Source organism: Enterobacter soli ATCC BAA-2102, from assembly GCF_001654845.1.
GTDB classification, from domain to species: domain Bacteria; phylum Pseudomonadota; class Gammaproteobacteria; order Enterobacterales; family Enterobacteriaceae; genus Enterobacter; species Enterobacter soli.
Genome location: NZ_LXES01000026.1, coordinates 1 through 115,343, shown reverse-complemented (window position 1 = coordinate 115,343; position 115,343 = coordinate 1). Strand labels below are relative to the sequence as shown.

Here is a 115,343-nt window from a genome sequence, read left to right as displayed (position 1 = left end):
CACAACCATCCGTCTATCCGCAATGCGGTCATTGAAGCGGCTCAGCGCGGCCTGAGCTTCGGTGCACCGACCGAGATGGAAGTCAAAATGGCGGAGCTGGTAACCGAACTGGTGCCGACCATGGATATGGTGCGTATGGTGAACTCCGGTACGGAAGCCACCATGAGCGCGATCCGCCTGGCGCGTGGTTTTACCGGCCGCGACAAAATTATCAAATTTGAAGGCTGCTACCACGGTCACGCAGACTGCCTGCTGGTAAAAGCGGGTTCTGGCGCCCTGACGCTGGGCCAGCCAAACTCCCCGGGCGTACCGGCTGACTTCGCTAAACACACCCTGACCTGCACTTATAACGATCTTAGCTCCGTTCGCGCAGCATTCGAGCAGTATCCGCAAGAAGTTGCCTGCATCATCGTTGAACCGGTTGCGGGCAACATGAACTGCATTCCGCCTCAGCCTGAATTCCTGCCGGGCCTGCGCGCACTGTGCGACGAATTCGGCGCACTGCTGATTATCGATGAAGTGATGACCGGTTTCCGTGTGGCACTGGCGGGCGCGCAGTCTTACTACGACGTTGAACCAGACCTGACCTGCCTGGGCAAAATCATCGGCGGCGGGATGCCGGTCGGTGCGTTTGGTGGTCGTAAGGACGTGATGGAAGCGCTGGCGCCAACCGGACCGGTTTACCAGGCAGGTACGCTCTCTGGTAACCCTATCGCGATGGCCGCGGGCTTCGCCTGTCTGAACGAAGTGGCGCAACCAGGTATCCACAAAACGCTGACCGACCTGACCACGCAGCTGGCCAACGGCCTGCTGAACGCCGCAGAAGAGACGGGTATTCCGCTGGTAGTGAACCACGTGGGCGGGATGTTCGGGATCTTCTTCACCGACGCAAAAACCGTGACCTCTTATCAGGACGTAGTGAAGTGCGATGTTGAACGCTTTAAGCGTTTCTTCCACCTGATGCTGGAAGAAGGCGTGTATCTGGCGCCATCTGCCTTTGAAGCGGGCTTTATGTCTGTGGCGCACAGCAAAGAAGATATCAACAACACCATCGACGCAGCGCGTAAGGTGTTTGCCAAGCTCTAAGGGCATTGCCGGGTGGCGCTAACGCTTACCCGGCCTACTATATGCTCCCTCTCCCCGTGGGAGAGGGCTGGGGTGAGGGCATCAGGCCGCACCTGATTACCGGCTCTGTTTCCTCAACAGATAAATAAAGTATGGCGCGCCGATAAAGGTGGAAAGCAGCCCTGCCGGGATCTGGTACGGGAACAGCACCATCCTGCCGCACCAGTCCGCAAAGACCAGCATCACCCCACCCGTCAGAGCAGACATCACGATATGCGGCATTGTCCGGCGGAACCCCATCATTCTGGCGATATGCGGCGCCATCAACCCCACAAAACTCAATGGACCTATGGTCATGGTGGCCGTTGCCGTCAGACATGCTGCCAGCAGCAGCAGAGCCACTCGCGTTGGCGTCAGTGCCAATCCCACCGCACGGGCGGTTTCACCACCCAGTGGCAGGATGGTCATCCAGCGACGACACAGCGGTACAATCGCCAGCAGCACAATCATGACCAGACCGGTGTGAACCACCTGGCTGCCAGTGGCGCTATAGGTTGAACCGGAAATCCAGGTCAGGATCTGCGCCATGCGCGGATCGCCGCTCGCCTGAAGCATCATCAGCAGCATCGTAAACGCGGTGCTGAGCGCCATCCCGGCAAGCAACATACGGTGAGGAGAAAAACCGCCACGCCCGGAAGCAACCAGAATGACCATCAGCGTGGCCGCCGCGCCAATACTCCCCGCAGGCATTAACCAGCCGAAGGCATTTCCCGGCACCAGGAACAGCATCAACACCACGCCAAACGCCGCACCAGAGCTGATCCCCAGAACTTCCGGGCTCGCCATTGGGTTACCCGTCAGACGCTGGATAATGCACCCCGCTACAGCCAGCATCACACCAGCGATAAGTGCAGCGAAGATGCGCGGCCAGCGCCATTGCAGCAGTTCATTGAGCAAATCACCCGTGGCCCAGTGCCAGCCTGTTGCATCGCGCCCCAAAGAGAGCGCTGCAAAGGAAGCCAGCAGCAGCACGGCCAGGCCCGCCAGGCTAAACCACAGCACCGACTGACGCTCAGCATACACTTTATCGCCAGCATCCATTGCAGGGGCGCTGATGCTACGCAGGCGCGGCAGCAGCCACAGCAGCAGCGGCGCGCCGATAAGCGCCGTCACCGAACCGGTGGACACTTCCATCCAGACGCGCGCCAGCCAGAGAATAATTTGATCGGAAAGCCAGAGGATCAGTGCACCAATCAGCGGGGCCAGCATCAGACGCGCCAGCAGACGCCGCGCACCGAGCATTTTCGCCAGCAGCGGCGCAAACAGCCCGATAAACCCGATAATCCCCACCGCATTAACCAGCAACGCGCTGAGCACAATCGCCAGCGTCAGTGCCGCCAGACGCGCCAGCGATAACGCCAGGCCCAGGTTGCGCGCCACGCCGTCATCCAGCCCCATCAGCGTTAACGGACGCAGCAGCAGCAGGGTCAGCAGCACACCACCAATCAGCTGCGGCCACAGGCGCTCAACAACGCTCCAGTCAGTCTGGGTCAGGGTGCCGGTACTCCACAAGAACATGCTTTGCAGCTGGTCGTGATGGAACAGCACCAACAGCTGATTGATCGCCCCACAGTAAAGGCTGACCACCAGCCCGGCCAGGATCAGCGTGACCGGTGAAAGACGTTTCCCCCAGGCCACGCCAAAGACCAGCGCACCCACCACACATGCGCCCGCAAGCGCAGCAAACTGCGAGGTTAACGCGCCGGGCAACGCCCACAGTGTCGTAATGGTGATCCCAAGTTGGGCACCGGTCGCCACGCCTAGCGTGGTTGGCTCCGCCAGTGGGTTACGCAAGACCTGCTGGAATAAGACGCCCACCAGCCCCAGTCCTGCCCCCACCAACAGTGAAATGGCCAGACGCGGCAACAGGCTGTAGTGGAAGAGCATTTGCTGAATATTGTCGATATCTGGCGCAACCAGCGCCGCGCCCCACTGCTCACGCGGGAGTGCCGTTGACAGGTTGAACCCGGTTAATGCCAGTGCGACAAGGAAAATGGCCGTCAGCAACAGCGCGGGAAAACGCGCGATACGCGAACTCATGCTTTGCCTCCCAGCGCGCCATCCAGTACACGGGCAAAGTGCATGGCCGAAAGCGTTGCACCGTAGAACCACACCGCCGGAACCCGCTGGAATCGCTGCTCGCGTACAAACGGCATGGCCTGCCAGAGCGGGGTAGACATCAGTTTTTGCATTTCTCGCTCGTTGCCGTGATCAAAACACAGCACATCCACATCGCGAAACGCCGCCAGACGATCGATCCCAACGGTCGTGCTGCCCCAGAAGGTCATTTCCCCGTCCCAGGCGTTGCGAATGCCAAAGCTATCAAGCACCTCCTGGAACAGGCAGTTTTGCCCAAACACCAGCATATGACGGGCATCCAGCAGGGTTACCATCAGCAGCGGGCGTTCACCGCGGTGAGCAAAGCGCGGTTTCAGGCTATCAATCAGGGCATCGAATTCGTCGAGATGCTGTTTCGCTGCCGCCTCGCGGTTCAGGAAGCGCGCCATCTCGTTGACGGAATTTTTCGCCATTGTTAGCGGCTTTTTGCCATCGCTGAAGGAAAAACCGCGCCCGGGCGCAATGCGCGCCATTGTCGCTTCCGACGGGCCATATCCCGCAGACCAGAACAGAAACGAGGGTTTCATCTGCGTGAGCAATTCGAGGTTTGGCTCCGTTCGCAGGCCAATATCAATAACCGACGCAGGCAGTTTTGGCTCGTTCACCCACAGGTTGTAGTTGGGGATATCGGCAACGCCATACGGCGTCACTCCCAGCGCCAGCATCAGCTCAACCGGCAGCCATTCCAGCGCCACTATACGATGGGGGTCGATCGCGGCAGCCCGCGCCGTGTTCATTTTTAACAGCAGCGGTGAGAGCGCCATCGCCGTCAGCAGGCGACGGCGGCTAATCATTGAGTCCAGCATCAGTACACAAAGCTCACCGGTGCAGCCCCGGCAGGGTGAGGCAAAATACCCATTGGAATACCGTAGATGTGCTCTAACGTTTCGCTACGCATCAGTTCAGACGGTGTGCCCTGAGCGATCATCTCGCCACCACGCAGCGCGACAAGGTAGTCGCAGTAACGTGCCGCCATGTTGATATCGTGCAATACGGCAATCACCGTCAGACCACGCTGCTGGCTTAAGCGATGCACCAGCGCCAGCACGTCGACCTGGTGCGCAATATCCAGCGCAGAGGTCGGTTCATCAAGCAGCAGGCAGCGGCTGTCCTGGGCGACCAGCATCGCAATCCACGCGCGCTGACGTTCACCGCCGGAAAGGCTGTCCACCAGGCGGTGCGCCAGCGGTTTTAATCCGACCAGCGCGATGGCCTCTTCGACTTTCTCTCTGTCGGCCACGCCAAAACGCCCGAGAGCGCCGTGCCACGGATAACGCCCAATCGCCACCAGTTCACGCACTGTCATCCCTTCCGCCTGCGGCAACTGCTGCGGCAGATAGGCCACCTTGCGGGCGAAGGCTTTGCTGTTCCAGCTATCAAGCGGTTGTTCGTCCAGCAGAATGTCACCCTCTGAAGGGGGCTGATGGCGCCCGAGCATCTTGAGTAACGTTGATTTACCGGAACCATTGTGGCCAATGAGCCCAGTGACTTTGCCTGCGGGGAACGTCAGAGAGAGCGGATGCAGCAAGGTGCGCCCGGGTACGCGAAAGGAGAGATGATTGAGCGTAAAGGTGGTGTCGGATTGCGTCTTAATATCCTGCATGTCAGCCAACTTAAATAAACAGGGCACGGCGAACCGTGCCCAAAGAGAGATTAGAAGCGGAAGGTCGCGGTAGCCACAACCTGGCGTCCTGCGCCCCAGTAGCAAGCATATTCGCTATAGCAGCTGGAGACATACTCACGGTCAAAGATGTTATTCACGTTGACGCCAACGGAAGAGCCAGGCAGGCCAAAGCGCGCCAGATCGTATTTCACGGTTGCATCCGCAAGGGCATAACCTGCAACGTTAAATGACTGGTAAGCTTTTGAAGATGCCGCGGAATAGTAGGATACCGTGTTACCAATGTAACGGGTACCCGCACCAACGGTCAGGCCGCTCAGTGCCGTTTCGTGGAAGGTATAATCTGCCCACAGGGAGGCCATGTTACGCGGTACTTCCGCCGGACGACGGCCTTCATACCAGGTATCGTGGGTATATTCAGCATCGGTGAAGCTATAAGATGCCGTGACATCGATGTTGGCATTGACGGCTGCCTTAGCTTCAAGTTCGAAACCACGTGAACGAATTTCACCGCCCTGCACGCTAAAGCCGCTGGTTGGGTTCGCCGGGTCGGCCGTCAGGTTGTTGTTTTTGGTCAGCTGGTACACCGCCGCCGTCACGACAACCGGAAGATCTTTCGGTACGTATTTCACACCCACTTCGTACTGCTTGCCGCGCGCCGGATCGAACGGTTTACCGCCCTGCGTGGTTCCTGAAATCGGCTCGAAGGATTCGCTGTAGCTGAAGTACGGCGTGATACCGTTGTCGAACAGGTAGTTAATACCGCCACGCCAGGTGAATGCCTGATCGTTAATTTCTGCGGTGGTTCCGGTGGTACGAGTCAGCGCAGAAGTTTTAGCGAAGTCGTAGCGGCCACCCATGGTCAGCACCCACTTATCCCATTCAGCCTGGTCCTGAGCATACAGGCCAGTTTGTTCCTGACGGTTAAGCACTTTGTACAGGTAGTAAACGTCAACATTTGGGTTGCCATACGCAGGCTTCGTCATGCTGATCGGGTCAGCTGAGCCGTAGTCAGCATCAATGTCATTACGCATACGCAGGTAATCGACACCCGTTAACAGGGTATGATCAACGGCGCCGGTCGCAAATTTGGACTGAAGCTGAGTATCAACGGTGAAGGAGTTAAGATCTTCATCTGAGCGGACGTATGCGCGGCTGATTTGTGCCGGTGCAATATAGCCATTACCGTAGACAGAACGATAAAGCGTATTGATTTTGGTGTAACGCAGGTTTTGACGCACGGTAAAGGTGTCGTCGAACTGATGCGAGAAGCTGTAGCCCACCATTTTCTGACGACGGGAGATTTTGTTATCTTCCTCGCCTTCGTTGAAATCGGTCGGCAACTTGTGCGCTTTGCCGTTGGCATCATAGTAAGGCACAACGGTGCCTTCACGCGGCAACCAGCCGTAATAACCCGCATCCGGATCGCTCTGGAAGTTGCTCAGGAAAGTGAAGTCTGTTTTATTATCCGGTCGCCAGCTGAAGGAAGGCGCAATGGCATAGCGGGTGGATTTCACCATCTCCTGCTGCGCATTTTCACTGCGTCCCAGACCGGTCAGGCGGTAGGACCACACGCCGTTGTCATCAATGGCATCGCTGAAGTCAAACCCGGTTTGCCACAGATTATCGGTGCCCATTTTGAACTGAATTTCTTTCAGTGGCTCGGTCGTTGGTCGCTTGCTGACCATGCTCACCACGCCACCCGGATGGCTTTTGCCGTACAGCACGGAGGTCGGGCCACGCAGCAGTTCAACGCGCTCCAGGAAATAGGGATCCATGGACGCTTCAGAATAGTTATCACCCTGTAGCTTCATCCCGTCCAGATACTGGTTGGTATTGACGGTGCTGGAGGTGGTGAAACCACGGATAGAAACCACGTCATAGGTGGTAGATGCACCGCGGGTCGCAAAAACGCTCGGCGTATAGGCCAGCGCCTGCTTCACCGTACCCGGCTGTTTCATGTCCATCTCTTCACGTGTCACCACGGAAATAGACTGCGGGGTTTTCTCAATAGGTGTATCGGTTTTGGTCGCCGTTGCGGTGCGTTTTGCCGCAATCGTTGGAGCTGGACCCCAGGCACTTTCCTGTGCAGCCGGCGCGGCAGTAACGGTAATGGTATCTTCTTTTTTCGGTGTTTCGGCTGCGTGTGCATAAGCAGACATGCCGGCAACCGCTGTGGCTACGACAACTGCGATTTTACGCAGCGACGTGTTGATTGGCTGAGCAGTATTGGAAAGCGCCATGTTGAATCTCTGATGTAAAGGTGAATGATAACGTAAACGAGAATTATTATTATGACCGCAGCATATTATGCGAAACCCAAAAGGCATAGCAAGTGATATACGCCCCTACGAGAATTAAGGGTTTAAGAAATAACCAGATGAAAATAGAGGGTTAATGAGGTTAGCGAAATGATCGTTAAAGCCCGTCAGAGCGGGCAGGATGGATTAGCGGTAAAAAACCTCAAACGTCGCGACAGAATCGACTTTTCCGGCTTTGACCTCCCCCGTCTTGATGTAGCGGGCTCTGAGGGGGATTTCGACAGGAACCTTGTCCTGCGTGCTGGTTATCGCCGTGTAGTTCCGGTCAAACTGCAACACGTTATTATTCTGGTCGAGAATCTGAATACCAACGCCCCCGGCGGCCGAGTCTCCGCTAGCGATGCCCAAAATATTGCCGTTCGTTACCCCCGTCGAGCCCGCGCTGGTGAACTGATAATCGACCTTCGTCCCCGCCGCGCAGTCGGTGATTTCAATCTTAAAGCTACCGTCAGTGAGTATGTCTGAGTATTGACCGGTGAAATCCTGGGTATTGACCGTTTTCAGCGGCACATAGATATTCCGGTCGACCAGATTACAGGTGTTGGTCGTAATGTGAACGCTGGCAGGAGAAAAGCGCATTTCACCGATCGCCGCGTTGCCCAGGATATCCATTGACGTTAATCGCGACGTATCCAAATCCCCCTCCTGGATATCGCCCGTCACGACCAGCTGTGCAGCGGCGCGAAACGTCGATGTGCTCTGCGAATAACCATGTATCGAACCCAGAAAGTCGATAGGCCGGACAAGATCCTCTTCATTGTAAACGGGAAAGCGTTCGCTCGATGCAGCCGCGCGGATGCCAATCCCCGGCACATTGGTCTGATAAACCCCGGGCATCACATCTTCGCGCGCATCGGTATCCGTGAGGTACAGATACCCTCGCCGAACTTGCGCATCACCGCTACAATCCACCGTCACCTCTTTACTCTCAACGCTGGCGTCATAAATGATAGTGCCGACGGGCGTGTCGGGCGCAACAACGATTACCGGAGGAAGCTGAAACGTTACCACGGCATCCACGTCAGAACTGCCGTTAAAAGTACAGTCTGCTCTGGCTGGATGGAAAAACGCCCCCATCAGCACGAGCAGAACGGGTAAAAGAAAAGTGTTGACTGAACGACGTAGATGCATGAAATACCTCTGTTAATAGCAGTTGACCGTGGCTTTCACGATCCCTGTCGGGCTCTGCGTGGAAATGTCCAGCGTCCCCTGACACTGCCGATCGCGCTCTTCTCCCCACTGCACACTAAACGTTGTGTTGCCGGACAGCCCAGTGAGGTAAACCTCACCATCATCCCCGACGATGGCCGTGGTGTTATCCAGCGCCACCACGGCACCAAACGGCACGGGCTTACCCGCGTAACGCAAAGTCACCAGCGCGCGTCGGCCAACGCGAGCATCGAAGGTTGCGCTCAGCGCAGCGCCTTTTGTCGGCACGAGATCCACCGTTGCCGCGTCGATATCAATATCTTCCCGCTCCTGAGTATTGACCGTGACGATGTTGTGCCGATAGGCGCTCAGGGAGGGAACAATCGCGTTACCAAAACGGTCGGTAGAGATGCCGCGCCCGTTTTGCACTTTGACATTATCGCCATCCTTAATGTGCACAATGGCGAATGCGTCGCGGACGGGTTGCCCCAGCGTTACGCCATGCTCGTGGGCAACGATCGACCCCTGCGCGTTGTAGTTCCATTGTCGATTGTCACCACCATAGCTGTAGCCCATACCCACCTCACCGGAAGATCCACGATAACGTCCCGACAGGCTGCCGCCGTAGCCCGTGTTCTGATTGACATAGGTCTGCTGAAGGTTATAGCTCAGCTTATTGTCCTCAAGCGCGGTACCGCCAAGCCCGATCTGTTGCGAAACAGACCCACCGCTGGCGGTGTTGGCGCTGTAGGTTGCCCATGAGTCAGGCAGCCACGTTGATAAAGGAATGTTGACCATCAACGCCATTTGCCGGTCAGTATCGGCGTCTGGGGTACGGGTCAGGTTGTAGCTTATCGACCAGGTGATATTGCGCCAACTGGAGCTCAGCCCAGCGCTGACGCTACGTTCATGGCCGTCCATATCCCAGTAATCCTGCTGATAGCCGTTGAGATAAGCCGAGCCCCAGTCTGAAATACGCTGGGACAGGTTTAACTGCATGCGGCTACGGCGGTTGTTGGTTCTGCGATAGGTATAAATGCCGTCATCGATCTCGCTGTCACGCTGATCGATCGCTTCCTGAAAGGTATAAAACCCCGATGTGGAGTAACGGTAGCTGGCAAGCGTAACGGTCGTATCCGTGTCGGGTATATCTTTCGAATATTGGGCCCGCCAGGATAAGCCGCTGGCATCGTCACGCCCGTCATCAAACGCGGTACGCGCGGCGGTGAGATCGACAGATGCGGAGCCAAAGCGCCCCAGATCGGCACCGAGCCCCAGCAGCAGCGCATGATACAGTGATGCCCCCATAGCACCGGTATACGCCGTGACGCCGTAAGGCAGGCCATAGATAGCGGTGCCCTGGGCAAAGGTCGGTTCTTCTTCACCTTCATTACCGCGATAACGCCCTGCAGCCAGCGAATACTTAAAACCGCCTTCGCGCTGCAATACCGGCACCGACGCGCTGGCCTGGATGAAGCTATGCTCGCTGCCATCCGCCTCTTCGACGGTCACTTGCAGATCGGCTCCGGAGGTCACCTGGCTTAAGTCACGGATCTCAAAAGGCCCCGGCGAGACGTTTGTTTGATAGATGGTGTAGCCATTTTGGTTAATGGTGACTTTCGCGTCGCTATTAGCAATACCGCGCACGACAGGGGCAAAGCCTTGTTGGCTGACGGGCAGCATAGCGGTGTCCGTTTCCAGCTTCACGCCGGTCATCTGGAGGCTGTCAAAAAGCTCGCCATTGGTATACGTCTGGCCCATCTCAAGCTGGCTTTTCAACGCTTTGATGTCACGTTGTAAAGTACTGGCAATGGCTTCCCAGCCGGAAGCATCGCTCCAGGTGCTGTTATTCCGCAGTCGCCAGGCCCCAAGGTTAATCCCCGATTCCAGCCCCAGCCAGGTTGAAGAGGTTTTGCCCGCGCTATAGCGCTGCTGAGAACCGCTGAGCTGATAGCTTGTCCAGGCTGCAGGCGCGCCGTCATCCCAGAATTTAGGGTTAATCGCCCCGGCTGCGGCGCGATCGCGATAGATCTGCGGAATAACCAGCTTCAGGGTCTGGCTATCCTGGTTGTAATCGTAGCGTGCATTTTCGATGAAATGAGAGATGTCCCGAACATAAGCCTCGTCGTCCAGATCCTTTAAGTCAGGGATCGTGTCGACTTTAACCCCGTATTCACGCAGGTCTGCTTTGGTCAGTTCCGGCAGCAGATGCTGTTTATCCTCAGAAAGCACCCAGGAGACGCTACGTTTATCCAGAACATCCTGGTCCCACATAATTGTCGTGAGATAGCTTCCAGCAAGTAACCCGTTATCCTTGATGAAGCTTTCCAGCGTAGAGGTATTTTCGAGAGGCGTATCCAGCTCAAGGATCCGCAGGTTGAATTCGTCATCTGCATTTGCAGGCTGGATCGCGGCGAGCAGCGCCAGCGTGATCCCGGACAGTGTCCGTTTGTGAACTAAAGATGGCGACATAACACACCAACACGATCGATTTAAAGAGCCTGTTTGCGTTGAGGAGTCTGGGCGCCGAAATCATTGATAGCCGTCCAGGTTACCTCGCCATTTGCCGCTTTTGGTAATGCAAAATTCTGCTTGCTATACGGCGCAATCATCATTGAAATGGCACCCGGCGTAGTTTTGGTCTCTTTCACCGGTACACTTTTCCCGCCAAGGGCCAATTCGCCAAACGAGACGTAAAAAGGGGTGGGGTTGATTGCGATCAGCGTGTCACCCTGACGATGGAAAGTGATTTTTTCATAGGCGCTCAGGGCATCAGTTTCTTTTAGCTGAGCGGGACGCCAGAAAAGTTTCAACCGCGTTTTCATCGCAAATTGCAGCGTGTTTTTTTCTTTCAGCTCAGGCGAGAGTGCAGAGACAGATTTAACGTTTGCCAGAAATAGGGATTCCCGGTCCGCCGGAAGACTTTTTTTATCGCCGGTAAAAATAACGTGTAAAAGGGTTTGACGATTTTCCTGTAATTTATAAACAGGGGGCGTAATAATGAAGGGCGCTTTTGCATCATCAGGATAACTGATCCAGCTTTGCACCAGATAGCGCGTATGCGGATCTTTATTTTTAAGGCCTATCTGAACTTCTGATTTATTCGATGGATAAATAATTCGCGTACCGCCGAGAACAATACTTGCCTGCACTGAACCGCAGAAAATAGTTAAACAACAACATAATAAATTCAATAAAGTCTTCATACAACTTTCCAAAAGGCAGCCGTTCAGGCTGCCTGTCATTGATTAGCGATATACAACCTCGAATGTTGCTGAGGAGGAGTAATGGCCCGCAGTTGGCGCGGTATCGCCCACCTGGATAACTTTCGCGGTATAGTTAAAGACAGAAGCCGTCACCCCCGTCGCGTCGTTATTCACATCAGTACCCGCATCCGGTACTGATCCGTCGAAAACCACATCGCCTTTAGAGCCATTATCATTGCTGACGATGATACCTACGTTGGTGGCATTGCCTGCGCCGGTTAGATCGTTCTTGAGGCGCTTATATGTCGCGTCTGTGGTTGTGCCACTGAACTTGAGGTTCAGTTTTGCAACAAGGGGGTCACATTTTTTCACTTCAATCTTAAAGGCCTTTGAAGTGCCAACCGTACCGTCAGCGCCAAAGTCTGAAGGATAGGTATCGGCGAAAGTGACGGTGGAAGCATTAGTTCCGGAGCCATCAACGTTAATTTCGCAGGTATCGGCAACAATTTTTCCTGCAAAGTTCACCGTACCGGAATCATCCGATGCAAATACGGGTAGAGACAGCGCAGCCATAATGCTTCCGGCTAATAACGAGGAAAGAACAGATTTATTCATATTAATATCCATATAGTTGATGAGAGAGGTATCCATTCTCGCTACAAATATTTTGCGTTAGAAAGTTATCCAGCAGTTAGCCACTGGCTCGAGAGAAATGTCCTTTGTTCACGAGAATTTCTTGAGATGATTACATCAGATTTTTCTTCATTGTGTCCAGAGTGGACAATGAAGCGTGATGCGTGATTTTCTACAAACGCATGTTTTAAATGAAAAATACTTAAACTTAAAAATTCTTAATTTAAGATTTAATTTTTTTAATAAATCTCAAAATGTAAAAGACAAAAAAAGCCGCTTTATATTAAAGCGGCTTTTTATTCAGGAAATTAATTAATTCCCGCCGAACATATCCTTGATCCAGCCAGCGACGCCATCGCTGTCTTTCTTCTCATTCTGCTGCTGGGCCGGTTGTTGCTGCGGCTGTTGCGGCTGAGACGATTGCTCAAACGGGTTGCCCGTCGGCTGCTGAGGCTGGCTCTGCTGGCACAATGAATCCGGGTTTGTTGTCCAGACCGGCAATGAACGCACGCCGCCGCCACAGACAAAGTTACCGGAATCATCCACACCCATATCAACGACATCTTCCGGTGCAACCAGATTCAGCGGTACCGGTGACTGATTTGCCAGATAACGCTGGTAAATCGACATCGCCCCGCTCGCACCGTACAGCTTGGTCGGCTGGTTGTTATCGCGCCCTACCCAGGTGATCACCACTTCACGGCCATCAATACCGGCAAACCAGGTATCGACGTTGTTGTTGGTGGTCCCGGTTTTACCCGCAAGATGCAGGCCAGGGTACTTAGCACCCAACTGACGCCCCGTACCACGCTGCACAACCTGCTGCATGGTCCAGAGCGTCATGTAGGCTGCCTGCGCCGGAACCGCGCGCTCCGCCTGCGGGAAGCTCTGATACAGTACAGAACCATCTTCAGCAATGACTGAACGCAGGGCCGAAAGTTGCGCCCGGTTACCGCCACTGGCGATGGTCTGGAACGCCTGCGCCACTTCGATTGGCGTCAGGTTCAGCGCACCGAGGATCATCGCCGGAACCGGGTTCAGCTGCTCTTTAGGCACACCAAGCTTCTGCCAGGTATCCGTAATCGCTGGCAGGCCCAGCGCCATACCCAGGTTCACCGTTGGCACGTTCATAGAACGCGTCAGAGCATCCACCAGCATGACCTGGCCACTGAACTGTTTGTCATCGTTCTGCGGCGACCACACCTGGCCATTAGGCTGGCGCAGGGAGATTGGCGCATCGGCAATCCAGGTGTTCAGACGGTACTGATTTGGCTGGCTGAGCGCGGTGAGATAGGTTGCTGGTTTTGCCAGAGAACCAATCGAACGACGCGCCTGCATGGCACGGTTATAACCCGCAAACTGCGGCTCTGCCCCGCCCACCATCGCGCGAACTTCGCCAGTGTTACGGTCAACCACCACCATTGCGGTTTCAAGGTCGCTCAGCTTGCGCTGTTTTTTCAGTGCCGGAATACCGTCAACGGCCGCTTTTTCCGCCGCATCCTGAGCCACTGAATCGAAGGTGGTAAAGATCTTCACGCCGGAGAGATCTTTCACTTTATCGCCGAGCTTGCTTTGCAATTCCTGGCGAACCATCTGCATAAAGGCAGGCTGAGGAGAGATAACACCACCGCGCGGCTGTACACCCAGAGGGCGAGCGCTCAGCATGTCGTACAGCTCCTGATCGATAACCTGCTGTTGTTGCAGCAGACGCAGCACCAGGTTACGACGCTCCAGCGCCAGCTTCGGATTACGCCACGGGTTATAGATGGACGCACCTTTAACCATGCCCACCAGCAGCGCCTGCTGGTCGAGGCTCAGCTCTTCTACCGGGCGGCCAAAGTAGTACAGGCTCGCCAGCGGGAAGCCGCGGATTTCGTTATCACCGCTCTGACCGAGGTACACCTCGTTCATATACAGCTCAAGAATACGATCCTTGCTGTAGCGCGCATCCATCAACACAGCCATGTACGCTTCGTTGGCTTTACGCCAGTAGGAGCGCTCGCTGGAGAGGAACAGGTTCTTCACCAGCTGCTGGGTCAAGGTACTCGCCCCCTGCACCGTACGTCCGGCTGTCAGGTTGGCCAGCACCGCACGGCCGATAGAGTAAAGGCTGATACCGTCATGCTCGTAGAAGTGACGGTCTTCGGTTGCCAGCAGAGTATCCACCAGCAGATCCGGGAAGCCGTTACGTGCCACGAACAGGCGCTGTTCGCCATTCGCGGAAGAGAGCATGGTGATAAGACGCGGATCGAGTCGGAAGAAACCAAACTGGCGGTTGCTATCCATGTTCTCGATAGTGTCCAGACGATCGCCATCAAAGGTCAGACGCGCACGCACCTGGCCTTCTTTACTGTCCGGGAAATCGAACGGACGGCGGATCATTTCGATGCTTTTCGCCTGCACGGTAAATTCGCCAGGACGGGTCATCTTCGACACCTGACGATACTGTGTGGCTTCAAGCAGTTTCACCATCTCGTTCTTGCTGATCGACATATCTGGCTCAAGGTTCACCATGCGACCATACACTGCAGCAGGCAACTGCCAGACTTTACCGTCGATACGGCTGCGGATCTTCTGATCCAGATAGACGCCGTAGATAGCCATCAGAACAACAAAAACAATGAACAGCTTCACCAACAGCCAGAACCAGCCGCGTTTTCCACGAGGCTTACGCCCTTTGCCTTTTCCTTTACGCGGCATCGGATCTTCATCCTCATAATCGTCTTCATAGTCATCATCGTAATCTTCATCTTTACGACGACGGCTCACCTTTTCTTTCGCCGGACGCGCAGGTTTCCCCTTACGTCCTATTGGCTCGCGGTCATTCCCCGCCATGCTTTTTCTCCGCAACATTCAGGCGCAAAGGCCAGATTCTCTTTTCTTCCACTCACCTGTGAAAGAAGAAATCTCTCAAAATTGTTTTCTCCCTCTCCCAGTGGGAGAGGGTCGGGGTGAGGGCATCAGGCCGCACTCCCCTTTCACGAATATTTCTTCGTCCGCCTTGTCGGCGCCGTATTCGCCGGGTCATCCGGCCATACGTGTTTGGGGTAACGCCCCTTCATCTCTTTTTGCACTTCACGGTAACTCCCCGCCCAAAACGCGCTCAGGTCGCGGGTTATCTGCAAAGGCCGGTGCGCAGGAGACAGCAGCTCCAGCACCAGTGACACACGCCCTTTTGCAATGGACGGTGTTTGCGCCTCGCCGAACATCTCCTGCATCCTGACGGCCAGTGCAGGGGGATTATCTTCGTGATAACGAATAGCAATCCGGCTTCCGGTCGGCACAGTGTAATGCCCAGGCAGTTCACTATCCAGACGTTGACGTAATGACCAGTCCAGTAAATTATGTAACGCGTCCTTAACATCCAGAGCTTTTAGCGCCTTCAGCGAGTGTACACCGCCCATTTGCGGCAGTAGCCAGCGCTCCAGAGAAGCCAGAAGCGTCTCATCATCAACCTCGGGCCAGTCATCCTCCGGCAGCCACTGCGCCGCACAGTGCAGGCGAATGCGATACTGTTCAGCCTCTGGCGTCCAGTTCAGCACGCTCAGCCCCTTTTCACGAATGCCGTTAAGCATTGCCTGATGCAGCTCGTCTTCTGACGGTTTGGCCAGCGGTTTTGTGCCGAGGGTGAGTTTACCAATCTGGCTGCGACGAAACGCCTTCAGCGTCCCCTGCGCATCATCCCATTCAACGGTATCGGATTGTTGAAGCAATTGCGGGCACGTCCGCGTCAGGGCATCAATATCGACCGCAATGGCCTGTAAAATCCGCGCGTCCGGGGAGTGGCTGCCCTGCAATAATAGCGGCGCGATAAGCCATTCGTGCCGGGTCAGAGCATCATCGCTGTCCAGCATCGCCCCCATGCCGTTAGCCAGCTGGTAACGTCCGTCCAGCCCGCGACGTCGGGCAACTCTGTCCGGGAACGCCTGCGCCAGCGCGCTGGCAATACGGCTGCTGTCTGGTGTTCCGCCACGGCTGTTGAGCCGCCGGCAAAGCTGCTGTGCCCGCTGCTGCCAGTTTGGCTGATTGCGTGAAAACGCTATGGCCAGGTCGCTGTTTCCGCCACGCGGTGGCTCCTCCAGAATCGCCGCCAGCTTTGCCGCCGTGGCAATGTCATCATCATCTTTTGCCGCTACCAACATGGCAGCCAGACGAGGCTCATTGCCCAGCGCGGCCATTTTCTGCCCCTGCGCCGTTAAGCGGCTGCCATCCAGCGCACCCAGCCGGGTCAGCAAGGTACGGGCGGCCGTCAGATTCACCGCCGGTGGCGGATTCAGCCAGGTCAGTTGAGCCGGATCCGGGCAGCCCCACTGCGACAGCTCCATGACCAGGCCGGAAAGATCGCTTTGTAGAATCTCAGGCGTACTTTGCTGCACCGCACGCTCGGCCTGTTCTGCGCTGGTGAGATGCAAACAGATCCCGGGCTCCAGTCGCCCTGCGCGCCCAGCCCGCTGGATCATCGATGCCTGGCTTATCCGTTGCGTAAGCAGCTTTGTCAGCCCGGTACGCGGATCAAAACTGGCGACGCGCTCCTGGGCGCAATCCACCACCAGCCGAATACCTTCAATGGTTAAACTGGTTTCGGCAATATTGGTTGCCAGCACCACTTTACGCTGCCCTGCAGGGGCAGGAAGGATAGCCTTACGCTGTTCATTTAACGACAACGCACCGTACAGCGGGCAGAGCGCCACATCGCTTCCCACGCGGGTTGCCAGCTGTTCCTGCACGCGCTGGATTTCCCCCACCCCGGGTAAAAACAGCAGCAGCGAGCCCGGCTCCTGTCGCAGGAGCTCTGCGGTGGCAATCGCGACGGCTTCGTCAAAACGCTGATGCGTGAGCAGCGGCTGATATCGACGTTCAACCGGGAAAGCGCGCCCGGCAGAGGCGATAACCGGCGCATCAGGTAAGGCTTGTTGTAATCGCTCGTTATCCAGCGTGGCCGACATAATCAGCAGTTTGAGGTCGTCGCGCAGCCCTTGCTGCACATCCAGCAGCAGTGCCAGGGCCAAATCGGCCTGTAGGCTACGCTCATGGAATTCATCCAGAATGACCAGACTGATGCCGGTGAGTTCAGGATCGTTTTGCAGCATCCGGGTGAGAATACCTTCGGTGACCACTTCCAGCCGCGTGGCCGGGCCAACGCAGGTTTCGGCGCGCATTCGATAGCCCACCGTTTCCCCCGGTTTCTCGTTCAGCAGCTCAGCAAGACGCTGTGCCACATTGCGCGCAGCCAGTCTTCGCGGCTCCAGCAGGATGATTTTCCCGTGGAGATTTGCGTCTTTGAGGATCTGTAGCGGCAGCCAGGTTGATTTCCCCGCCCCCGTGGGCGCGTTGAGCAATACCTGCGGGGCATGTTGTAAAGCAGCAAGCAGCTCAGGAAGTACGACGGCGACTGGCAATAAGGACACTAACAGCTCCAGAGGGTTAACATTAGTCGGCGTACATTGTAGCATCGCCACATATCATTACCGAGTCCCCCGTATGTCTGAGTCGAAACGACTGTTTTTCGCCATTGAGCTGCCCCCAACTATTCAGCGCCAGATTGTTCGCTGGCGGGCAAGCCAGTTCCCGCAGGAAGCGGGCCGACCTGTTGCCGCGGCAAACCTGCACATAACGCTGGCCTTTCTGGGCGATGTCAGCGCGGAAAAGCAGCGCGCGTTAGCGTCGATGGCCGGACGTATTAGCCAGCCTGGGTTTACGCTGCACCTGGATGATGCCGGCCAGTGGCTGCGCTCCCGCGTGGTATGGCTCGGGACTCGCCAGCCGCCCCGCGGTTTGTTGCAGCTGGCCAACATGCTCCGGGCACAGGCCGCGCGCAGCGGTTGCTACCAAAGCCCGCAGCCTTTTCATCCTCACATTACCCTGCTGCGCGACGCCAGCCATGCCGTGGCCATTCCGCCGCCGGGTTTCCACTGGTCTTTTCCGGTGACGACGTTCGCGCTTTATGAATCTGTCTTTGCACAAGGACGCACCCGATACACGCCTTTACAGCGCTGGACGCTGGGCGACACCTTAAGGAATTCCGATGAAGTTTAGCCCCGCGCTGCAACACGCCACGCTCATTCAACGCTACAAACGCTTTCTCGCGGACGTTGTGACGCCTGAAGGAGAGCAACTGACGCTGCACTGCCCCAATACCGGTGCAATGACCGGCTGCGCAACCCCTGGAGACACTGTCTGGTATTCGACATCAGATAATACTAAACGCAAATATCCCCATACCTGGGAGATGACGCAGACGCAACAAGGGGCATTTATTTGTGTCAACACGTTGCGAGCGAACCAATTAGTTAAGGAAGCTCTGATTGAAGGGAATATTCCTGAACTTGTGGGTTACAGCGTTCAAAAAAGCGAAGTGAAATATGGCGAAGAAGGCAGCAGAATTGACTTTATGTTACAGGCGGAAGATCGTCCTGAGTGCTATATTGAAGTAAAATCAGTGACGTTAGCGGAACATGATAACGGCTACTTCCCGGATGCAGTAACGCTACGTGGACAAAAGCATCTGCGGGAGTTGATGAGTGTTGCGGCGGCGGGCAAGCGCGCCGTATTGCTGTTTGCGGTATTGCACTCGGCAATTGAACGATTTTCTCCTGCCCGCCATATCGATCCCAAATACGCGCAATTGTTGAATGAGGCACAAAAGCAGGGGGTGGAGGTTTTCGCTTATAAAGCGGAACTTTCTGCCGATAATATGACTCTGAGATCCTCTCTCCCCGTGGTCTTATAAAGGGAGTAGTCGATTGATTATTATGTGTTCTGGTCGCGTGCGCAAATACGCTTTTCCTCACAGGCTTGTCAAGTGTTACGTATAGATAATTGCCATTCGGAAAAGCATCTGCTATTTATAGCGACCTGATTTTTCCCCCAACACGGGGATCGATAGTGCGTGTTAAGGAGAAGCAACATGCAAGAAGGGCAAAACCGTAAAACATCGTCCCTGAGTATTCTCGCCATCGCTGGGGTGGAGCCGTATCAAGAGAAACCGGGCGAAGAGTATATGAACGAAGCCCAGCTGTCGCACTTCAAGCGTATTCTTGAAGCATGGCGTAATCAACTCAGGGATGAAGTCGATCGCACCGTTACACATATGCAGGATGAAGCTGCAAACTTCCCGGACCCGGTAGACCGTGCCGCTCAGGAAGAAGAGTTCAGCCTCGAACTGCGTAACCGTGACCGCGAACGCAAACTGATCAAAAAGATCGAGAAAACGTTGAAAAAGGTCGAGGACGAAGATTTCGGATACTGCGAATCCTGCGGTGTTGAAATCGGTATTCGCCGTCTGGAAGCGCGTCCAACCGCCGATCTGTGCATCGACTGTAAAACGCTGGCTGAAATCCGCGAAAAACAGATGGCCGGTTAATCCCAGCCCTGTATTTACTGTAAAGGCGGGAGTCTCTCCCGCCTTGTTACTGTTGATATGTCTGAATCACACTATATTGGGCGCTTTGCGCCATCTCCTTCCGGTGAATTACACTTCGGCTCTTTAATAGCCGCCCTTGGCAGCTACCTGCAAGCTCGTGCAAACCAGGGCGTCTGGCGTGTCCGCATCGAAGATATTGATCCTCCGCGTGAAGTTCCCGGTGCAGCAGAAACGATCCTGCGTCAGCTGGAACATTACGGCCTTCACTGGGACGGCGACGTTCTCTGGCAGTCAAAACGGCACGAGGCTTACCGCGAACGTCTGGCCTGGCTCTATGAGCAAGGGCTTTCGTACTATTGCACCTGTACCCGCGCACGTATTCAGAGCGTGGGCGGCGTCTATGATGGCCATTGCCGTACGCTCGGTCATGGCCCGGAAAACGCCGCCGTCCGCCTGGTCCAGCATTTTCCTGTGACCCATTTCCACGATCAATTATCGGGCGACATTCGGGCAGATGAACGCCTGGCGCGCGAGGATTTCATCATCCACCGTCGCGATGGTTTATTTGCTTATAATTTAGCCGTTGTCGTGGACGACCATTTTCAGGGCGTGACAGAAATCGTCCGCGGTGCAGACTTAATTGAGCCAACGGTACGGCAAATATCGCTGTACCAGCAATTTGGCTGGGCTGCCCCGGAATATATTCATTTACCGCTGGCGCTGAATGCGCAGGGAAATAAACTGTCGAAGCAAAACCACGCCCCTGCTCTGCCAGTGGGCGATCCGCGCCCCGTTTTGATCGACGCGCTGCGATTTCTCAACCAGAATATAACGAGCGAATGGCAGGACCTGAGTATTGATGAATTGCTGAAATTAGCCGTTGCTAACTGGACACTGAAAACCGTGCCAAAAATCCAGCATTCTCAAATGCGTTATGCTGAGCTATGATTAGCCGCTTTTTTCATAACAAAACACACTACGAGGTGTACTATTTTTACCCGAGTCGCTAATTTTTGCCGTAAGGTGCTAAGCCGGGAAGAGAGCATGGCTGAAGAGGCTATTGCACAAACCCATATGTCGGTTATTCCGCGTGAGCAGCACAATATTTCTCGCAAAGATATCAGTGAAAATGCCCTCAAGGTGCTCTATCGTTTGAATAAAGCAGGCTACGAGGCCTATCTCGTTGGCGGTGGGGTTCGCGATTTACTGCTGGGCAAAAAACCAAAAGATTTCGACGTGACGACCAGCGCCACGCCGGAGCAGGTGCGTAAATTATTCCGCAACTGCCGGCTGGTGGGCCGCCGCTTCCGTCTTGCTCACGTTATGTTTGGGCCTGAAATTATTGAAGTTGCCACCTTCCGTGGTCATCACGAAGGCAACCCCGCAGACCGAACCACATCTCAGCGCGGCCAGAACGGAATGCTGCTGCGCGACAACATCTTTGGCTCCATTGAAGAAGATGCCCAGCGTCGCGATTTCACCATTAACAGCCTTTATTACAGCGTGGCGGATTTCACCGTCCGTGATTACGTGGGTGGAATGCAGGACCTGAAAGCCGGTCTGATTCGCCTGATCGGTACGCCAGAAACACGCTACCGTGAAGATCCGGTGCGAATGCTGCGTGCCGTACGTTTTGCTGCCAAGCTGAATATGCGTATCAGCCCGGAAACCGGTGAGCCGATCCCGCGCCTGGCAACGCTGATTAACGATGTCCCGCCTGCACGCCTGTTTGAAGAAGCACTGAAACTGCTGCAAGCCGGTTACGGGTTCGAAACCTACAACCTGCTGCGCGAATACAGCCTGTTCCAGCCGCTGTTCCCGACCATTACCCGTTACTTCACGGAAAATGGCGACAGCCCGATGGAGCGCATTATTGCGCAGGTGCTGAAGAATACTGACACCCGCATTCACAATGATATGCGCGTGAACCCGGCGTTCCTGTTTGCCGCAATGTTCTGGTATCCGTTACTGGAAACCGCGCAGAAGATTGCCCAGGAAAGCGGTCTGGCCTATTACGATGCGTTTGCGCTGGCCGCAAATGACGTGCTGGACGAAGGCTGCCGGACGCTGGCCATTCCAAAACGCATTACCACGCTGGTGCGTGATATCTGGCAGCTTCAGCTGCGTATGTCCCGTCGTCAGGGTAAACGCGCCTGGAAGCTGATGGAGCATCCTAAGTTCCGCGCCGCGTTCGACCTGTTATCCCTGCGCGCTGAAGTTGAGAAGAATCAGGAATTGCAACGCCTGGCACAGTGGTGGGGCGAATTCCAGGTCTCTGCACCGCCAGAGCAAAAAGGGATGCTGACCAGTCTGGATGAAGAGCCAGAACCACGTCGTCGCCACCGTCGCCCGCGTAAGCGCGCGCCACGTCGCGAAGGCACGGCATGACCCTTGCGTATATCGCCATCGGCAGCAATCTCGCCTCTCCACTGGAGCAGGTGAATGCTGCCGTTCAGGCGCTGGGCGAGATCCCGGAAAGCCGCATCATCGCGGTATCCTCGTTCTACCGCACGCCACCGCTAGGGCCGCAGGATCAACCCGATTACCTGAATGCCGCCGTGGTGCTGGAAACCGCCCTTACCGCCGAAACGCTGCTGGACAACACCCAGCGAATCGAATTGCAGCAGGGTCGTGTGCGCAAAGCCGAACGCTGGGGGCCGCGGACGCTGGATCTCGATATCATGCTGTTCGGCCATGATGTTATTACCACTGAACGTCTGACAGTGCCGCATTACGATATGAAAAACCGCGGGTTTATGCTCTGGCCGCTGTTTGAAGTTGCCCCTGACCTGACCTTCCCCGATGGCATTTCCCTGAAAGCCGTTCTGGAAAGCCTTAACGCGGAAAAACCCGCCCGCTGGTAACCTCGTTTTTTTATCGATTAACCGCTAAACAATTGTGGTTAATCGATTGCCTAAAATCATTGTTCCCTCGAATGTTACTGATAGAATGCGCAAAGATTCGCTTTGGCTATCAGGAAACCGTATGAAACCAACCACCATCTCCTTGCTGCAAAAATGCAAACAGGAAAAGAGACGCTTCGCTACCATCACTGCATATGACTACAGCTTCGCCAAACTGTTTGCCGAAGAAGGGATCAACGTCATGCTGGTCGGAGACTCGTTAGGGATGACGGTACAGGGACATGATTCCACCCTGCCGGTAACGGTAGAGGATATTGCTTACCACACCCGCGCTGTGCGTCGTGGTGCACCAGCTTGTCTGCTTCTTTCCGACCTGCCGTTTATGGCCTATGCCACACCTGAGCAGGCGTTTGAAAATGCAGCGGCAGTGATGCGCGCGGGCGCCAATATGGTCAAAATCGAAGGCGGTGCCTGGCTTGTGGACACCGTGAAAATGCTGACCGAGCGTGCCGTACCCGTGTGCGGGCACCTGGGCCTGACGCCGCAGTCGGTTAACATCTTTGGCGGTTACAAAGTACAAGGCCGTGGCGATGCCGCGCAGACGCTGTTTGATGATGCCGTGGCGCTGGAAGCCGCGGGGGCGCAGCTACTGGTGCTGGAGTGCGTTCCTGTCGAGCTGGCAAAACGCATTACCGAGGCGCTCTCCATTCCGGTTATCGGTATTGGCGCAGGCAACGTCACCGATGGTCAGATCCTGGTCATGCATGACGCGTTTGGCATTACGGGTGGACATATCCCTAAATTTGCCAAAAATTTCCTGACCGATGCGGGCGACATGCGCGCGGCAGTCAGGCAGTATATTGCCGACGTTGAATCCGGTGTGTATCCGGGTGAAGAACACAGTTTCCATTAAGGAGTCTCGTTGTGCTAATCATTGAAACCCTGCCGCTGCTGCGCCAGCATATCCGCAGAGCACGTCAGGAAGGTAAACGTATCGCACTGGTCCCCACCATGGGCAACCTGCATGACGGCCACATGAAGCTGGTCGATGAGGCGAGAGCCCGTGCAGACATCGTGGTGGTCAGTATTTTCGTTAACCCAATGCAGTTTGACCGCGCTGACGACCTGGCGCGCTACCCGCGCACCCTTCAGGAAGATTGCGAAAAACTGAAGAAACGCCATACAGACATCGTCTTCTCTCCGGCACCTGCCGATGTGTACCCACAGGGGACAGAAGAAGCGACCTACGTGGATGTCCCGGGGATTTCGACCATGCTGGAAGGTGCAAGCCGTCCGGGTCATTTCCGTGGCGTCTCAACCATCGTCAGCAAGCTTTTCAACCTGGTACAGCCAGATATCGCCTGCTTTGGTGAGAAAGACTTCCAGCAGCTGGCACTGATCCGCAAGATGGTTGCGGATATGGGTTACGACATTGAAATCGTTGGCGTGCCGATTGTGCGTGCAAAAGATGGCCTGGCGCTGAGCTCCCGCAACGGTTACTTAACCGCTGACCAGCGTAAAATCGCGCCGGGCGTGAGCAAGGTCATGAACACCATGGCTGAGCAACTGCTGGCGAAAGAGCTGACCGCAGAAGAGATTATCGCTCTGGCCGAACAGGCGCTTAACGATAAAGGCTTCCGCTCTGACGATGTGCAGATCCGCGATGCCGATACCCTGTTGGAGCTGACCGAGTCCAGCAAACGGGCCGTTATCCTGGTGGCAGCATGGCTGGGACAGGCGCGTCTTATCGACAATAAAGTGGTTGAGCTGGCGTAATTTTATCACCCTCCCCTCTCACGAGAGGGGGTAACGAACGATGAAAGGTAGACGTAATGATTCGCAAAATGCTGCAAGGTAAGCTTCACCGTGTGAAAGTGACTCAGGCCGACCTGCACTATGAAGGCTCCTGCGCGATCGATCAGGATTTCCTCGATGCGGCGGGTATTCTTGAAAACGAAGCGATTGATATCTGGAACGTGAACAACGGCAAACGCTTCTCTACTTACGCCATCGCCGCTGAACGCGGTTCCAAAATCATCTCCGTCAACGGCGCTGCCGCGCACTGTGCTGACGTGGGTGATATCGTGATTATCGCAAGCTTCGTCATGATGTCTGACGAAGAAGCGCGCCGCTGGCAGCCAAAAGTCGCCTATTTCGAAGGCGACAACGACATGAAACGTACCGCGAAAGCGATCCCGGTTCAGGTTGCCTGATAGCTGTTACCCCTGCGGCTGATTGCTGATCAGCCGCGACATGGTCTCCAGAGAATCCGTTCTTAAGATATATAGACGCTTGAGTAAGAACGGATTATCCCCCGGTTTTACCTTCCCTTTCACCGTCGTGACCGCCAGATGAAAACCGGCGTCATTTGCCGCTTTCACCGCGTTATCGTTGTATCCCCCAAACGGGTAAGAAAGATAAAGCACATGCGGGTTGAACTGTGCCAGATCCCGTCGGGATCGCTGAAAATCAAACAAGATCACATGATAGCTACGGCTCAGTAATATCGGGTGTTTGTTGTCATCGACGCGGTGCAGAAAATGGGTATGGGACTGAATATCAAATACATCCTGAATACCTTTTAGTTCCGACACACTCATAAACTGCAACGACTTGGGTGCCCATTTCTGCGGCTGACGTTTAATACGCGAGGAGATGATGAACGCCGTAGCATTGAACCCGTACTCTTTCAGGATCGGATAGGCATAACGGCTGACCGATTTCAGGCCATCATCAAAGGTGATAGCCACCGCGCGTGCTGGCAGATTTATTTTGTTGCGGATATACCCTTCAACCTGGTACATCGTCAGCGTGGTGTAACCCTGATCGCGCAGCCAGGCCATCTGGTTGCTAAATGCGCGAAGGCTGGTGGTGGTAGAAGTGTGGCGAAAGCGCGTATTTTCTTCATCACGCAGAATGTGATGGTAGGTCAGAATAGGGATGCCGTTATCTTCCTGCGCATCCAGACTGCTTACCCACGCCAGGCGATTACCGATGCGGATCTGAAACCAGGTCTGGTTCAGGCGGTCTTTAAGTTTACTCAGGATCGGGTAGCGGAGATTAGCGCTTAACGTCCCGAAAGGCGCGCTGCTGTTGTCGGCAGCGTTATAAACCGGCGTGTCTTTCCAGGTGACCAGATTTTGATTACTGAGCGGTTTATTGAGATCGCCCAGGCCATCTTCAACGCGCATCTTGCCCTGAACCGGCTCCAGGTGCTCCTTATCGATAAAACCCGTGCCGAAACCGAAGCGGAACTCATAGTAATCTGCCGCAGCAGGTACCACGGCCAGGATCTGCCCTTCACGCACGTTGCCAACGTTGACCACGTCATTTCCAACCTGCGCCCAGATCGCCGCATCTTCGGTGGTTTGCATGTACTGAGCAGGCAGTCTTTGCTGACTTAATAAACTGGCAGAACTGATGCCGGAAACGAACAACAACAGCAGCAGGAATAGTAGACGCGTTAGCATTGGATCGTTATCGATACGAAAAAACTGATGTCATTGTAGCAAAAGAGACATCAATACCAATGTTTAATTCTTATACAGGCCGTGATGCAGGATGAAAGGAGGATTTTTCTGTTGCTGATGCCACAAGCTACTGACGCCAGGTAAACCTTGCGCCACGATAGCATGACGAAATTCGGCGCTGCTGAGAGTTTCCCGCTGCGGGTACATGACTTCCAGCAACGGCAGGCTAATTCCGGAGATAACTTCGCAGCAATCGTGCTTGTGACTCATCAATGCCGCAGAGCGATAAGGGGCCGCACCCGATTTATCCGTCAAAAAGATAACGCCGTCGCCAGAGTCGGTTTCATGCAGGGCATCGCACATCATTCTGCTGAGCATGTTGGTACTTAGTCCGCGCCAGTAATTCACCGCACGGCATTGCACCAGCGGCCCAAAACGGGCTTCGAGCTTTAACAACATGTCCTGCGCCTGTTCATCGTGGCAGGTGATGACCCATCCCAGCATAACTCCCTCCTTAGCAGGCGAGTAGTTTAGCTCAGTGAAGGTTAGCTTACGGTGATAACAGTCAAAGAAAAGCGCCCGGCAACGGATTGTCGCCGGGCTGAAGGTTAGCTGCGCAGGCCGCGCCCGCGCTGGATCAGATACCAACACAGCATGTAGAAGGCGATGATAAACACCACCAGCACCGCAACGGTGGTAAACAGCGGCACATCGGTAATGCCGAGGAAGCCAAAGCGGAAACCGCTAATCATGTACACGATCGGGTTCAGGTGCGACAGCGCTTGCCAGAACGGCGGCAGCAGCGTCAGGGAGTAGAACACCCCGCCCAGATAGGTCAGCGGCGTCAGCACGAAAGTCGGGATCAGGCTGATGTCATCAAACGTCTTGGCGAAGACGGCATTTAGCAGACCGGCCAGCGAGAACAGGATCGCCGTCAACAGCAGTGTCAGCGCGACAAACAGCCATGAATGCACCTGGAACGGGACAAAGAACAGCGAAATCGCCGTGACCAGGATCCCCACGCACAGACCACGCGCCACGCCACCGCCCACGTAACCGGCAATAATCACATGCGTGGGTACTGGTGCCACCAACAGTTCTTCAATGTTGCGCTGGAACTTGGCGCTAAAGAACGATGACGCAACGTTGGCATAGGCGTTGGTGATCACCGCCATCATGATCAGGCCCGGAACGATAAACTGCATATAGGTGAAGCCGTGCATTTCACCAATTCGCGAACCAATCAGGTTGCCGAAAATGATGAAGTACAGCGTCATGGTGATCACCGGCGGCACCAGGGTTTGCACCCAGATGCGCATAAAACGATTAATCTCTTTTGCCCAGATGCTTTTCAGCGCGACCCAGTAAAGATGCGTCATGCCTTGTCTCCTTGTTTCTCATGAACCAGAGAGACAAACAGCTCTTCCAGTCGGTTGGCTTTGTTACGCATACTTAACACCTGCACGCCCTGCGCACTCAACTGGGCGAACACACTGTTGATCCCCTGCTCGCGTAGCACTTCCACTTCCAGCGTCGAGGTATCGACCAGACGATATTGATACCCTTCCAGTTTTGGCAGCGGGCTTTTCGGCGCCAGGTCGAGGATAAAGGTTTCTGATTTCAGCTTAGAAAGCAGATCTTTCATCGAGGTGTTTTCCACCAGCTCCCCGTTCTGGATGATACCGATATTGCGACAGAGCATTTCGGCTTCTTCGAGATAGTGGGTCGTCAGAATAATGGTGGTGCCTTTATCGTTAAGATCTTTCAGGAACCCCCACATTGAGCGACGAAGTTCGATGTCCACACCGGCGGTTGGTTCATCGAGGATCAACAGTTTTGGTTCATGCATCAGCGCGCGCGCAATCATCAAACGACGCTTCATCCCGCCGGATAACATCCGCGCACGTTCGTTACGTTTTTCCCACAGATCGAGCTGTTTGAGGTACTTTTCGCTGCGCTCAAGCGCGTCTTTGCGCTCAACGCCGTAGTAACCCGCCTGGTTCACTACGATCTGTTGTACGGTTTCGAAAGGGTTAAAGTTGAACTCCTGCGGCACCAGCCCGAGCTGGCGCTTGGCGTTAACGACATCTTTTTGCAGGTCGTAACCAAACACGCTCACCCTGCCGGATGACTTGTTCACCAGAGAACTGATAATCCCGATGGTAGTGGATTTCCCTGCGCCATTCGGCCCCAGAAGCGCATAGAAATCACCCGCCTCTACTTTGAGATCTATTCCGCGCAGCGCCTGAACGCCGCCCGGATAGGTTTTTTTAAGCTGTTCAAGCTCCAGTGCAATCGCCATGAATTAGACTTACCTATAGTTCTGACACACGTTGTGTGGTTTCATTAAAAGTCGGGTTACCCTATAGTAGCGCAACGCAATTACTTGGTTACAGGCCGTTATCGTCCATGAATGACATAGATACACTCATCAGCAACAATGCACTATGGTCAAAGATGCTGGTTGAAGAAGACCCGGGATTTTTCGGGAAACTGGCACAAGCGCAAAACCCGCGCTTTCTATGGATTGGATGTTCCGATAGCCGCGTTCCGGCAGAGCGTCTGACCGGCCTCGAACCGGGCGAATTATTCGTTCACCGTAACGTGGCCAACCTGGTCATTCACACGGATCTTAACTGTCTCTCAGTTGTTCAGTATGCCGTTGATGTACTGGAAGTCGAGCACATCATCATTTGCGGCCACTACGGCTGCGGCGGCGTCCAGGCGGCGGTAGAAAATCCGGAGCTGGGCTTAATCGACAACTGGCTGCTGCACATCCGCGATATCTGGTTCAAACATAGCTCACTGCTCGGCGAAATGCCGCCAGAACGCCGTCTTGACACCCTGTGCGAGCTGAACGTGATGGAACAGGTTTATAACCTGGGCCACTCCACGATTATGCAATCTGCCTGGAAACGTGGGCAGAAGGTATCCATTCACGGCTGGGCGTACGGTATTCATGACGGGTTACTGCGTAACCTGGAAGTGACCGCCACCAACCGCGAAACGCTGGAACAGCGCTATCGGTCCGGCATTGCCAACCTCAAACTCAAGCACGTAAACCATAAATAAAAAAAGCCCCGCAGGGCTTTTCTCCCTCTCCCTGTGGGAGAGGGTCGGGGTGAGGGCATCAGCCCGCATCCAACGAGTATTACTCGTCCAGCAGCACCACTTTGCCGACATACGGCAGATGGCGATAACGCTGGGCGTAGTCGATACCGTAACCCACCACGAATTCGTCAGGGATAGAGAAACCTACAAACTCAACCGGCACCTGCACTTCACGACGGGTAGGTTTATCCAGCAGGGTACAAATCGCCAGGGATTTTGGTTCACGCAGGCTCAGGATCTCGCGCACTTTAGAGAGCGTGTTGCCGGAGTCGATGATGTCTTCAACGATCAACACATCTTTGCCACGAATATCTTCATCCAGGTCTTTAAGGATTTTCACATCACGGGTTGTGGACATGCCGCTGCCGTAGCTGGAGGCGGTCATAAAATCGACCTCATGTGACACCTGAACTTCACGGCACAGGTCTGCCATGAACATAAAAGAGCCACGCAACAAACCAACCAGCACCATTTCGCTGCCGCTGTCTTTGTAATGTTCGGTGATTTGACGACCCAATTCGGCGATACGCGCTTTGATCTCCGCTTCCGGGATCATCACTTCAACAGTATGTTTCATATTACTAACCATATGATTTTAATAAAAATCGCTCAATGCGGATGAATCTGCGTCCGGCATCGATTCACAAGCCAGCCATTATAACAGCAAATGGTTAGCCCTGGCGTATGAGTTATAAAAAGCAAATTTTGTGATTCCGATCACACTTGTTAATACCTATAATTAATTGCTAGCAAATAATTAACAAAACTGACGAGTACTTTTCTATGGCTGAAACAAAAACTCAACAGTCGCGTCTACTGGTGACATTAACAGCGGCGTTCGCAGCTTTCTGCGCGCTGTATTTGTTGATCGGTGGCGTCTGGCTGGTCGCCCTTGGCGGCTCCTGGTACTATCCAATTGCGGGTCTGGTTATGGTTGGCGTAACCATCCTGCTGTTGCGTAGAAAACAATCCGCACTGTGGCTGTATGCCGCACTCCTTCTTGCCACTATGATCTGGGGCGTCTGGGAAGTCGGTTTTGACTTCTGGGCACTGACGCCGCGCAGCGACATCCTCGTGTTCTTTGGTATCTGGCTGATCCTGCCGTTTGTCTGGCGTCGCCTGATTGTCCCTTCCAGTGGCGCAGTCGCCGCACTGGTGATTACCCTGCTTATCAGCGGTGGCATCCTCACCTGGGCTGGCTTCAACGACCCACAGGAGATTAAAGGCACGCTGAACACGGAATCCACGCCTGCCGCAGCTATCTCTCAGGTTGCCGATAGCGACTGGCCTGCCTATGGTCGTAATCAGGAAGGTCAGCGTTACTCTCCACTGAAGCAAATTAACGCCGACAACGTGAAGGATCTGAAAGAAGCCTGGGTCTTCCGTACCGGCGATGTGAAGATGCCTAACGATCCGGGTGAACTGACCAACGAAGTGACGCCAATTAAAGTTGGCAACATGCTTTATCTGTGTACCGCGCACCAGCGTCTGTTCGCGCTTGATGCGGCCACCGGTAAAGAGAAATGGCACTTCGATCCACAGCTCAACTCTAACCCGTCATTCCAGCATGTGACCTGCCGTGGTGTTTCTTACCACGAAGCGCGTGCCGATAATGCCAGCCCGGAAGTCATTGCCGACTGTCCGCGCCGCATTATGCTGCCGGTGAACGATGGTCGACTGTTTGCGGTTAACGCCGAAACAGGCAAGCTGTGCGAAACCTTTGCCAACAAAGGTGTCCTGAATCTGCAAACCAACATGCCGGATACCACGCCAGGTCTGTATGAACCGACCTCGCCGCCGATCATCACCGATAAAACTATCGTGATTGCCGGTTCGGTAACGGATAACTTCTCTACCCGCGAAACCTCTGGCGTTATCCGTGGTTTTGACGTGAACACCGGTAAACTGCTGTGGGCCTTCGATCCGGGCGCGAAAGATCCAAACGCGATCCCGTCGGACGAACATACCTTTACCTTTAACTCACCAAACTCCTGGGCACCGGCCGCGTATGACGCGAAGCTGGATCTGGTCTACCTGCCAATGGGTGTGACCACGCCGGATATCTGGGGTGGCAATCGCACACCAGAGCAGGAGCGTTACGCGAGCGCTATCGTGGCGCTGAACGCGACCACCGGTAAACTGGCATGGAGCTACCAGACCGTTCATCACGATCTGTGGGATATGGATATGCCATCCCAGCCGACGCTTGCCGACATTACCGTTAACGGCAAAACCGTTCCGGTGATTTATGCGCCAGCGAAAACCGGTAACATCTTCGTCCTGGATCGCAGCAACGGTAAGCTGGTTGTTCCTGCGCCGGAAAAACCGGTTCCGCAGGGAGCAGCAAAAGGCGATTACGTCAGCAAAACGCAGCCGTTCTCTGACCTGAGCTTCCGTCCGAAGAAAGACCTGAGCGGCGCAGACATGTGGGGTGCCACCATGTTTGACCAGCTGGTCTGTCGCGTGATGTTCCATCAGCTGCGCTACGAAGGTATCTTCACACCACCTTCTGAGCAGGGCACACTGGTCTTCCCGGGTAACCTGGGGATGTTCGAGTGGGGCGGGATCTCCGTTGACCCGAACCGCCAGGTGGCGATTGCCAACCCAATGGCGCTGCCGTTTGTCTCTAAACTGATCCCACGTGGCCCGGGTAACCCAATCGAACCGCCGAAAGACGCGAAAGGTACCGGGACCGAATCCGGTATTCAGCCGCAGTATGGCGTGCCGTTTGGCGTAACCCTGAACCCGTTCCTGTCGCCGTTTGGCCTGCCGTGTAAACAGCCTGCCTGGGGTTATATCTCCGGTCTGGATCTGAAAACTAACCAGGTTGTCTGGAAGAAACGTATTGGTACGCCTCAGGACAGTATGCCGTTCCCGATGCCAGTTCCTGTGCCGTTCAATATGGGGATGCCAATGCTGGGTGGCCCAATCTCTACCGCCGGTAACGTGCTGTTCATCGCGGCAACCGCAGATAACTACCTGCGCGCGTACAACATGACCAACGGTGAGAAACTGTGGCAAGGCCGTCTGCCAGCAGGCGGACAGGCAACACCGATGACCTATGAAGTGAATGGAAAGCAGTATGTTGTCATCTCTGCGGGGGGTCATGGTTCGTTTGGCACGAAGATGGGCGACTATATCGTCGCGTATGCATTGCCGGATGACGCAAAATAAAAGCAAAACGGCAACGAAAGTTGCCGTTTTTAGTGTTTGTTCCCTCTCCCTGTGGGAGAGGGCCAGGGTGAGGGCATCAGGCCGCACCTTTATTGCCGGGTAAGGCGCTGCCGCCACCCGGCTTTTTTTATACGGTAAATCCGAGCATCATCCCCGTATCTTCATGTTCCAGTAGATGGCAGTGCGCCATATAGGCGAACTCCTTCGGCGCGTCGTGCGCGAACTTCACCAGCACTTCGCTCACTCCACCTTCAACCCGCACCGTGTCTTTCCAGCCGGAACGATGCGCCTCTGGCGCTTTACCATTCTCTGAGAGAATACGGAACTGCGTGCCGTGAATATGGAACGGGTGCAGCATCATGTCGCCTTCACCGGAAATCACCCAACGCTCAAACTGCCCTTTTGTGGCTGCAAACATCGGCGTATTCATATCGAACGCTTTGCCGTTGATCATATTGGCGTTATGGAAGTCAAAACCCTGGCCCCCATGGTTCATTTTCCCCATTCCGCCCATGCTGCCGTGATCCATGTTCATATGGCCCATCATCTGCCCGTGATGCATTCCGGCCATCGCCTGATTGCCATATTTTGTCATCAGGGCCTGCATCCCCATCATGTCGAGCATCGGATCCATCGAGAGCTGAAGCTTGCGCTGAGTTAGCCCCTCAAGCGCAGGCAACGCAGGCACCTTCACCAGGGTATCCGGCAAGATGCCCGACGCCGTGACCTTAAGCGGCTGAATGCGCAGCACCGGATGCGGCTTATCAAATGGCGCAACGGCCATGCCCATCTGGCTTACCGGCAGGGTCACCAGGTCAAACGCCTTGCCATCACTGATATCCACCAGCACTTCAAAACGTTCGCCCATCAGCATCGGTAATTCGTTAACCTTCACCGGCTCAGGCAACAGGCCGCCATCGCTCGCCACCACATACAGCGGGCGTTTATCGCTGGCAGCAAAATTCAGCGAACGCGCGTTACAGCCATTAAGCAGGCGTAAACGCAGCCAGCCCTTCGGCGCAGCGTGCTGCGGGTAAATCGCACCGTTGGTCAGTAGCGTATCGCCAAACCAACCTACCGCCGCGCTCATCACGTCCAGTTGGTAATCAATTTGTCCGTCTGAGGTGAACTTTTTGTCCTGCACAATCACCGGCACATCGTCGATGCCCCACTGTTTTGGCAGGCGTAGCAGGCGACTTTCGTCATCTTCAATGAGCACCAGCCCCGCCAGGCCCATCGCAACCTGCCGTCCGGTTTTGCCGTGCTGATGCGGGTGGAACCAGCAGGTCGCCGCAGGCTGGTCCGGGGTAAAGGTGACGCTGCGCTTACCGCCGGCTTTAATCACCCCCTGCGGCCCGCCATCCACTTCACCCGGGACTTCCAGACCGTGCCAATGCAATGTTGTCTCTTCCGCCAGCGTATTGTGGATGTCTACAGTAACCGCTTTTCCTCTGCGTAACTGAATCGCAGGGCCGAGCAGATTGCCGTTATACCCCCAGGTTGTCGCAGTATGCTCACCAAAGGTGGTTTTACCTGACTGAACGACAAGCTGGATGCGGCTGCGTGCATCCGCGGTGAGCAGGTCAGGGATGGGTAAGGCGGGCCTGTCGGCGGCAAAAACTGCGCGGCTCCACAGCGGTAATGCGCTGGCAACCCCCAGTGCGACGGAATACTTTAAAAAATCACGACGTTGCATGTTCATTTCCTTATATCCAGCAGGCGATATTTTGAGCATAAACCCTCCCCTTACCGGAAGGTCAAGCAAAGCGGCAATAATAAAGATCGTCGCCCTGGCATCAAGTATGCTAACGTTAATTTTCCGTGACGCAGTGGTAGAAGCAATGAAGACGTTTTTCAGGACAATTTTGTTCGGCAGCCTGATGGCTATGTGTGCGAACAGTTATGCGCTGAGTGAAAATGAAGCAGAAGATATGGCCGATTTAACGGCGGTTTTTGTATTCCTGAAAAATGATTGTGGTTACCAGAATTTACCCAACGGGCAGATTCGTCGCGCACTGGTCTTTTTTGCCCAGCAGAACCAGTGGGATCTCAGCAACTACGACAGCTTTGACATGAAGGCGCTCGGTGAAGACAGCTACCGCGATTTAAGCGGCATTGGCATTCCCACTGCAAAGAAATGCAAAGCGCTGGCTCGCGACTCCCTTAGCCTGCTCGCCTACGTAAAATAACCTCCCCGACGCCCCTTGTTGACCCTATAGCCGTGCAAGCACGGTTATAGTTAGCTATCATGTTTTGCTCATTTTTCGTGGGAAAACGGATGTTAACAAAGGAGGCGTCTGCTTATGGCCGACAACGCGTTGTGGCATGAAACACTGCATGATCAGTTTGGTCAGTACTTTGCCGTTGATAACGTGCTTTATCATGAGAAAACCGATCATCAGGATCTGATCATTTTCGAAAACGCTGCTTTTGGCCGCGTGATGGCGCTGGACGGCGTGGTGCAAACCACCGAGCGTGACGAGTTTATCTATCACGAGATGATGACCCACGTACCGCTGCTGGCACACGGACAGGCAAAACACGTTCTGATTATCGGCGGGGGTGATGGCGCCATGCTGCGTGAAGTCTCCCGCCATAAATCTGTCGAATCCATCACCATGGTGGAAATCGACGCAGGCGTTGTCTCTTTCTGCCGCCAGTATCTGCCCAATCATAATGCTGGCAGCTATGACGATCCGCGCTTTAGTCTGGTGATTGACGATGGGGTTAACTTTGTTAACCAGACCACACAAACCTTTGATGTGATCATCTCTGACTGCACCGACCCAATCGGCCCGGGCGCATCGCTGTTTACCTCATCCTTTTACGAAGGCTGCAAACGTTGCCTTAAGCCCGGCGGGATCTTCGTGGCGCAGAATGGCGTCTGCTTCCTGCAACAGGATGAAGCCATCGACAGCCACCGCAAGTTAAGCACCTATTTTGGCGATGTCAGTTTCTATCAGGCCGCGATTCCGACTTACTACGGCGGGATTATGACCTTCGCCTGGGCAACGGATAACGAAGTGCTGCGCCATCTCTCCACCGAAATCATTCAGGCCCGTTTCCACCAGGCCGGTCTTCAGTGCCGATATTACAATCCGGCAGTCCACACCGCCGCGTTTGCCTTACCACAGTATCTGCAAGACGCGTTGTCCTCTCAGGGGGTGAACTAATTGAAAAAGCTTAAACTGCATGGCTTTAACAACCTGACAAAAAGCCTGAGTTTTTGTATTTACGATATCTGCTATGCCAAAACAGCAGAAGAGCGTGATGGGTATATCGCCTATATTGATGAACTCTACAACGCCAATCGTCTGACGGAGATCCTGTCAGAAACCTGCTCTATCATTGGCGCGAATATCCTGAATATTGCACGCCAGGATTACGACCCTCAGGGTGCGAGCGTGACTATCCTGGTCAGCGAAGAGCCGGTCGACCCGCAGCTTATAGACAAAACCGAACACCCTGGCCCGCTGCCAGAGGTGGTGGTGGCTCACCTCGATAAAAGCCACATCTGCGTGCACACCTACCCGGAAAGCCATCCTGAAGGCGGGCTGTGTACCTTCCGCGCCGATATCGAAGTGTCGACCTGCGGTGTGATTTCACCGCTGAATGCGCTGAACTACTTAATCCATCAACTGGAATCCGATATCGTGACCATTGACTATCGCGTACGAGGTTTTACCCGTGATATCAATGGCATGAAGCACTTTATCGACCACGAGATCAATTCCATTCAGAACTTTATGTCCGAGGACATGAAAGCGCTGTATGACATGGTGGACGTGAATGTGTACCAGGAAAATATCTTCCATACCAAAATGTTGCTTAAGGAGTTTGACCTTAAGCACTACATGTTCCACACCAAACCGGAAGACCTGAGCGACGAAGAGCGTAAGGCCATCACCGACCTTATCTGGAAAGAGATGCGCGAAATCTACTATGGCCGTAACATTCCGGCCATGTAAGAGACGCAAGGAGCAAGGACGCTCCGGTGTGCTATTTCTGTTTCATGAACTCGCGGTATGCCGCCACCACCTTCAGGAAGTCTTCAACGCCGCACAGCGACAGACTCTCTTCATCATAGTAGCTCATCCCCTCTTCCATCTCGTCACCCGAGAATTCAAGCTGGTTGGCACGGACCATAACCTCTTCACCGTCCATCCACAGCGTGTATTCATGCCCGGCGCGTTGCCAGGAGCGCTCACTGCCTTTCACCGTATTTGCCGCCTGTTCAACTTCATCAAGAAGCGCGAGATTCTCTTTCACCTCTTCGTTAAACCAGTGTCCTACGGCTTCGTGGCCCATCGACATACGCACTTTCACCACTCCGGTGATGTCGCGCAGAAATTCGTAATCCATAGTGTTTTCCTCTGCAAAGCCATTAAGGTAATTATCGCAGCAGCGAGGAAGAAAAAAAGCGTGAGAGGTGGGAGGAATGAAAATAAAAAGGTGAGAGCAAGACCCTGCGGCCTGATGCCCTCACCCCGTCCCTCTCCCGTGGGAGAGGGTGCAAACACTAAAAACCGTCTCGTAGAGACGGTTTTGCTGTTTATACTGCCGTCTGGAAGATAACGCCGTCAGCTTTCTCGGTGTACTGAGACAGCTGGTCGAAGTTCAGATAGCGATAGGTATCCACCGCAGTCTTATCAACCTGAGCAATATAAGTCTGGTACTCTTCCGGGGTTGGCAGTTTGCCAATCAGCGCGGCAACCGCCGCCAGCTCCGCAGAGGCCAGATAAACGTTAGCGCCAGTCCCCAGGCGGTTCGGGAAGTTACGGGTAGAGGTAGAGACTACCGTCGCACCGTCTGCTACACGCGCCTGGTTACCCATACACAGGGAACAGCCAGGGATTTCGATACGCGCACCGCTCTTACCGAACACGCTGTAGTAACCTTCTTCAGTCAGCTGAGCGGCATCCATACGGGTTGGCGGAGCCACCCACAGACGGGTTGGCAGCTGGCCTTTATGGGTATCCAGCAGCTTACCGGCAGCACGGAAGTGACCGATGTTGGTCATACAAGAACCGATGAACACTTCGTCGATCTTATCACCCTGAACGTCAGAGAGCAGACGAGCATCGTCCGGATCGTTTGGTGCACACAGGATTGGCTCTTTGATATCCGCCAGATCGATGTCGATCACTGCCGCATATTCTGCATCAGCATCGGCTTCCAGCAGCTGCGGATCCGCCAGCCATTTCTCCATACCCTGAACACGACGTTCCAGCGTACGACGATCGCCGTAACCTTCTGCGATCATCCACTTCAGCAGTACGATGTTAGAGGTCAGGTACTCTTCGATTGGCGCCTGATTCAGCTTGATGGTACAGCCCGCAGCGGAACGCTCAGCGGAGGCATCAGTCAGTTCGAACGCCTGTTCTACTTTCAGGTCCGGCAGACCTTCAATTTCCAGGATGCGACCAGAGAAGATGTTTTTCTTACCTTTCTTCTCAACGGTCAGCAGGCCTTGTTTGATAGCATACAGCGGGATGGCGTGAACCAGGTCGCGCAGGGTGATACCCGGCTGCATTTTGCCTTTGAAGCGCACCAGAACGGATTCCGGCATATCCAGCGGCATCACCCCGGTCGCAGCAGCAAACGCCACCAGACCAGAGCCCGCCGGGAAGGAGATACCAATCGGGAAACGGGTATGAGAATCACCACCGGTACCCACGGTATCTGGCAGCAGCATACGGTTCAGCCAGGAGTGAATAACGCCATCACCCGGACGCAGGGACACACCGCCGCGGTTCATGATGAAGTCTGGCAGCGTGTGGTGTGTGGTTACGTCAACCGGCTTCGGATAGGCCGCAGTGTGACAGAAGGACTGCATCACCAGGTCAGAAGAGAAGCCCAGGCACGCCAGGTCTTTCAGTTCGTCACGGGTCATTGGGCCAGTGGTATCCTGAGAGCCTACGGAAGTCATCTTCGGCTCGCAGTACGCACCCGGGCGAATGCCGGTTACGCCGCACGCGCGGCCAACCATCTTCTGTGCCAGAGAGAAACCACGGTTGCTTTCCGCCACGTCTTTCGCCTGACGGAATACGTCGGAGTGCGGCAGACCCAGCGCTTCACGCGCTTTGGTGGTCAGGCCACGGCCAATGATCAGCGGAATACGGCCACCAGCGCGGACTTCGTCGACCAGAACATCGGTTTTCAGCTCAAAGCTTGCCAGCAGCTCGTTGGTTTCGTGGTTACGCACTTCACCTTTGAACGGATAAACGTCAATCACGTCACCCATGTTCAGGTTGTTCACGTCCACTTCAATTGGCAGTGCGCCAGCATCTTCCATGGTGTTGAAGAAGATAGGGGCAATTTTGCCGCCCAGGCACAGGCCGCCACCGCGTTTGTTCGGCACATGAGGGATATCATCGCCCATGAACCACAGCACGGAGTTGGTTGCAGATTTACGGGAAGAACCGGTACCCACAACGTCGCCCACGTAGGCCAGCGGGAAACCTTTCTTCTGAAGGGCTTCAATCTGCTTGATTGGGCCAACCACGCCAGGTTGATCCGGCTCGATACCTTCACGGGCGTTTTTCAGCATCGCCAGCGCGTGCAGAGGGATGTCAGGGCGGGACCACGCATCCGGAGCCGGAGAGAGGTCATCGGTGTTGGTTTCACCGGTCACTTTAAACACAGTGACGGTAATTTTTTCAGCCAGTGCAGGACGGTTCAGGAACCATTCGGCATCAGCCCAGGACTGCATAACCTGCTTCGCGTATTCGTTGCCCGCTTTGGCCTTTTCTTCCACATCGTAGAAGTTATCGAACATCAGCAGCGTTGAAGAGAGCGCTTTGGCGGCAATTGGAGCCAGCTTTTCGTTATCCAGCGCGTCAATCAGCGGATGAATGTTGTAGCCACCCTGCATGGTGCCGAGCAGTTCAATGGCTTTTTCAGGAGTCACCAGTGGGGAGGTTGCTTCGCCTTTGGCAATGGCAGCAAGGAATCCGGCTTTTACGTAGGCAGCTTCATCTACGCCAGGCGGTACGCGGTTGATCAACAGATCTAACAGGAATTCTTCTTCGCCCTTAGGCGGATTCTTCAGCAGCTCGACGAGCGCGGCCATTTGGGTTGCATCTAAAGGTTTGGGTACAATTCCCTCGGCGGCACGTTCTGCTACGTGCTTACGGTATTCTTCTAGCACGACGGTTCTCCTCGCTCTCATTGTCATATTGCGGCATACACAGTGTGTATGTGGGCGAATCTCTTCACGCTCCTGTGAGACAGCAGTTTGTAGGGTAAATGCCCGATACCGCGTCGGGCAGCATAGCAGGATTTCTGCACAGTGTTAATCCGTTTACAAAAAAGCAACATTAAAAAATTTGCTGAATCGTTAAGGATGGTATAGCGGGGAGGTGATTCGAATTTTGGGCACAAAAAAACCGCCTTAAAGCAGTTAATTTGTTGCCTTGCGGTGGTAGCACACCGGGCTGGCAGATTTACAGCAAGCCATTCTGCATATCCCAGCGGCTTTTCAACCTTAAGATATAATTGTGTAATAAATGCTCACACTCTTTATCCGGACACTCCGGGTGGTTTCCCAATAAAAGTCAAAACTGTAAGACACGGGTGAATAATACTCGCGGCAACAGAAACGCCTCACGGCACAGCGCTTGTCTCGTTGGAGTCATTTTATGAAGTTGCCCTTTAAGCCACATCTGCTTGTCCTTTTATGCAGTGCCGGGCTGTTTGCCGCGTCTGGCGTGATGTTCGTCAAAAGCCGTGCAACGGAAACCCCTGTCACCCCGGCCCCCGTCACTCAGCAACCGGTCACACCCGCTCCTGCTGCCACACCAGAGCCAGCCGTGCAAACTGCACCTGTCGCACCGCCAACCTACAGTGCCGCGCAAATCGATCAGTGGGTAGCGCCTATTGCGCTTTATCCTGATGCCCTGTTGTCGCAAATATTGATGGCATCAACCTACCCTGCGAATGTTATCCAGGCTGCGCAATGGTCGAAGGACAACCCCAAAATGCAGGGTGATGCTGCCATTCAGGCCGTGGCAAGCCAACCCTGGGATCCCAGCGTGAAATCTCTGGTGGCGTTTCCTCAGCTCATGTCGCTGATGGGTGAAAACCCGCCGTGGGTGCAAAGCCTGGGCGATGCCTTCCTCGCACAGCCGAAAGACGTGATGGACTCCGTACAGCGTCTGCGTTTGCTGGCTCAGCAAACCGGTGCATTAAAATCGACACCACAGCAGACGGTTACCACCGAGACAAAACCTGCCCCGGCGAAAACCGTCACCAGCGAGTCGACAACCACGACCACTACCACCACAAGCCCAACGGTGATCAAGATTGAATCCGCCGATCCGCAGGTGGTGTATGTTCCTACCTATAACCCGAATACGGTTTACGGCACCTGGCCAAACACCGCCTATCCGCCAACCTATCTCCCGCCAACCACCGGCGAGCAATTCGGCAACAGTTTCGTGAACGGCTTAGGTTTCAGCCTGGGCGTGGCAACCACCTATGCCATCTTCAGTAGCATCGACTGGGACGATGACGATTGGGATCATCATCATGATGATGACTGGGATCACCATGGCGGCTACAACCGTAACGGTGATAACAACATCAATATTAACGTCGATAACTTCAATAAAATCAGCGGCCAGCGTCTGACGGATGCTAACCGTACCTGGCAGCATAACCCGGCTTATCGTGAAGGGGTGCCGTACCCAAATAGTCAGCTGAATAACCGCTTCCACTCCACCAACACGGCAACGGGGCTGAGCGCGACCCAGCAAAAACCGGTTAATCGTGATAACCAGCGTCAGGCAGCAATGGCGCAGATGGAAAAATCGACCGGGAAAACCTTCCCACAAACGGCACGCACCGACACAAAAGATGCCCAGCGTCAGGCGTCGAATCAGCAGCTGAAGCAGATTTCTCAGCGTAATAACTATCGGGGCTACGACACCAACAAAACGCAAACCGCGAAACAGGCCAACACTCAGCAGCGAGAAAATCGTAAAGCGACGACGCAAAGACAGGAACAGCGGGTATCGCAAACGGCACAGCAGCGTAATGTGCAGCAACGAAATACTCAGCAGCGCACAAGCCAGCCGCGCGCTAATGCCCTGAGTGGTAACGATAGCCGCTCCGCGAACTGGCAAGCTCAGCAGCAGCGTGGCGCGCAGAGCCGTCAGGTTGCCTCGCGTAATCAGCCGCAGCGACAAGTCTCTGGCGCACGGCCTGAACGCCGTGAAATCCGTCATCGTTAAGGGAGCCGACATGAACATTAAATTACTCAGCGGGATGGTGTTGCTCATGGTGTCGGCCATCGCACAGGCGCAACAACATTTCGACACTCCGGACAAAGCGACCGACGCGCTGGTAAATGCGATCAGCGAGCAAAATGAAGGTGCAATGGGCAAACTGCTCGGGGAAAACTGGCGCGATTTCCTGCCGCCTGAAGGGGTCGATCCTGACGCCGTTGATCGCTTCCTGCGGGACTGGAAAGTCCGGCATAACACCGTGACTAAGGGTGATATCGCACATCTGGTGGTGGGTGATAACGACTGGCAGCTTCCGATCCCGGTTATTAAGACCGCAAACGGCTGGCAGTTTGATATCAAGGAAGCGTCCGAAGAGATCCTGACCCGTGAAATTGGCCGTAATGAACTCGCCGCGATAGAAGCTCTCCACGCTTACGTGGACGCGCAGCAAAGTTATTACGAGATGAACCAGACGTACGCGCAGAAAATTGTCAGTTCAAAAGGGAAAAAAGATGGCCTGTACTGGCCTATTACACCTGGAGAAGCACCCAGCCCGCTTGGCCCGGCATTCAGCCCGTCAGAGCCCGGCGCGGGCTATCACGGATATCGCTTCCGTATTTTGCCCGATAAAAACCATGGTTTTGCGATGGTTGCCTGGCCTGTCAGCTACGGACAAACGGGTGTGATGAGCTTTATGATTAATCAGGATGATACTGTTTATCAGAGCGATCTGGGCAAGGATTCTGAGCAAAAAGCCGCAGCCTTAACGGCGTACAGCCCGGATAAATCCTGGGAGGCCGTTGCCCCCTGACGGCTGGCGGCCAGGGGTTTTGTAGGCCGGGTAAGGCGAAGACGCCACCCGGCTTTTTAACTTACAGAATATTTGCGACTGATTTTGCCAGCTGGGCTTCCAGTACCGGCTTCGCTTCTTCGAACTTCAGGTTAACTTTGTTGGCATTAGACACTACGCGGGTCTGATATTTCGCGCGATCGCCCTGCTCGGTGCTGGTTTGCACTTTCACGCCGGATGTTCCCTGACGCAGCGCCGCGATGTTATCAGTGGTGACTTTTGCTTTGCTACGCTCAGAGATCTGCAAATCGGTCACCATGGTGTAGTTCACGTCTTCCACCATGGCATCCGCCGCCATACCAATCAGACCAGCCGCCAGACCCACGCCCAGCGCGGCACCGGAAGAGTTGCTGTTATACGCGGTGATACCTGCGCCCAGCGCAGCACCTACAGCAGCACCTTCGTAGCCAGTTTTCAGATAGCCCTGAGATTCACGCAGATCCATTTTGTCCGCTTTCAGAACGTTAGCCTGTACCCAGTAGTAGGCGCCGTCAGGAGAACTGGTCACCTTATAGCCTTTGGCAACGAGATCGTTAGCCAGCAGGGTTTGCAGGTTGCTCATGTCTTTATCAGAGGTATTTTTAACCTGGATGTAGACCGTTTTTTCGTTTGATGGCTCCAGCCAGACGGTTTCGCTCATCTGGGTTTTCACTTCCAGATTGCGTTTTTTCACCGCGGTGGTCATCGCGCCACACCCGGTCAGCGTCATCGCCGCTGCCACTAAGCCAATCACCGCAACTTTCTTCAAAGACATGTGTTTTCCTTTTTTCGTGTAATAAAGAGTCCAGAACCCCTAAATAGCGCAGCCAGTAGCCACACAATGGTGAAAAAAGTATCGGCAGCCCGAAGAAAATTTTTAGCGATAATATCAATAAGATGACTACCAGAATGGGTAGTTTTCAGACAAAAAAAACGCCTCCGAAGAGGCGTTTAGCAATCGTGAAGAAACTTACTTCTTCTTCGCTTTCGCGTTTGGCAGGTCGGTGATGCTACCTTCAAACACTTCTGCTGCCAGGCCCACAGACTCATGCAGAGTTGGGTGAGCATGGATGGTCAGCGCGATATCTTCAGCGTCACAACCCATTTCGATAGCCAGACCGATTTCACCCAGCAGCTCGCCGCCGTTGGTACCGACAATCGCACCACCGATCACACGGTGAGTCTCTTTGTCGAAGATCAGTTTGGTCATACCGTCTGCGCAGTCGGAAGCGATAGCACGGCCAGAAGCAGCCCATGGGAAGGTGGCGGTTTCGTAGCTAATGCCTTTCTCTTTCGCTTCTTTCTCAGTCAGACCAACCCAGGCAACTTCTGGCTCGGTGTAAGCGATAGATGGAATCACTTTCGGATCGAAGTAGTGTTTCATGCCTGCGATAACTTCAGCGGCAACGTGGCCTTCGTGAACACCTTTGTGTGCCAGCATTGGCTGACCGACGATATCGCCGATTGCAAAGATGTGCGGCACGTTAGTGCGCAGCTGTTTATCAACGCGGATGAAGCCACGGTCGTCCACTTCCACGCCAGCTTTGCCCGCGTCGAGGTTTTTACCGTTCGGCACACGGCCGATAGCGACCAGCACGGCGTCATAGCGCTGTGGTTCCGCAGGGGCTTTTTTGCCTTCCATGGAAACGTAAATACCGTCTTCTTTCGCTTCAACGGCAGTCACTTTGGTTTCCAGCATCAGGTTGAATTTCTTGCTGATGCGTTTGGTGAAGACTTTAACGATGTCTTTATCAGCAGCCGGGATAACCTGGTCGAACATTTCAACCACGTCAATATCTGAACCCAGCGCATGGTACACAGTACCCATTTCCAGACCGATGATACCGCCACCCATAACCAGCAGGCGTTTTGGAACGGTTTTCAGTTCCAGCGCATCGGTGGAGTCCCACACACGTGGATCTTCATGTGGAATGAATGGCAGTTCGATTGGACGAGAGCCCGCCGCGATGATCGCGTTGTCGAAGTTGATAACGGTTTTGCCGTTTTCGCCTTCCACTTCCAGGGTGTTCGCGCCGGTGAATTTACCCAGACCGTTTACCACTTTCACTTTACGGCCTTTGGCCATACCCGCCAGACCGCCGGTCAGCTGAGTGATAACTTTCTCTTTCCAGGTACGAATTTTGTCGATATCGGTTTTCGGCTCGCCGAAGACGATACCGTGTTCAGCCAGAGCTTTGGCTTCTTCGATAACTTTGGCTACGTGCAGCAGCGCTTTAGAAGGGATACAGCCGACGTTCAGACAAACACCGCCGAGGGTGCTGTAACGTTCTACGATGACGGTTTCCAGACCTAAATCCGCGGCGCGGAATGCTGCGGAGTAACCTGCCGGGCCTGCCCCAAGTACTACGACCTGAGTTTTGATTTCTGTGCTCATCATGACCTCTTAATTTATACCCGTCGTCCACCGGGTCGTTCTATCCGCCCGCAGTTTACAAAATTGTTAACAATTTTGAAACAACAAACGGCTCACGAATTGTCGCTTTCGCCAATAACCTCACAAACCCCATGAGATTATCAGAAAAAAGCCGGCCGATTGGCCGGCTTTTCGATTACATCACCAGGCGGCGAATGTCGCTCAGGGTGTTGTTGATGATGGTGATGAAACGCGCACCATCAGCACCGTCGATCACGCGGTGGTCGAAGGACAGAGAGATTGGCATCATCAGACGCGGCATGAACTCTTTGCCATTCCACACAGGCTCCATCGCGGACTTGGACACACCAAGGATGGCCACTTCCGGCGCGTTAACAATCGGCGCGAAGTGGGTAGTACCCAGGCCACCGATGCTGGAGATGGTGAAGCAACCGCCCTGCATTTCGCCAGCAGTCAGCTTGCCATCACGCGCTTTCTTGGAGATCACGGTCAGTTCACGGGACAGCTCAGTGATGCTCTTCTTGTTCACGTCTTTGAAGACCGGAACAACCAGACCATTTGGCGTATCAACCGCAACACCGATGTTGATGTATTTCTTCAGCGTCAGCTTCTGGCCATCTTCGGACAGAGAGCTGTTGAAGCGTGGCATCTGTTCCAGAGCCGCAGCAACCGCTTTCATGATGAAGACCACTGGGGTGAATTTCACGTCCAGTTTACGCTTCTCAGCTTCGGCGTTCTGCTGTTTACGGAAGGCTTCCAGATCGGTGATATCAGTTTTGTCGAAGTGCGTAACGTGCGGGATCATGACCCAGTTACGGCTCAGGTTAGCACCAGAGATTTTCTGGATACGACCCAGTTCAACTTCTTCGATTTCGCCGAACTTGCTGAAGTCCACTTTCGGCCATGGCAGCATTCCCGGGATACCGCCACCGGTGGCAGCAGCTGGAGCCGCTTCAGCACGTTTCACCGCGTCCTTCACGTAAGTCTGCACGTCTTCGCGCAGGATACGACCTTTACGGCCAGTCCCTTTGACTTTCGCCAGGTTCACACCGAATTCGCGCGCCAGGCGACGAATCAGTGGAGTCGCGTGGACGTAAGCATCGTTTTCAGCGAACTCAGATTTGCCTTCTGCTTTTGCAGCTGGTGCCGCAGCAGGTTTAGCAGCCTGAGCCGGTGCAGCAGCAGGTGCTGGAGCAGCCGCGGCCGCCGGAGCAGCAGCAGGCGCAGCGCCTTCCACTTCAAAGACCATGATCAGAGAGCCGGTAGACACTTTGTCGCCGGTGCTGATTTTGATCTCTTTAACGGTACCCGCGAATGGCGCAGGAACTTCCATGGAAGCCTTGTCGCCTTCAACGGTGATCAGTGACTGTTCAGCGGCAACTTTATCGCCCACTTTCACCATCACTTCGGTCACTTCAACTTCGTCACCGCCGATGTCTGGTACGTTAACGTCTTTCGCGCCGCCAGCAACAGCTGGAGCAGCGGCCGCCGGAGCAGCTGCCTGTGCAGGCGCAGCAGCAGGTGCAGCACCCGCCACTTCGAAGACCATGATCAGGGAACCTGTAGACACTTTGTCACCGGTGTTGATCTTGATCTCTTTAACGGTACCCGCGAACGGAGCCGGAACTTCCATAGAGGCTTTGTCGCCTTCTACGGTGATCAGAGACTGCTCAGCCGCAACGGTATCGCCCACTTTCACCAGGATTTCAGTGACTTCAACTTCGTCACCGCCGATGTCAGGCACGTTAACTTCTTTCGCTGCCGCGGCAGCTGCTGGAGCAGCAGCGGCCGGAGCGGCTTTCTTCTCTTCCTGCGCAGGTGCAGCAGCTGCTGCACCGTCGGCGGAATCGAAAATCATGATCAGTTTGCCAGTCTCGGTTTTATCGCCAACAGAGACTTTGATCTCTTTAACGATGCCAGCCTGAGGAGACGGAACTTCCATAGAGGCTTTGTCGCCTTCTACGGTGATCAGCGACTGTTCAGCTTCAACTTTGTCGCCTACTTTGACCAGGATCTCGGTGATTTCAACTTCATCAGCCCCGATGTCCGGTACATTGATTTCGATAGCCATTATTCTTTTACCTCTTACGCCAGACGCGGGTTAACTTTTTCTGCATCGATGTTGAATTTGGTAATTGCATCCGCAACCACTTTCTTATCGATTTCGCCACGTTTAGCCAGTTCGCCCAGTGCTGCTACAACCACGTAAGAAGCATCAACTTCGAAGTGGTGACGCAGGTTTTCGCGGCTGTCAGAACGACCGAAGCCGTCAGTACCCAGTACGCGATAATCATCAGCTGGTACGTAAGTACGAACCTGCTCAGCGAACAGTTTCATATAGTCAGTAGAAGCGACCGCTGGAGCGTCGTTCATCACCTGAGCGATGTACGGAACGCGCGGAGTTTCCATTGGGTGCAGCATGTTCCAGCGCTCACAATCCTGGCCATCACGCGCCAGTTCAGTGAAGGAGGTGACGCTGTACACGTCAGAACCTACACCGTAGTCGTTCGCCAGGATCTGTGCTGCTTCACGTACGTGACGCAGGATAGAACCGGAGCCCAGCAGCTGAACTTTGCCTTTGCTACCTGCAACGGTTTCGAGTTTATAGATACCTTTACGGATACCTTCCTCGGCACCTGCTGGCATTGCCGGCATGTGGTAGTTTTCGTTCAGCGTGGTGATGTAGTAGTAAATGTTCTCTTGTGCTTCACCGTACATACGGGTCAGACCGTCGTGCATGATGACAGCCACTTCGTACGCGTAAGACGGGTCGTAAGAGATACAGTTAGGGATAGTCAGAGACTGAATGTGGCTGTGACCATCTTCGTGCTGCAGACCTTCACCGTTCAGGGTCGTACGACCGGAAGTACCACCTACCAGGAAGCCGCGAGCCTGTTGGTCGCCTGCCTGCCAGCACAGGTCACCGATACGCTGGAAACCGAACATGGAGTAGTAGATGTAGAACGGGATCATTGGCAGGTTGTTGGTGCTGTAAGAAGTCGCAGCAGCCAGCCAGGATGCGCCAGCACCCAGTTCGTTGATACCTTCCTGAAGGATCTGACCTTTTTCGTCTTCTTTGTAGTATGCAACCTGCTCACGGTCCTGCGGGGTGTACTGCTGGCCGTTCGGGCTGTAGATACCGATCTGACGGAACAGACCTTCCATACCGAAAGTACGCGCTTCGTCAGCAATGATTGGAACCAGACGATCTTTGATCGACTTGTTCTTCAGCATCACGTTCAGGGCACGAACGAAAGCGATAGTGGTAGAGATTTCTTTGTTCTGCTCTTCCAGCAGCTGAGAGAAGTCTTCCAGCGCTGGCAGTTCCAGTTTCTCGGTGAAGTTAGGCTGACGAGCTGGCAGGTAGCCTTTCAGCGCCTGACGACGTTCGTGCAGGTACTTGTGCTCTTCAGAACCTTCCGGGAAGGTCAGGTAAGACAGGTTTTCTACCTGCTCATCGGTCACTGGAACGTTGAAACGGTCGCGGATATAACGCACGCCGTCCATGTTCATTTTCTTAACCTGGTGAGCGATGTTTTTACCTTCTGCGGTATCACCCATGCCGTAACCTTTGATGGTGTGGGCCAGGATTACAGTCGCTTTACCTTTGGTTTCCTGCGCTTTTTTCAGTGCAGCGTAGACTTTCTTCGGATCGTGACCACCACGGTTCAGGGCCCAGATCTGCTCATCAGTCCAGTCTGCAACCAGTGCTGCGGTTTCAGGATATTTGCCGAAGAAGTGCTCGCGAACGTAGGCACCGTCTTTGGATTTGAAGGTCTGATAGTCGCCGTCAACGGTTTCGTTCATCAGCTGGATCAGTTTACCGCTGGTATCTTTACGCAGCAGCTCATCCCAACGACCGCCCCACATGACTTTAATCACGTTCCAGCCAGCACCGCTGAAGATGCCTTCCAGTTCGTTGATGATCTTGCCGTTGCCGGTTACCGGACCATCCAGACGCTGCAGGTTACAGTTGATGATGAAGCACAGGTTGTCCAGCTTCTCACGGGTCGCGATGGTGATCGCACCTTTAGATTCTGGCTCATCCATTTCACCGTCGCCCAGGAAGGCGTATACGGTTTGCTCAGAAGTATCTTTCAGACCACGGTGTTCCAGATATTTCAGGAACTTAGCCTGGTAGATCGCACCGATTGGACCCAGACCCATAGAAACGGTCGGGAACTGCCAGAACTCTGGCATCAGTTTAGGGTGCGGGTAAGAAGACAGACCTTTACCGTGAACTTCCTGACGGAAGTTGTTCATCTGCTCTTCAGTCAGACGACCTTCCAGGAATGCACGTGCATAGATGCCCGGAGAGATGTGGCCCTGGAAGTACACCAGATCGCCGCCGTCTTTCTCGTTAGCTGCACGGAAGAAGTGGTTGAAGCACACTTCGTAAACGGTTGCAGAAGACTGGAAGGAAGCCATGTGGCCGCCCAGTTCCAGATCTTTCTTGGATGCGCGCAGAACGGTCATGATGGCGTTCCAGCGGATTGCAGAACGGATACGACGTTCCAGATCCAGATTGCCCGGGTATTCCGGTTCGTCTTCGACGGCAATCGTGTTTACGTAGTTGTTAGCCCCTGCACCTGAAGCCACTTTCACACCGCCTTTACGGGCTTCAGAAAGCAGCTGATCAATCAGATACTGAGCACGCTCAACACCTTCTTCACGGATGACCGATTCGATCGCCTGTAGCCAGTCGCGAGTTTCGATCGGATCCACGTCATTTTGGAGACGTTCTGACATGGGGGTATTCCTTATCTATCTAATACGTTGATTTGTCTGGAACCTGTCCCATTGTGATCTCGCTGGAGAACACAATAAGACAGGTTCTGCGTTTAGTTGCCGCGCTCTAAAAAAACCTGGCGCTTAATCCTTTCGTTGCTGTATGCGGCGTAATGAACGTTCGCGACGCGATTGTTCACGGCTGCGGTCCAGCAAGATTTCCTCAATGAAAGCCAGATGTCGGTGCGACGCTTCGCGCGCCTGCTCCGGTTCCCCGGCCATTATCGCCTCGAATACTCGGGTGCGATGGTTGCTGACCAGCGGAAGCATTTCCCGACGGGCATACAACAATTCAAAATTCTGACGAACGTTCTGGGCCAGCATCGGCTCCATGCAGCGAAGCAAGTGTAGCAACACCACATTATGTGCCGCTTCGGTGACGGCAATTTGATACTGGACGACGGCATCGGACTCGGCGTCTAAGTCGCCGGACTGCTGTGCCCGTTCAATGGCCTGATGCAGTTCGCGGATACGCACGCGATCTTCATCAGTGCTGCGAAGGGCGGCGTAATAGGCCGCAATACCTTCAAGCGCGTGACGGGTCTCAAGCAGGTCAAACTGGGATTCTGGGTGGTCAGAGAGAAGTTCTACCAGCGGATCGCTGAAGCTCTGCCACAGGCTGTTTTGCACAAAGGTTCCGCCGCCCTGGCGACGAAGCAGCAAGCCCTTTGCTTCGAGGCGTTGAATTGCCTCACGCAGCGAGGGACGGGAAACGTCGAACTGTTTTGCCAGCTCGCGTTCAGGCGGGAGTTTTTCACCAGGGCGCAGAGTCCCTTCGAGGATTAAAAACTCCAGCTGCTGCTCAATCACATCGGATAGTTTTGGTTGGCGAATTTTGCTGTAGGCCATATTCCCTGTCTTACGCCTTTTTGCCCGGAGTCAATTGGTCTTACCAATTTCAAGTTCGTATCGCTAAAGTAACAAAGTATTCACCTTCTGTCCATATTGGTTTTGATTGAAATCAGTAAACCCTGCACATTTTAACAACCTTACAGAAATAACGTTTCAGAAATGTAACTTTGCACAAATGAGTTGATTACCCATAAAGAGGCAGTTTTAACCTTAATGAAACGAGGGGTTTTGCAATCTGAAGCGATTCAACAACGCAAATAATGAAAATTCGCCCACTTATGGAGCATTTTTATTCTATAGGTTGGGGTAGGAAGGAATTACAGGCCAATTTACAAATGCTTTCTTTTTATTCAACTCGTCATCAGCCCTTCATAAAGCAGGTGCATTCACGGTCGCTTACCACTATTCTGGCGCTTACGGAAGTCATCTCCGCTTTTTTCGGTCTCGTTAACCGTAAAGAATTAAATACAGAAAACGGATGTTCATAATTACACACGCACAGCGTGAACATAACAACCACACACGAGGTTTCAAATGGAAGCTCAACAGCACGGCGATCAGCTAAAGCGTGGCCTTAAAAACCGCCACATTCAGCTCATCGCATTGGGTGGTGCTATCGGTACCGGCCTGTTTCTGGGAAGCGCATCCGTTATCCAGTCTGCCGGCCCTGGCATTATTTTGGGTTACGCAATCGCGGGTTTTATTGCCTTTCTGATCATGCGTCAGTTAGGTGAAATGGTGGTCGAAGAGCCGGTAGCCGGTTCATTCAGCCACTTTGCTTATAAATACTGGGGGAGCTTCGCGGGCTTCGCCTCTGGCTGGAACTACTGGGTGCTGTACGTTCTGGTTGCCATGGCTGAGCTTACCGCCGTCGGTAAGTACATTCAGTTCTGGTACCCGGAGATCCCAACCTGGGCTTCTGCTGCGGCCTTCTTCGTCATCATTAACGCCATCAACCTGACCAACGTAAAAGTGTTCGGTGAGATGGAGTTCTGGTTTGCCATCATCAAAGTCATCGCCGTTGTGGCCATGATCATCTTCGGTGGCTGGCTGCTGTTCAGCGGTAACGGTGGCCCGCAGGCGACCGTACGTAACCTGTGGGAACAGGGCGGATTCCTGCCACACGGTATGAGTGGCCTGGTCATGATGATGGCTATCATCATGTTCTCCTTTGGGGGGCTGGAGCTGGTGGGTATCACTGCCGCTGAAGCCGACAACCCGGAGCAGAGCATCCCGAAAGCCACTAACCAGGTTATCTACCGTATTCTGATCTTCTATGTGGGTTCACTGGCCGTGCTGCTCTCCCTGCTGCCGTGGACGCGTGTTACCGCAGATACCAGCCCGTTTGTACTGATCTTCCACGAGCTGGGCGATACCTTCGTGGCAAACGCCCTGAATATCGTGGTACTGACCGCTGCACTGTCCGTTTACAACAGCTGTGTATACTGCAACAGCCGTATGCTGTTTGGTCTGGCTCAGCAGGGTAACGCCCCGAAAGCACTGCTCAACGTCGACAAGCGCGGCGTGCCGGTTAACACCATTATCGTTTCGGCAGTGGTTACCGCGCTGTGCGTACTGATCAACTACCTGGCCCCGGAATCTGCCTTCGGCCTGCTGATGGCACTGGTGGTGTCGGCGCTGGTTATCAACTGGGCAATGATCAGCCTGGCGCACATCAAGTTCCGCCGCGCCAAGCAGCAGCAAGGTGTAGCGACTCGCTTCCCGGCCCTGCTTTACCCACTGGGTAACTGGGTGTGCCTGCTGTTCATGGCGGCGGTACTGGTTATCATGTTAATCACCCCGGGCATGGCGATTTCTGTGTACCTGATCCCGGTGTGGATTGCGATCCTCGGCGTGGGCTATCTGGTTAAACAGAAAAATGCCAACGCGGTGAAAGCACACTAATCTGCTCTTCCACTCTGCACGCCTTTTCAGGTGTGCAGAGTGTTGTTACCTTCCTCACAAATTCCCGCCTACAGCAATTTTATCCATATCACCGACCTTATACTGCAACGCAAAAATTCCTTTGCCAGCAAATAATTCTCTCCATACCGAAACCCGGAGAGCAGTCAATGGATAACAACAAACTGTCAGTAAAAGAAAAGATCGGCTATGGGATGGGAGACGCGGGATGTAATATCATCTTCGGCGCCATCATGTTGTTTGTTAACTATTTTTATACGGATATTTTTGGTCTGGCGCCTGCGCTGGTCGGCGTATTGCTGCTGTCTGTTCGCGTTATTGATGCCGTAACAGACCCTATTATGGGGGCTATCGCTGACCGTACCCGCAGTAAATATGGTCGGTTTCGTCCATGGCTGTTGTGGATAGCCTTCCCCTATGCGCTGTTCAGTATCCTGATGTTCACCACGCCAGACTGGAGCTATAACAGCAAAGTTATCTATGCATTTGTCACTTATTTCCTGCTGTCGCTGACCTACACCGCCATCAATATTCCTTACTGCTCGCTGGGTGGCGTGATTACTAACGATCCTAAAGAACGCGTTGCCTGTCAGTCTTATCGCTTCGTCATGGTGGGTATCGCGACGCTACTGCTGTCTCTCACCTTGTTGCCGATGGCCGACTGGTTCGGAGGGGATAACAAAGCTAAAGGCTACCAGATGGCGATGACCGTGCTGGCGCTGATTGGCACCTGCATGTTCCTGTTCAGCTTCTCAACCGTGCGCGAGCGCATCCGCCCGGCAGTACAGACCAATGACGAGCTGAAGAACGATCTTAAAGACGTGTGGAAGAACGACCAGTGGGTGCGCATTCTGCTGCTCACGCTTTGCAACGTCTGCCCGGGCTTTATCCGCATGGCCGCCACCATGTATTACGTGACCTGGGTGATGGGTCAAAGCACCCACTTCGCCACCCTGTTTATCAGCCTGGGCGTGGTCGGCATGATGTTCGGCAGTATGCTGGCGAAAGTATTAACCGACCGCTGGTGTAAGCTGAAAGTCTTCTTCTGGACCAATATCGTGCTGGCGATTTTCTCCTGCGCGTTTTACTTCTTCGACCCGAAAGCAACAACCACCATCGTGGTGCTCTACTTCCTGCTGAATATCCTGCACCAGATCCCTTCCCCGCTGCACTGGTCACTGATGGCCGATGTGGACGATTACGGCGAGTGGAAAACCGGTAAACGCATCACCGGGATCAGTTTCTCTGGCAATATCTTCTTCCTCAAGCTGGGGCTGGCGATTGCCGGTGCAATGGTGGGCTTCCTGCTCTCCTGGTACGGTTATAACGCCGGGGCAAAAGCGCAAAGCGCAGACGCCATCAACGGTATTGTGCTGCTGTTCACGGTGATTCCGGGCGTCGGGTATCTGATTACCGCCGGTGTAGTGCGTCTGCTGAAAGTTGACCGTGAAACCATGAAGCAGATCCAGGAGGATCTGGAAAAACGCCGCAACAACTATCGCGAGCTGAACGATTATCAGGAACTCAAAGCCGCTGAGACGAAATGACGAAATAAGGAAAGCCGAATGCAAACCTGGCCCAACCCGTTTATCGAACAACGAGCCGATCCCTATATTTTGCATCATGAGGGGCAATACTATTTTATTGCCTCGGTGCCAGAGTACGACAGGCTGGCAATCCGCCGCGCAGACTCGCTGGAAGGGTTGCGCAGTGCCGATGAGGTGGTTGTCTGGCGTAAACCCGACACCGGCCCTATGAGCGAGCTAATCTGGGCACCAGAGCTGCATCACATTGATGGCAAGTGGTACATCTATTTTGCCGCTACCCATACCCAGGCGCTCGATAAGCTCGGGATGTTCCAGCATCGCATGTTCGCCCTGGAGTGTGCAGACCCGGATCCGCTCACCGGGAAATGGCAAGAAAAGGGGCAGATTAAAAGCCAGTTCGACACCTTTGCGCTGGATGCCACCACGTTTGTGCATCAGGGGAAACGCTGGTATCTGTGGGCGCAAAAAGCCCCGGATATCTCAGGTAACTCCAACCTTTATCTGTGTGAAATGGAGAACCCCTGGACGCTCAAAGGCGAGCCGGTAATGCTCAGCAAACCGGAATATGACTGGGAGTGTCGCGGATTTTGGGTCAACGAAGGCCCGGCGGTACTGGTGCACAATGACCGGCTGTTTATCAGCTATTCCGCCAGCGCAACCGACGAGAACTACTGCATGGGGATATTGTGGATCGATATGAACGCCGATCCGCAAAACCCGGCAAACTGGCATAAATCGCCACGCCCGGTATTCACCACCAGCTATGAGAATCGCCAGTATGGGCCGGGGCATAACAGCTTTACGCAAACGCCGGATGGGGAAGATGTGCTGGTGTATCACGCACGTAACTACACCGAAATTGAAGGCGATCCACTTTACGATCCCAATCGCCATACCCGCCTGAAGCTTGTCCGCTGGGACAAAAACGGGATGCCTGATTTTGGCATCCCGCCTGCTGATACGCTTTAACCGAAGTGACGGCGCGCTGGGCTACACCAGCGTGCCGTAAATGGTCAGCAGCGCTACGACCACCACCACCACAAAGGATGTTTTCTTCGCCATCGACACAGCCGCTTTTGGCGTCTCTATCTTGTCGGTGTGCGGCTCGCGCGCCAGTGAGAACTGCGCCAGACGCGTTAACACCTGATACTGCGCAGTGTGGCGGTCAGCCAGAGAGGCAAACCACGCTGGCAGCGCTTTTTCGCCGTGGCCAATCAACGCATACACCACACCCACGAACCGCACCGGGATCCAGTCAAGCACATGCAAAATAGCATCAATCCCGGATTGCAGACGCTCATGTGGGGTGAGGTATCGGGCAAGCCAGGTCTGCCAGGCGCGTAAAAATGCATAGCCCATCAGCAAGACTGGCCCCCACGGGCCGCCCACTACAAACCAGAACAGCGGCGCCAGATAAAAGCGGAAGTTAATCCACAGCAGGGCATTTTGCAGCTCGCGAAGAAAATCACGCTCGTCGCAATCAGGCGGAACGCCGTGGATCATGGTGAGCTCGCTCGCCATTGCACTTCGCGCATGGGCATCATCCCGGGATGCCGCCTTCAGATAGGCGTGATAATGCATCCTGACTTTACCCGCGCCGATGCACAAAACACCGAGCAGGATCCACACCACCAGCAACGGCACATTGAAAAAGAGGCCGTGCAGCGAGCGCAGCAGCAGGAAAGTAATCAGCATCACGCCAGCGGTCATCAGCAGCGTGCGGAGCAGGGAAAAGTGTTTGATACGGCGGAAGAGGACTTCCAGCCGGTGATCCAGGTGCCAGTGTTCACCGAGCTTGAACAGACGTTCCGCAACGATAACCAGCAGCATGGTAAACAGCGTCATGTTATCTCCTTATCTGACGATGCGGTAAGCATGGCGTGAAACCGCGACCAGTCGAATGCCGGGCCGGGGTCAGTTTTCCTTACCGGAGCAATATCACTGTGCCCCGTTATATTATCGACTATCGCAGGATACAACCCGATAAGGGTCTGCGTCACGGCAACCAGTTGCTGATACTGCGCATCGGTATACGGCGTAGTATCCGTGCCTTCCAGCTCAATCCCGATTGAAAAATCATTGCAGCGTTCGCGTCCGTGATAAACCGACACCCCCGCATGCCAGGCGCGCTTATCAAAAGGAACATACTGAACAATCTCCCCATCACGACGGATCAGGCAATGTGCCGATACGCGAAGATGGGCGATTTCTGCAAAAAAGGGATGAGCATTGGGATCAATCGTTCCCGTGAATAATGCATCGATCCACGGACCGCCAAACTCCCCCGGCGGCAGACTAATATTATGAACCACCAGCAGTGAGGGCTGTTCATCCTCCGGGCGGCAATCGTGGTGCGGCGAGGGCACATGCCGCGCATCCACCAGCCATCCGTTCTCTAACAACATGCTGGAACTCCTTCTGTATGGTGCTATTACTCGGTTCAGAGTAGCATGTTTCAATATTATGATTCGTTACCAATTTGGAGTTTTATCATGCCGCCTCGCCGTTACAACCCCGACCACCGACGTGACGCGCTTCTGGAACGTATTAATATGGATATTCCGGCAAGCGTTGCCCATGCTTTGAAAGAAGACCTGGGCGGCGACGTCAATGCCGACAACGATATTACCGCGCAATTATTGCCAAAAGAGACACGCTCCCACGCCGTCATCATTACCCGTGAAGACGGCGTATTTTGCGGAAAACGCTGGGTTGAAGAGGTCTTTACTCAGCTCGCGGGTGACGATGTTCAGGTCACCTGGCATGTTGAAGATGGCGACACCATCAGCGCAAATCAGCCACTGTTTGAGCTTGATGGCCCTTCCCGCGTGCTGCTGACCGGCGAACGTACCGCACTGAACTTTGTGCAGACGCTGTCAGGCGTAGCCAGTGAAGTGCGCCGCTACACCGATCTGCTGGCAGGCACGCGTACCCAGTTGCTGGATACCCGTAAAACGCTGCCAGGCCTGCGCACCGCCCTGAAATATGCGGTGTTATGTGGCGGTGGCGCAAACCATCGTCTGGGTTTATCTGACGCCTTCCTGATTAAAGAGAACCACATTATTGCTTCTGGCTCCGTGCGTCAGGCGGTGGAGAAAGCCTTCTGGCTACACCCGGACGTGCCAGTTGAGGTGGAAGTAGAAAACCTCGACGAGCTGGATGAAGCCATCAAGGCCGGGGCGGATATCATCATGCTGGATAACTTCGAAACTGACCAGATGCGCGAAGCGGTAAAACGCACTGACGGTAAGGCGCAGCTGGAGGTATCGGGCAACGTGACGTTTGAGACAATCCGCGAATTCGCTGAAACGGGTGTCGATTTCATCTCCGTTGGCGCGCTGACCAAACACATCCGCGCACTCGACCTCTCTATGCGCTTTAAGTGATACCGACTTTCCCCTCTCCGCCCGGAGAGGGGAAATACGAAGCCGCTCGCAACTCTGTTGTCCCGCGCTGCAACCCCGCATTAATTCGCTGAAAGCGCCTTCACACTTCTTTTTTTGCCACTCGTCTGTGCTCCTCCACGCTGCCACAGTAGCGCCACTTTTTCTAAGGAGCAGATATGAACAGACAACAAGGCTTCACGCTGATTGAGTTAATGGTGGTCATCGGCATTATTGCCATCTTAAGTGCGATCGGCGTACCCGCTTACCAGAACTACCTTCGAAAAGCCGCACTCACTGATATGCTGCAAACCTTTGTCCCGTACCGTACCGCCGTTGAGCTTTGTGCCCTGGAGCACGGCGGCGTAGACAGCTGCGATGGGGGAAGTAATGGTATCCCCTCGCCTGTTACCTCTCGCTATGTTTCCGCCATGAGCGTGACAAAAGGCACGATTACCCTTACAGGACAGGAGAGCCTGAACGGTCTTGACGTCAGCATGATCCCGGTTTGGGACAACAGCAACGGCATGACCAGTTGGGCACGGACATGCAACATCGCGAACGATAGCGCGCTTAAGCAAGCCTGCGAAGACGTCTTCCGCTTCAACAGTAATTAACAGGAGCGGTCGATGAATACGGAACAACTTATGGCACTCTGTCAGCGCCACCATGCACAGCTGCTCACAAGCGATGCGAGCATGGTCAACATCGCGGTGGTGGGCACACCGGCTGCTGAGCTGATGGAAGCCTTACGTTTCGCGACGCAAAAGCGCATTGATATCGAATGCTGGACGAGCGAGCGCATGGAAAAACACCAGCAGTTGGCATCGCAATCACATCTGCCTGTGGCATCAACGGCCCTCTCCGCGGTGGATATTCTCAACCACACGTTGTTGCAGGCCATGCGTCAACGGGCGTCAGATATTCATATTGAGCCGTCGGAACACGCTTGCCATATTCGCCTGCGTATCGATGGGGTACTCAATCCGCATACCACCCTCAACGCCGGGCTGGCAACCTCGCTCACCGCGCGGCTAAAAGTGCTGGGTAACCTGGATATTGCGGAACGACGTCTGCCCCAGGATGGGCAGTTTACGGTCGAACTGGCAAACGAACCGGTCTCTTTTCGTATCGCCACCCTGCCCTGTAGTGGCGGGGAGAAAATCGTTCTGCGTCTGCTACAGCAGGAACAGCAGGCGCTGGATATTGCGCAGCTGGGCATGAGTGCAGAGCAGCAGGCCCGATTTACCGAAATGCTGCACCAGCCACAGGGGTTGATCCTGGTCACCGGGCCAACAGGGAGTGGTAAAACCGTCACCCTCTACAGCGCCTTGCAGGCGCGTAACACGCCGGATGTGAACATTTGCAGCGTAGAAGATCCTATCGAAATCCCGCTCGCAGGGCTCAATCAGACCCAAATTAACCCGCGTTCCGGGCTCACCTTTCAAAGCGTATTGCGCGCCCTGCTACGCCAGGATCCTGACATCATCATGGTGGGTGAAATTCGTGATGGCGAAACGGCAGAAATTGCCATCAATGCCGCACAGACCGGGCACCTGGTGCTCTCCACTCTTCATACCAATTCTACGGCAGAGACGCTGATCCGTTTGCAGCAAATGGGTGTCGCTCGCTGGATGATCTCTTCAGCACTCTCTCTGGTCGTAGCACAGCGTCTGGTTCGCCGCTTGTGCCCCCATTGCCGACAGCAGGGGCAGAACAACGCCGTATTACCTCATACACTTTGGTCGCGAGAGCTTCCGCAGTGGCGACCAACTGGATGCGATCGTTGCTATCACGGTTTTTATGGCCGGATTGCCCTGTTTGAGGTGCTGACCATCGATAACGACTTGCGTCAGGCCATTTCCAGTGGTGCCGCAATTGAGGTTATCGAGGCAAGCGCCCGGCAGACCGGGATGACCAGCCTGTTTGAACATGGCTGTATGGCGGTTGAGCAAGGACTCACTACCGTGGAAGAGTTGGTGCGAGTGCTGGGAATGCCCAATGGCGGCTAACCAGCTCTGGCGCTGGCGGGCGCTTACAGATGAAGGCGAATTACAAAACGGGGTGATGTGGGCCATCAACCGTGAAGCCGCATTTTCGGCATTAATGCGAAAAGCACTGCATCCTTTGGCGCTGGTGCGCTGTTCGCAGCATCGTCGATGGCAGTCCCACCACTGCTATGACATTTTTCGACAGCTCGCGACGCTTCTGAAGGCAGGGCTTACGCTGTCTCACAGTCTCGAGATGCTGGCGCAGCAGCACCCGGTCACGCAGTGGCAGGCACTGTTGCAGAGTCTGTCTGACGATCTTAGCGAAGGATGTGCCTTGTCTACGGCATTAAAAAAATGGCCAGAGGTATTCAGCCCGCTCTACGTTTCAATGGTGAAAACAGGTGAGCTCACGGGCAAGCTGGAAGAGTGTTGCCGCCAGCTCGCGCAACAACAAAAATCGCAGCAGCAGCTTAATGCGAAGGTAAAAAAAGCGCTGCGCTACCCGGTGATAATCTTGACGCTGGCCGTTGCCGTTGTACTGGCGATGGTCACACTGGTCTTGCCAGAGTTCGCGGCTATCTACAGAACATTTAATACCCCTCTGCCGCTGTTAACGCAGATGGTAATGGGGCTGGCTGTGTTCATTCAGAAATGGGCAATAATTCTGGCCACATTAGTGCTCATTCCGCCCGTTGTTATTTATCGTCTTCGGCGCCATGTGCGATGGCAGCGAGTGAGTCAGCGGATAGTGCTGAACTTACCCGTTATGGGTGCACTGGCCAGGGGGCAAAAACTGGGGCAGATCTTTACTGTGCTGTCACTCACTCAGCAGGCTGGTATCGCCTTTTTACAAGGTCTGGAAAGCGCGGAAGAGACTGTTGAAAATCCATTCTGGCGGGATGTGATTCAGGGGATGCGGGAGAAAATCGAACAGGGAATGCCGGTCTGGTCAGCATTTCACCATGCTGCGGTGTTTACACCACTCTGTATTCAACTGATACGCACCGGGGAAGTTTCCGGGGCTCTTGATATCATGCTGGAGAATCTTGCTCATCACCACATGGAGCAAACGTTCCAGCAAGCAGATAACCTGGCGGCACTGCTGGAGCCAATACTGTTGATTGTGACGGGAGTCATTATCGGTACGCTGGTGGTTGCGATGTACTTACCGATTTTCCATCTGGGGGATGCGATGAGTGCGGGTTAGTGCTGGCGCACAGATGTGCGCCAGCATGAGCCATTACAGGCTATTGAATACGCGGTTTTCCTGCTCCTGAACGCGGATAAACGTGGTACGTTTCGTCAGCTCTTTCAGGCGAGATGCACCAACGTAGGTACAAGCAGAACGCAGGCCACCGAGGATATCCAGCGCGGTAAGATCCACCGGGCCGCGCAGTGGCAGCTTCACGGTTTTACCTTCTGCTGCACGATATTTTGCCACGCCACCCACATGACGGGTCATCGCGGATTCAGAGCTCATACCGTAGAACAGCATAAATTTCTCGCTGTTCTCTTCAACCACCGTACCGCCACTCTCTTCGTGACCCGCCAGCATTCCGCCGAGCATCACGAAATCGGCACCGCCACCAAAGGCTTTAGCCACATCGCCCGGCATGGTACAACCGCCGTCGCTGATAATCTGGCCGCCAAGACCGTGGGCTGCATCAGCACACTCAATCACCGCAGAAAGCTGCGGGTAGCCCACACCGGTTTTCACACGCGTGGTACACACGGAGCCCGGGCCAATGCCCACTTTCACGATATCCGCGCCGGAGAGGATCAGCTCTTCACACATTTCGCCGGTCACAACATTACCCGCGATAATGGTTTTGGTCGGCCAGGCTTCACGCGCTTTGCTGACGAACTGTACGAAGTGCTCTGAGTAACCATTTGCGACATCAATACAAACGAAATTCAGCGCCGGGTTAGCCGCCAGGATCTGTTTGGTCTTTTCAAAATCCGCATCGGATGTGCCGGTAGAAACCATGACATGTTTAACAACATCGTCAGACGAGGACGCCACAAAGGCATTCCACTCTTCAGGGCTGTAGTGCTTATGCACGGCGGTAAGGACATCGAATTTAGCCAGCGCCGTTGCCATTGCAAAGGTACCCACGGTGTCCATGTTGGCAGCAATGATTGGCACACCAGACCAGGTCTGACCGGAATGTTTAAAGGTGAAGTGACGTTCGAGTTCAACGTCTGAGCGACTTTTCAGTGTAGAGCGTTTAGGGCGGATAAGAACGTCTTTGAAACCTAACTTCAGATCTTCTTCGATACGCATGTGCGGATTCCTGGGGTTAGAGGCAAATATGTTAAAAGCACAACTCCAGTGACGCTATCATACGCACTAATACCTGCTCCGCAAGACTGCGAAATTCTCTTTTTTTACGCTACAATCCTATAAATTTACCTGGTAGAAAGCGGGTAAAGAGAGTTAACCGTTCGCTGCTCTAAGTTTAAATTTTAAGCAACTGATTTTAATAATGAATAATTCCCAGGATTTGATTTAATGGGGTACATCGTCGCGTTAACCGGCGGCATCGGTAGTGGCAAAAGCACCGTTGCAGACGCTTTTTCTCGTCTGGGCATCCCGATTATTGATGCCGATATTATTGCCCGTCAGGTGGTAGAACCCAATACACCCGCATTAAAGGCCATCGAAGCGCATTTCGGGCGTGAAGTCATCAATGCTGATGGCACGCTCAATCGTCGCCAGCTTCGCGAGTGCATTTTTTCTGATTCTTCAGAAAAAGCCTGGCTTAATGCCCTGCTCCACCCCATTATCCACCAGGAAACCCAGCGTCAGATTGCTGAAGCCCGCTCACCCTACGTACTGTGGGTTGTACCGCTGTTGGTGGAAAATCAGCTTCACAAAAAAGCCGACCGGGTTCTGGTTATCGATGTTTCCCCCGAAACGCAGATCGAGCGAACAATGACGCGCGACCATGTCTCGCGTGAACATGCTGAACAAATTCTTGCTGCTCAGGTCACGCGTGAAGCGCGCCTTGCTGTTGCGGATGATGTTATTGATAATAACGGCGCACCAGATGCTCTTGCATCGGATGTTGCCCGTCTGCACGCGCAGTATCTGACGTTCGCCGCGCAGGCCGTTGCACAGGAAAAACCATAATGTCTACTCATATCCTTTTTGAGCACCCGCTTAACGAAAAAATGCGTACCTGGCTGCGTATCGAGTTTTTAGTTCAACAGCTTACACACCATCTGCCTGTTAACGATCACGCCACTGCGCTGCATTTTTTCCGCAATGTTGGCGATCTGCTCGATGTCATTGAACGCGGTGATGTTCGCACCGAATTATTAAAAGAGCTTGAGCGCCAGCAGCGTAAATTGCAGGCCTGGGCTGAAGTGCCGGGCGTTGATCAGAGTCGTATTGATTCACTTCGCCAGCAACTGAAAACCAGCAGCAGTGTGCTGATGGCCGCACCCCGCGTGGGGCAATTCCTGCGTGAAGACCGGCTTATCGGCCTGGTCCGTCAGCGTCTGAGCATTCCTGGCGGCTGTTGCAGCTTTGACCTGCCGACACTCCATATGTGGCTGCACATGCCGCAAACCCAGCGTGATGCGCAGGTGAATAGCTGGCTTGCAAGCCTGGAGCCAATGAACCAGACGTTATCACTCATTCTCGACCTGGTACGCAATTCAGCGCCTTTCCGCAAGCAAACCAGCCTGAATGGTTTTTACCAGGATAACGGTGATGATGCCGATCTACTGCGCCTGAATTTGTCCCTGAGCGATCAGCTTTACCCGCAAATCTCCGGCCACAAAAGCCGCTTTGCGATTAGATTTATGCCTCTGGACAGCGAAAATGGCCTCGTGCCTGAGCGCCTCGATTTTGAGCTGGCCTGCTGTTAAGGAGTATTGATGTCTGACGTAACAACCGTAAGCTGCCCGACCTGTGGGAAAACTGTCGTCTGGGGCGAAGTGAGTCCATTTCGCCCGTTCTGCTGCAAACGCTGCCAGCTCATTGACCTGGGAGAATGGGCGGCGGAAGAGAAGCGCATTCCAAGCGAAGGCGATCTCTCTGACAGCGATGACTGGAGTGAAAACCAGCAGTAATCTGTAAAGCCTGCTGGCGCTTCGCTTAGCAGGCCTACGGCTGTGCGGCTAATCTTAAGATCACAGGCTCATTAGCTGGCGGGAATTTATCGGCATCACTTGCCTGAAGTTCAACCCAGTGACCAGGCTGCCCCTCTTTTCCCCAGGGTTCCCCTTCCCAGTTTTCGACAAGCCAGAACCACAATGTGATGTGGCGGTCAGGGAACTGGTACTCGAGCTTATCGAAAAGTGTTGCTCCAATAGGTGTGATCCCGACCTCCTCCTGAAGCTCGCGAATCAGCGCCTGTTCCGGCGTTTCACCTGATTCAATCTTTCCCCCCGGAAATTCCCACTTATTCGCCATATGAGCATCGGCTGCCCGCTGGGTAATGAAGATCTGGTTTTGTGGGTTGCGAATGATCCCGACGGCAATTTGCAGTGTTTTCATAGTGTGACTTCCATAAAAAAGGCGCAGATTTCTGCGCCTTTTAGATTATGTTACGTTCTTAGCTCAGACGACCGTGGCACGCCTTGTATTTTTTACCGGAGCCGCATGGGCACGGATCGTTACGCCCGACTTTACGGTCACCGGTTTGTGCCGCGATAGCCGCAGCCGCTTCGCTGTCGTCTGTCTGGTGGCTCAGCTGTTGCATCTGCGCCAGGCGCTCCGCTTCTTCACGACGCTGCTGCTCCATCGCTTCTACTTCTTCCGGCATCCGCACCTGAACTTTGCTCAGGGTGCTGATCACTTCATACTTCAGTGACTCCAGCATGGAAGCAAACATGGCGAAGGATTCGCGTTTGTATTCCTGTTTCGGATCCTTCTGCGCATAGCCACGCAGGTGGATACCCTGGCGCAGGTAATCCATCGCCGCCAGGTGCTCTTTCCACAGGGAGTCCAGCGTTTGCAGCATGACGCCTTTCTCAAAGTGACGCATCATCTCAGCGCCAACCACTTCTTCTTTACGCTTGTAAACTTCCAGCGCGGTTTCGAAAATACGTTCGCGCAGGGTTTCTTCATGCAGTTCCGGCTCTTTGTCCAGCCACTCTTTGATTGGCAGTTCAAGGTCGAAGTCGTTTTTCAGACGTTCCTGCAAGCCTTCGACATCCCACATTTCTTCCAGGGACTGCGGCGGAATGTGGCCATCGATGGTCGCTTTGAACACATCTTCACGGATGCTGTTGATGGTTTCGCTCACGTCGGACACGTCCAACAGTTCGTTACGCTGGGTGTAGATGGCGCGACGCTGATCGTTAGCCACGTCATCATATTCCAGCAGCTGCTTACGAATGTCGAAGTTACGGCTTTCAACTTTGCGCTGAGCGTTAGCAATCGCTTTAGTGACCCACGGGTGTTCAATCGCTTCGCCAGGCTTCATGCCCAGTTTACGCATCATGCCGGATACACGGTCAGAGGCGAAAATACGCATCAGTGCATCTTCCATAGACAGGTAGAAGCGGGAAGAACCGGCATCACCCTGACGACCCGCACGACCACGCAGCTGGTTATCGATACGACGAGATTCGTGACGTTCGGTACCAATGATGTGTAAACCACCGGAAGCCAGAACCGCATCGTGACGCACCTGCCAGTCAGCTTTGATCTGAGCAATCTGTTCTGGCGTTGGGTCTTCCAGCTCAGCAACTTCAGCCTGCCAGCTACCGCCGAGCATAATATCGGTACCACGACCCGCCATGTTGGTGGCGATGGTCACCGCCGCTGGGTAACCCGCCTGCGCAACGATATCGGCTTCTTTGGCGTGGAACTTGGCGTTCAGTACGTTGTGTTTAATGCCCGCTTTGGTCAGTTCATTAGAGACCACTTCGGATTTCTCGATGGAAATGGTACCCACCAGAACCGGTTGACCAGCCGCGGTACGATCGCGAATGTCTTCAATGATCGCCTGGATTTTTTCCGCTTCAGTCATGTAAACCAGATCCGGCATATCCTTACGGATCATCGGACGGTTAGTAGGAACAACCACGGTATCCAGTTTGTAGATGGAGCTGAATTCAAACGCTTCGGTATCTGCGGTACCGGTCATCCCTGCCAGCTTCTCGTACAGACGGAAGTAGTTCTGGAAGGTGATGGATGCCAGCGTCTGGTTTTCATTTTGAATATCCACACCTTCTTTGGCTTCAACAGCCTGGTGCAGACCATCGGACCAGCGACGACCCTGCATGGTACGACCGGTGTGTTCATCAACGATGATAACTTCACCGTCTTTTACGATGTAATCCACGTCGCGGGTAAACAGCGCATGAGCGCGCAGTGCCGCAGTTACGTGGTGCATCAGCATAATATTGCTCGGGGAGTACAGTGACTCGCCCTCGTCCATGATGCCCTGAGCAACCAGCAGCTCTTCAATTTTCACCAGGCCGCGTTCCGTCAGGTTAACCTGACGCGCTTTTTCATCCACGGAGAAGTGGCCTTCGCCCTGGAAAGTATCGGAGTCTTCTTTTTCCTGACGCAGCAGGTGTGGAATGATTTTGTCGACTTTACGGTACATCTCGGAGCTGTCTTCAGCCGGGCCAGAGATGATAAGCGGAGTACGCGCTTCGTCGATCAGAATGGAGTCCACCTCATCCACCAGCGCATAGTGCAGTTTACGCTGTACACGCTCTTCAGGGCTAAATGCCATGTTGTCGCGCAGGTAGTCGAAGCCGTATTCGTTGTTCGTACCGTAAGTGATATCCGCGTTATAGGCATCACGCTTAGCCGGTGCTGGCAGTCCGGACATGTTGATACCCACGGTCATGCCTAAGAATTCGAACAGTGGACGGTTGTTTTCGGCGTCACGCTGCGCCAGGTAGTCGTTGACGGTAACAACGTGAACGCCTTTGCCAGACAGCGCGTTCAGGTAAGCAGGCAAGGTTGCGGTCAGGGTTTTACCTTCACCGGTACGCATTTCTGCGATGCAGCGTTCGTTCAGAACCATACCACCCAGCAGCTGTACGTCGAAGTGGCGCATTCCAAACACACGCTTACTTGCTTCACGGACGACGGCAAAGGCTTCCGGGATCAGGCTTTCTAAGGATTCACCTTTTTCCAGACGCGCACGGAATTCCCCGGTTTTGGCTTTCAGCTCATCATCAGAGAGCTTCTCCATCGCCGGTTCCATACCGTTGATAACAGTGACAGCTTTGCGCATACGGCGCAGGGTACGATCGTTACGACTACCGAAAACTTTGGTTAATAATTTGATTAACATAATAAATTCTCAAACGCCCCATTGTGGGCAGATAAATTAAGGTATTGAAAAGGTTAATTTAGCTGAGGCGTTGAGGCCCGGCACGGATGCCCTGAACCTGGCTAATCCATGTTGAGACGGTAAACGTCGCGGGAGGAACAAAACGGTTTTTTGCCTGCTGGCGAACAATAACTGGCGGCTGGCTGTCTTGCGTCAGCAACGCATTGAGCGTGTCCAGCAGTGCGAGATGTTGGGCCTGAACCGGCAGCGTTTCTTCGGCAACAGGCATTGCCTGTGGCGCCATTGCAAACGAAAGATGACGGATAACCGTACGAATGGCGTGCTGGTGCCAGTAATCAACCGAGAAATTTGGCCGGCGATTAGCTTCAAGCAACGCGAGGTTAGTAAAATTAACCCGCGTGGAGAGGTCGTGTTTTGTGGTGGTGGTCTTTGTCGGCGTCGCCGCTTCAGCGCTGTTGCTGAGCACAGGCAAGCCGAGGCTCGCCGCGACCATCCCTAATAAGAGATGCGGCCAGAAGTAACGTCTGCCAAATTGTCGCCAGCGCGTCAGTATTCCGCTCACTTGCTCCACCACATAAGCCAGCCCGTACAGGCTGAGTTCAGTTATTCTTTTTAGCGCCCAGATATTACCACTAAAGCCAAAGCACATCAGCAGGAATGACGTATTGCAGCAGGCAAAAACGGTCAAGAATGCAGCTAACGCACAGATTTTCAACGTATGGTAAAGGATTGAGGGACCAGGGGCAAAAATGAAGAAGGGTAAAAATAAAAACGACTGGTCTCCCTGGTCGGAGAGAGTACCAGGTTAACCAGTCGATTTTTTACGAAACGGCTCGAACCGTTACGCCAGGACCATAGTCGGTGCTTTGAACGCCAGTGGCAGTTCAGCTTCGTCTTCGAAGGTCACATATTCCCAGGCTTCCTGTTTAGCCAGGACTGCCTGCAACAATTTGTTGTTCAGTGCATGACCGGATTTAAACGCGGTAAATGCACCAATGATGTTGTGACCACACATGAACAGGTCGCCAATTGCATCCAGCATTTTGTGACGAACGAATTCATCTTCAAAACGCAGGCCGTCTTCATTCAGTACGCGATAATCGTCAACAACGATGGCACAATCGAAGCTGCCGCCCAGGCACAGGCCACGGGACTGCAAATATTCGATATCACGCATGAAGCCAAACGTGCGAGCACGACTGATCTGACGCATAAACGCATCAGCAGAGAAGTTCATCGCATAACGCTGAGTACTGGCATCAATCGCCGGATGGTTAAAGTCGATGGTAAAGTCCAGCGAGAAACCATTGTACGGCTTGAATTCAGCCCATTTGTCGCCATCTTCGACACGAACGGTGTCTTTGATGCGAACAAATTTCTTCGCGCAGTTCAGTTCTTCGATGCCGGCATCCAGCAGCAAATAAACGAACGGAGCAGCACTACCATCCATGATCGGGATTTCTGGCGCATCGACTTCAACAATGATGTTGTCGATACCCAGACCCGCCAGGGCGGCATTCAGGTGCTCTACGGTAGAAATCCGCACGTCATGCTCGTTCACCAGGCAAGTACAGAGCATAGTATCACGCACAGATTTGGCATCAGCCGGAAAATCTACCGGTGGATTCAAGTCGGTGCGACGATAGATGACCCCGGTATTGGCCGGCGCAGGGCGCAACGTCAGTGTGACTTTTTTGCCGGTATGTAAACCGACGCCAGTCGCCTGAACGATACGTTTAAGTGTCCTTTGTTTGATCATCGTATAATCTCGCCAAATTAACTATCCAACCGAGAGTGTATATCACTAACGGTGGGCCAGTTTAGCACAAAGAGCGAAAATCCCCAAATTCCAGCCAATTCTTAGTCAGCTTGCTTACGCAGGAACGCTGGGATATCCAGATAATCTGGTTCTTTCGCCGTTTGCGGAGTCGTGTCGTTTACCACTTTCGCGGCCGGTTTCTGCTCTTGAGTCAGCGGAGCCATACCGTGCTGCTGGTAGCGGTCCATCACTGGCTGCTGAGCCTGCTTGTTGGTCACCAGGGTAATCTCAGGACGCTTGTCCATACCGATACCGGTGGCAACAACCGTTACGCGCAGTTCGTCGTTCATTTCCGGGTCAAGGGAAGTACCGATTACCACAGTCGCGTTGTCAGAAGCGAACGCACGAATGGTGTTACCCACCGTTTCGAACTCATCCAGACGCAGGTCAAAGCCAGCGGTGATGTTGACCAGCACGCCGCGCGCACCAGACAGGTCGATATCTTCCAGCAGTGGAGAAGAGATAGCCATTTCAGCCGCTTCTTCTGCACGGTCTTCACCGCTCGCCACGCCAGAGCCCATCATCGCGTAGCCCATTTCGGACATCACGGTGCGAACGTCTGCAAAGTCAACGTTCATCAGACCAGGACGGGTAATCAGTTCAGCGATACCCTGAACCGCACCTTTCAGCACGTCGTTTGCAGCGCCAAAAGCGTCCAGCAGGGAAATACCGCGACCCAGAACTTTCAACAGCTTGTCGTTCGGGATAGTGATCAGAGAGTCCACATGTTTGGACAGCTCAGTGATACCCTGCTCCGCGAATGCCATACGCTTCTTGCCTTCAAAGTTGAAAGGCTTCGTCACGACAGCAACGGTCAGGATACCTAAATCTTTTGCCACTTCGGCAACAACAGGCGCCGCGCCGGTACCAGTACCACCGCCCATACCTGCTGCGATAAACACCATGTCCGCACCGTCCAGCGCAGCACGCAGTGCTTCACGATCTTCTTCAGCTGCATTACGGCCGACTTCAGGGTTAGCCCCCGCGCCCAGACCTTTGGTAATACCACCACCGATCTGAATAGTCTGGCCTACAGCCGTCTTACGCAGTGCCTGTGCATCAGTGTTGACCGCAAAGAATTCAACGCCTTCGATACGCTCACGCACCATATGCTCTACAGCGTTACCGCCGCCACCACCGACGCCGATGACTTTAATCACCGCGTCGTTGGTCAGTTCCATAGGTTCAAACATAATTTCTCTCTCCGTTGTGCCTGTCGCCCGAGACCGCTAATTCTCTCCGGTCTCTTAAAAAAATTAAAACTCTTTTCGCAACCAGGTGTTAAGTCGTTTGACCCACGACCCCACTGATACGCGCTTTTCCACTTCTGCTTCGCCACTGAGATGGGATTCTTTCCCATAATGAAGCAGGCCCACGGCCGTTGAATAGTACGGCTCCTGAGCGTAATCCGTTAAACCGGTGATATTCAGTGGTGCGCCAATACGTACCTGGGTATGGAACACGCGCTGAGCACAGGCCGCAAGACCTTCAATTTGCGCTGCACCGCCGGTTAATACAATCCCCGCTGCAAGATGATGTTTCACACCCTGCTGGCGAAGTTGTTCCTGTAACTGCAAAATCTCTTCGTTGACCAGGTTGAGCAGCTCGGTATAACGCGGCTCAATCACCTCTGCCAACGTCTGGCGTTGCAGGCTACGCGGTGGACGACCACCTACGCTTGGCACTTCAACGCTCTCATCTTTGCCAACGATAGATCCCAGTGCACAGCCATGGCGCACTTTGATCGCCTCTGCATCGCTCGGTGGCGTACCAAAGGCATAAGCAATATCGCTGGTCACAACGTTCCCTGCGTAAGGGATCACTTTGGTGTGGCGCAGAGCACCGCCGGTATAAACGGCCATGTCCATAGTACCACCACCAATATCGACCACACAGACGCCCAGTTCACGTTCGTCTTCGGTCAGCACGGAATAGCTTGCCGCCAGACCGGCGAAAATAAGTTGGTCAACTTTCAGGCCACAACGTTCAACGGCTTTCACGATGTTCTTCGCCATATCGTTGTGACATGTGATCAAGTGCACTTTTGCCTGCATTCGCACGCCGGAAAGACCGACGGGGTTCTTGATCCCTTCCTGGTAGTCAATCGCATATTCCTGCGGGATGACGTGCAGCACGCGATGTTCATCGCGAACACGGACGGATTTCGCCGTATGCACTACGTTTTCAACGTCTTCCTGCGTCACTTCTTCTTCTGAGATAGGCACCATACCTATCTCGTTCTGGCAGCTGATGTGCTTACCAGAGAGGGCCAGATAGACAGATGAAATCTGGCAATCAGCCATCAATTCCGCCTGATCGATGGCGCGCTGTACGCACTTCACCACCGACTCAAGATCGTTTACCCCACCTTTATCCATACCACGGGACGGGCAGCTGCCCACGCCAATGATATTGACCATACCGTCGGGCAGAACTTCCCCTACTAAAGCGGCAACCTTCGCGGTGCCAATCTCCAGTCCAACTACCAGTTTTCTGTCCGTCGCCTTGATCATTGTTGTTCTGCCTGTACCTGTGCCTGATTCTGTTGCTGATTAGGTTCCTCGACCGGAGCCGGTACCCAACCGACTGCTGCGCCTGAGTCATAGCGCAAATCAACGTAGCTTATCCGTTTGCCGTCAGTCTGTGCCTGCTGCTGTAAAACCGGGTAAAGTTCTACAAAACGCGCCAGACGTTTCATCGTGTCGCCGCGGCCAAAGTTGAGCTTGATGCCATTCGTTAATGTCAGTTGCCATGAACGGCGCGCCGTCATTGCTGCATCTTTTAACGTAAACCGGTCCTTAGCCAGCACCTGCCCCATATCGCGAAAACCTTGCAAGACTTCGTTTTCGCTACCTTCCGGGCCATACAACATCGGTAAATTTTGCTTGTTGACACGATCGCCTGGGACGGTGAAGGAATTTCCATCTACGTCAACCATGTGCTGATCATTCCAACGCGCAATGGGCACATATTCAACCAGATGAATCTTCAATTCATCAGGCCATTGCTTTCTTACACTCGCCTGTTTTATCCACGGCAGACGTTCAATCTGGCTCTGGATAATATTGACGTCCTGCGTCATAAAGGTCCCAGGCGGGCCCAGTGCCAGAATCGACTGGCGAATATCATCGTTACGCGTGTAGTGACGCTCACCCGTTACCGCCAGTTTCGAGAGCGGTAAACGCTGCGCATCTTCCATCCAGCCCAGCACCATCCAGCCGCTGATAAACACGGTACACAGCACACCGAGCAGGAATATAATCCCTGCAAGACGCGTTCCATTACTCCGCCGTGAAGAAGAATATTCTTCTTCGTCATCGCGGTTGCGCGTGTTCAATGCAGCCTGAGACATATCAGCCCGCCTGGTCCAGAATACGTACGACTAATTGCGAGAAGCTCATTCCCGCCTGACGCGCGGCCATCGGCACAAGGCTATGGCTGGTCATGCCAGGGGAGGTATTTGCTTCCAGCAAGTAAAATTGCCCGTCGCTGTCGAGCATCACATCAATGCGTCCCCATCCACGGCAGCCCAATACATTCCAGGCTTTAAGCACCAGGGACTGTAAATCTGCTTCACGTTCAGCTTCAAGACCACTTGGGCAGAAATATTGCGTCTCATCAGAGAGATACTTCGCTTCATAATCATAGAAGGTTCCGGCGGGTTGGATACGAATTGACGGTAAAATTTCTTCACCAAGCATCGCAACGGTAAATTCCGGTCCGCTGAGCCATTTTTCTATCAGAACTTCTTCATCATGTTGAAATGCCAGCGCTAAAGCGGAAGATAAATCCTGCGCTTTATCGACTTTCGACATTCCCACACTCGACCCTTCACGGCTCGGCTTTACAATAACCGGTAACCCCAGTTCGGCAATGCGGGTATTAACGCTGTCCGACAGGCCCATTTCAAAATCACGACGCGTCAGCGCAACCCATGGTGCGACAGGAAGACCGGCCCCCTGCCACAGCAGTTTGCTGCGCAGTTTATCCATAGAAATCGCGGAGGCCATCACGCCGCTGCCGGTGTATGGCATCCCGATTAAATCCAGAAGCCCTTGCAGGGTGCCGTCTTCGCCGCCACGGCCATGCAGCGCGATAAAGACTTTATCAAAGCCCATCGCTTTCAGTTGCGTTACATCCGTCTCTTTCGGATCGACCGGATGCGCATTGACGCCACCTTCACGCAGGCCCGCCAGTACGGCAGCGCCAGAATTCAGGGAAACCTCGCGCTCGGCGGAGGTGCCGCCAAACAGGACAGCAATCTTATCAGCCATGACGCTCGTCCTCCTGAGTTTGCGGCTTCAGTTTGATTTCGGCTAAGGTACGGGCGATTTTGCCGATATTTCCCGCACCCTGAATCAGAATCAGATCGTTACCCGTCAGAACCGGAGCCAGAATCTCCGCCGCCTGGGCAGGGTCAGACACCAGAATTGGGTCAACTTTTCCGCGACCACGAATAGTGCGACACAATGAACGGCTGTCCGCACCCGGGATAGGCGTTTCGCCCGCGGAGTAAACATCCAGCATCAGCAGCGTATCCACCTGCGACAGCACGTTAGCGAAATCGTCATACAGATCGCGGGTACGGGTGAAGCGGTGTGGCTGGAAGATCATCACCAGATTCTTATCCGGCCAGCCTGCACGTGCGGCTTTGATGGTCGCGTCCACTTCGGTCGGATGGTGTCCGTAATCGTCCACCAGCATTGCAGAGCCCGTTTTACCGTTCACTTCTTCCAGCGGGAATTCCCCCAGGAAGTCGAAACGGCGCCCGGTACCCTGGAAGCTCTCCAGCGCACGCAGGATCGCGTTGTCATCAATGCCTTCTTCAGTGGCTACCGCAACCGCTGCCGCCGCGTTCAGAGCGTTATGGCGTCCTGGGGCGTTGAGCGTAACGTGCAGCAGCTCTTTATCCTGACGCGCCAGAGTGAAATGCCCCTGCGCACCAATTTGCTTGTAATCTTCCACGCGAACATCAGCATCTTCGCTAAAACCATACGTGGTAATTTGACGGCCTACGCGCGGCAGCAGCTCGCGAATCACCGGATCGTCAACACACATCACCGCACGACCATAGAACGGCAGGTTGTGCAGGAAGTTGATAAAAGTCTGTTTTAAATTTTCGAAGTCGCCCTGGTAGGTATCCATGTGGTCAGCTTCGATGTTGGTGACAATCGCCACCATCGGCTGCAAGTGCAGGAACGATGCATCGCTTTCGTCTGCTTCAGCAATCAGGTAACGGCTGTGACCCAGGCGCGCATGTACACCGGCTGCTTTCACCAGGCCACCGTTAACGAAGGTCGGATCAAGACCCGCTTCAGCATAAATGCTGGAAACCATCGCTGTGGTGGTGGTTTTACCGTGCGTGCCGGCAATCGCAATGCCGTGACGGAAACGCATTAACTCCGCCAGCATTTCCGCGCGACGGATCACCGGGATACGCGCTTCATGCGCGGCAACAATTTCCGGGTTATCCGCAGAAATTGCGCTGGAAACCACAACAACGCTCGCATCGCGCACATTTTCCGGGCGATGGTTGAAATAGATAGTCGCCCCAAGCGACGCCAGCTGCTGCGTAACAGGGTTTGGAGCCAGGTCGGAACCACTGATCTGGTAACCTTCGTTAGCTAACACTTCGGCAATACCGCCCATGCCAGCACCACCGATGCCAACGAAGTGAATGTGCCGGACGCGACGCATCTCGGGCACGATTGAACGCAGTTTCGCCAGTTGTTGTGTATTCATTCTCTAAACGCCATCGACTACTTCAAAAAAATCGTGCAGCGCAACACGCGCTGCGAGGGTTAAGCCTGAGCTGCCAGACTCACTTCATTTGCCACCCGCTCCGTCGCATCGGGGATAGCGGTCGCGCGTGCGCGTTGTGCCATCTCCAGCAATGCGTCTCTGTTCCAGCCCGCCAGGGTGGTGGCGACCGCATCAGCGGTAAATTGTGGCTGCTCGAAAATTTTCGCGGCACCGGCTTTCTCAAGCGGCAGCGCATTCCAGTACTGCTGTCGGTCTTTGTGCTGGAACGGCACAAACAGCGCTGGCAGACCTGCGGCGGCGATTTCACTCACCGTCAGCGCGCCAGAGCGGCAGACAACGACATCGGCCCAGGCATAGGCTGCGGCCATATCATCGATAAATTCGGTGACTTTATGCTGCGGCTGACCTGCGGCAACGTAATCCTGCTCAACGGTCTGCTGAGCGCCTTTTCCGCTCTGGTGCCAGATGGTAACGGCATCACCCAGTTTTGCGGCAACCTGCGGCATCGTCTGGTTAAGAATGCGCGCGCCCTGAGAGCCGCCCACCACCAGCACACGTACCGGGCCTTCACGCCCAGTCAGGCGCGCATCGGGCAACGGCAGAGCCAGCACATCGACGCGTACCGGGTTACCCACTACGTCAGCTTTCGGAAATGCACCCGGGAAGGCCTGCATCACCTTGGTGGCGATTTTCGCCAGCCATTTGTTGGTCAGCCCGGCGATGCCGTTCTGCTCGTGCAGTACAACCGGAATACCCAGCGACCACGCGGCCAAACCGCCAGGACCCGAAACATAACCGCCCATCCCCAGCACCACATCCGGCTTAAAGCGCTTCATGATGGTGCGCGCCTGACGCCAGGCGTTAAAAATACGCACCGGAGCCAGAAGCTGAGCTTTGATACCTTTGCCACGAAGTCCAGAAATACGAATGAAGTCGATCTCGATACCGTGTTTGGGTACCAGATCGGCCTCCATGCGGTCTGCGGTTCCCAGCCAGCGTACCTGCCAGCCCTGATCCATTAAATGGTGCGCAACCGCAAGCCCCGGGAACACATGTCCGCCGGTACCGCCTGCCATCACCATTAACCGCTTCGGTTGATTCATCGTGAACCTCGTGTAAACGCCTGGGCTTTTTCCAGACGCGTTTCATAATCTATGCGTAACAACAACATGATGGCCGTCGACATGATTAACAGACTGGAACCACCATAACTGATTAACGGCAACGTCAGGCCCTTGGTCGGCAGCATACCTGCTGCGGCCCCTACGTTTACCAGTGCCTGGAAGCTAAACCAAATACCAATTGAGCAGGCTAAGAAACCTGAGAAGCGGTGATCGATTTCCAGCGCTTTTCGGCCAATCGACATGGCACGGAAAGCGACGAAGAATACCATTAAAAGCGCGAGTACCACACCGATATAACCCAGTTCTTCCGCAATAATGGAGAAGATGAAGTCAGTATGCGCTTCGGGTAAATACTCCAGCTTTTGAACGGAATTCCCCAGGCCTTGCCCCCAGACTTCACCGCGGCCAAACGCCATCAGCGACTGAGTCAGCTGATAGCCGCTGCCGAACGGGTCTTCCCATGGGTTCCAGAATGAGGTTACGCGGCGGATACGATACGGCTCAGCGAGGATCAGCAGGACAACCGCTGAAATCCCCATGCCGATGATGGCGATGAACTGCCACAGCTTCGCGCCTGCCAGGAACAGCATCGCCAGCGTGGTGACAAACAGTACCACCACCGTACCGAGGTCCGGCTGAGCCAGCAGTAACACTGCCAGAACCAGGATAACGCCCATCGGTTTTAAGAAGCCGCGCAGGTTATTACGCACTTCATCCACTTTACGGACCAGGTAGTTAGCCAGATAGCAGAACAGTGAAAGCTTGGTGAATTCCGCAGGCTGAATACGCAGCGGGCCAAACGCAATCCAGCGCGATGCCCCGTTTACGGAGCTACCCACCACAAGTACGATCAACAGCATAATGATCGAGGCGATCAACATCGCCGTGCTGTGGCGTTGCCAGAACTCCATCGGCAGACGTAAGGTCACCAGCGACAGGCAGAACGCCAGAATGATGTACAGGCCATCACGCTTGGCAAACAGGAACGGATCGTTCGCCAGTCGCTGCCCCACAGGCATTGATGCCGACGTCACCATAATAAAACCGACCGCCGCCAGCCCCATGGTTAACCAGAAGAGCGTGCGATCGTACATGATCAGGCTGTCGTTATCCTTCTGACGAGAGCCCATCACCCAGCCCTTAAGTGCCGCAAACAGCCACGCCAGGATCCCAAATCCTGGCAAGCGCGGCATTTTCAGGCGAGGGAGAGATAAACGCATCAGCCTAACTCCTTCGCCAGGCGGGTAAAGACATCACCACGCTGTTCGAAATTCTTAAACTGATCGAGGCTGGCACAGGCCGGAGAAAGCAGCACCATGTCTCCAGGTTTCACGCGTGGAGCAATGAGGCGCATTGCCTGTTCCATTGTCTCGGTCTGTTCAGCAATGTCCGGACGCAGTTCAGCCAGTTCACTACCGTCCCGGCCAAAGCAGTAAAGGCGGATGTTGTCTCCCGAAAGATAACGCTTCAGCGACGAGAAATCGGCCGATTTACCGTCTCCGCCAAGCAGCAGATGCAGCGTGCCATCAACATGCAGACCGTTCAGCGCGGCTTCTGTGCTCCCCACGTTAGTGGCTTTGGAGTCGTTAATCCAGCGCACGCCATTATGCTCCAGCGCCAGCTGGAAGCGGTGCGCAAGGCCGGTGAAGGTGGTCAGCGCTTTCAGGCTGGAAGAGCGCGGTAAACCAACGGCGTCCGCCAGTGCCAGTGCCGCCAGAGCATTGGTGTAGTTATGCTGGCCGGAAAGTTTCATCTCTTTCACGTTCAACACTTTCTCACCTTTCACGCGCAGCCAGGTTTCACCCAGTTGGCGGTTCAGATGATAATCACCCATGGTGATACCAAAGCTGATGCAGCGCTCATCTGCACCGCGCACCGGCATCGTCAGTGCATCATCAGCGTTGACGACACACACTTTGGCATTTTCATAGATGCGTAACTTAGCGGCGCGGTACTGTTGCAGACCAAACGGATAGCGATCCATATGATCTTCGGTCACGTTCAGGATTGTCGCGGCGGCAGCCTGAAGGCTTGAGGTAGTTTCCAACTGGAAGCTGGAAAGTTCCAGAACATACAGCTCACAGTCCTGATCCAGAAGCATCAGTGCAGGCAGGCCGATATTCCCGCCAACGCCGACGTTCATGCCCGCGGCTTTCGCCATCTCGCCCACCAGCGTGGTGACGGTGCTTTTGCCGTTAGAGCCGGTGATGGCAATAACAGGCGCCTGCGCCTCGCGGCAAAACAGCTCGATATCACCCACAATCTCAACACCCGCGTCAGCAGCAGCGCTCAGTGACGGATGCGCCAGCGCCATACCCGGGCTTGCAATAATCAGATCGGCTGCCAGCAGCCAGTCATCATTCAGACCACCAAGGTGGCGTTCAACCTGTTCCGGCAGTTTGTCCAGACCCGGCGGAGAGACACGCGTATCCATCACGCGCGGCGTCACGCCACGTGCGAGGAAAAAGTCCACGCAGGAAAGACCGGTAAGGCCCAACCCGATGATGACGACTTTTTTGCCCTGGTAATCTGCCATGATTAACGTACCTTCAGCGTTGCCAGGCCAATCAGCACCAGCATCAGCGAAATAATCCAGAAGCGCACAATGACGCGCGGCTCTGGCCAGCCTTTCAGTTCATAGTGGTGGTGGATCGGTGCCATACGGAAGATGCGCTGACCGCGCAGCTTGAACGAACCGACCTGCAAAATCACCGACAGGGTTTCAACCACAAACACGCCGCCCATAATCACCAGCAGGAACTCCTGACGCAGCAGCACGGCAATAATACCCAGAGCACCGCCCAACGCCAGAGAACCGACATCACCCATAAAGACCTGAGCCGGGTAAGTGTTAAACCACAAGAAGCCCAGACCCGCCCCGACAATCGCCGTACAGACGATCACCAGCTCACCCGCATGACGCAGGTAAGGAATGTGCAGGTAGTTAGCAAAATTCATGTTCCCGGTCGCCCACGCCACCAGCGCGAAACCAGCAGCCACGAAGACGGTTGGCATAATGGCCAGGCCGTCCAGGCCATCGGTCAGGTTAACGGCGTTACCGGTGCCCACAATCACGAAGTACGCCAGCAGGATGTAGAACAGGCCCAGCTGCGGCATCACGTCTTTAAAGAACGGAACAACCAGCTCAGTGGCTGGCGTGTCTTTTCCTGCCAGGTACAGCGCAAAGGCCACGCCCAGCGCAATCACCGACATCCAGAAGTACTTCCAGCGGGCGATCAGGCCTTTAGTGTCTTTACGCACCACTTTGCGGTAGTCATCAACAAAGCCGATGATCCCGTACCCGACCAGCACGGTCAGTACACACCACACATACGGGTTAGACGGGTACGCCCACAGCAATACCGAAACGACAATGGCTGTCAGGATCATAATCCCGCCCATGGTCGGGGTGCCACGCTTGCTAAAGTGCGACTCCGGACCATCGTTACGGACAACCTGGCCGAAAGAGAGTTTTTGTAAACGGGCAATCATGCGCGGGCCCATCCACAATGAGATGAACAGCGCGGTCAGCAGGCTGACAATGGCGCGAAACGTCAGATAGGAAAAGACGTTAAAGCCTGAATAATATTTGACCAAATGTTCGGCCAGCCAAACTAACATGTTCCGTTCTCCTGTAATGCGTGCACAACCTCTTCCATGGCGGCACTACGTGAACCTTTCACAAGCACTGTCACAATTTGTTTTTCTGCAATCAACGATTTAAGACGTTCAATCAGCGGCGCTTTATCGGCAAAATGTTCACCGACGCCACTGGCATGGCTAATCGCCTGGCTCAGTTTTCCTGCGCTCAACACACAATCAATGCCAGCCGCTTTCGCCGCTTCACCCACCTGAATATGGCAGGCTTCACTTTCATCACCCAGCTCAGCCATATCGCCAACAACCATGACGCGATAGCCCGGCATCTCTGACAGCACCTGTACCGCTGCAGTCATCGAACCCACGTTCGCGTTGTACGAGTCATCCAGCAGCAGTTTGTTTTCAGCCAACTGGACAGGGAACAGACGCCCCGGCACGGCTTTCAGATCAGCCAGCCCGGTTTTAATCGCTTCGTGAGTCGCACCCACCGCCGTAGACAACGCGGCAGCCGCAAGCGCATTAGCGATGTTATGGCGGCCCGGCAACGTCAGCAGCACTTCAATGCCACCCGTAGGGGTATTGAGAGTGAACTCCGTACCATGCGACGTCACATGGATATTGGTTGCGGTAAAATCACTGTTGGCCGCATTCGGTGAGAAGCGCCAGGTTTTACGTGAACCAATAATGCTCTGCCAGTTCAGCCAGTCATTGTTGTCGGCATTCATAATGGCAATGCCGTCAGCCGGCAGACCGGTGTAGATCTCGCCTTTCGCTTTCGCGACACCTTCCAGAGAGCCAAAGCCTTCCAGGTGCGCAGCCGCCAGGTTGTTTACCAGCGCGGCTTCCGGGCGAGTCAAACTCACGGTCCAGGCGATTTCACCCTGGTGGTTTGCCCCTAACTCGATAACGGCAAATTCATGCTCTTTGGTCAGGCGAAGTAATGTCATCGGCACACCAATGTCATTATTTAGATTGCCTGCCGTATAAAGTGTGTTGCCGCACTGGCTCAGAATGGCAGCCGTCATCTCTTTTACTGACGTTTTGCCAGATGAGCCGGTCAGCGCCACGATGCGGGCCGGGACCTGCTGGCGAACCCATGCTGCCAGTTCGCCAAATGCCAGACGCGTATCAGCCACCACAATCTGCGGCAGATCGGTATCCAGTTTGCGGCTCACCAGCAGCGCGCCTGCCCCGCTCTCTTTTGCCTGTCCGGCAAAGTCGTGCGCGTCAAAACGTTCGCCTTTCAGCGCGACGAACAGGCAGCCTGAAGTGACCTTGCGGGTATCCGTTGTCACAGCGTCAATGGTCAGATCCTGACCATGCAGCGTCCCTTGTAAGACCTGAGCGGCCTGGCTTAGCGTTATGCTAATCATGCCACCACTCCCAGCAGACGTGCTGCGGTCACGCGGTCTGAATAATCCAGACGGCGAGCCCCGACAATCTGATAATCTTCATGGCCTTTACCGGCCAGCAGAACCACGTCGTTCTCCTGGGCCTGCATAATGGTATTCGTCACTGCTTCGGCACGGCCTTCAACAACACGCGCACGGCCTGCGTCCAGCATTCCTGCCAGAATGTCATTGATGATGGCGCGCGGCTCTTCAGTCCGCGGGTTGTCATCGGTCACAACCGGAATATCCGCGAACTGTTCAGCAATGGCGCCCATCAGCGGACGTTTGCCTTTATCGCGATCGCCGCCGCAGCCAAAGACACACCAGAGTTTACCGGCACAGTGCAGACGGGCCGCTTCCAGCGCTTTTTCCAGTGCATCCGGCGTATGAGCGTAATCCACCACCACGGTCGGTTTACCTGGCGCGCTGAACACTTCCATTCGGCCGCAAACCGGTTGCAGGCGCTCAGCAGTTTTCAGCAGCTCAGCCATCGGATAGCCCAGCGCCAGTAACGTTGCCAGTGCCAGCAACAGGTTGCTGACGTTAAACGCCCCCATCAGGCGGCTTTCAATCTCGCCGTCACCCCATGAAGAGCTAAAGCGAATGGTGGCCCCGCTGTCGTGATAGTTCACCTCAACCGCCTTCAGCCAGCGGCCGTGACAGTTAGGGTTAATATGATCTTCCATGGAGACCGCAACCGCATCCGGCAGCTTAGCCAGCCAGCGGCGGCCCACTTCGTCGTCGGCGTTGATGATTGCCTGTCCGCAGTGATGCGTGGAGTAGAGCAGCCATTTTGCCGCTTCGTAATGCTCCATATCACCGTGATAGTCGAGGTGGTCACGGCTCAGGTTAGTAAACACGGAAGCTGCAAACCTCAGTGCCGCTACGCGGTGCTGTACCAGCCCGTGTGAGGAGACTTCCATTGCGGCAAACGTTGCACCCTGCCCTGCCAGACCCGCCAGCACATGCTGCACGTCTACCGCAGAACCTGTGGTATTTTCCGTTGGGTTCACTTTGCCCAGCAGGCCATTGCCCACGGTCCCCATCACCGCACTGGTTTCACCCAGCAGCTGCGCCCACTGCGCCATTAACTGCGTGGTCGTGGTTTTACCGTTGGTCCCGGTCACGCCAATCAGGCGTAACTGGTCAGAAGGTTCATGATAGAAACGCCCCGCCAGTGCGGAAAGGCGTTCGCTTAACTGGCTGAGATAGATGACCGGCACGCCATGCATTTCACGGATTTCACCGTCGGTTGCTTCATCTTTCGCCTCAGCAATAATGGCAGCTACACCTTGCGCAATCGCCTGCGGGATATATCGACGCCCGTCCGCCTGATGACCGACCACCGCTACAAAAAGATCGCCAGAAGCAGCCATACGGCTGTCCAGTACCATCTCCCGCAGTGCTCGCTCCGGTGCATTTGGCACCCACGGAGCGAGAAGGTCGCGCAAATTACGATCTGCCACCTGTACCCTCGCCTTGATTAATTACAAATTCACTTTTTTCGCCCGTCGCCAGCGCATCCGGTTCAACGTTCATGGTGCGTAAAACGCCGCCCATGATAGCCCCGAACACAGGCGCGGAGACGGCGCCGCCGTAGTATTTACCCGCCTGTGGATCGTTAATGACGACCACCAGCGCAAAACGCGGATTGCTTGCAGGCGCAACGCCTGCGGTATAGGCAATGTATTTGTTGATATAGCGGCCGTCTGGCCCGACTTTTTTCGCCGTACCGGTTTTAATGGCGATGCGATAGCCTTTAATCGCCGCCTTCACGCCACCGCCACCAGGCAGTGCCACGCTTTCCATCATGTGAACAACGGTACGAACGATAGATTCCGGGAAGATACGCTCTCCCGGAACCGGTGGATCAACTTTGGTAATCGACAGCGGACGATAAACGCCATAGCTGCCAATCGTTGCGTAGACTCGCGCTAGCTGTAACGGAGTTACCATTAGCCCGTAGCCGAAAGAGAAGGTGGCCCTCTCTATGTCAGACCACCGTTGTTTTTGAGGATATAAGCCACTGCGTTCTCCGACCAACCCCAAATTGGTCGCCTTTCCTAGCCCAAAACGTGAGTAAGTCTCTACTAACGCTGAGGACGGCATCGCTAACGCCAGTTTTGAAACACCGACGTTACTCGACTTCTGCAAAACCCCGGTCAAGGTCAATTCGCTGTAACGCGCCACGTCTTTGATTTCGTGACCGTTAATTCGGTAAGGGATCGTATTCAGAACCGTACTTTCATTCACGATGCCGCGCTGGAGCGCAGTCATCACTACCATGGGTTTGACTGTTGAACCAGGTTCGAACACGTCCGTGATCGCCCGGTTACGCATCGCGTCTTTCGCGGTGCCCGTAAAGTTGTTCGGGTTATAGGACGGGCTATTCGCCATCGCCAGGACTTCACCCGTGCTCACATCCACCAGCACGGCGCTTCCTGATTCCGCTTTGTTGAAAGCCACAGCGTTGTTCAGTTCGCGATAGACCAGCGCCTGCAAGCGCTCATCAATACTCAGCGCAAGGTTGTGCGCCGCCTGGCTGTCCGTTGAAGAGATGTCTTCAATAACGCGGCCGTAGCGGTCTTTACGCACAATACGCTCGCCAGGCTGGCCGGTTAGCCATTTATCAAAGCTTTTCTCTACGCCCTCGATACCCTGGCTATCAACGTTAGTGAAGCCGATGAGGTGAGCGGTTACTTCGCCGGAAGGATAATAACGACGTGATTCTTCACGCAGATGGATCCCCGGAAGCTTCAGTTTTCTGATGTAGTCGGCCATATCAGGGTTCACCTGACGCGCCAGATAGATAAAGCGCCCTTTCGGGTTGGCGTTAACACGCGACGCCAGCTGGTCCAGCGGCATTTTCAGGGCATCTGAAAGTGCTTTCCAGCGGTTATCGAGCGTGATCCCGCCCGCGTCATGAAGCTCTTTAGGATCGGCCCAGATAGCTTTAACCGGTACGCTCACCGCCAGCGGACGGCCAGAGCGATCGGTGATCATCCCACGAGAAGTCGAGACTTCCTGTACGCGCAGGGAACGCATATCCCCCTGACGCACCAGCATGTCAGGCGCGACGATTTGCAGCCAGGCGACACGCCCCAGCAGGAAAGTCAGCGCCAGTAAAATGCAGCCGCACAGCAACGCAAAACGCCAACTGATAAAGTTGGCCTGCTCTTCCTGACGTTTTGGTTTTTGCGTTTTTGCCGCTACTCTCATGCGTCGCGTTTTCCCTTATTTTTGTACTACGATATTTTCCTGAGAAGGATCAACATGCTGCAATTGCAGCTTTTCCGTTGCGATCCGTTCAACCCGGCTGTGATCGCCGAGCGCGTTTTCTTCAAGGATCAGATTTCGCCATTCAATATCAAGCGCATCGCGTTCCAGTACCATCTGCTCGCGTTGCGCCGTTAATAAACGGGTATGGTGGGCCGTTGTGACCACCGTTACTGCCGTCACGATGATGCAAATGAACAAGCAGAGTGGCAGCTTCCCAAACCGCAAAAGATCGTCGCCGATCACACCAGGCAAGGCATGGCGCTCGTTGCTTCCTAACGATCCCTTAACTTTGCTTAGGGTCTCTGTCACTCTGCTGATCATGCGTTCGTCCTCTCTGCAACACGCAGCACTGAACTACGGGCACGTGGATTCTCTGCCACCTCTTCTTCGCCCGGCATCAACTTGCCTAATGCTCGCAACTGACGGCCACCCAGTTTCCTGAGTTGTTCTTCCGTCATCGGCAGGCCCGCTGGAACTTGTGGACCGCGACTTTGTTCACGCATAAAGCGCTTCACAATGCGGTCTTCCAGCGAATGGAAGCTGATGATAGATAACCGCCCACCTGGGGCCAGCACGTCGAGCGAGCTTTTTAGCGCCAGCTCTATTTCCTCCAGTTCACTGTTTACCCAGATGCGAACCGCCTGGAAGGTACGGGTCGCGGGATGTTTGTGTTTGTCCTTCACCGGAGTGGCCGCGGCGATGACTTCTGCCAGCTCTTTGGTGCGGGTCATTGGTTCTATACGGTTACGCTCAACGATGGCGCGCGCAATACGTTTGCCAAAACGCTCTTCACCGAAGGTTTTTATCACCCAGGCGATATCCGCTTCGTCAGCAGTTTGTAGCCATTCAGCAGCAGATTGACCGCGAGTCGGGTCCATGCGCATGTCCAGCGGGCCATCACGCATAAAGGAGAAGCCACGCTCTGCGTCATCAAGTTGAGGTGAAGAAACGCCAAGATCGAGAAGAATTCCGTCGATCTTGCCCGTCAATCCGCGCTCGGCCACGTAATCAGCCAGCGCAGAGAAAGGTCCATGCACGATGGAAAAGCGAGGGTCATCGATGGTTTGCGCAACGGCAATCGCCTGCGGATCGCGATCGATTGCCAGCAGGCGTCCTTCCGCTCCAAGTTGGGAGAGGATCAAACGCGAGTGACCACCGCGACCAAAAGTGCCATCAATGTAGATGCCATCCGGACGAATGTTCAGGCCATTAACGGCCTCATCCAGCAACACCGTTGTATGTTTATAATTTTCCATCATATTTATAGAGACAAGTCCTGCAATCGTTCCGACAAGGTTGCGGAATCAGATTGCTCAGCGTCGATATCTTCCTTGACCTGTTGATACCAGGTCGTTTCATCCCACAGTTCAAACTTGTTGAACTGGCCGACCAGCATCACTTCTTTTGTCAGACCGGCATGTTGCCGCAACACAGGCGCAATCAGTAATCGCCCCGCGTTATCCATCTGACACTCACTGGCATGTCCCAATAACAGCCGCTGCACACGGCGTTCCTGCGGGTTCATGCTCGACAGTCGCGACAGCTTTTGCTCAATAATTTCCCATTCAGGCAAGGGGTAAAGCAGCAGGCAGGGGTGGTTGATGTCAATGGTGCAAACCATTTGACCTGAAGCGTTCTCAATCAGCCGATCGCGGTATCGTGTTGGAACCGATAAACGCCCTTTGCTGTCGAGATTGACTAACGTTGCTCCACGGAACATGCCAGCCTCACCCCTCCTCACCACTTTAACCCACAAATTCCCACCTAAAGGAGTTTACGGAGCGAGGGAAAAGCTTGTCAAGCCAGGACTATCGCTATATGGACCCGAAAGCCCTCGATTTGCAGATATATCCCGACCTGATTAATAACTGAACAACTGGCGAGGCAAAATTAACGTCATGAATATTTGTAAGAAAAAAACCGAATATGCACACTAGCGTTAAAAATCACTCAATATCATCGCAGGGAAATATAAAGTGTCAGTTTGCGACGCGGGCAGCATTTTAAGACATATTCTCAGGGGATAACAGCGCCAGATTCATCAAGATGTCATGCGGGCGCGCAGGCAGGCTTACGCGCTGGTGGGCAGGCTGGAAAAACGTCTGATAATTCATCGCCTGAATGACCTTTGTAACAAAATAATACAAAGTCAGCATTTAAAAAGTCTAAAAATGTTCTTTTAAAGGCAATTTAAAAGCCAAAACGAATTAAGAAAAATAGCAGGCTATGATTCCTAAGGAATTATCCTAAATTTTATCCGGGAATTATTCTTCTCATTAATTTGTCAAAAAAGGGCCGTTTTCACGGCCCGGCTAATTCATTAATGACGGCTCAGAATTCCACGACGATAGAGATTACGTTTGATTCGGGACAGACCCGGTTTCGGCTTACGTGGCTCATCAAGGCTTGCCAGGACTATCTCAAGCACGCGCTCTGCCACATCGCGGTGGCGCTGAGCCACCGCCAGAACAGGACACTGAAGGAAGTCGAGCAGCTCGTTATCACCAAACGTCGCAATCGCCAGATCAGAAGGCAGCTTTCCATCACGACGCAAGGTCACGTCCATTACGCCCTGCAACAGCGCAAACGAAGTGGTGAACAGCGCCTGCGGCATCGGGTGCGTTTCGAGCCATTTTTCGAATAACTGGGCTGCCGCTTCACGTTCATAACTGTTGGCATAGAGGTAATGCACCTCACGAGGGTCATCTTTCCAGGCCGTGCGGAACCCCTGCTCACGCAGGAAGCTCACGGAAAGCTCAGGTAAGGCTCCCAGGTACAGTACGGTTTCGGCCGGGAAGGTGCGCAGCTCAGCTGCCAGCATTTCTGCATCGTCCTGGTCGGCCCCCACGACGCTGGTGAAGTGTTCCCGGTCAAGCGCACGGTCAAGCGCGACGATAGGGAACGGATCATTTGCCCAGCGTTGATAGAACGGATGCTCTGGCGGTAAAGAGGTTGAGACGATGATCGCATCTACCTGGCGTTGCAGCAGGTGTTCAATGCAACGCATCTCGTTGTCTGGCTGATCTTCCGAGCAGGCGATCAACAACTGATAACCACGCTGACGCGCCTGGCGTTCAAGGTAGTTGGCAATACGGGTATAGCTGGTGTTTTCCAGGTCTGGGATCACCAGGCCAATAGAGCGGGTGCGCCCGGCGCGTAAGCCGGCTGCGACAGCATTCGGATGGTAGTTATGTTCACGAACCACCGCCATAACTTTTTCAACGGTCTTATCGCTGACACGGTACTGCTTTGCTTTACCGTTAATCACATAGCTCGCCGTAGTTCGTGACACGCCGGCTAGCCGGGCGATTTCATCCAGTTTCACAATTGCCCCTTAAAAAAAGAAAAGAGTCCATGGCCCTGTCAAGGTTATGGTTAAATCTTTTAACATCTAAACGCAGAATAGCCCTCGCGGCAACCGCTTTTATCTGCGTTGGCGGTCGATTACGCAAAAAAAAGCCCGGCTTTGGTGACCGGGCAGAAAGAGGCGAACCTTTTTGACAACTAGCGCATGATTTTCTCGCCGCGGGAAAGTCCCACGATGCCTGAGCGCGCTACCTCAACAATTTTTGCTACATCGCGAACGGACGCCAGGAAAGCATCCAGTTTATCGCTCGTTCCTGCAAGCTGAACCGTATATATAGAAGGCGTTACATCAATAATTTGCCCACGGAAGATGTCTGTATTGCGTTTGACCTCTTCACGCCCGTAGCCGCTGGCCTGAATTTTCACTAGCATCACTTCACGTTCAACATAGGCACCCTGCCCCAGCTCGCTGACCCGCAGCACATCAACCAGCTTATGCAGCTGCTTTTCGATCTGCTCCAGAACTTTGGCATCGCCAACGGTCTGGATCGTCATGCGTGAAAGCGTGGGATCGTCGGTTGGCGCAACGGTAAGGCTTTCAATGTTATAGCCGCGCTGAGCAAACAGCCCAATGACGCGAGACAATGCGCCCGACTCGTTTTCCAGTAATACAGATAATATCCGGCGCATATCAGGTTCTCTCCGTTTTGCTTAACCACATTTCGTCCATACCGCCACCGCGAATATGCATCGGGTAAACGTGCTCTGCACCGTCCACAATGACATCCACAAAAACAAGGCGGTTGTTTTTCACGTGCTCAAGCGCTTCGCCGAGTTTCGTTTCCAGCTCTGCCGGATCGGACACCCGTATTCCCACATGGCCGTAAGCCTCAGCCAGGCGAACAAAGTCCGGCAGCGAGGTCATGTACGACTGAGAGTGGCGACCAGAATAGATCATATCCTGCCACTGTTTCACCATGCCGAGATAACCGTTGTTAAGATTCAGCACCAGAACAGGAAGCTCATATTGCAGGGCGGTGGAGAGCTCCTGAATGTTCATCTGGATACTGCCATCGCCCGTTACGCAAATGACGGTTTCATTTGGCAGCGCCAGTTTCACCCCCAGCGCGGCTGGCAGGCCAAAGCCCATCGTCCCCAAACCGCCTGAGTTTATCCAGTGGCGCGGTTTATCAAACGGGTAGTAAAGCGCAGCAAACATCTGGTGCTGACCAACGTCTGACGTCACATACGCTTCGCCTTTCGTGAGTCGCCAAATCGCTTCAATGACGGCCTGCGGCTTGATGTTCTCACTGTGCGTGTCGTACTTCAGGCACTGACGCGCACGCCACCGTTCAATTTGCTGCCACCAGTCGCGAATGTCATCGAGGGGTTGCGAAGCCGTTTCTTGTGCCAGCAGCTCCAGCATTTGTTCCAGAACCTGACGCGCATCGCCCACAATCGGCACATCTGCCGGCACCGTTTTAGAGATAGATGTTGGGTCAATATCAATATGCAGCACGGTTGCATCAGGACAATATTTTGCCAGGTTATTCGTTGTTCGATCGTCAAAACGTACGCCAACGGCGAAGATGACATCCGAATTATGCATCGTCATGTTGGCTTCATACGTACCATGCATCCCCAACATGCCGAGCGCCTGACGGTGCGTCGCAGGGAACGCCCCCAGCCCCATCAAAGAAGAGGCTACCGGGAGGTTCAGCGTCTCGATCAACGTACGAAGCTGCTCTTCACAGGCAGCGTTGACCGCGCCGCCACCGACATAGACAACCGGCTTTTTCGCAGCAAGCAGCGTCTGTAATGCACGTTTAATCTGCCCTTTGTGCCCCTGAGTAGTGGGGTTGTAGGAACGCATACTAACCGAGTCCGGCCAGACATAAGGCAGCTTGTTTGCCGGGTTCAGGATATCTTTTGGCAGGTCGACAACAACCGGGCCAGGGCGACCGCTTGACGCCAGCCAGAACGCTTTTTTCAGCACTCCGGGGATGTCTTCGGTCTGTTTAACCAGGAAACTGTGCTTAACAACAGGACGGGAGATCCCCACCATGTCGCATTCCTGGAAGGCATCATAACCAATCAGCGAGGTAGCAACTTGCCCGGAGAGGATCACCAGCGGGATAGAATCCATATACGCAGTGGCAATACCGGTGATAGCGTTGGTCGCTCCAGGGCCAGACGTCACCAGCACAACGCCCACTTCACCGGTTGCGCGGGCCAGCCCATCAGCCATATGCACGGCGGCCTGTTCATGGCGTACCAGCACATGGTCAATGCCCCCCACGGTATGCAGCGCATCATAAATATCGAGGACTGCGCCCCCAGGATAGCCGAATACTTGCTTCACGCCCTGATCGATAAGCGATCGGACAACCATTTCCGCGCCAGACAACATCTCCATGCTTTGCCTCCAGGCTTTGTTATAGACAGACCGCAGAATTCATTTCCGCGCCGTCTTCTGACTGGGCTAACCCAATCTTATATTTTGCAGAGTGTCATTTACCTTAACCGCTCGCTATGAGGCAGGCAATTAGCAAACCGAGGGCCTCAAATGGAGATTAAAGCAGAAAAAACAGGCATTACGAGAGGATATGGTGAATTCATCTGGAATAAGTGAACACGATACTTAATCATCGTTTAAAAATGAGCAGAATCAGGAATTCATCTATTTTTGAGGACGTAACGGCACACAGAAAAAAATCGAGCAGAATAAAACTTCATGAAAATGAAGAAACTCGGGATAATTCATCTAAAACTGGATGATTTATCCCGATGAGATTATCGGTGACAAACGCGGATAAGCAGCTCTTCCATCCACTGATGACCTTTATCCCGACCAGCAGCTTCGTGCCATGAAAGATAGCAAGTACGGCTATTTAACTTCAGCGGCAATGGCAGAATCTGGAGATCAAGCTGCTCTGAAAATTCCTCTGCTAACCAACGCGGCGCAATAGCAACCAACTGTGTCTGGGAGACGATATTTAAAACGCTTACCATCGCCATTCCCTGATAGGCCACACATGCTTGTTTATCAACAGTGTCATACCACGGCAGACTAAAAGAGGCATATCTGTCCAGGGAAACAACCGCGTGCTGTTCACTATAAACATCCGCTTCACGTAACGGTGAATTCATCCGGGGATGTTTTTTACTGACCACCAACACCATTTCATCTTTAAACAGCGAAATACAGGAAAACTCAGGGCGGCGGAATTCTTCATAGCCCAGAACAAACTCAGTTTCCTGATAACGCAACTGATGCTCGGTGTTTTGATTCAGCGATGATTTAAACACCAGTTGAATATTGGGAGCAATCTCTTCAACTTTATTGTATATCATCGATGTCAAATAATTATCTAACGGACTACACACGCAAAGGTGGAAAACGCGTTCGCTGCTCAAGGGTTCAAACCCAGAACCAGGCAGCTCATTCTGTACTAACTGGAGTGCCTGACGAATAGAGCCAAACAGCTGGTATGCTCGCGCGGTAGGTTGAATTCCCCTCCCATAGCGAACAAAAAGCTCATCGTTAAACATCGCCTTAAGTCTGGATACCGCATTACTTACCGCAGGCTGAGACATACCCAAAGAGTGTGCGGCCCGAGTGATATTCTGCTCCTGCATCACCGCATCAAATACGGTTAACAGATTGAGATCAACTGTGCGTAACTGGGGTTTCATCCCATCAGTAATTTGAGATTGTTTAATATTATTTTTTGACACTTTTAACTCCACTGTCACGCCAATATCCTTTAATCAGAATGTTGCAAGAACATCGTGAAATATGATTTACCATGCATATAGAACCAGAGAAAGAGAAATATTTAAAATTCAGAATACATAAAGAGCACACCTCAAAATAAATACAGTGAGATTCTTGTTCTGATGAGATTAAAATCAGTTCAAATGATATGAATGACATTAGGGTTGAAATGAAACCATAAACCACACCAATAAACAATCACCTCTCCGGTTAATGATGACTTAAGTATTATTAAACTATTAACCACCCCAAATAAAAAACAATTAACAAACTGTGATCATCAGGCTAAATACCAGTATCGAAAAACCTCCTAACCCAGTGAAATGAAAAGAATTTATACTTAACGCTTGGTTAAATAAATGATATTTTTAATTGCTACTAAGTATTATTAAATCATTCGTCAAGTGAATATCCAGTCCAAAATAAGACAATAAACCTGGTCACAAAAGCGAAAACCAGCACAATAAGCTAAAGTTAACATTCTCTTTTTCACCCGGGTTGCTCCCCTTTTTCCCTGCCAGGGGTTGACATGAATCGTCGTATCCAGTACCACTAAAAGCATATCGATTTTATCTGGAGCACGATTCATGATTCGCACCATTCGTTTCACCGGTCTACTACTACTAAACGCATCCACTGTGCGCGGTAGACTGGCGGGCGAAATTCAGCGTTGAATCGTCACCAGTAATACAAGAAACCCGCGCCACTGCGCGGGTTTTTTTATGCTCGTAGCAAGGCGCCCTAAGACAGACAAGGACCTAACCCATGAGCCAGCAAGTCATTATTTTCGATACAACTTTGCGTGACGGTGAACAGGCATTGCAGGCAAGCCTGAGTGTAAAAGAAAAACTCCAGATTGCACTGGCCCTCGAACGTATGGGTGTTGACGTTATGGAGGTCGGTTTCCCTGTCTCTTCTCCGGGTGATTTCGAATCTGTACAAACCATCGCACGCACCATCAAAAACAGCCGTGTGTGTGGCCTGGCGCGCTGCGTTGAGAAAGATATCGACGTGGCTGCCGAATCGCTGAAAGTGGCGGAAGCCTTCCGTATTCATACCTTTATTGCCACCTCACCAATGCACATTGCCACCAAGCTGCGCAGCACGCTGGATGAAGTCATCGAACGCGCCGTGTACATGGTCAAACGTGCACGCAACTACACGGACGATGTGGAATTCTCCTGTGAAGATGCTGGACGTACGCCAATTGAAGATTTGGCGCGTGTGGTTGAAGCGGCGATCAATGCCGGTGCCAGAACAATTAACATCCCGGACACCGTCGGCTACACCATGCCGTTTGAGTTCTCCAACATCATCACTGGCCTGTATGACCGTGTGCCAAACATCGACAAAGCGATTATCTCCGTTCATACCCATGACGATTTGGGCCTGGCCGTCGGTAATGCCATTGCAGCCGTCCACGCCGGTGCACGTCAGGTAGAAGGTGCAATGAACGGTATCGGCGAACGTGCGGGTAACTGTTCACTGGAAGAAGTGATCATGGCGATTAAAGTGCGCAAAGACATCATGAACGTGAACACGCGCATTAATCACAATGAAATCTGGCGCACCAGCCAGACCGTCAGCCAGATTTGCAACATGCCAATCCCGGCAAACAAAGCGATTGTGGGCACGGGCGCGTTCGCACACTCCTCCGGTATTCACCAGGATGGCGTTATCAAGAACCGCGAAAACTACGAAATCATGACCCCGGAATCCATCGGTCTGAACCAGGTACAGCTGAACCTGACTTCCCGCTCTGGCCGTGCGGCAGTGAAACACCGCATGGAAGAGATGGGTTACAAAGACAGCGACTACAACATGGATCAGCTGTATGACGCCTTCCTGAAGCTGGCAGACAAAAAAGGCCAGGTATTCGACTACGACCTGGAAGCACTGGCTTTCATCAACAAACAGCAGGAAGAGCCTGAGCATTTCCGCCTGGATTACTTCAGCGTGCAGTCCGGCTCCAGCGACATCGCAACAGCCTCCGTCAAACTGGCCTGCGGGGATGAAATCAAAGCCGAAGCGGCTAACGGTAACGGGCCTGTTGATGCCATTTACCAGGCTATTAATCGCGTCACCGAGTATGACGTCGAGTTGGTTAAATATGACCTGACGGCCAAAGGTCAGGGTAAAAATGCCCTGGGCCAGGTGGATATCGTTGTCACCCATAACGGACGTCGTTTCCATGGTGTAGGTCTGGCGACCGATATCGTTGAATCCTCCGCAAAAGCAATGGTTCACGTCCTGAACAACATCTGGCGTGCCGCTGAAGTCGAAAAAGAATTGCAACGCAAAGCTCAGAATAAAGAGAACAATAAGGAAACCGTGTAATGTCGAAGAATTACCATATTGCTGTGTTACCGGGTGATGGAATTGGCCCGGAAGTGATGGCACAAGCGCTGAAAGTACTGGAAGCCGTTCGTTCGCGTTTTGCGATGAAAATCACCACCAGCCACTACGATGTCGGCGGCATTGCTATTGATAACCACGGCACACCACTGCCGAAAGCCACCGTTGAAGGCTGCGAAAATGCAGATGCGGTGCTGTTCGGCTCCGTTGGCGGCCCAAAATGGGAACACCTGCCACCGGCAGAGCAGCCGGAGCGTGGCGCACTGCTGCCCCTGCGTAAGCATTTTAAGCTGTTCAGTAACCTGCGTCCGGCGAAGCTGTATCAGGGGCTGGAAGAATTCTGCCCCTTGCGTGCAGACATCGCCGCAAATGGTTTCGACATTCTGTGCGTGCGTGAACTGACCGGCGGGATCTATTTTGGTCAGCCGAAAGGCCGCGAAGGCAGCGGTCAACATGAGAAAGCCTTTGATACCGAGGTGTATCACCGCTTTGAAATCGAACGTATCGCCCACATCGCTTTTGAGTCTGCGCGCAAACGCCGTCATAAAGTGACCTCAATTGATAAAGCGAACGTGTTGCAGTCTTCTATTTTGTGGCGTGAAATCGTCAGCGAAATCGCAAAAGAGTACCCGGACGTTGAGCTGTCACACATGTACATCGACAACGCCACCATGCAGCTGATCAAGGATCCTTCCCAGTTTGATGTGCTGCTGTGCTCCAACCTGTTCGGCGACATTCTGTCGGATGAGTGCGCGATGATCACCGGCTCTATGGGGATGTTGCCTTCCGCAAGCCTCAATGAAGAAGGGTTTGGTCTGTACGAACCGGCTGGCGGCTCTGCACCGGATATCGCAGGTAAAAACATTGCCAACCCTATTGCGCAGATCCTGTCGCTGGCACTGTTGCTGCGTTACAGCCTGGATGCGGGCGATGCCGCAACGGCAATTGAAAATGCCATTAACCGTGCGTTGGAAGAAGGCGTCCGTACCGGTGATTTAGCACGTGGCACGGCGGCAGTCAGTACCGATGAAATGGGCGATATCATTGCCCGCTATGTCGCTGAAGGGGTGTAATCATGGCGAAGACGTTATACGAAAAGTTGTTCGATGCCCACGTGGTTTATGAGGCAGCCAACGAAACACCACTGTTGTACATCGACCGTCATCTGGTGCACGAAGTGACCTCTCCGCAGGCCTTTGACGGCTTGCGTGCACACAAGCGCCCGGTACGCCAGCCAGGCAAAACCTTCGCCACCATGGATCATAACGTTTCCACTCAGACCAAAGACATCAATGCGTCGGGTGAGATGGCGCGTATCCAGATGCAGGAGCTGATTAAGAACTGCAACGAATTTGGTGTTGAGCTGTATGACCTGAACCACCCATATCAGGGCATTGTGCACGTTATGGGGCCGGAGCAGGGCATCACCTTGCCGGGGATGACCATTGTCTGTGGCGACTCCCATACCGCGACACACGGCGCGTTCGGCGCACTGGCCTTCGGTATTGGTACGTCTGAAGTCGAACACGTGCTGGCCACGCAGACCCTGAAACAGGGTCGTGCCAAAACCATGAAGATTGAAGTGAAGGGTAAAGCCGCGCCGGGCATTACCGCCAAAGACATCGTACTGGCCATTATCGGTAAAACCGGTAGCGCGGGCGGCACGGGTCACGTTGTCGAGTTTTGTGGCGACGCTATCCAGGCGTTAAGCATGGAAGGCCGTATGACCCTGTGCAACATGGCCATTGAGATGGGTGCCAAAGCCGGTCTGGTCGCACCTGACGAAACCACCTTCAACTATGTGAAGGGTCGTTTGCACGCACCGAAAGATCAGGATTTTGCTAATGCCGTTGAATACTGGAAAACCCTGAGCACCGACGATGGTGCAACCTTTGATACGGTTGTAACTCTCCAGGCAGAAGACATTGCTCCGCAGGTCACCTGGGGAACTAACCCAGGCCAGGTCATTTCCGTCAATGACACTATCCCTGACCCGGCATCATTCGCCGACCCGGTTGAGCGCGCCAGCGCAGAAAAAGCACTGGCCTACATGGGGCTGAAACCCGGCGTCCCGTTGACCGACGTTGCAATCGACAAAGTGTTTATTGGCTCTTGCACCAACTCCCGTATTGAAGACTTGCGTGCAGCCGCTGAGATTGCCAAAGGCCGTAAAGTCGCGCCAGGCGTTCAGGCGCTGGTTGTGCCTGGTTCTGGCCCGGTTAAAGCACAGGCAGAAGCAGAAGGTCTGGATAAAATCTTTATCGAAGCCGGTTTTGAGTGGCGCTTGCCTGGCTGCTCCATGTGTCTGGCGATGAACAACGACCGTCTGAATCCGGGCGAGCGCTGTGCTTCTACCAGTAACCGTAACTTTGAAGGCCGTCAGGGCCGTGGTGGGCGCACCCACCTGGTCAGCCCGGCTATGGCCGCCGCTGCGGCAGTTACCGGCCATTTCGCCGACATTCGCAGCCTGAAATAAGGAGACAATCATGGCAGAGAAATTTACCCAACATACAGGCCTGGTTGTCCCACTGGATGCGGCCAACGTAGATACCGATGCAATCATTCCTAAGCAGTTTTTACAGAAAGTGACACGCACAGGTTTTGGCGCTCACCTGTTTAATGACTGGCGTTTCCTGGACGATAAAGGTGAAGTCCCTAACCCGGAATTCGTACTGAACTTCCCGGAATATAAGGGAGCATCGATTCTGTTGGCCCGGGAAAACTTTGGCTGCGGTTCATCACGTGAACACGCTCCCTGGGCGCTGACTGACTACGGCTTTAAAGTCGTAATCGCACCAAGCTTTGCCGATATCTTCTACGGCAACAGTTTTAACAACCAGTTACTGCCTGTCACGCTCAGCGATGAGCAGGTTGACGAGTTGTTCAGCCTGGTTCAGGCAAACCCGGGCATTTCATTTGAAGTGGATCTGGAAGCTGAAGTGGTTAAAGCCGGTGATAAAACCTATGGCTTTAGTATTGATGCCTTCCGCCGCCATTGTATGCTCAATGGTCTGGACAGCATTGGTTTGACATTGCAGCATGAAGACGCCATTTCGGCCTACGAGAAAAAACAGCCTGCGTTTATGCGCTAAAGGCAATGGCCCGCAGCGCGCGGGCCATTGATAAGGGTGCGTTGAGGCTCAACCACTCTGGAGAGGCGGGGAACCTTCCCCCGCCAACACCGCTAACGTTTTGCTTCGTAAGCCAACACTGCCGCCAGCTCTGTTTTCTCCTGTCTGAAGTGCAGCTCACACAGCGAGTCGCGCACCATCCAGGTGAAGATCAATAGCGTCGTACAGATCAAAAACAAACTTAACAGCAGAGTACGTTTTGGCATTCCAGCCTCCTTATTGCTTTTCGGCGATGAAGAGACTAACCTCGCAATGTGGGTTGTGAAGTTTGTCTCCCCATCAGTTTTATTTGATGTGGGACTCTCCACTGTTTGCCTCTTGCGAAAGCGTGAGGCAAACAGCCTCAAGCACCCGCCACGCACTCTATGCGCCTTATGAGCACCTGTCAGAAAGTCGTTTGATTTCGTGAAGCCGCCTTCCAGATTCAGACATCTTTCACCCGGCAGGTCAGCCCCAGCGTCACGACCGATATCGCCGCAATCATCCAGTACACTGCCCCATGCCCGTAGCTTTGCGAAATTGCCCCCTGAATCACCCCTGCCAGTATCACACCGGTTGAAATACTGTTCGTAAACAACGTCGTGGCCGAACCCGCACGCCCCGGCATTAAATCCTGGAACCAGAGCATCCCTATCCCGGCAACAATCCCGATAAACACGGCATTGAACAACTGCAACGCCAGCAGCGCCTCGCGCGAATGGAAGAAGATAAGCCCCAGATAGAACAACACCCCCGCCGCCACGGCGACAATCATCATTGGGCGTTTTCCGAAGCGCTTAACGTAGTAACCCGCCAGAATCATCGCCGGGATCTCAAGCCCTGCGGCCGTCCCCATCAGGATGCCCGCAAGTTTGTCCGGTAGACCCAGCTCACTGCTGATCCACAAAGGCATATCGATGATATACATGGTGTTACAGGTCCACATCAGCGTGGAGGCGATAAACAGCATCCGGACATTTTTATCCTTCCAGCCGCTGACCTGAGCAACCAGTTTGTCTGGCGTTTGCTCAACCCTTGCAACAGAAGGCAGCGCAAAGGCAATCAGGACAAGGCTGATGGCAAAAATCCCTGCCGCGATCGAAAACATGACCGTAAAGCCATAACTCAGCGCCAGCATGAATGCCAGTGGGGGGCCAATAACCCACGCGAGAGAGAGCTGCGCACGCATCACCGAGCTGAACATCACCACTTCGCGGGCAGAACTGTCCGCATACTCACGGGCCAGCGCAAACAGCTGCGGCATGGCAGTATTGGCCAGCGCCGCCAGCAGCACGCCGCAGGTGAGCAGCGTCATATAGTGACGATTAAAGGCAAACAGCAAGGCGTTACCGATGGCCATGGCGCAACAAAACAGAATCAACTTTCGGCGATCGCCCTGGCTGTCAGAACGCTTAGCGAGCCACAGGCTGACCAAGATCCCGGCAATGGCGTTGACGGTGTAAAACAGGCCAACCCAGAATGGCTGTGCCCCTACTTCGCGGCTGAGAAACAGGCTCAGCGTAGGCGCCTGAAGCGCCCCCGCCACACCCATCATAAAAGCCACCAGCATAAATGCGGCATACACGCCATTCAGGCGTCGCCCCATCGTCATCAACCAGAGCATACGCAAATCCTTGTGAAAGCGGTTCGAAATTGGGTGAGATAGTAAACGAAAAAAGCCAGCAAAAACATTTTGCTGGCGGGTGATTAGCACCAATACTCAGTCACACATGATCGAGGCGAGTTAGCGAGAAGAGGTCGATTTCGTAACATCCCACTGCATCAATTCTTCCAAAATTTTCAGCCGTTGCTCTGCACACTGGCGGGCCAGCCAGGACACTCCCTTTGTCGCTGAAAAATACTGCTGATAAAACTGACGTGCGGTAGACCTCTTCATAATTTACCTCCTCGCTTCATCGGGAAGAATTATTGGCTTAATATAGGGATAAATAAATTGCTGATTTTTTGTCAGGAGTTCCCCTTTTATGCCTTCTGGTCGTCTGCAACAACAATTTATCCGCCTCTGGCAATGCTGCGAGGGGCAATCCCAGGACACCACGCTGAATGAGCTGGCCGATTTACTGAGCTGCTCTCGCCGCCATATGCGTACGTTGCTGAACACCATGCAACAGCAGGGCTGGCTGAACTGGGAAGCAGAGGCTGGGCGCGGTAAACGTTCACGCCTGACCTTCCTCTACACCGGCCTTGCGCTGCAACAGCAGCGCGCGGAAGACCTGCTGGAGCAGGACCGAATCGATCAACTGGTGCAACTGGTGGGCGACAAGGCGGCCGTACGTCAGATGCTGGTTTCGCATCTCGGGCGAAGCTTTCGCCAGGGGCGGCATATTCTACGGGTGCTCTACTATCGACCAATGAAAAATCTGTTACCCGGCACCGCGTTACGGCGTTCTGAAACCCATATGGCGCGACAAATTTTCAGTGGCCTGACGCGCATAAATGAGGAAAACGGGGAACTGGAAGCCGATATTGCTCACCACTGGCAGCAACTTTCCCCTCTTCACTGGCGCTTTTTTTTACGCCCCGGCATCCATTTCCACCACGGTCGTGAGCTGGAGATAAGCGACGTCATCGATTCGCTTCAGCGGGCATGCACGCTTCCCCTTTACGGTCACATTTCTCGGATCCACTCCCCAACGGCATGGACTGTTGATATCGAACTGTCCCAGCCTGACCAGTGGCTTCCGTGGCTAATGGGTTATGTCCCGTCGATGATCCTGCCGCGTGAATGGGATTCCCTGCCCCATTTTGCCAGCCAGCCCGTGGGAACAGGCCCTTACGCGGTAACGCGCAATACCAACAACCAGCTGAAAATTCGCGCTTTTGACGACTACTTTGGCTATCGCGCGCTGATCGATGAAGTCAACGTCTGGGTTCTGCCTGATATCAGCGAGGAGCTGAGCTGTGGATTAACGCTGGAAGGGCCAACCGAAGGAGAAAAAGCGGTTGAAAGCCGTCTGGAAGAGGGCTGCTATTACCTGCTGTTTGACACCCGCAGCCACCGTGGTGCCAGCCACGACGTGCGCAGATGGGTGAGTCATGTCCTTTCCCCGGCCAATCTTATCTATCAGGCTGAGGAGCAATACCAGACCTACTGGTTCCCGGCCTACGGTCTGCTCCCGCGCTGGCACCACGCCCGGCCGATTCACGGCGAAAAGCCCGCCGGGCTGGAGTCGATCACCCTGACCTATTACCGCGAGCACGTGGAACACCGCTTTATCGCCCGGATCATGAGCAAGTTGCTGGCCGCCGAAGGTGTCCGGCTGGACATCCAGGAAGTAGATTATGACGAGTGGCACCGCGGCGATGTGGTAAGCGACATCTGGCTGAACAGTGCAAACTTCACCCTGCCGCTCGATTTCTCGCTCTTTTCGCACCTGTACGAGGTGCCGTTGATCCAGCACTGTATCGACCGGGACTGGCAGCAAGACGCCGCCCAGTGGCGCGCAGGTGAGATGAATCTGGCCTCGTGGTGCCAGCAATTACTGGCGCAGCAGGCCATTGTGCCGTTGATCCACCACTGGCTGATGATACAGGGGCAGCGCAGTATGCGCGGCTTACGCATGAACACGCTGGGCTGGTTTGACTTCAAATCTGCCTGGTTTGCGCCGCCTGAGCCATAACACTTTCGTAATATTCACCAAATCATTACAATACCGCCGTTCTCAACGGGGTGCTGCATCACTGATGTGCGCTGAGATAATACCCGTCGAACCTGATCCGGATAACGCCGGCGAAGGGATTTGAGGCTGTCGCTCAAAATCCTTTGCCACTCAACTATGAGGTGCAAAGTGTTAAAAAAAGTTCTTCCTCTGCTGGTGCTGTTTGCACTGCCTGCTGCTGCTAAGCCTGTTCTGACGGTCTACACCTACGACTCTTTCTCGGCTGACTGGGGCCCAGGCCCGGTGGTAAAAAAAGCCTTTGAAGCCAACTGTAACTGCGAGCTGAAATTTGTCGCGCTGGAAGATGGCGTTTCGCTGCTTAACCGTCTGCGTATGGAAGGGAAAAACAGCAAAGCCGACGTGGTGCTTGGCCTTGATAACAACCTGCTGGACGCCGCCACACAAACGAAGCTGTTTGCCAAAAGCGGCGTGGCAACCGATGCCGTTAATGTCCCTGGCGGCTGGAAAAACGACACCTTCGTTCCCTTTGATTACGGCTACTTTGCCTTTGTTTATGACAAAAACAAGCTGAAGAACCCGCCAAAAAGCCTGAAAGAGCTGGTTGAAAGCGATCAGAAATGGCGCGTGATTTACGAAGATCCGCGCACCAGTACTCCAGGTCTCGGCCTGCTGCTGTGGATGCAAAAAGTCTATGGCGATAAAGCGCCGGAAGCCTGGCAGAAGCTGGCCGCGAAAACCGTCACCGTCACGAAAGGCTGGAGTGAAGCCTATGGCCTGTTCCTGAAAGGGGAAAGCGACCTGGTGCTGAGCTACACCACCTCTCCGGCTTACCACATTATTGCCGAGAAGAAAGACAACTACGCGGCTGCAAACTTTGCTGAAGGCCACTACTTGCAGGTTGAAGTGGCAGCACGTACCGCCGCCAGCAAGCAGCCGGAACTGGCAGAGAAGTTTCTGAAATTTATGGTTTCTCCTGCGTTCCAGAATGCTATCCCAACGGGCAACTGGATGTACCCAGTCACCCACGTTGCGCTACCGGCAGGTTTTGATCAGCTTGCTAAACCGCAAACCTCACTGGAGTTTACGCCGCAGCAGGTTGCTGCACAGCGTGCAGCATGGGTAAGTGAATGGCAACGCGCCGTCAGCCGTTAATTGCAGGCTGGTTAATCCCCGGACTGCTCGCCGCCATCCTGATGGTTGCGGTAAGTCTGGGGGCATTTCTTGCGTTATGGTTAAACGCGCCAGAGAGCGACCTGATCTCTCTCTGGCACGATAGCTATCTCTGGCACGTCATTCGTTTTTCTTTCTGGCAGGCGTTTCTCTCGGCGCTGCTGTCGGTTATTCCCGCCATTTTTCTGGCACGAGCACTTTACCGAAGACGGTTTCCCGGCAGACAGGCATTGCTGCGCCTGTGCGCGATGACGCTGATCTTGCCCGTGCTGGTCGCCGTTTTCGGTATTCTCAGCGTCTATGGCCGTCAGGGCTGGCTGGCCTCGCTCTTTACCCTGCTGGGCCTGGAGTGGACCTTCTCCCCTTACGGGCTGAAAGGCATTCTGCTGGCACACATCTTTTTCAATATGCCGATGGCCACACGGCTCTTTTTGCAGGCGCTGGAGAGTATCCCCGGCGAGCAACGCCAGCTTGCCGCCCAGCTGGATATGCGCGGGTGGTCGTTCTTCCGTTTCGTCGAATGGCCCTGGCTGCGTCGGCAAATTCCGCCGGTCGCCGCCCTGATCTTTATGCTCTGTTTTGCCAGCTTCGCGACCGTGCTCTCGCTTGGTGGCGGCCCGCAGGCCACCACGATTGAGCTGGCTATCTACCAGGCCCTGAGCTACGACTACGATCCCGGGCGCGCGGCGCTACTGGCGATCGTACAGATGCTCTGCTGCCTGGTGCTGGTATTCCTGAGCCAGCGACTGAGCAAAGCCATCCCGACTGGGGCGAATCAGATTTCAGGCTGGCGCGATCCGCAGGATAGCCTGCACAGCCGCCTCACCGATTTCGCACTGATTACGCTGGCGCTCTTGCTTCTGCTGCCGCCTCTTTTGGCGGTGGTGGTGGATGGCCTGAACCTGAATATCCTGGCCGTATTACAACAGCCGGTGCTCTGGCAGGCGACCTTTACCTCATTACGAATCGCGATGGCGGCGGGGTTGCTGTGCGTTATCCTGACCATGATGTTGCTCTGGAGTAGCCGCGAGCTTTATGCTCGCCAGGCGCGCAAAGCCGGACAAGCCCTGGAACTGACAGGCATGTTGATTCTGGCAATGCCCGGTATTGTGCTGGCGACAGGTTTCTTTTTACTCTTCAACACCACCGTTGGCCTGCCCGAAAGCGCAGACGGCATTGTGATTTTCACCAACGCGCTGATGGCTATTCCCTATGCACTCAAGGTGCTGGAAAACCCCATGCGCGATATCAACAGCCGCTACAGTTTGTTGTGTCAGTCTCTGGGAATGCAGGGCTGGCAGCGGCTGAAAGTTGTAGAACTTCGCGCGCTGAAGCGCCCGCTGGCACAGGCGTTAGCCTTCGCCAGCGTATTGTCGATTGGTGATTTTGGCGTTGTGGCGTTATTTGGTAATGATGATTTCCGCACGCTACCATTCTGGCTGTACCAGCAAATTGGCTCTTATCGCAGTCAGGATGGCGCCGTGACGGCACTGTTACTTCTGCTGCTGTGCTTTGCCTTATTTACCGTTATCGAAAAACTCCCGGGGCGCGATGTTAAAACTGATTGATGTCACCTGGCTTTACCAGCATCTGCCAATGCGTTTCACCCTTTCCGCGCGACAGGGTGAGATGATTGCCGTGCTTGGCCCAAGCGGAGCCGGAAAGAGCACGTTGCTTAACCTGGTTGCCGGTTTCCTGCAACCGGCAAGCGGGTCGATTCTCATTGAAGGCCAGGATCATACCTACACGCCACCGGCACGACGCCCGGTGTCGATGCTGTTTCAGGAAAACAACCTGTTTACCCACCTGACGGTGTGGCAAAACATCGCGCTGGGGATGAACCCGGGGCTAAAACTCAACGCCGTACAGCGTCAGAAACTGGACACCATCGCCGTGCAGATGGGGTTAACAGCGTTTATCGACAGGCTGCCGGGTGAGCTGTCTGGCGGCCAGCGCCAGCGCGTTGCCCTGGCCCGCTGTCTGGTGCGTGAACAGCCGGTACTGCTGCTTGATGAGCCGTTTTCCGCACTCGACCCGGCGCTGCGCCAGGAGATGCTCACCCTGGTGCAGGACGTCTGCAAGCACCAGCAGCTCACCATGCTGATGGTTTCTCACAGCATCGAAGATGCCGCACGCATTGCGCCGAGATCGGTGGTGATCGCGGAGGGACGTATTATGTGGGATGGTGAAACAGAAGAACTGCTTAGCGGTAAAGCGGGGGCATCCTCATTGCTGGGCATTCGTGCGGTCTGATGCCCTCACCCTGCCCCTCTCCCACAGGGAGAGGGAAAACACCTTAACGGCTTACAACCTTCAACAGGATCTCGCCATACACCGGCATCAGCGGATGGCGAATCAGCGCGACCAGCGCCACAACCGCAATGCCGAGCATCAGGGGAGACAGCCAGATTAACCGCTGGCGAGGAAGGTAGCGCGTCAGACGATCCACTCCCGCTTTACTGCTGCGCCACAGGCGCCAGCACAGCCATACCGCCAGCCACAGCAGCATTGCCGTTGCCAGCAACAGCCATTTGAATTGTCCGCTTTGCATATCGGCAGGAATATCAATCGCCGCGCCGGCCAGGATCCCCGGCAGGAAGTAAAACGGCGGCCAGAACACGCAGCCGATAATATTCGGCACCACGAATTTGGTCACGGGCAGATCCAGCATCCCGGCCACCATCGGTACTATCGGACGGGTTGGGCCAACAAAGCGCCCGACCAGAATGGTAAACATACTATGCTGATGTAGCGCGTGCTCGGTCTTATCCAGCAGCGCTTTATTCTTTTTCATGAACGACCAGCGATGCAGCGGTTTCTTAAAGCGCCAGCCCAGCCAGAAAGAGATCCAGTCCCCGAGCAAGCACCCCACAATCCCGGCCAGCCATGCCTGCCAGAAGTTAACCTCACCGCTACCGATTAACGCACCAAGCCCCGCCATCATCACGGTGCCAGGTAATATCAGCCCGACAAGCGCCAGCGATTCCAGGAACGCCACCAGCGCAACGGCGATGAGCGAATACATAACGGACTGGGTAATAAAATGTTCCAGCAATGCCTGCATAACTATTCCGGTCAGAAAACGAAGCAGGGATTCTGCAAAGAGCCCCTCACCACGTCAAGACAACAATTGTCTGAATAGTTTACTGGCAGTCACCAAACTTCACCTGATCGTTTATCTTATTTTACGTTTCATTCACATCCGGCGCGGAATTCACTCGGGCTGGCCCCGGTACATTTTTTAAAGACGCGCGAGAAATAGAGTTGATCTTCAAAGCCCACATTGCGCCCTACGGTGGCGATTGGCATCCGGGTTGTGCTGAGCAACAGCTTAGCCTGACTGATACGTTGATCCTCGCGCCAGCTCAGAACGCTCACCCCCAGTTGCTGGCGGAACAGGTGCGATAACCGGGACGGCGACAGACACACGTGTTGCGCGACGCTGGCAATATCAAACTGGCTGTCCGCAAGGTGGTCGCTAATGTACTGGCAGGCATCACGCACGCGGTTATCAAGCGGCGGGTTAAGCGATTCATTAATCGCTTCCATGCGTCGTAGCAACACCTGTTCCAGCAGGTTAATAGCCAGGTGTTCGGCGTAGCGCCCGCCTGCCTGCCCCGCTTCAATAATCTGCGCAAACAGCTCCCGGAATAAGGACTGATGGACATCATCCGGGCGATAGAAACCGGTATGGGCAAAAATAGCAGGCCATGAGAGCCACTCCTGCCAGTAGGCCCGCGGGCGGAAGTAAACCCACTGGTGATACCACTCTTTCGCATCGGGGTGACGCCCGTAGTGGTGAATCTCTCCCGGCGGAAACAACAGCATATCGCCAGGGCGGCAGATAAACTGCTGATCGTTATTTTTAATCACCCCCTCACCCCGCACGGTGAGATTCAAAATAAATCCTTTCATCCCCAGCGGTCGGTCAACGTAAAAATCGAGATAACCCTCGGCCTCGATAGGGGTCAGTCCCGCTACCAGATGGGCGTTAAACGAGTAGCCCGGCAGTAAGGGATCGCTTTGCGTTTCGGCCATAGATTCAGTACTCCCAACGGTCTTTAAGGAAACCAATTGTCCATATCGATAAAAGCAGTATAAAAACGGCCCGCGAAAAGATCCAAAAAGCATCACGCTTCTTTTACGTCCGCCCAATTTCAGCTTTTGCCCCTGATTTCTCCGTCGACACGTGCGGATAAGCAGTAACAAAAGTGTCTATAAGTGCGGCAGAAATGTCCACATTGAATATTTGCACGGCGTCACACTTTCAATCGCAACAGCAATTTAGTCCATAAGATTAGCGGATCCTGCCTGACGATTTTTCCCCTCAATCTCTAATGTTCTTTCATACCTGTTTTTTGATGGAGCAACACCATGGCAATTGCGATTGGCCTCGATTTTGGCAGCGACTCGGTTCGCGCACTGGCAGTGGACTGTACGACCGGCCAGGAAATAGCAACCAGCGTTGAGTGGTACCCGCGCTGGCAAGAGGGGCGCTACTGCGATGCGCCAAACAACCAGTTCCGTCACCATCCCCGTGACTACATCGAATCAATGGAAGCGGCGATCAAAACCGTGCTGGGCGAACTGAACGACACCCAGCGGGCGCAAATCGTCGGTATTGGCGTCGACAGCACCGGCTCAACGCCTGCGCCAGTGGATGCTGAAGGCCGCGTACTGGCGCTGCGTCCTGAGTTCGCCGACAACCCGAACGCCATGTTCGTGCTGTGGAAAGACCATACCGCCGTTGAAGAAGCTGAAGCCATCACCCGTCTGTGCCATCAGTCAGGTAAAACCGACTACTCGCGCTATATCGGCGGCATTTATTCGAGCGAATGGTTCTGGGCGAAGATTTTGCACGTGACGCGTGCTGACCGTGCTGTCGCACAGGCTGCCGTGTCATGGATTGAGCTTTGCGACTGGGTTCCGGCGCTGCTCTCTGGCACGACGCGCCCGCAGGATATTCGTCGTGGCCGCTGTAGCGCCGGGCATAAATCACTGTGGCATGAAAGCTGGGGTGGCCTGCCACCGGCGGCGTTCTTCGATGAGCTTGACCCGGTCATCAACCAGAACCTGAAATACCCGCTGTTTACCGACACCTTTACCGCAGACATCCCGGTGGGCACACTCTGTGAAGAGTGGGCGAAGCGCCTGGGCCTGCCGCAAAACGTGGCGATTTCCGGCGGCGCATTTGACTGCCATATGGGCGCCGTGGGCGCAGGTGCGCAGCCGAACACGCTGGTGAAAGTCATCGGTACATCGACCTGCGACATCCTGACGGCGGATAAAGCCAGCGTCGGCGAGCGCGCCGTGAAAGGCATCTGCGGCCAGGTTGACGGCAGCGTAGTACCTGATTTCATCGGCCTGGAGGCCGGCCAGTCTGCGTTTGGTGATATCTACGCCTGGTTTGGCCGCGTGCTCGGCTGGCCGCTGGATCAACTGGCAGCGGCACATCCGGAACTGAAAGCGCAGATTGCCGAAAGCAAAAAACAACTGCTGCCACAGCTCACCGAGGCCTGGGCAAAAAATCCGTCCCTTGATCATCTGCCGGTCGTGCTCGACTGGTTTAACGGCCGCCGTACGCCGTTTGCCAACCAGCGCCTGAAAGGGGTGATTACCGACCTCAACCTGGCGACTGACGCACCGGCTCTCTTCGGCGGCCTGATTGCGGCAACCGCTTTCGGTGCGCGCGCCATTATGGAGTGCTTCACCGAGCAAGGTATCGACGTTAACAACGTCATGGCGCTGGGCGGTATTGCCCGTAAAAACCCGGTGATCATGCAGGCCTGCTGCGATGTCTTAAACCGTCCGCTGCAAATTGTGGCCTCCGATCAGTGCTGCGCCCTGGGCGCGGCGATTTTCGCCGCCGTGGCCGCAGGGGTTCACACCGATATCCCGACCGCGCAGCAGCATATGGCCAGTGCCGTTGAAAACACGCTTCAGCCGCGCACCCAGCAGGCCCAACGCTTTGAGCAACTTTATCAGCGCTACCAGCAATGGTCGAAAAGCGCCGAACTCCACTATCTCCCTGTCGCCGCCCCGGCCAAACACACCGCGGACACTCCGGCAACCCTGACACATTAAGGACACGATAATGACCATTTTTAATAATTATGAAGTGTGGTTTGTCATTGGCAGCCAGCATCTGTATGGGCCGGAAGCGCTGCAACAGGTCACGAAACACGCAGAACATGTCGTTAACGCGATGAATGCAGAAGCCAAACTGCCCTGCAAACTGGTGCTGAAACCACTGGGCACCACGCCAGATGAAATTACCAACATCTGCCGCGACGCGAACTACGACGACAAATGTGCCGGGATGGTGGTGTGGCTGCATACCTTCTCGCCAGCCAAAATGTGGATCAACGGCCTGGCTATCCTCAACAAACCGCTGTTGCAGTTCCATACCCAGTACAACGCTTCCCTGCCGTGGGACAGCATTGATATGGACTTTATGAACCTGAACCAGACCGCGCATGGCGGCCGTGAGTTCGGCTTCATCGGCGCGCGTATGCGCCAGCAACATGCGGTGGTCACCGGCCACTGGCAGGATCAGCACGCACAAAAACGTATCGGCTCCTGGATGCGTCAGGCGGTCTCTAAACAAGATACCCGTCACCTGAAAGTGGTGCGTTTTGGCGACAATATGCGTGAAGTGGCCGTTACCGATGGCGATAAAGTCGCTGCGCAGATCAAGTTTGGCTTCTCCGTAAATACCTGGGCGGTGGGCGACCTGGTGCAGGTTGTGAACGAAATCAGCGATGGCGACGTGAGCGCGCTGGTTGATGAATACGAAAGCAGCTATCGCCTGACGGCGGCAGCGCAAATCCACGGCGACAAACGCCAGAACGTGCTGGATGCAGCGCGCATTGAACTGGGGATGAAACGCTTCCTGGAACAGGGCGGTTTCCATGCCTTCACCACCACCTTTGAAGATCTTCACGGCCTGAAACAACTGCCAGGCCTGGCCGTACAACGTCTGATGCAGCAGGGCTACGGCTTTGCTGGTGAAGGCGACTGGAAAACCGCCGCCCTGCTTCGCATCATGAAAGTGATGTCAACCGGTCTACAGGGCGGCACCTCCTTCATGGAGGACTACACCTACCACTTTGAGAACGGCAACGATCTGGTGCTGGGTTCTCACATGCTGGAAGTGTGTCCTTCGATCGCCGTTGATGAGAAACCGATCCTCGACGTTCAGTACCTCGGCATCGGCGGCAAAGCCGATCCGGCGCGCCTGATCTTCAACACCCGTACCGGCCCGGCCATTAACGCCAGCCTGATCGATCTGGGCGATCGTTTCCGTCTGCTGGTGAACTGCGTGGATGCCGTCGAAACACCACACTCACTGCCTAAACTCCCGGTAGCCAACGCGCTGTGGAAAGCACAGCCGGATCTGCCAACGGCGTCTGAAGCCTGGATCGTTGCCGGTGGTGCACACCACACCGTGTTCAGCCACGCGCTGAATCTGAATGACATGCGCCAGTTCGCTGAACTGCACGACATCGAACTGACCGTTATCGATAACGACACCCGCCTGCCAGCGTTCAAAGACGCGCTGCGCTGGAACGAAGTTTATTACGGTTCAAAACGTTAACAGGGGAACCTTTGGCCTGCCGCAGGGCAGGCCTCTTTTCCTGGAGGATTGCATGTTAGAAGAACTCAAACGTCAGGTGCTTGAAGCCAACCTGGCGCTGCCGAAACACAATCTCGTTACCCTGACCTGGGGTAACGTCAGCGCCGTTGATCGCGATAAAGGCGTATTTGTTATCAAACCTTCCGGCGTCGATTACAGCGTGATGACGGCGGAGGATATGGTGGTGGTCAGTATCGCCACCGGTGAAGTGGTTGAAGGGAAGAAAAAGCCCTCTTCCGATACGCCAACCCATCGCCTGCTGTATCAGTCATTCCCGACCATTGGCGGTATTGTTCACACCCATTCACGCCACGCCACTATCTGGGCGCAGGCGGGTCAGTCCATTCCGGCAACCGGCACTACTCACGCAGATTACTTTTACGGCACCATTCCCTGCACCCGGTTAATGACCGATGCAGAAATTAACGGTGAGTACGAATGGGAAACCGGCAACGTTATCGTTGAAACCTTCGAAAAACAGGGAATCGATGCGGCACAAATGCCCGGTGTACTGGTGCACTCCCACGGCCCGTTTGCCTGGGGAAAAAACGCCGAAGATGCCGTGCATAACGCTATCGTTCTCGAAGAGGTGGCGTATATGGGGATCTTCTGCCGCCAGCTGGCGCCGCAGTTACCGGATATGCAGCAAACGCTGCTGGACAAACATTACCTACGTAAGCACGGCGCGAAAGCCTATTACGGACAATAAGCTGTATATATACCCAGCACAAAACACGCAACCAGGCTATAATCAGGCCTGGTTTTGTTTTATGGGATATCGGCGTGGCGCAGGCGCAAGAAGGCTTTTTACTGACCCGACACTGGCGGGATACACCTCAGGGGACGGAAGTTGAGTTCTGGCTGGCGACGGATAACGGCCCGCTGAACGTCACGCTGCCGCCGCAAGAGTCCGTGGCCTTTATCCCCGAACCTCAGGTTGAAAAAGCCAAACAGCTGTTACGAGGCGAAAACGGCTGGCGCATCACCCCGCTTGAGCTTAAAGATTTCCATCGTCAGCCGGTTTACGGTCTTTATTGCCGCGCCCATCGTCAGCTGATGCGCTATGAAAAACTGCTGCGCGAGGCCGGCGTCACGCTGTATGAAGCCGACGTTCGTCCACCTGAACGCTTTCTGATGGAACGCTTTATTACCGCCCCCGTCTGGGTCGATGGCACTCTGCAAGGCGCCAGGCTGGTCAATGCGCGCCTGAAACCGAACCCGCACTATCGTCCACCACTCAAATGGGTCTCGCTGGATATCGAAACCACTCGCCACGGCGAGTTGTACTGCATTGGTCTTGAAGGCTGCGGGCAACGGGTTGTCTATATGCTCGGGCCGCCAAATGGCGATGCCACCGCGCTGGATTTTCAGCTTGAGTACGTCAATAGCCGCCCTCAGCTGCTGGAAAAACTGAATCAGTGGTTTGCCGAGCACGACCCCGACGTGCTTATCGGCTGGAACGTGGTGCAGTTCGACCTGCGGGTGCTGCAAAAACACGCCGAACGGTACCGAATTCCGCTGATGCTGGGGCGCGGTAACACTGAGATCGAATGGCGCGAACATGGTTTTAAAAACGGCGTATTCTTCGCCCAGGCCAACGGGCGCCTGATAATCGACGGCATTGAAGCCCTGAAATCCGCTTTCTGGAATTTCTCCTCTTTCTCGCTGGAAGCGGTGGCACAGGAGCTGCTCGGTGAAGGTAAATCCATCGACAATCCGTGGGACAGGATGGACGAAATTGACCGGCGCTTTAATGAAAACAAACCGGCGCTCGCCACTTACAACCTGAAAGATTGTGAGCTGGTAACGCAGATTTTCCACAAAACGGAGATCATGCCTTTCCTGCTGGAGCGCGCCACGGTGAACGGCCTGGCCGTCGACCGGCACGGCGGCTCAGTTGCGGCGTTTGGTCACCTCTATTTTCCCCGGATGCACCGGGCGGGCTATGTTGCGCCAAACCTCGGTGAAATCCCCCCGCAGGCCAGCCCTGGCGGCTATGTCATGGATTCCCGACCGGGGCTATACGACTCGGTGCTGGTGCTGGATTACAAAAGCCTGTACCCGTCGATTATCCGCACCTTTCTTATCGATCCAGTAGGGCTGGTCGAGGGCATGGCGCAACCGGATGATGTGCACAGCACCGAAGGCTTTCTCGGGGCGCATTTCTCGCGCGAGAAGCATTGCCTGCCGGAAATTGTGGGGCAAATCTGGCACGGGCGCGACGAGGCCAAACGCCACGGCAACAAACCGCTTTCCCAGGCGCTGAAAATCATTATGAATGCGTTTTATGGCGTGCTGGGCACCAGCGCCTGCCGCTTCTTCGATCCACGCCTGGCGTCGTCTATTACCATGCGCGGGCATGAAATAATGCGTCAGACCAAAGCGCTGATTGAATCCCAGGGATATGACGTCATCTATGGCGATACGGACTCCACCTTCGTGTGGCTGAAAGGGGCACATTCCGAAGACGACGCCGCGCGGATTGGCAAATCGCTGGTCGCTTTCGTGAACGACTGGTGGCAAACCCATTTGCAAAAAGAGCGGTTAACCAGCGCCTTAGAGCTGGAATTTGAAACCCATTTCTGCCGTTTTTTGATGCCGACCATTCGCGGTACCGACCAGGGCAGCAAGAAGCGTTATGCAGGGTTAATCCAGGAAGGTGAAAAACAGCGCATGGTGTTTAAAGGGCTGGAAACAGTACGCACCGACTGGACGCCGCTGGCGCAGCAGTTCCAGCAAACGCTCTATCTGCGGGTATTTCGCAACGAGCCCTATCAGGACTATGTGCGAGAAACCATAGCCCGTCTGATGGCCGGCGAACTGGATGACCAACTGGTATATCGTAAGCGCCTGCGCCGCCCGCTGGCGGAGTATCAGCGTAACGTGCCGCCACATGTTCGCGCAGCGCGGCTGGCCGACGAAGAGAACGTCCGCCGCGGGCGTGCTCAGCAGTATCAGAACCGGGGAACCATCAAATACGTCTGGACCACCAGCGGCCCGGAACCCGTGGATTATCAGCAATCGCCACTTGACTACGAGCATTACCTGACTCGCCAGCTTCAGCCCGTTGCGGAAGGAATTTTGCCCTTCATCGACGACGATTTTGCTACACTAGTGACAGGGCAACTTGGCCTATTTTGACGCGTGACGAAATCGCTGCCATCCAGTACCATAGCGCCCTTTCCACTCCCGGACCCATTTTTCGATGACTGTCTTTTTGACGGTGGTCGAACTATTGCCTGCAATTAAAGATTAGAGCCGAACATATATGCCTTTTACACTTGGTCAACGCTGGATCAGCGATACAGAAAGCGAACTTGGATTGGGAACCGTGGTTGCGATAGATCCGCGCATGGTCACCCTCCTCTTCCCTGCAACCGGTGAGAACCGCCTGTACGCTCGCAATGACTCCCCTGTTACCCGCGTGATGTTTAATCCGGGCGACACCGTTACCAGCCACGATGGCTGGCAGCTGAAGGTTGAAGACGTAAAAGAAGAGAATGGACTGCTCGCCTACATTGGTACTCGTCTGGACACTGACGAAGCCAATGTCATCCTGCGCGAAGTGCTGCTCGACAGCAAACTGGTCTTCAGCAAACCGCAAGACCGCCTGTTCGCCGGGCAAATCGACCGCATGGATCGCTTTTCACTGCGCTATCGCGCCCGTAAGTTCCAGAGTGAACAGTACCGGATGCCGTGGAGCGGCCTGCGCGGTCAGCGCACCAGCCTTATCCCGCACCAGTTGAACATCGCCCATGACGTCGGTCGTCGTTATGCACCGCGCGTACTGCTGGCGGATGAAGTGGGTCTGGGTAAAACCATTGAAGCCGGGATGATCCTGCATCAACAGCTGCTCTCTGGCGCGGCTGAGCGTGTGCTGATTGTCGTTCCTGAAACGCTGCAACATCAGTGGCTGGTTGAGATGCTGCGCCGCTTTAACCTGCGTTTCTCCCTGTTCGACGACGAACGCTATGCCGAAGCCCAGCATGATGCGGATAACCCATTCGAAACGGAACAGTTGGTGATTTGTTCGCTGGACTTCGTGCGCCGCAGCAAGCAACGCCTTGAGCACCTGTGTGATGCCGAATGGGACATTATGGTGGTCGATGAAGCGCACCACCTGGTCTGGAGCGAAGATGCCCCAAGCCGTGAGTACATGGCTATTGAACAGCTCGCCGAGCGCGTGCCTGGCGTGCTGCTGCTGACCGCAACGCCGGAACAGCTGGGTCTGGAAAGCCACTTTGCCCGTCTGCGTCTGCTGGATCCAAACCGTTTCCATGATTTTGAGCAGTTCGTTGAAGAACAGAAAAACTATCGCCCGGTCGCCGATGCCGTTGCGCTGCTGCTGGCAGGTAAACATCTTTCTAATGACGAACTGAATACGCTGAGCGATCTGATTGGCGAGCAGGATATCGAGCCGCTGTTGCAGGCTGCAAATAGCGACAGTGACAATGCCGGCTCGGCGCGTCAGGAATTGATCGACATGCTGATGGACCGCCACGGCACCAGCCGCGTGCTGTTCCGTAACACCCGTAACGGTGTGAAAGGCTTCCCGAAACGCGAACTGCACACCATCAAGCTGCCGCTGCCAACCCAGTACCAGACGGCGATCAAAGTGTCCGGGATTATGGGGGCGCGTAAAACTGCGGAAGAGCGCGCACGCGACATGCTCTACCCGGAACAGATCTACCAGGAATTTGAAGGCGATACCGGCACATGGTGGAACTTCGATCCGCGCGTTGAGTGGCTGATGGGGTATCTGACTGCGCACCGTTCGCAGAAGGTTCTGGTTATTTGCGCCAAAGCGGCAACCGCGCTCCAGCTGGAGCAAGTGCTGCGCGAACGTGAAGGGATCCGCGCTGCGGTATTCCACGAAGGCATGTCCATCGTTGAGCGTGACCGTGCAGCAGCATGGTTTGGCGAAGAGGATAGCGGCGCGCAGGTTCTGCTGTGTTCCGAAATCGGTTCCGAAGGCCGTAACTTCCAGTTCGCCAGCAACCTGGTGATGTTCGATCTGCCGTTTAACCCGGATCTGCTGGAGCAGCGTATTGGCCGTCTGGATCGTATCGGCCAGGCGCACGACATTCAGATCCACGTGCCTTACCTGGAAAAAACCGCCCAGTCCGTACTGGTGCAGTGGTTCCACGAAGGTCTGGATGCTTTCGAACATACCTGCCCGACGGGCCGTACCATTTACGATCAGGTTCACAGCGATTTGATCGGTTATCTGGCGGCGCCGGAAGAGACAGAAGGTTTTGACGATCTGATTAAATCCTGCCGCGAAAAACATGACGCGCTGAAAGCCCAGCTTGAGCAGGGCCGTGACCGTCTGCTGGAGATCCACTCCAACGGCGGTGAGAAAGCACAGGCGCTCGCTGAGAGCATCGAAGAGCAGGATGACGACACCAGTCTGATCAGCTTCTCCATGAACCTGTTCGACATCGTCGGGATCAACCAGGACGATCGCGGCGAGAACATGATCGTCCTGACGCCGTCCGATCATATGCTGGTCCCGGATTTCCCGGGTCTGCCGGAAGATGGCTGCACCATCACCTTTGAGCGTGATGTTGCCCTGTCCCGCGAAGATGCACAGTTCATTACCTGGGAACACCCGCTTATTCGCAACGGCCTGGATCTGATCCTCTCTGGCGATACCGGCAGCAGCACCATTTCCTTGTTGAAAAACAAGGCGCTGCCAGTGGGTACGCTGCTGGTCGAGCTGATTTACGTTGTTGAAGCGCAGGCGCCAAAACAGCTTCAGCTCACCCGCTTCCTGCCGCCAACGCCTGTGCGTCTGCTGCTGGACAAAAACGGCACCAACCTGGCAGCCCAGGTCGAGTTCGAGAGCTTTAACCGCCAGCTGAGCGCGGTGAACCGCCACACCGGCAGCAAGCTGGTGAATGCGGTGCAGCAGGACGTGCACAGCATTCTGCAACTGGGTGAAAGCCAGATAGAAAAAGCGGCCAGAGCGCTGATTGATGCTGCGCGTAGCGAAGCTGACGAAAAGCTGTCTGCTGAACTTTCCCGTCTGGAAGCGCTGAAAGCGGTGAACCCAAACATCCGTGACGATGAACTTGCAGCGATTGAAAGCAACCGCCAGCAGGTCATGGAAAGCCTGGATCAGGCCAGCTGGCGTCTGGATGCCCTGCGCCTCATCGTTGTGACGCATCAGTAATCGGAGCGCAAAATGGTTATGGAGCCCTACAATCCGCCGACGGAGCCCTGGCTGGTCATTCTGTATCAGGATGAACACATTATGGTGGTCAACAAGCCTAGCGGCTTGTTGTCCGTGCCGGGACGTCTTGATGAGCACAAAGACAGCGTGATGACGCGTATTCAGCGTGATTATCCGCAGGCAGAGTCCGTACATCGTCTGGACATGGCAACCAGCGGCGTGATTGTGGTGGCGCTTAACAAAGAAGCTGAGCGCGAGTTAAAGCGGCAGTTCCGCGAGCGCGAGCCGAAAAAGCAGTACGTGGCGCGCGTCTGGGGTCACCCGGCGCAGGAAGAAGGGCTGGTTGATTTACCGCTGATCTGCGACTGGCCGAATCGGCCAAAGCAGAAAGTGTGTTATGAAACCGGCAAGGCCGCGCAAACCGAGTATGAAGTGCTGGAGTACGCGCCGGATAACACCGCGCGCGTCTTGTTAAAGCCGATTACCGGACGCTCTCACCAGCTGCGTGTGCATATGCTCGCCATGGGGCATCCGATTTTGGGTGACCGATTCTACGCGCCGCCAGAAGCGCTGGCGATGGCTCCACGACTGCAACTCCATGCCCAGACGCTGACTATTACCCATCCGGTTTTCGGTAATGCTATGACGTTTAAGGCTCCGGTAGACTTCTAAAAAAATGGCCCGACAGTGTCGGTAATGCTTGTCAGTTAAGCGGTATTAAGCCGCTCTGTTATTTTAGTGGCATCGTTCCGTTCACTCAGACTTTCCTGCTACCTGCATAATCCGCTGCGGTGAACGTGTTAAGGGGGCTATCGCGCCCCCTTAACAATCCCGT

At 54.3% G+C, this 115,343-nt stretch carries 96 protein-coding genes and 1 riboswitch (1 of these 97 running past the window's edge); of the genes, 42 read left to right on the top strand and 54 right to left on the bottom strand.

Going from position 1 to position 115,343, the window contains the following annotated elements; all coding sequences use genetic code 11:
* Positions 1 to 1,086: the 3' portion of a glutamate-1-semialdehyde 2,1-aminomutase gene (gene hemL, locus M987_RS09715; protein ID WP_014068958.1), read on the top strand. Its footprint begins 195 nt before the window's first position; only the last 1,086 of its 1,281 coding nucleotides appear in the window; the start codon falls outside the window, past its left edge; the stop codon is at positions 1,084 to 1,086.
* A gap of 96 nt (positions 1,087 to 1,182) precedes the next feature.
* On the opposite strand, the gene fhuB is transcribed toward hemL, so the two are convergent.
* From fhuB to hrpB, 10 genes are all read right to left on the bottom strand, one after another.
* On the bottom strand, positions 1,183 to 3,165 hold the full coding sequence (gene fhuB / locus M987_RS09710) for a Fe(3+)-hydroxamate ABC transporter permease FhuB (protein ID WP_014068957.1): 1,983 nt from the start codon (positions 3,163 to 3,165) through the stop codon (positions 1,183 to 1,185).
* On the bottom strand, positions 3,162 to 4,049 hold the full coding sequence (gene fhuD / locus M987_RS09705) for a Fe(3+)-hydroxamate ABC transporter substrate-binding protein FhuD (protein WP_014068956.1): 888 nt from the start codon (positions 4,047 to 4,049) through the stop codon (positions 3,162 to 3,164). Before fhuD ends, fhuB begins: the two co-directional genes overlap by 4 nt.
* Positions 4,049 to 4,846 (bottom strand): Fe3+-hydroxamate ABC transporter ATP-binding protein FhuC, encoded by a 798-nt coding sequence (fhuC, locus tag M987_RS09700; RefSeq protein ID WP_014068955.1) that lies wholly within the window; start codon positions 4,844 to 4,846, stop codon positions 4,049 to 4,051. Before fhuC ends, fhuD begins: the two co-directional genes overlap by 1 nt.
* A gap of 50 nt (positions 4,847 to 4,896) precedes the next feature.
* Positions 4,897 to 7,107 carry a ferrichrome porin FhuA gene (gene fhuA, locus M987_RS09695; protein WP_014068954.1) on the bottom strand — a complete coding sequence of 737 codons (2,211 nt, stop codon included), beginning with the start codon at positions 7,105 to 7,107 and terminating at the stop codon, positions 4,897 to 4,899.
* Positions 7,108 to 7,311: 204 nt separating this feature from the next.
* On the bottom strand, positions 7,312 to 8,316 hold the full coding sequence (locus tag M987_RS09690) for a fimbrial protein (RefSeq protein WP_014068953.1): 1,005 nt from the start codon (positions 8,314 to 8,316) through the stop codon (positions 7,312 to 7,314).
* A gap of 12 nt (positions 8,317 to 8,328) precedes the next feature.
* The gene (locus M987_RS09685; RefSeq protein ID WP_014068952.1) at positions 8,329 to 10,806 is read right to left on the bottom strand and encodes a fimbria/pilus outer membrane usher protein; all 2,478 of its coding nucleotides are present in this window, start codon (positions 10,804 to 10,806) and stop codon (positions 8,329 to 8,331) included.
* A 20-nt stretch (positions 10,807 to 10,826) separates the two neighbouring features.
* On the bottom strand, positions 10,827 to 11,540 hold the full coding sequence (locus M987_RS09680) for a fimbrial biogenesis chaperone (protein ID WP_014068951.1): 714 nt from the start codon (positions 11,538 to 11,540) through the stop codon (positions 10,827 to 10,829).
* 42 nt (positions 11,541 to 11,582) lie between these two features.
* On the bottom strand, positions 11,583 to 12,155 hold the full coding sequence (locus tag M987_RS09675; RefSeq protein ID WP_041162187.1) for a fimbrial protein: 573 nt from the start codon (positions 12,153 to 12,155) through the stop codon (positions 11,583 to 11,585).
* Between the two features lie 330 nt (positions 12,156 to 12,485).
* A complete protein-coding gene (gene mrcB, locus M987_RS09670; RefSeq protein WP_014068949.1) occupies positions 12,486 to 15,008 on the bottom strand; it encodes a bifunctional glycosyl transferase/transpeptidase in 2,523 nt (840 codons plus the stop codon).
* 143 nt (positions 15,009 to 15,151) lie between these two features.
* Positions 15,152 to 17,581 carry an ATP-dependent helicase HrpB gene (hrpB, locus tag M987_RS09665; RefSeq protein ID WP_014068948.1) on the bottom strand — a complete coding sequence of 810 codons (2,430 nt, stop codon included), beginning with the start codon at positions 17,579 to 17,581 and terminating at the stop codon, positions 15,152 to 15,154.
* Positions 17,582 to 17,654: 73 nt separating this feature from the next.
* On the opposite strand from hrpB, the gene thpR reads away from it, so the two are divergent.
* The 9 genes from thpR (at position 17,655) to panD (ending at position 24,613) form a co-directional block, all read left to right on the top strand.
* Positions 17,655 to 18,209 (top strand): RNA 2',3'-cyclic phosphodiesterase, encoded by a 555-nt coding sequence (thpR, locus tag M987_RS09660; RefSeq protein WP_014068947.1) that lies wholly within the window; start codon positions 17,655 to 17,657, stop codon positions 18,207 to 18,209.
* On the top strand, positions 18,199 to 18,903 hold the full coding sequence (gene sfsA / locus M987_RS09655; protein WP_014068946.1) for a DNA/RNA nuclease SfsA: 705 nt from the start codon (positions 18,199 to 18,201) through the stop codon (positions 18,901 to 18,903). Before thpR ends, sfsA begins: the two co-directional genes overlap by 11 nt.
* Before the next feature lie 177 nt (positions 18,904 to 19,080).
* Positions 19,081 to 19,536, top strand: coding sequence for an RNA polymerase-binding protein DksA (gene dksA / locus M987_RS09650; RefSeq protein WP_001155232.1), 456 nt, complete (start codon positions 19,081 to 19,083; stop codon positions 19,534 to 19,536).
* A 57-nt stretch (positions 19,537 to 19,593) separates the two neighbouring features.
* Positions 19,594 to 20,484 (top strand): tRNA glutamyl-Q(34) synthetase GluQRS, encoded by an 891-nt coding sequence (gluQRS, locus tag M987_RS09645; RefSeq protein WP_014068945.1) that lies wholly within the window; start codon positions 19,594 to 19,596, stop codon positions 20,482 to 20,484.
* A gap of 42 nt (positions 20,485 to 20,526) precedes the next feature.
* The gene (pcnB, locus tag M987_RS09640; protein ID WP_071881216.1) at positions 20,527 to 21,924 is read left to right on the top strand and encodes a polynucleotide adenylyltransferase PcnB; all 1,398 of its coding nucleotides are present in this window, start codon (positions 20,527 to 20,529) and stop codon (positions 21,922 to 21,924) included.
* The gene (gene folK / locus M987_RS09635; RefSeq protein WP_014068943.1) at positions 21,921 to 22,400 is read left to right on the top strand and encodes a 2-amino-4-hydroxy-6-hydroxymethyldihydropteridine diphosphokinase; all 480 of its coding nucleotides are present in this window, start codon (positions 21,921 to 21,923) and stop codon (positions 22,398 to 22,400) included. The genes pcnB and folK overlap by 4 nt, the downstream gene beginning before the upstream one ends.
* A 121-nt stretch (positions 22,401 to 22,521) precedes the next feature.
* Positions 22,522 to 23,313, top strand: a complete 792-nt coding sequence (panB, locus tag M987_RS09630; protein WP_014068942.1) for a 3-methyl-2-oxobutanoate hydroxymethyltransferase — start codon at positions 22,522 to 22,524, stop codon at positions 23,311 to 23,313.
* Positions 23,314 to 23,324: 11 nt separating this feature from the next.
* Positions 23,325 to 24,176 (top strand): pantoate--beta-alanine ligase, encoded by an 852-nt coding sequence (gene panC / locus M987_RS09625; protein WP_014068941.1) that lies wholly within the window; start codon positions 23,325 to 23,327, stop codon positions 24,174 to 24,176.
* A 56-nt stretch (positions 24,177 to 24,232) separates the two neighbouring features.
* Complete coding sequence (gene panD, locus M987_RS09620; RefSeq protein ID WP_006810068.1) at positions 24,233 to 24,613, top strand: aspartate 1-decarboxylase; 381 nt, start codon at positions 24,233 to 24,235, stop codon at positions 24,611 to 24,613.
* A gap of 6 nt (positions 24,614 to 24,619) precedes the next feature.
* On the opposite strand, the gene M987_RS09615 is transcribed toward panD, so the two are convergent.
* The 4 genes from M987_RS09615 to M987_RS09600 form a co-directional block, all read right to left on the bottom strand.
* On the bottom strand, positions 24,620 to 25,870 hold the full coding sequence (locus M987_RS09615) for a polysaccharide deacetylase family protein (protein WP_014068940.1): 1,251 nt from the start codon (positions 25,868 to 25,870) through the stop codon (positions 24,620 to 24,622).
* 63 nt (positions 25,871 to 25,933) lie between these two features.
* Complete coding sequence (locus M987_RS09610; protein ID WP_014068939.1) at positions 25,934 to 26,374, bottom strand: PTS sugar transporter subunit IIA; 441 nt, start codon at positions 26,372 to 26,374, stop codon at positions 25,934 to 25,936.
* Positions 26,375 to 26,478: 104 nt separating this feature from the next.
* Positions 26,479 to 27,249, bottom strand: coding sequence for an ABC transporter permease (locus M987_RS09605; RefSeq protein WP_014068938.1), 771 nt, complete (start codon positions 27,247 to 27,249; stop codon positions 26,479 to 26,481).
* Positions 27,246 to 28,172, bottom strand: a complete 927-nt coding sequence (locus M987_RS09600; RefSeq protein ID WP_014068937.1) for an ABC transporter ATP-binding protein — start codon at positions 28,170 to 28,172, stop codon at positions 27,246 to 27,248. Before M987_RS09600 ends, M987_RS09605 begins: the two co-directional genes overlap by 4 nt.
* A 107-nt stretch (positions 28,173 to 28,279) precedes the next feature.
* On the opposite strand from M987_RS09600, the gene can reads away from it, so the two are divergent.
* Positions 28,280 to 28,942, top strand: a complete 663-nt coding sequence (gene can / locus M987_RS09595) for a carbonate dehydratase (protein WP_014068936.1) — start codon at positions 28,280 to 28,282, stop codon at positions 28,940 to 28,942.
* Between the two features lie 79 nt (positions 28,943 to 29,021).
* On the opposite strand, the gene hpt is transcribed toward can, so the two are convergent.
* A complete protein-coding gene (gene hpt / locus M987_RS09590) occupies positions 29,022 to 29,558 on the bottom strand; it encodes a hypoxanthine phosphoribosyltransferase (RefSeq protein WP_014068935.1) in 537 nt (178 codons plus the stop codon).
* Positions 29,559 to 29,764: 206 nt separating this feature from the next.
* On the opposite strand from hpt, the gene M987_RS09585 reads away from it, so the two are divergent.
* Positions 29,765 to 32,155 carry a glucose/quinate/shikimate family membrane-bound PQQ-dependent dehydrogenase gene (locus tag M987_RS09585; RefSeq protein ID WP_014068934.1) on the top strand — a complete coding sequence of 797 codons (2,391 nt, stop codon included), beginning with the start codon at positions 29,765 to 29,767 and terminating at the stop codon, positions 32,153 to 32,155.
* A 127-nt stretch (positions 32,156 to 32,282) separates the two neighbouring features.
* Here M987_RS09585 and cueO read toward each other — a convergent pair whose 3' ends face one another.
* The gene (gene cueO, locus M987_RS09580) at positions 32,283 to 33,851 is read right to left on the bottom strand and encodes a multicopper oxidase CueO (protein ID WP_041161998.1); all 1,569 of its coding nucleotides are present in this window, start codon (positions 33,849 to 33,851) and stop codon (positions 32,283 to 32,285) included.
* Between the two features lie 145 nt (positions 33,852 to 33,996).
* On the opposite strand from cueO, the gene M987_RS09575 reads away from it, so the two are divergent.
* The 3 genes from M987_RS09575 (at position 33,997) to speD (ending at position 36,123) form a co-directional block, all read left to right on the top strand.
* The gene (locus M987_RS09575; protein ID WP_014882582.1) at positions 33,997 to 34,344 is read left to right on the top strand and encodes a YacC family pilotin-like protein; all 348 of its coding nucleotides are present in this window, start codon (positions 33,997 to 33,999) and stop codon (positions 34,342 to 34,344) included.
* Between the two features lie 114 nt (positions 34,345 to 34,458).
* Complete coding sequence (speE, locus tag M987_RS09570; protein WP_014068931.1) at positions 34,459 to 35,328, top strand: polyamine aminopropyltransferase; 870 nt, start codon at positions 34,459 to 34,461, stop codon at positions 35,326 to 35,328.
* Complete coding sequence (speD, locus tag M987_RS09565) at positions 35,329 to 36,123, top strand: adenosylmethionine decarboxylase (protein ID WP_014068930.1); 795 nt, start codon at positions 35,329 to 35,331, stop codon at positions 36,121 to 36,123.
* 31 nt (positions 36,124 to 36,154) lie between these two features.
* Here the strand turns inward: speD and yacL are convergent, their stop codons facing one another.
* Positions 36,155 to 36,517 (bottom strand): protein YacL, encoded by a 363-nt coding sequence (yacL, locus tag M987_RS09560; protein WP_014068929.1) that lies wholly within the window; start codon positions 36,515 to 36,517, stop codon positions 36,155 to 36,157.
* A 190-nt stretch (positions 36,518 to 36,707) separates the two neighbouring features.
* Complete coding sequence (gene acnB, locus M987_RS09555; protein WP_014068928.1) at positions 36,708 to 39,305, bottom strand: bifunctional aconitate hydratase 2/2-methylisocitrate dehydratase; 2,598 nt, start codon at positions 39,303 to 39,305, stop codon at positions 36,708 to 36,710.
* Positions 39,306 to 39,795: 490 nt separating this feature from the next.
* On the opposite strand from acnB, the gene M987_RS09550 reads away from it, so the two are divergent.
* Both M987_RS09550 and M987_RS09545 read left to right on the top strand, forming a co-directional pair.
* Positions 39,796 to 41,388 (top strand): DUF3300 domain-containing protein, encoded by a 1,593-nt coding sequence (locus M987_RS09550; RefSeq protein ID WP_014068927.1) that lies wholly within the window; start codon positions 39,796 to 39,798, stop codon positions 41,386 to 41,388.
* A gap of 10 nt (positions 41,389 to 41,398) precedes the next feature.
* Positions 41,399 to 42,193: a DUF2950 family protein gene (locus M987_RS09545; protein ID WP_014068926.1), complete on the top strand. Its 795-nt coding sequence runs from the start codon at positions 41,399 to 41,401 to the stop codon at positions 42,191 to 42,193.
* Positions 42,194 to 42,254: 61 nt separating this feature from the next.
* Here M987_RS09545 and traT read toward each other — a convergent pair whose 3' ends face one another.
* The 5 genes from traT to pdhR form a co-directional block, all read right to left on the bottom strand.
* On the bottom strand, positions 42,255 to 42,986 hold the full coding sequence (gene traT / locus M987_RS09540; protein WP_014068925.1) for a conjugal transfer complement resistance protein TraT: 732 nt from the start codon (positions 42,984 to 42,986) through the stop codon (positions 42,255 to 42,257).
* A 195-nt stretch (positions 42,987 to 43,181) separates the two neighbouring features.
* Positions 43,182 to 44,606, bottom strand: coding sequence for a dihydrolipoyl dehydrogenase (gene lpdA, locus M987_RS09535; RefSeq protein WP_014068924.1), 1,425 nt, complete (start codon positions 44,604 to 44,606; stop codon positions 43,182 to 43,184).
* A gap of 175 nt (positions 44,607 to 44,781) precedes the next feature.
* Entirely contained in the window at positions 44,782 to 46,677 is a 1,896-nt protein-coding gene (gene aceF, locus M987_RS09530; protein ID WP_014068923.1) for a pyruvate dehydrogenase complex dihydrolipoyllysine-residue acetyltransferase, read from the bottom strand.
* 14 nt (positions 46,678 to 46,691) lie between these two features.
* A complete protein-coding gene (gene aceE / locus M987_RS09525; RefSeq protein ID WP_014068922.1) occupies positions 46,692 to 49,355 on the bottom strand; it encodes a pyruvate dehydrogenase (acetyl-transferring), homodimeric type in 2,664 nt (887 codons plus the stop codon).
* 123 nt (positions 49,356 to 49,478) lie between these two features.
* Complete coding sequence (gene pdhR / locus M987_RS09520; RefSeq protein WP_014068921.1) at positions 49,479 to 50,243, bottom strand: pyruvate dehydrogenase complex transcriptional repressor PdhR; 765 nt, start codon at positions 50,241 to 50,243, stop codon at positions 49,479 to 49,481.
* A 537-nt stretch (positions 50,244 to 50,780) separates the two neighbouring features.
* Between pdhR and aroP the strand changes: the two genes are divergently transcribed.
* The 3 genes from aroP to M987_RS09500 all read left to right on the top strand — a co-directional run bounded on the left by aroP (position 50,781) and on the right by M987_RS09500 (position 54,685).
* Complete coding sequence (gene aroP / locus M987_RS09510) at positions 50,781 to 52,151, top strand: aromatic amino acid transporter AroP (protein ID WP_014068920.1); 1,371 nt, start codon at positions 50,781 to 50,783, stop codon at positions 52,149 to 52,151.
* Between the two features lie 167 nt (positions 52,152 to 52,318).
* Complete coding sequence (locus tag M987_RS09505; protein WP_014068919.1) at positions 52,319 to 53,716, top strand: glycoside-pentoside-hexuronide (GPH):cation symporter; 1,398 nt, start codon at positions 52,319 to 52,321, stop codon at positions 53,714 to 53,716.
* 18 nt (positions 53,717 to 53,734) lie between these two features.
* Positions 53,735 to 54,685, top strand: coding sequence for a glycoside hydrolase family 43 protein (locus tag M987_RS09500; RefSeq protein WP_014068918.1), 951 nt, complete (start codon positions 53,735 to 53,737; stop codon positions 54,683 to 54,685).
* Positions 54,686 to 54,706: 21 nt separating this feature from the next.
* Here M987_RS09500 and ampE read toward each other — a convergent pair whose 3' ends face one another.
* Positions 54,707 to 55,561, bottom strand: a complete 855-nt coding sequence (gene ampE, locus M987_RS09495; protein ID WP_014068917.1) for a beta-lactamase regulator AmpE — start codon at positions 55,559 to 55,561, stop codon at positions 54,707 to 54,709.
* Positions 55,558 to 56,121 carry a 1,6-anhydro-N-acetylmuramyl-L-alanine amidase AmpD gene (ampD, locus tag M987_RS09490; protein WP_014068916.1) on the bottom strand — a complete coding sequence of 188 codons (564 nt, stop codon included), beginning with the start codon at positions 56,119 to 56,121 and terminating at the stop codon, positions 55,558 to 55,560. The genes ampE and ampD overlap by 4 nt, the downstream gene beginning before the upstream one ends.
* 87 nt (positions 56,122 to 56,208) lie before the next feature.
* Between ampD and nadC the strand changes: the two genes are divergently transcribed.
* The 4 genes from nadC (at position 56,209) to hofC (ending at position 60,297) form a co-directional block, all read left to right on the top strand.
* On the top strand, positions 56,209 to 57,102 hold the full coding sequence (gene nadC, locus M987_RS09485) for a carboxylating nicotinate-nucleotide diphosphorylase (RefSeq protein WP_014068915.1): 894 nt from the start codon (positions 56,209 to 56,211) through the stop codon (positions 57,100 to 57,102).
* Between the two features lie 176 nt (positions 57,103 to 57,278).
* Entirely contained in the window at positions 57,279 to 57,716 is a 438-nt protein-coding gene (ppdD, locus tag M987_RS09480) for a prepilin peptidase-dependent pilin (protein WP_014068914.1), read from the top strand.
* Positions 57,717 to 57,728: 12 nt separating this feature from the next.
* Entirely contained in the window at positions 57,729 to 59,111 is a 1,383-nt protein-coding gene (gene gspE / locus M987_RS09475; RefSeq protein WP_014068913.1) for a type II secretion system protein GspE, read from the top strand.
* Positions 59,101 to 60,297: a protein transport protein HofC gene (gene hofC / locus M987_RS09470; RefSeq protein ID WP_014068912.1), complete on the top strand. Its 1,197-nt coding sequence runs from the start codon at positions 59,101 to 59,103 to the stop codon at positions 60,295 to 60,297. Before gspE ends, hofC begins: the two co-directional genes overlap by 11 nt.
* A 33-nt stretch (positions 60,298 to 60,330) precedes the next feature.
* Here the strand turns inward: hofC and M987_RS09465 are convergent, their stop codons facing one another.
* Entirely contained in the window at positions 60,331 to 61,374 is a 1,044-nt protein-coding gene (locus tag M987_RS09465) for a GMP reductase (RefSeq protein ID WP_014068911.1), read from the bottom strand.
* A 228-nt stretch (positions 61,375 to 61,602) separates the two neighbouring features.
* Here M987_RS09465 and coaE point away from each other — a divergent pair, with 228 nt between their 5' ends.
* Genes coaE through yacG form a run of 3 tightly spaced genes read left to right on the top strand, consistent with a single transcriptional unit; the run spans position 61,603 to position 63,170 of the window.
* Positions 61,603 to 62,223, top strand: coding sequence for a dephospho-CoA kinase (coaE, locus tag M987_RS09460; RefSeq protein WP_014068910.1), 621 nt, complete (start codon positions 61,603 to 61,605; stop codon positions 62,221 to 62,223).
* Positions 62,223 to 62,966 (top strand): cell division protein ZapD, encoded by a 744-nt coding sequence (gene zapD, locus M987_RS09455; protein WP_014068909.1) that lies wholly within the window; start codon positions 62,223 to 62,225, stop codon positions 62,964 to 62,966. Before coaE ends, zapD begins: the two co-directional genes overlap by 1 nt.
* 9 nt (positions 62,967 to 62,975) lie before the next feature.
* On the top strand, positions 62,976 to 63,170 hold the full coding sequence (gene yacG / locus M987_RS09450; protein WP_006810106.1) for a DNA gyrase inhibitor YacG: 195 nt from the start codon (positions 62,976 to 62,978) through the stop codon (positions 63,168 to 63,170).
* A 34-nt stretch (positions 63,171 to 63,204) separates the two neighbouring features.
* Here the strand turns inward: yacG and mutT are convergent, their stop codons facing one another.
* The 23 genes from mutT to leuO all read right to left on the bottom strand — a co-directional run bounded on the left by mutT (position 63,205) and on the right by leuO (position 90,381).
* Entirely contained in the window at positions 63,205 to 63,597 is a 393-nt protein-coding gene (gene mutT / locus M987_RS09445; RefSeq protein ID WP_014068908.1) for an 8-oxo-dGTP diphosphatase MutT, read from the bottom strand.
* Positions 63,598 to 63,655: 58 nt separating this feature from the next.
* A complete protein-coding gene (gene secA / locus M987_RS09440) occupies positions 63,656 to 66,361 on the bottom strand; it encodes a preprotein translocase subunit SecA (RefSeq protein ID WP_014068907.1) in 2,706 nt (901 codons plus the stop codon).
* A gap of 58 nt (positions 66,362 to 66,419) precedes the next feature.
* Entirely contained in the window at positions 66,420 to 66,923 is a 504-nt protein-coding gene (gene secM / locus M987_RS09435; RefSeq protein ID WP_074392808.1) for a secA translation cis-regulator SecM, read from the bottom strand.
* 279 nt (positions 66,924 to 67,202) lie between these two features.
* On the bottom strand, positions 67,203 to 68,120 hold the full coding sequence (gene lpxC, locus M987_RS09430) for a UDP-3-O-acyl-N-acetylglucosamine deacetylase (protein WP_014068905.1): 918 nt from the start codon (positions 68,118 to 68,120) through the stop codon (positions 67,203 to 67,205).
* Between the two features lie 101 nt (positions 68,121 to 68,221).
* A complete protein-coding gene (gene ftsZ, locus M987_RS09425) occupies positions 68,222 to 69,373 on the bottom strand; it encodes a cell division protein FtsZ (protein ID WP_014068904.1) in 1,152 nt (383 codons plus the stop codon).
* A 63-nt stretch (positions 69,374 to 69,436) separates the two neighbouring features.
* The gene (ftsA, locus tag M987_RS09420) at positions 69,437 to 70,693 is read right to left on the bottom strand and encodes a cell division protein FtsA (RefSeq protein WP_010426970.1); all 1,257 of its coding nucleotides are present in this window, start codon (positions 70,691 to 70,693) and stop codon (positions 69,437 to 69,439) included.
* Complete coding sequence (gene ftsQ, locus M987_RS09415; RefSeq protein ID WP_014068903.1) at positions 70,690 to 71,532, bottom strand: cell division protein FtsQ; 843 nt, start codon at positions 71,530 to 71,532, stop codon at positions 70,690 to 70,692. Before ftsQ ends, ftsA begins: the two co-directional genes overlap by 4 nt.
* A 1-nt stretch (position 71,533) precedes the next feature.
* The gene (locus M987_RS09410; RefSeq protein ID WP_014068902.1) at positions 71,534 to 72,454 is read right to left on the bottom strand and encodes a D-alanine--D-alanine ligase; all 921 of its coding nucleotides are present in this window, start codon (positions 72,452 to 72,454) and stop codon (positions 71,534 to 71,536) included.
* Entirely contained in the window at positions 72,447 to 73,922 is a 1,476-nt protein-coding gene (murC, locus tag M987_RS09405; protein WP_014068901.1) for a UDP-N-acetylmuramate--L-alanine ligase, read from the bottom strand. Before murC ends, M987_RS09410 begins: the two co-directional genes overlap by 8 nt.
* Positions 73,923 to 73,981: 59 nt before the next feature.
* Complete coding sequence (gene murG / locus M987_RS09400; RefSeq protein ID WP_014068900.1) at positions 73,982 to 75,046, bottom strand: undecaprenyldiphospho-muramoylpentapeptide beta-N-acetylglucosaminyltransferase; 1,065 nt, start codon at positions 75,044 to 75,046, stop codon at positions 73,982 to 73,984.
* Positions 75,043 to 76,287 (bottom strand): cell division protein FtsW, encoded by a 1,245-nt coding sequence (ftsW, locus tag M987_RS09395; RefSeq protein ID WP_014068899.1) that lies wholly within the window; start codon positions 76,285 to 76,287, stop codon positions 75,043 to 75,045. The genes murG and ftsW overlap by 4 nt, the downstream gene beginning before the upstream one ends.
* Entirely contained in the window at positions 76,287 to 77,603 is a 1,317-nt protein-coding gene (gene murD, locus M987_RS09390) for a UDP-N-acetylmuramoyl-L-alanine--D-glutamate ligase (RefSeq protein WP_014068898.1), read from the bottom strand. Before murD ends, ftsW begins: the two co-directional genes overlap by 1 nt.
* A gap of 2 nt (positions 77,604 to 77,605) precedes the next feature.
* A complete protein-coding gene (gene mraY, locus M987_RS09385; RefSeq protein ID WP_008501985.1) occupies positions 77,606 to 78,688 on the bottom strand; it encodes a phospho-N-acetylmuramoyl-pentapeptide-transferase in 1,083 nt (360 codons plus the stop codon).
* Positions 78,682 to 80,040, bottom strand: coding sequence for a UDP-N-acetylmuramoyl-tripeptide--D-alanyl-D-alanine ligase (murF, locus tag M987_RS09380; protein ID WP_014068897.1), 1,359 nt, complete (start codon positions 80,038 to 80,040; stop codon positions 78,682 to 78,684). The genes mraY and murF overlap by 7 nt, the downstream gene beginning before the upstream one ends.
* Complete coding sequence (gene murE / locus M987_RS09375) at positions 80,037 to 81,524, bottom strand: UDP-N-acetylmuramoyl-L-alanyl-D-glutamate--2,6-diaminopimelate ligase (RefSeq protein ID WP_014068896.1); 1,488 nt, start codon at positions 81,522 to 81,524, stop codon at positions 80,037 to 80,039. The genes murF and murE overlap by 4 nt, the downstream gene beginning before the upstream one ends.
* A complete protein-coding gene (locus M987_RS09370) occupies positions 81,511 to 83,277 on the bottom strand; it encodes a peptidoglycan glycosyltransferase FtsI (RefSeq protein ID WP_014068895.1) in 1,767 nt (588 codons plus the stop codon). Before M987_RS09370 ends, murE begins: the two co-directional genes overlap by 14 nt.
* Before the next feature lie 15 nt (positions 83,278 to 83,292).
* Positions 83,293 to 83,658, bottom strand: a complete 366-nt coding sequence (gene ftsL / locus M987_RS09365; RefSeq protein WP_014068894.1) for a cell division protein FtsL — start codon at positions 83,656 to 83,658, stop codon at positions 83,293 to 83,295.
* A complete protein-coding gene (rsmH, locus tag M987_RS09360; protein ID WP_014068893.1) occupies positions 83,655 to 84,596 on the bottom strand; it encodes a 16S rRNA (cytosine(1402)-N(4))-methyltransferase RsmH in 942 nt (313 codons plus the stop codon). The genes ftsL and rsmH overlap by 4 nt, the downstream gene beginning before the upstream one ends.
* A gap of 2 nt (positions 84,597 to 84,598) precedes the next feature.
* Positions 84,599 to 85,057, bottom strand: coding sequence for a division/cell wall cluster transcriptional repressor MraZ (gene mraZ / locus M987_RS09355; RefSeq protein WP_041161997.1), 459 nt, complete (start codon positions 85,055 to 85,057; stop codon positions 84,599 to 84,601).
* Between the two features lie 600 nt (positions 85,058 to 85,657).
* Positions 85,658 to 86,662 carry a catabolite repressor/activator gene (gene cra, locus M987_RS09350; protein ID WP_014068891.1) on the bottom strand — a complete coding sequence of 335 codons (1,005 nt, stop codon included), beginning with the start codon at positions 86,660 to 86,662 and terminating at the stop codon, positions 85,658 to 85,660.
* Between the two features lie 179 nt (positions 86,663 to 86,841).
* Positions 86,842 to 87,333: an acetolactate synthase small subunit gene (ilvN, locus tag M987_RS09345; RefSeq protein WP_014068890.1), complete on the bottom strand. Its 492-nt coding sequence runs from the start codon at positions 87,331 to 87,333 to the stop codon at positions 86,842 to 86,844.
* Between the two features lies 1 nt (position 87,334).
* Positions 87,335 to 89,059, bottom strand: coding sequence for an acetolactate synthase 3 large subunit (gene ilvI, locus M987_RS09340; protein WP_014068889.1), 1,725 nt, complete (start codon positions 89,057 to 89,059; stop codon positions 87,335 to 87,337).
* A gap of 377 nt (positions 89,060 to 89,436) precedes the next feature.
* A complete protein-coding gene (leuO, locus tag M987_RS09335; RefSeq protein WP_064555849.1) occupies positions 89,437 to 90,381 on the bottom strand; it encodes a transcriptional regulator LeuO in 945 nt (314 codons plus the stop codon).
* A 627-nt stretch (positions 90,382 to 91,008) separates the two neighbouring features.
* Here leuO and leuL point away from each other — a divergent pair.
* The 5 genes from leuL (at position 91,009) to leuD (ending at position 95,868) form a co-directional block, all read left to right on the top strand.
* Positions 91,009 to 91,095: a leu operon leader peptide gene (leuL, locus tag M987_RS25270; RefSeq protein WP_071530973.1), complete on the top strand. Its 87-nt coding sequence runs from the start codon at positions 91,009 to 91,011 to the stop codon at positions 91,093 to 91,095.
* A 91-nt stretch (positions 91,096 to 91,186) separates the two neighbouring features.
* Positions 91,187 to 92,758, top strand: a complete 1,572-nt coding sequence (gene leuA / locus M987_RS09330) for a 2-isopropylmalate synthase (protein ID WP_014068887.1) — start codon at positions 91,187 to 91,189, stop codon at positions 92,756 to 92,758.
* Entirely contained in the window at positions 92,758 to 93,849 is a 1,092-nt protein-coding gene (gene leuB / locus M987_RS09325) for a 3-isopropylmalate dehydrogenase (protein ID WP_014068886.1), read from the top strand. Before leuA ends, leuB begins: the two co-directional genes overlap by 1 nt.
* Before the next feature lie 2 nt (positions 93,850 to 93,851).
* A complete protein-coding gene (gene leuC / locus M987_RS09320) occupies positions 93,852 to 95,252 on the top strand; it encodes a 3-isopropylmalate dehydratase large subunit (protein ID WP_014068885.1) in 1,401 nt (466 codons plus the stop codon).
* 10 nt (positions 95,253 to 95,262) lie between these two features.
* On the top strand, positions 95,263 to 95,868 hold the full coding sequence (leuD, locus tag M987_RS09315; RefSeq protein ID WP_014068884.1) for a 3-isopropylmalate dehydratase small subunit: 606 nt from the start codon (positions 95,263 to 95,265) through the stop codon (positions 95,866 to 95,868).
* Between the two features lie 92 nt (positions 95,869 to 95,960).
* Here leuD and M987_RS09310 read toward each other — a convergent pair whose 3' ends face one another.
* The 3 genes from M987_RS09310 to sgrT all read right to left on the bottom strand — a co-directional run bounded on the left by M987_RS09310 (position 95,961) and on the right by sgrT (position 97,783).
* Entirely contained in the window at positions 95,961 to 96,113 is a 153-nt protein-coding gene (locus M987_RS09310) for a Hok/Gef family protein (protein ID WP_014068883.1), read from the bottom strand.
* A gap of 218 nt (positions 96,114 to 96,331) precedes the next feature.
* The gene (locus M987_RS09305; RefSeq protein WP_014068882.1) at positions 96,332 to 97,510 is read right to left on the bottom strand and encodes a sugar efflux transporter; all 1,179 of its coding nucleotides are present in this window, start codon (positions 97,508 to 97,510) and stop codon (positions 96,332 to 96,334) included.
* A gap of 120 nt (positions 97,511 to 97,630) precedes the next feature.
* Entirely contained in the window at positions 97,631 to 97,783 is a 153-nt protein-coding gene (sgrT, locus tag M987_RS09300; protein WP_014068881.1) for a glucose uptake inhibitor SgrT, read from the bottom strand.
* A gap of 88 nt (positions 97,784 to 97,871) precedes the next feature.
* Here sgrT and sgrR point away from each other — a divergent pair, with 88 nt between their 5' ends.
* The 4 genes from sgrR (at position 97,872) to thiQ (ending at position 102,950) form a co-directional block, all read left to right on the top strand.
* A complete protein-coding gene (gene sgrR, locus M987_RS09295; RefSeq protein WP_014068880.1) occupies positions 97,872 to 99,527 on the top strand; it encodes an HTH-type transcriptional regulator SgrR in 1,656 nt (551 codons plus the stop codon).
* 36 nt (positions 99,528 to 99,563) lie between these two features.
* Positions 99,564 to 99,664: riboswitch (TPP riboswitch) on the top strand.
* A gap of 31 nt (positions 99,665 to 99,695) precedes the next feature.
* Positions 99,696 to 100,679, top strand: coding sequence for a thiamine ABC transporter substrate binding subunit (gene thiB / locus M987_RS09290; RefSeq protein WP_014068879.1), 984 nt, complete (start codon positions 99,696 to 99,698; stop codon positions 100,677 to 100,679).
* Positions 100,655 to 102,265: a thiamine/thiamine pyrophosphate ABC transporter permease ThiP gene (gene thiP / locus M987_RS09285; RefSeq protein ID WP_014068878.1), complete on the top strand. Its 1,611-nt coding sequence runs from the start codon at positions 100,655 to 100,657 to the stop codon at positions 102,263 to 102,265. Before thiB ends, thiP begins: the two co-directional genes overlap by 25 nt.
* On the top strand, positions 102,249 to 102,950 hold the full coding sequence (gene thiQ, locus M987_RS09280) for a thiamine ABC transporter ATP-binding protein ThiQ (protein WP_014068877.1): 702 nt from the start codon (positions 102,249 to 102,251) through the stop codon (positions 102,948 to 102,950). The genes thiP and thiQ overlap by 17 nt, the downstream gene beginning before the upstream one ends.
* A 43-nt stretch (positions 102,951 to 102,993) precedes the next feature.
* On the opposite strand, the gene M987_RS09275 is transcribed toward thiQ, so the two are convergent.
* Together M987_RS09275 and araC are read right to left on the bottom strand one after the other, a co-directional pair.
* Entirely contained in the window at positions 102,994 to 103,761 is a 768-nt protein-coding gene (locus M987_RS09275) for a DedA family protein (RefSeq protein WP_014068876.1), read from the bottom strand.
* 128 nt (positions 103,762 to 103,889) lie between these two features.
* Complete coding sequence (gene araC / locus M987_RS09270) at positions 103,890 to 104,735, bottom strand: arabinose operon transcriptional regulator AraC (RefSeq protein WP_014068875.1); 846 nt, start codon at positions 104,733 to 104,735, stop codon at positions 103,890 to 103,892.
* Positions 104,736 to 105,071: 336 nt separating this feature from the next.
* On the opposite strand from araC, the gene araB reads away from it, so the two are divergent.
* The 6 genes from araB to rluA all read left to right on the top strand — a co-directional run bounded on the left by araB (position 105,072) and on the right by rluA (position 115,180).
* Positions 105,072 to 106,781, top strand: a complete 1,710-nt coding sequence (gene araB, locus M987_RS09265) for a ribulokinase (RefSeq protein WP_014068874.1) — start codon at positions 105,072 to 105,074, stop codon at positions 106,779 to 106,781.
* 10 nt (positions 106,782 to 106,791) lie between these two features.
* A complete protein-coding gene (araA, locus tag M987_RS09260) occupies positions 106,792 to 108,294 on the top strand; it encodes an L-arabinose isomerase (RefSeq protein ID WP_014068873.1) in 1,503 nt (500 codons plus the stop codon).
* 52 nt (positions 108,295 to 108,346) lie between these two features.
* Positions 108,347 to 109,042, top strand: coding sequence for an L-ribulose-5-phosphate 4-epimerase (gene araD / locus M987_RS09255; protein WP_014068872.1), 696 nt, complete (start codon positions 108,347 to 108,349; stop codon positions 109,040 to 109,042).
* Between the two features lie 74 nt (positions 109,043 to 109,116).
* Positions 109,117 to 111,474, top strand: a complete 2,358-nt coding sequence (gene polB, locus M987_RS09250) for a DNA polymerase II (RefSeq protein ID WP_014068871.1) — start codon at positions 109,117 to 109,119, stop codon at positions 111,472 to 111,474.
* A 127-nt stretch (positions 111,475 to 111,601) separates the two neighbouring features.
* Complete coding sequence (gene rapA / locus M987_RS09245) at positions 111,602 to 114,508, top strand: RNA polymerase-associated protein RapA (RefSeq protein WP_014068870.1); 2,907 nt, start codon at positions 111,602 to 111,604, stop codon at positions 114,506 to 114,508.
* A 12-nt stretch (positions 114,509 to 114,520) separates the two neighbouring features.
* Positions 114,521 to 115,180 carry a bifunctional tRNA pseudouridine(32) synthase/23S rRNA pseudouridine(746) synthase RluA gene (rluA, locus tag M987_RS09240; RefSeq protein WP_014068869.1) on the top strand — a complete coding sequence of 220 codons (660 nt, stop codon included), beginning with the start codon at positions 114,521 to 114,523 and terminating at the stop codon, positions 115,178 to 115,180.
* The last annotated feature ends 163 nt before the right edge of the window (positions 115,181 to 115,343 follow it).

Excerpts from the sequence above, each read along its gene's own strand:
- M987_RS09505 (WP_014068919.1), top strand. The coding sequence starts at position 52,319 with ATGGATAACAACAAACTGTCAGTAAAAGAAAAGATCGGCTATGGGATG.
- M987_RS09610 (WP_014068939.1), bottom strand. The coding sequence starts at position 26,374 with ATGCTGGGATGGGTCATCACCTGCCACGATGAACAGGCGCAGGACATG.
- M987_RS09275 (WP_014068876.1), bottom strand. The coding sequence starts at position 103,761 with ATGCAGGCATTGCTGGAACATTTTATTACCCAGTCCGTTATGTATTCG.
- murG (WP_014068900.1), bottom strand. The coding sequence starts at position 75,046 with ATGAATCAACCGAAGCGGTTAATGGTGATGGCAGGCGGTACCGGCGGA.
- M987_RS09575 (WP_014882582.1), top strand. The coding sequence starts at position 33,997 with ATGAAGACGTTTTTCAGGACAATTTTGTTCGGCAGCCTGATGGCTATG.
- ftsA (WP_010426970.1), bottom strand. The coding sequence starts at position 70,693 with ATGATCAAGGCGACGGACAGAAAACTGGTAGTTGGACTGGAGATTGGC.
- M987_RS09675 (WP_041162187.1), bottom strand. The coding sequence starts at position 12,155 with ATGAATAAATCTGTTCTTTCCTCGTTATTAGCCGGAAGCATTATGGCT.
- rapA (WP_014068870.1), top strand. The coding sequence starts at position 111,602 with ATGCCTTTTACACTTGGTCAACGCTGGATCAGCGATACAGAAAGCGAA.
- rluA (WP_014068869.1), top strand. The coding sequence starts at position 114,521 with ATGGTTATGGAGCCCTACAATCCGCCGACGGAGCCCTGGCTGGTCATT.
- sgrR (WP_014068880.1), top strand. The coding sequence starts at position 97,872 with ATGCCTTCTGGTCGTCTGCAACAACAATTTATCCGCCTCTGGCAATGC.
- hpt (WP_014068935.1), bottom strand. The coding sequence starts at position 29,558 with ATGAAACATACTGTTGAAGTGATGATCCCGGAAGCGGAGATCAAAGCG.
- fhuC (WP_014068955.1), bottom strand. The coding sequence starts at position 4,846 with ATGCAGGATATTAAGACGCAATCCGACACCACCTTTACGCTCAATCAT.
- M987_RS09690 (WP_014068953.1), bottom strand. The coding sequence starts at position 8,316 with ATGCATCTACGTCGTTCAGTCAACACTTTTCTTTTACCCGTTCTGCTC.
- M987_RS09550 (WP_014068927.1), top strand. The coding sequence starts at position 39,796 with ATGAAGTTGCCCTTTAAGCCACATCTGCTTGTCCTTTTATGCAGTGCC.
- coaE (WP_014068910.1), top strand. The coding sequence starts at position 61,603 with ATGGGGTACATCGTCGCGTTAACCGGCGGCATCGGTAGTGGCAAAAGC.
- mraZ (WP_041161997.1), bottom strand. The coding sequence starts at position 85,057 with ATGTTCCGTGGAGCAACGTTAGTCAATCTCGACAGCAAAGGGCGTTTA.
- pdhR (WP_014068921.1), bottom strand. The coding sequence starts at position 50,243 with ATGGCCTACAGCAAAATTCGCCAACCAAAACTATCCGATGTGATTGAG.
- mraY (WP_008501985.1), bottom strand. The coding sequence starts at position 78,688 with ATGTTAGTTTGGCTGGCCGAACATTTGGTCAAATATTATTCAGGCTTT.
- can (WP_014068936.1), top strand. The coding sequence starts at position 28,280 with ATGAATGACATAGATACACTCATCAGCAACAATGCACTATGGTCAAAG.
- leuC (WP_014068885.1), top strand. The coding sequence starts at position 93,852 with ATGGCGAAGACGTTATACGAAAAGTTGTTCGATGCCCACGTGGTTTAT.
- leuD (WP_014068884.1), top strand. The coding sequence starts at position 95,263 with ATGGCAGAGAAATTTACCCAACATACAGGCCTGGTTGTCCCACTGGAT.
- cueO (WP_041161998.1), bottom strand. The coding sequence starts at position 33,851 with ATGCAACGTCGTGATTTTTTAAAGTATTCCGTCGCACTGGGGGTTGCC.
- thpR (WP_014068947.1), top strand. The coding sequence starts at position 17,655 with ATGTCTGAGTCGAAACGACTGTTTTTCGCCATTGAGCTGCCCCCAACT.
- gspE (WP_014068913.1), top strand. The coding sequence starts at position 57,729 with ATGAATACGGAACAACTTATGGCACTCTGTCAGCGCCACCATGCACAG.
- ftsZ (WP_014068904.1), bottom strand. The coding sequence starts at position 69,373 with ATGTTTGAACCTATGGAACTGACCAACGACGCGGTGATTAAAGTCATC.
- murD (WP_014068898.1), bottom strand. The coding sequence starts at position 77,603 with ATGGCAGATTACCAGGGCAAAAAAGTCGTCATCATCGGGTTGGGCCTT.
- panD (WP_006810068.1), top strand. The coding sequence starts at position 24,233 with ATGATTCGCAAAATGCTGCAAGGTAAGCTTCACCGTGTGAAAGTGACT.
- araB (WP_014068874.1), top strand. The coding sequence starts at position 105,072 with ATGGCAATTGCGATTGGCCTCGATTTTGGCAGCGACTCGGTTCGCGCA.
- mutT (WP_014068908.1), bottom strand. The coding sequence starts at position 63,597 with ATGAAAACACTGCAAATTGCCGTCGGGATCATTCGCAACCCACAAAAC.
- gluQRS (WP_014068945.1), top strand. The coding sequence starts at position 19,594 with ATGTCTGAATCACACTATATTGGGCGCTTTGCGCCATCTCCTTCCGGT.
- rsmH (WP_014068893.1), bottom strand. The coding sequence starts at position 84,596 with ATGATGGAAAATTATAAACATACAACGGTGTTGCTGGATGAGGCCGTT.
- dksA (WP_001155232.1), top strand. The coding sequence starts at position 19,081 with ATGCAAGAAGGGCAAAACCGTAAAACATCGTCCCTGAGTATTCTCGCC.
- leuB (WP_014068886.1), top strand. The coding sequence starts at position 92,758 with ATGTCGAAGAATTACCATATTGCTGTGTTACCGGGTGATGGAATTGGC.
- M987_RS09605 (WP_014068938.1), bottom strand. The coding sequence starts at position 27,249 with ATGACGCATCTTTACTGGGTCGCGCTGAAAAGCATCTGGGCAAAAGAG.
- zapD (WP_014068909.1), top strand. The coding sequence starts at position 62,223 with ATGTCTACTCATATCCTTTTTGAGCACCCGCTTAACGAAAAAATGCGT.
- ftsW (WP_014068899.1), bottom strand. The coding sequence starts at position 76,287 with ATGCGTTTATCTCTCCCTCGCCTGAAAATGCCGCGCTTGCCAGGATTT.
- M987_RS09685 (WP_014068952.1), bottom strand. The coding sequence starts at position 10,806 with ATGTCGCCATCTTTAGTTCACAAACGGACACTGTCCGGGATCACGCTG.
- ftsQ (WP_014068903.1), bottom strand. The coding sequence starts at position 71,532 with ATGTCTCAGGCTGCATTGAACACGCGCAACCGCGATGACGAAGAAGAA.
- fhuD (WP_014068956.1), bottom strand. The coding sequence starts at position 4,049 with ATGCTGGACTCAATGATTAGCCGCCGTCGCCTGCTGACGGCGATGGCG.
- thiP (WP_014068878.1), top strand. The coding sequence starts at position 100,655 with ATGGCAACGCGCCGTCAGCCGTTAATTGCAGGCTGGTTAATCCCCGGA.
- sfsA (WP_014068946.1), top strand. The coding sequence starts at position 18,199 with ATGAAGTTTAGCCCCGCGCTGCAACACGCCACGCTCATTCAACGCTAC.
- speE (WP_014068931.1), top strand. The coding sequence starts at position 34,459 with ATGGCCGACAACGCGTTGTGGCATGAAACACTGCATGATCAGTTTGGT.
- M987_RS09545 (WP_014068926.1), top strand. The coding sequence starts at position 41,399 with ATGAACATTAAATTACTCAGCGGGATGGTGTTGCTCATGGTGTCGGCC.
- yacG (WP_006810106.1), top strand. The coding sequence starts at position 62,976 with ATGTCTGACGTAACAACCGTAAGCTGCCCGACCTGTGGGAAAACTGTC.
- M987_RS09370 (WP_014068895.1), bottom strand. The coding sequence starts at position 83,277 with ATGAGAGTAGCGGCAAAAACGCAAAAACCAAAACGTCAGGAAGAGCAG.
- M987_RS09305 (WP_014068882.1), bottom strand. The coding sequence starts at position 97,510 with ATGCTCTGGTTGATGACGATGGGGCGACGCCTGAATGGCGTGTATGCC.
- aroP (WP_014068920.1), top strand. The coding sequence starts at position 50,781 with ATGGAAGCTCAACAGCACGGCGATCAGCTAAAGCGTGGCCTTAAAAAC.
- yacL (WP_014068929.1), bottom strand. The coding sequence starts at position 36,517 with ATGGATTACGAATTTCTGCGCGACATCACCGGAGTGGTGAAAGTGCGT.
- M987_RS09585 (WP_014068934.1), top strand. The coding sequence starts at position 29,765 with ATGGCTGAAACAAAAACTCAACAGTCGCGTCTACTGGTGACATTAACA.
- lpdA (WP_014068924.1), bottom strand. The coding sequence starts at position 44,606 with ATGAGCACAGAAATCAAAACTCAGGTCGTAGTACTTGGGGCAGGCCCG.
- sgrT (WP_014068881.1), bottom strand. The coding sequence starts at position 97,783 with ATGAAGAGGTCTACCGCACGTCAGTTTTATCAGCAGTATTTTTCAGCG.
- murC (WP_014068901.1), bottom strand. The coding sequence starts at position 73,922 with ATGAATACACAACAACTGGCGAAACTGCGTTCAATCGTGCCCGAGATG.
- leuL (WP_071530973.1), top strand. The coding sequence starts at position 91,009 with ATGATTCGCACCATTCGTTTCACCGGTCTACTACTACTAAACGCATCC.
- folK (WP_014068943.1), top strand. The coding sequence starts at position 21,921 with ATGACCCTTGCGTATATCGCCATCGGCAGCAATCTCGCCTCTCCACTG.
- ilvI (WP_014068889.1), bottom strand. The coding sequence starts at position 89,059 with ATGGAGATGTTGTCTGGCGCGGAAATGGTTGTCCGATCGCTTATCGAT.
- secA (WP_014068907.1), bottom strand. The coding sequence starts at position 66,361 with ATGTTAATCAAATTATTAACCAAAGTTTTCGGTAGTCGTAACGATCGT.
- M987_RS09410 (WP_014068902.1), bottom strand. The coding sequence starts at position 72,454 with ATGGCTGATAAGATTGCTGTCCTGTTTGGCGGCACCTCCGCCGAGCGC.
- thiQ (WP_014068877.1), top strand. The coding sequence starts at position 102,249 with ATGTTAAAACTGATTGATGTCACCTGGCTTTACCAGCATCTGCCAATG.
- aceF (WP_014068923.1), bottom strand. The coding sequence starts at position 46,677 with ATGGCTATCGAAATCAATGTACCGGACATCGGGGCTGATGAAGTTGAA.
- M987_RS09680 (WP_014068951.1), bottom strand. The coding sequence starts at position 11,540 with ATGAAGACTTTATTGAATTTATTATGTTGTTGTTTAACTATTTTCTGC.
- panB (WP_014068942.1), top strand. The coding sequence starts at position 22,522 with ATGAAACCAACCACCATCTCCTTGCTGCAAAAATGCAAACAGGAAAAG.
- M987_RS09600 (WP_014068937.1), bottom strand. The coding sequence starts at position 28,172 with ATGGCGATTGCACTGGAGCTTGAACAGCTTAAAAAAACCTATCCGGGC.
- ampD (WP_014068916.1), bottom strand. The coding sequence starts at position 56,121 with ATGTTGTTAGAGAACGGATGGCTGGTGGATGCGCGGCATGTGCCCTCG.
- M987_RS09615 (WP_014068940.1), bottom strand. The coding sequence starts at position 25,870 with ATGCTAACGCGTCTACTATTCCTGCTGCTGTTGTTGTTCGTTTCCGGC.
- hofC (WP_014068912.1), top strand. The coding sequence starts at position 59,101 with ATGGCGGCTAACCAGCTCTGGCGCTGGCGGGCGCTTACAGATGAAGGC.
- nadC (WP_014068915.1), top strand. The coding sequence starts at position 56,209 with ATGCCGCCTCGCCGTTACAACCCCGACCACCGACGTGACGCGCTTCTG.
- ilvN (WP_014068890.1), bottom strand. The coding sequence starts at position 87,333 with ATGCGCCGGATATTATCTGTATTACTGGAAAACGAGTCGGGCGCATTG.
- lpxC (WP_014068905.1), bottom strand. The coding sequence starts at position 68,120 with ATGATCAAACAAAGGACACTTAAACGTATCGTTCAGGCGACTGGCGTC.
- fhuB (WP_014068957.1), bottom strand. The coding sequence starts at position 3,165 with ATGAGTTCGCGTATCGCGCGTTTTCCCGCGCTGTTGCTGACGGCCATT.
- ftsL (WP_014068894.1), bottom strand. The coding sequence starts at position 83,658 with ATGATCAGCAGAGTGACAGAGACCCTAAGCAAAGTTAAGGGATCGTTA.
- ampE (WP_014068917.1), bottom strand. The coding sequence starts at position 55,561 with ATGACGCTGTTTACCATGCTGCTGGTTATCGTTGCGGAACGTCTGTTC.
- traT (WP_014068925.1), bottom strand. The coding sequence starts at position 42,986 with ATGTCTTTGAAGAAAGTTGCGGTGATTGGCTTAGTGGCAGCGGCGATG.
- M987_RS09500 (WP_014068918.1), top strand. The coding sequence starts at position 53,735 with ATGCAAACCTGGCCCAACCCGTTTATCGAACAACGAGCCGATCCCTAT.
- fhuA (WP_014068954.1), bottom strand. The coding sequence starts at position 7,107 with ATGGCGCTTTCCAATACTGCTCAGCCAATCAACACGTCGCTGCGTAAA.
- leuA (WP_014068887.1), top strand. The coding sequence starts at position 91,187 with ATGAGCCAGCAAGTCATTATTTTCGATACAACTTTGCGTGACGGTGAA.
- M987_RS09465 (WP_014068911.1), bottom strand. The coding sequence starts at position 61,374 with ATGCGTATCGAAGAAGATCTGAAGTTAGGTTTCAAAGACGTTCTTATC.
- ppdD (WP_014068914.1), top strand. The coding sequence starts at position 57,279 with ATGAACAGACAACAAGGCTTCACGCTGATTGAGTTAATGGTGGTCATC.
- araA (WP_014068873.1), top strand. The coding sequence starts at position 106,792 with ATGACCATTTTTAATAATTATGAAGTGTGGTTTGTCATTGGCAGCCAG.
- M987_RS09310 (WP_014068883.1), bottom strand. The coding sequence starts at position 96,113 with ATGCCAAAACGTACTCTGCTGTTAAGTTTGTTTTTGATCTGTACGACG.
- mrcB (WP_014068949.1), bottom strand. The coding sequence starts at position 15,008 with ATGGCGGGGAATGACCGCGAGCCAATAGGACGTAAGGGGAAACCTGCG.
- murF (WP_014068897.1), bottom strand. The coding sequence starts at position 80,040 with ATGATTAGCATAACGCTAAGCCAGGCCGCTCAGGTCTTACAAGGGACG.
- araD (WP_014068872.1), top strand. The coding sequence starts at position 108,347 with ATGTTAGAAGAACTCAAACGTCAGGTGCTTGAAGCCAACCTGGCGCTG.
- aceE (WP_014068922.1), bottom strand. The coding sequence starts at position 49,355 with ATGTCAGAACGTCTCCAAAATGACGTGGATCCGATCGAAACTCGCGAC.
- araC (WP_014068875.1), bottom strand. The coding sequence starts at position 104,735 with ATGGCCGAAACGCAAAGCGATCCCTTACTGCCGGGCTACTCGTTTAAC.